The 111,349-nt window shown below is 71.8% G+C and carries 110 protein-coding genes and 5 pseudogenes (2 of these 115 running past the window's edge); 65 read left to right on the top strand and 50 right to left on the bottom strand.

Translation table 11 applies throughout. The features are described from left to right. The 8 genes from OG875_RS04765 to OG875_RS04730 all read left to right on the top strand — a co-directional run. Positions 1-24 carry the 3' end of a terminase gene (locus OG875_RS04765; protein ID WP_330172958.1) on the top strand. It extends 1,608 nt beyond the left edge of the window, so the window shows 24 of its 1,632 coding nt (coding positions 1,609-1,632); the start codon falls outside the window, past its left edge; the stop codon is at positions 22-24. After that, entirely contained in the window at positions 21-1,466 is a 1,446-nt protein-coding gene (locus OG875_RS04760) for a phage portal protein (protein ID WP_330172957.1), read from the top strand. Before OG875_RS04765 ends, OG875_RS04760 begins: the two co-directional genes overlap by 4 nt. Beyond that, complete coding sequence (locus OG875_RS04755) at positions 1,447-2,229, top strand: VG15 protein (RefSeq protein ID WP_443079065.1); 783 nt, start codon at positions 1,447-1,449, stop codon at positions 2,227-2,229. The genes OG875_RS04760 and OG875_RS04755 overlap by 20 nt, the downstream gene beginning before the upstream one ends. Before the next feature lie 79 nt (positions 2,230-2,308). Then, entirely contained in the window at positions 2,309-2,956 is a 648-nt protein-coding gene (locus tag OG875_RS04750) for a hypothetical protein (RefSeq protein ID WP_330172955.1), read from the top strand. Positions 2,957-2,975: 19 nt separating this feature from the next. Continuing rightward, entirely contained in the window at positions 2,976-3,932 is a 957-nt protein-coding gene (locus OG875_RS04745) for a phage major capsid protein (protein WP_330172954.1), read from the top strand. A 71-nt stretch (positions 3,933-4,003) separates the two neighbouring features. Next, positions 4,004-4,963, top strand: coding sequence for a glycosyltransferase family 4 protein (locus tag OG875_RS04740; RefSeq protein ID WP_330172953.1), 960 nt, complete (start codon positions 4,004-4,006; stop codon positions 4,961-4,963). An 11-nt stretch (positions 4,964-4,974) separates the two neighbouring features. Beyond that, positions 4,975-5,379, top strand: coding sequence for a hypothetical protein (locus OG875_RS04735; protein WP_330172952.1), 405 nt, complete (start codon positions 4,975-4,977; stop codon positions 5,377-5,379). Between the two features lie 125 nt (positions 5,380-5,504). Beyond that, entirely contained in the window at positions 5,505-5,741 is a 237-nt protein-coding gene (locus tag OG875_RS04730; RefSeq protein WP_330172951.1) for a hypothetical protein, read from the top strand. Here the strand turns inward: OG875_RS04730 and OG875_RS04725 are convergent. Continuing rightward, positions 5,738-6,058, bottom strand: coding sequence for a DUF4429 domain-containing protein (locus OG875_RS04725; protein WP_330172950.1), 321 nt, complete (start codon positions 6,056-6,058; stop codon positions 5,738-5,740). The two genes, OG875_RS04730 and OG875_RS04725, sit on opposite strands and share 4 nt — an antisense overlap. Before the next feature lie 27 nt (positions 6,059-6,085). Between OG875_RS04725 and OG875_RS04720 the strand changes: the two genes are divergently transcribed. The 17 genes from OG875_RS04720 (at position 6,086) to OG875_RS04640 (ending at position 20,901) form a co-directional block, all read left to right on the top strand. Continuing rightward, a complete protein-coding gene (locus OG875_RS04720) occupies positions 6,086-6,415 on the top strand; it encodes an HK97 gp10 family phage protein (RefSeq protein WP_330172949.1) in 330 nt (109 codons plus the stop codon). Further along, a complete protein-coding gene (locus OG875_RS04715; RefSeq protein ID WP_443079064.1) occupies positions 6,415-6,819 on the top strand; it encodes a hypothetical protein in 405 nt (134 codons plus the stop codon). The genes OG875_RS04720 and OG875_RS04715 overlap by 1 nt, the downstream gene beginning before the upstream one ends. A 51-nt stretch (positions 6,820-6,870) precedes the next feature. Further along, positions 6,871-7,473 carry a phage tail tube protein gene (locus OG875_RS04710; protein ID WP_330172947.1) on the top strand — a complete coding sequence of 201 codons (603 nt, stop codon included), beginning with the start codon at positions 6,871-6,873 and terminating at the stop codon, positions 7,471-7,473. A 91-nt stretch (positions 7,474-7,564) separates the two neighbouring features. Then, positions 7,565-7,999 (top strand): hypothetical protein, encoded by a 435-nt coding sequence (locus tag OG875_RS04705; RefSeq protein ID WP_330172946.1) that lies wholly within the window; start codon positions 7,565-7,567, stop codon positions 7,997-7,999. A gap of 8 nt (positions 8,000-8,007) precedes the next feature. Next, on the top strand, positions 8,008-8,418 hold the full coding sequence (locus OG875_RS04700; RefSeq protein ID WP_330172945.1) for a hypothetical protein: 411 nt from the start codon (positions 8,008-8,010) through the stop codon (positions 8,416-8,418). 21 nt (positions 8,419-8,439) lie between these two features. Then, a complete protein-coding gene (locus OG875_RS04695; RefSeq protein WP_330172944.1) occupies positions 8,440-13,236 on the top strand; it encodes a hypothetical protein in 4,797 nt (1,598 codons plus the stop codon). Beyond that, positions 13,236-15,485 (top strand): hypothetical protein, encoded by a 2,250-nt coding sequence (locus tag OG875_RS04690; protein WP_330172943.1) that lies wholly within the window; start codon positions 13,236-13,238, stop codon positions 15,483-15,485. Before OG875_RS04695 ends, OG875_RS04690 begins: the two co-directional genes overlap by 1 nt. Positions 15,486-15,541: 56 nt before the next feature. Further along, positions 15,542-16,579, top strand: coding sequence for a DUF5047 domain-containing protein (locus OG875_RS04685; RefSeq protein ID WP_330172942.1), 1,038 nt, complete (start codon positions 15,542-15,544; stop codon positions 16,577-16,579). Further along, positions 16,576-17,241: a hypothetical protein gene (locus tag OG875_RS04680; protein ID WP_330172941.1), complete on the top strand. Its 666-nt coding sequence runs from the start codon at positions 16,576-16,578 to the stop codon at positions 17,239-17,241. Before OG875_RS04685 ends, OG875_RS04680 begins: the two co-directional genes overlap by 4 nt. Before the next feature lie 12 nt (positions 17,242-17,253). Beyond that, positions 17,254-17,925, top strand: a complete 672-nt coding sequence (locus OG875_RS04675) for a hypothetical protein (RefSeq protein ID WP_330172940.1) — start codon at positions 17,254-17,256, stop codon at positions 17,923-17,925. Then, positions 17,922-18,434, top strand: a complete 513-nt coding sequence (locus tag OG875_RS04670) for a hypothetical protein (protein ID WP_330172939.1) — start codon at positions 17,922-17,924, stop codon at positions 18,432-18,434. Before OG875_RS04675 ends, OG875_RS04670 begins: the two co-directional genes overlap by 4 nt. Then, the gene (locus OG875_RS04665) at positions 18,427-18,558 is read left to right on the top strand and encodes a hypothetical protein (RefSeq protein ID WP_330172938.1); all 132 of its coding nucleotides are present in this window, start codon (positions 18,427-18,429) and stop codon (positions 18,556-18,558) included. Before OG875_RS04670 ends, OG875_RS04665 begins: the two co-directional genes overlap by 8 nt. 62 nt (positions 18,559-18,620) lie before the next feature. Next, positions 18,621-19,463 carry an N-acetylmuramoyl-L-alanine amidase gene (locus OG875_RS04660; protein ID WP_330172937.1) on the top strand — a complete coding sequence of 281 codons (843 nt, stop codon included), beginning with the start codon at positions 18,621-18,623 and terminating at the stop codon, positions 19,461-19,463. Positions 19,464-19,550: 87 nt separating this feature from the next. After that, positions 19,551-19,931: a hypothetical protein gene (locus OG875_RS04655; protein WP_330172936.1), complete on the top strand. Its 381-nt coding sequence runs from the start codon at positions 19,551-19,553 to the stop codon at positions 19,929-19,931. Then, positions 19,932-20,372, top strand: coding sequence for a hypothetical protein (locus OG875_RS04650; RefSeq protein WP_330172935.1), 441 nt, complete (start codon positions 19,932-19,934; stop codon positions 20,370-20,372). After that, entirely contained in the window at positions 20,369-20,731 is a 363-nt protein-coding gene (locus OG875_RS04645; RefSeq protein WP_330172934.1) for a hypothetical protein, read from the top strand. Before OG875_RS04650 ends, OG875_RS04645 begins: the two co-directional genes overlap by 4 nt. Positions 20,732-20,733: 2 nt before the next feature. Next, positions 20,734-20,901 carry a hypothetical protein gene (locus OG875_RS04640; RefSeq protein ID WP_330172933.1) on the top strand — a complete coding sequence of 56 codons (168 nt, stop codon included), beginning with the start codon at positions 20,734-20,736 and terminating at the stop codon, positions 20,899-20,901. A 57-nt stretch (positions 20,902-20,958) separates the two neighbouring features. Here OG875_RS04640 and OG875_RS04635 read toward each other — a convergent pair whose 3' ends face one another. From OG875_RS04635 to OG875_RS04625, 3 genes are all read right to left on the bottom strand, one after another. Further along, a complete protein-coding gene (locus OG875_RS04635) occupies positions 20,959-21,387 on the bottom strand; it encodes a hypothetical protein (RefSeq protein ID WP_330172932.1) in 429 nt (142 codons plus the stop codon). 24 nt (positions 21,388-21,411) lie between these two features. Continuing rightward, a complete protein-coding gene (locus OG875_RS04630) occupies positions 21,412-21,837 on the bottom strand; it encodes a hypothetical protein (RefSeq protein ID WP_330172931.1) in 426 nt (141 codons plus the stop codon). Positions 21,838-22,038: 201 nt separating this feature from the next. Beyond that, on the bottom strand, positions 22,039-22,299 hold the full coding sequence (locus tag OG875_RS04625; protein ID WP_330172930.1) for a hypothetical protein: 261 nt from the start codon (positions 22,297-22,299) through the stop codon (positions 22,039-22,041). Positions 22,300-22,674: 375 nt separating this feature from the next. Between OG875_RS04625 and OG875_RS04620 the strand changes: the two genes are divergently transcribed. The 4 genes from OG875_RS04620 to OG875_RS04605 all read left to right on the top strand — a co-directional run bounded on the left by OG875_RS04620 (position 22,675) and on the right by OG875_RS04605 (position 25,095). Beyond that, a complete protein-coding gene (locus OG875_RS04620; protein ID WP_330172929.1) occupies positions 22,675-22,803 on the top strand; it encodes a hypothetical protein in 129 nt (42 codons plus the stop codon). Between the two features lie 397 nt (positions 22,804-23,200). Continuing rightward, on the top strand, positions 23,201-24,220 hold the full coding sequence (locus tag OG875_RS04615; RefSeq protein ID WP_330172928.1) for a hypothetical protein: 1,020 nt from the start codon (positions 23,201-23,203) through the stop codon (positions 24,218-24,220). Next, positions 24,217-24,402 (top strand): hypothetical protein, encoded by a 186-nt coding sequence (locus OG875_RS04610; RefSeq protein ID WP_330172927.1) that lies wholly within the window; start codon positions 24,217-24,219, stop codon positions 24,400-24,402. The genes OG875_RS04615 and OG875_RS04610 overlap by 4 nt, the downstream gene beginning before the upstream one ends. A 519-nt stretch (positions 24,403-24,921) precedes the next feature. After that, positions 24,922-25,095, top strand: coding sequence for a hypothetical protein (locus OG875_RS04605; protein ID WP_330172926.1), 174 nt, complete (start codon positions 24,922-24,924; stop codon positions 25,093-25,095). Between the two features lie 488 nt (positions 25,096-25,583). On the opposite strand, the gene OG875_RS04600 is transcribed toward OG875_RS04605, so the two are convergent. Then, positions 25,584-25,832, bottom strand: a complete 249-nt coding sequence (locus OG875_RS04600) for a GntR family transcriptional regulator (protein WP_330172925.1) — start codon at positions 25,830-25,832, stop codon at positions 25,584-25,586. 168 nt (positions 25,833-26,000) lie between these two features. On the opposite strand from OG875_RS04600, the gene OG875_RS04595 reads away from it, so the two are divergent. After that, entirely contained in the window at positions 26,001-26,231 is a 231-nt protein-coding gene (locus OG875_RS04595; protein WP_330172924.1) for a hypothetical protein, read from the top strand. Positions 26,232-26,397: 166 nt separating this feature from the next. Here the strand turns inward: OG875_RS04595 and OG875_RS30955 are convergent, their stop codons facing one another. The 5 genes and pseudogenes from OG875_RS30955 to OG875_RS04575 form a co-directional block, all read right to left on the bottom strand. Further along, positions 26,398-26,637 carry a helix-turn-helix domain-containing protein gene (locus tag OG875_RS30955; RefSeq protein ID WP_443079063.1) on the bottom strand — a complete coding sequence of 80 codons (240 nt, stop codon included), beginning with the start codon at positions 26,635-26,637 and terminating at the stop codon, positions 26,398-26,400. Between the two features lie 434 nt (positions 26,638-27,071). After that, positions 27,072-27,464: pseudogene (locus tag OG875_RS04590) on the bottom strand (amino acid ABC transporter substrate-binding protein); the annotation flags it as partial. 167 nt (positions 27,465-27,631) lie between these two features. Further along, a pseudogene (locus tag OG875_RS04585) lies at positions 27,632-28,611 on the bottom strand (aldo/keto reductase). A 70-nt stretch (positions 28,612-28,681) separates the two neighbouring features. Continuing rightward, entirely contained in the window at positions 28,682-30,472 is a 1,791-nt protein-coding gene (gene treZ, locus OG875_RS04580; RefSeq protein WP_330172923.1) for a malto-oligosyltrehalose trehalohydrolase, read from the bottom strand. 139 nt (positions 30,473-30,611) lie between these two features. Beyond that, positions 30,612-31,536: pseudogene (locus OG875_RS04575) on the bottom strand (GNAT family N-acetyltransferase). Between the two features lie 128 nt (positions 31,537-31,664). Between OG875_RS04575 and OG875_RS04570 the strand changes: the two are divergent. Next, positions 31,665-32,213 carry a DUF1707 and FHA domain-containing protein gene (locus OG875_RS04570; RefSeq protein ID WP_330172922.1) on the top strand — a complete coding sequence of 183 codons (549 nt, stop codon included), beginning with the start codon at positions 31,665-31,667 and terminating at the stop codon, positions 32,211-32,213. A 137-nt stretch (positions 32,214-32,350) separates the two neighbouring features. Next, positions 32,351-32,899 carry a hypothetical protein gene (locus OG875_RS04565; protein ID WP_330172921.1) on the top strand — a complete coding sequence of 183 codons (549 nt, stop codon included), beginning with the start codon at positions 32,351-32,353 and terminating at the stop codon, positions 32,897-32,899. 961 nt (positions 32,900-33,860) lie between these two features. Here OG875_RS04565 and treY read toward each other — a convergent pair. Together treY and glgX are read right to left on the bottom strand one after the other, a co-directional pair. Continuing rightward, positions 33,861-36,203 (bottom strand): malto-oligosyltrehalose synthase, encoded by a 2,343-nt coding sequence (gene treY, locus OG875_RS04560; protein WP_330172920.1) that lies wholly within the window; start codon positions 36,201-36,203, stop codon positions 33,861-33,863. Between the two features lie 262 nt (positions 36,204-36,465). Continuing rightward, positions 36,466-38,586 (bottom strand): glycogen debranching protein GlgX, encoded by a 2,121-nt coding sequence (gene glgX, locus OG875_RS04555; protein ID WP_330172919.1) that lies wholly within the window; start codon positions 38,584-38,586, stop codon positions 36,466-36,468. A 500-nt stretch (positions 38,587-39,086) separates the two neighbouring features. Between glgX and OG875_RS04550 the strand changes: the two genes are divergently transcribed. Continuing rightward, positions 39,087-40,319, top strand: coding sequence for an SAV2148 family HEPN domain-containing protein (locus OG875_RS04550; RefSeq protein ID WP_330172918.1), 1,233 nt, complete (start codon positions 39,087-39,089; stop codon positions 40,317-40,319). Positions 40,320-40,432: 113 nt separating this feature from the next. Further along, on the top strand, positions 40,433-41,152 hold the full coding sequence (locus OG875_RS04545; protein WP_330172917.1) for a 3'-5' exonuclease: 720 nt from the start codon (positions 40,433-40,435) through the stop codon (positions 41,150-41,152). Positions 41,153-41,675: 523 nt separating this feature from the next. On the opposite strand, the gene OG875_RS04540 is transcribed toward OG875_RS04545, so the two are convergent. Further along, positions 41,676-42,593: a phosphotransferase enzyme family protein gene (locus OG875_RS04540; protein ID WP_330172916.1), complete on the bottom strand. Its 918-nt coding sequence runs from the start codon at positions 42,591-42,593 to the stop codon at positions 41,676-41,678. 168 nt (positions 42,594-42,761) lie between these two features. Here OG875_RS04540 and OG875_RS04535 point away from each other — a divergent pair, with 168 nt between their 5' ends. From OG875_RS04535 to OG875_RS04525, 3 genes are read left to right on the top strand one after another with little or no spacing between them, the layout of a single operon-like run. Then, positions 42,762-43,700: a carbohydrate ABC transporter permease gene (locus OG875_RS04535; RefSeq protein WP_443079062.1), complete on the top strand. Its 939-nt coding sequence runs from the start codon at positions 42,762-42,764 to the stop codon at positions 43,698-43,700. Beyond that, positions 43,697-44,536, top strand: coding sequence for a carbohydrate ABC transporter permease (locus tag OG875_RS04530; RefSeq protein ID WP_330172915.1), 840 nt, complete (start codon positions 43,697-43,699; stop codon positions 44,534-44,536). The genes OG875_RS04535 and OG875_RS04530 overlap by 4 nt, the downstream gene beginning before the upstream one ends. Beyond that, entirely contained in the window at positions 44,536-45,867 is a 1,332-nt protein-coding gene (locus tag OG875_RS04525) for an ABC transporter substrate-binding protein (protein ID WP_330172914.1), read from the top strand. The genes OG875_RS04530 and OG875_RS04525 overlap by 1 nt, the downstream gene beginning before the upstream one ends. 94 nt (positions 45,868-45,961) lie before the next feature. On the opposite strand, the gene OG875_RS04520 is transcribed toward OG875_RS04525, so the two are convergent. Then, the gene (locus tag OG875_RS04520; protein ID WP_330172913.1) at positions 45,962-46,381 is read right to left on the bottom strand and encodes a VOC family protein; all 420 of its coding nucleotides are present in this window, start codon (positions 46,379-46,381) and stop codon (positions 45,962-45,964) included. 135 nt (positions 46,382-46,516) lie between these two features. Here OG875_RS04520 and mgt point away from each other — a divergent pair, with 135 nt between their 5' ends. The 5 genes from mgt (at position 46,517) to OG875_RS04495 (ending at position 51,426) form a co-directional block, all read left to right on the top strand. Next, positions 46,517-47,734: a macrolide-inactivating glycosyltransferase gene (mgt, locus tag OG875_RS04515; RefSeq protein WP_330172912.1), complete on the top strand. Its 1,218-nt coding sequence runs from the start codon at positions 46,517-46,519 to the stop codon at positions 47,732-47,734. 600 nt (positions 47,735-48,334) lie between these two features. Beyond that, entirely contained in the window at positions 48,335-49,543 is a 1,209-nt protein-coding gene (locus OG875_RS04510; protein WP_330172911.1) for a S8 family peptidase, read from the top strand. 114 nt (positions 49,544-49,657) lie between these two features. Then, on the top strand, positions 49,658-50,212 hold the full coding sequence (locus OG875_RS04505) for a DUF1697 domain-containing protein (protein WP_330172910.1): 555 nt from the start codon (positions 49,658-49,660) through the stop codon (positions 50,210-50,212). Further along, positions 50,205-50,579, top strand: coding sequence for a nuclear transport factor 2 family protein (locus OG875_RS04500; protein ID WP_330172909.1), 375 nt, complete (start codon positions 50,205-50,207; stop codon positions 50,577-50,579). The genes OG875_RS04505 and OG875_RS04500 overlap by 8 nt, the downstream gene beginning before the upstream one ends. 130 nt (positions 50,580-50,709) lie before the next feature. Then, on the top strand, positions 50,710-51,426 hold the full coding sequence (locus OG875_RS04495) for a scabin-related ADP-ribosyltransferase (protein ID WP_330172908.1): 717 nt from the start codon (positions 50,710-50,712) through the stop codon (positions 51,424-51,426). 124 nt (positions 51,427-51,550) lie between these two features. Here OG875_RS04495 and OG875_RS04490 read toward each other — a convergent pair whose 3' ends face one another. The 3 genes from OG875_RS04490 to OG875_RS04480 are packed head-to-tail and all read right to left on the bottom strand — an operon-like array spanning position 51,551 to position 54,248. After that, positions 51,551-52,297 carry an ABC transporter ATP-binding protein gene (locus OG875_RS04490; RefSeq protein WP_330172907.1) on the bottom strand — a complete coding sequence of 249 codons (747 nt, stop codon included), beginning with the start codon at positions 52,295-52,297 and terminating at the stop codon, positions 51,551-51,553. Further along, on the bottom strand, positions 52,273-53,154 hold the full coding sequence (locus OG875_RS04485; RefSeq protein WP_330172906.1) for an ABC transporter permease: 882 nt from the start codon (positions 53,152-53,154) through the stop codon (positions 52,273-52,275). The genes OG875_RS04490 and OG875_RS04485 overlap by 25 nt, the downstream gene beginning before the upstream one ends. Continuing rightward, positions 53,151-54,248: an ABC transporter substrate-binding protein gene (locus OG875_RS04480; protein ID WP_330172905.1), complete on the bottom strand. Its 1,098-nt coding sequence runs from the start codon at positions 54,246-54,248 to the stop codon at positions 53,151-53,153. The genes OG875_RS04485 and OG875_RS04480 overlap by 4 nt, the downstream gene beginning before the upstream one ends. Positions 54,249-54,881: 633 nt before the next feature. Between OG875_RS04480 and OG875_RS04475 the strand changes: the two genes are divergently transcribed. Genes OG875_RS04475 through OG875_RS04465 form a run of 3 tightly spaced genes read left to right on the top strand, consistent with a single transcriptional unit; the run spans position 54,882 to position 55,848 of the window. Then, entirely contained in the window at positions 54,882-55,490 is a 609-nt protein-coding gene (locus OG875_RS04475) for a TIGR03086 family metal-binding protein (RefSeq protein WP_330172904.1), read from the top strand. Positions 55,491-55,531: 41 nt separating this feature from the next. Then, positions 55,532-55,669, top strand: a complete 138-nt coding sequence (locus tag OG875_RS04470; protein ID WP_443079061.1) for a hypothetical protein — start codon at positions 55,532-55,534, stop codon at positions 55,667-55,669. Between the two features lie 41 nt (positions 55,670-55,710). After that, positions 55,711-55,848, top strand: coding sequence for a hypothetical protein (locus tag OG875_RS04465; RefSeq protein WP_443079061.1), 138 nt, complete (start codon positions 55,711-55,713; stop codon positions 55,846-55,848). A gap of 31 nt (positions 55,849-55,879) precedes the next feature. Here OG875_RS04465 and OG875_RS04460 read toward each other — a convergent pair whose 3' ends face one another. The 15 genes from OG875_RS04460 to OG875_RS04395 all read right to left on the bottom strand — a co-directional run bounded on the left by OG875_RS04460 (position 55,880) and on the right by OG875_RS04395 (position 69,592). Then, positions 55,880-56,659, bottom strand: coding sequence for a sirohydrochlorin chelatase (locus OG875_RS04460; protein WP_330172903.1), 780 nt, complete (start codon positions 56,657-56,659; stop codon positions 55,880-55,882). A 5-nt stretch (positions 56,660-56,664) separates the two neighbouring features. After that, entirely contained in the window at positions 56,665-57,591 is a 927-nt protein-coding gene (locus OG875_RS04455; RefSeq protein WP_330172902.1) for an ABC transporter permease, read from the bottom strand. Then, positions 57,578-58,369: an ABC transporter ATP-binding protein gene (locus OG875_RS04450; RefSeq protein ID WP_330172901.1), complete on the bottom strand. Its 792-nt coding sequence runs from the start codon at positions 58,367-58,369 to the stop codon at positions 57,578-57,580. Before OG875_RS04450 ends, OG875_RS04455 begins: the two co-directional genes overlap by 14 nt. 55 nt (positions 58,370-58,424) lie before the next feature. After that, positions 58,425-59,546, bottom strand: a complete 1,122-nt coding sequence (locus tag OG875_RS04445) for an ABC transporter substrate-binding protein (RefSeq protein ID WP_330172900.1) — start codon at positions 59,544-59,546, stop codon at positions 58,425-58,427. Positions 59,547-59,699: 153 nt separating this feature from the next. Then, positions 59,700-59,897, bottom strand: a complete 198-nt coding sequence (locus OG875_RS04440) for a hypothetical protein (RefSeq protein WP_330172899.1) — start codon at positions 59,895-59,897, stop codon at positions 59,700-59,702. Further along, on the bottom strand, positions 59,897-61,246 hold the full coding sequence (locus OG875_RS04435; RefSeq protein WP_330172898.1) for a sulfate adenylyltransferase subunit 1: 1,350 nt from the start codon (positions 61,244-61,246) through the stop codon (positions 59,897-59,899). Before OG875_RS04435 ends, OG875_RS04440 begins: the two co-directional genes overlap by 1 nt. Before the next feature lie 2 nt (positions 61,247-61,248). After that, positions 61,249-62,214: a sulfate adenylyltransferase subunit CysD gene (gene cysD / locus OG875_RS04430; RefSeq protein WP_330172897.1), complete on the bottom strand. Its 966-nt coding sequence runs from the start codon at positions 62,212-62,214 to the stop codon at positions 61,249-61,251. After that, entirely contained in the window at positions 62,214-62,759 is a 546-nt protein-coding gene (gene cysC, locus OG875_RS04425; protein WP_330172896.1) for an adenylyl-sulfate kinase, read from the bottom strand. Before cysC ends, cysD begins: the two co-directional genes overlap by 1 nt. Continuing rightward, complete coding sequence (locus OG875_RS04420; protein WP_330172895.1) at positions 62,756-63,478, bottom strand: phosphoadenylyl-sulfate reductase; 723 nt, start codon at positions 63,476-63,478, stop codon at positions 62,756-62,758. Before OG875_RS04420 ends, cysC begins: the two co-directional genes overlap by 4 nt. Further along, complete coding sequence (locus OG875_RS04415; RefSeq protein ID WP_330172894.1) at positions 63,475-63,648, bottom strand: hypothetical protein; 174 nt, start codon at positions 63,646-63,648, stop codon at positions 63,475-63,477. Before OG875_RS04415 ends, OG875_RS04420 begins: the two co-directional genes overlap by 4 nt. Further along, positions 63,645-65,339, bottom strand: a complete 1,695-nt coding sequence (locus OG875_RS04410; protein ID WP_330172893.1) for a nitrite/sulfite reductase — start codon at positions 65,337-65,339, stop codon at positions 63,645-63,647. The genes OG875_RS04415 and OG875_RS04410 overlap by 4 nt, the downstream gene beginning before the upstream one ends. 123 nt (positions 65,340-65,462) lie before the next feature. Continuing rightward, positions 65,463-65,546 carry a putative leader peptide gene (locus tag OG875_RS30950; protein ID WP_443079244.1) on the bottom strand — a complete coding sequence of 28 codons (84 nt, stop codon included), beginning with the start codon at positions 65,544-65,546 and terminating at the stop codon, positions 65,463-65,465. A 69-nt stretch (positions 65,547-65,615) separates the two neighbouring features. Continuing rightward, on the bottom strand, positions 65,616-66,197 hold the full coding sequence (locus tag OG875_RS04405) for a GNAT family N-acetyltransferase (protein ID WP_330172892.1): 582 nt from the start codon (positions 66,195-66,197) through the stop codon (positions 65,616-65,618). Positions 66,198-66,301: 104 nt separating this feature from the next. Then, positions 66,302-67,594: a GAF domain-containing protein gene (locus OG875_RS04400; RefSeq protein ID WP_330172891.1), complete on the bottom strand. Its 1,293-nt coding sequence runs from the start codon at positions 67,592-67,594 to the stop codon at positions 66,302-66,304. 345 nt (positions 67,595-67,939) lie between these two features. After that, positions 67,940-69,592 (bottom strand): acyl-CoA dehydrogenase family protein, encoded by a 1,653-nt coding sequence (locus OG875_RS04395; RefSeq protein ID WP_330172890.1) that lies wholly within the window; start codon positions 69,590-69,592, stop codon positions 67,940-67,942. Positions 69,593-69,609: 17 nt separating this feature from the next. On the opposite strand from OG875_RS04395, the gene OG875_RS04390 reads away from it, so the two are divergent. Beyond that, entirely contained in the window at positions 69,610-70,761 is a 1,152-nt protein-coding gene (locus OG875_RS04390; protein WP_330172889.1) for a YihY/virulence factor BrkB family protein, read from the top strand. 122 nt (positions 70,762-70,883) lie between these two features. After that, positions 70,884-71,612, top strand: coding sequence for a helix-turn-helix domain-containing protein (locus tag OG875_RS04385; RefSeq protein ID WP_330177603.1), 729 nt, complete (start codon positions 70,884-70,886; stop codon positions 71,610-71,612). On the opposite strand, the gene OG875_RS04380 is transcribed toward OG875_RS04385, so the two are convergent. Continuing rightward, on the bottom strand, positions 71,552-71,944 hold the full coding sequence (locus OG875_RS04380; RefSeq protein ID WP_330172888.1) for a VOC family protein: 393 nt from the start codon (positions 71,942-71,944) through the stop codon (positions 71,552-71,554). The genes OG875_RS04385 and OG875_RS04380 overlap by 61 nt on opposite strands. Positions 71,945-72,224: 280 nt before the next feature. Next, complete coding sequence (locus tag OG875_RS04375; RefSeq protein ID WP_330172887.1) at positions 72,225-73,112, bottom strand: S1 family peptidase; 888 nt, start codon at positions 73,110-73,112, stop codon at positions 72,225-72,227. Positions 73,113-73,917: 805 nt separating this feature from the next. Between OG875_RS04375 and OG875_RS04370 the strand changes: the two are divergent. Then, positions 73,918-74,415, top strand: a pseudogene (locus OG875_RS04370) (DUF6328 family protein); the annotation flags it as partial. 30 nt (positions 74,416-74,445) lie between these two features. Here OG875_RS04370 and OG875_RS04365 read toward each other — a convergent pair. Then, positions 74,446-74,823 carry a VOC family protein gene (locus OG875_RS04365; protein ID WP_330172886.1) on the bottom strand — a complete coding sequence of 126 codons (378 nt, stop codon included), beginning with the start codon at positions 74,821-74,823 and terminating at the stop codon, positions 74,446-74,448. Positions 74,824-74,967: 144 nt separating this feature from the next. Here OG875_RS04365 and OG875_RS04360 point away from each other — a divergent pair, with 144 nt between their 5' ends. The 6 genes and pseudogenes from OG875_RS04360 to OG875_RS04335 all read left to right on the top strand — a co-directional run bounded on the left by OG875_RS04360 (position 74,968) and on the right by OG875_RS04335 (position 80,153). Further along, positions 74,968-75,474: a GNAT family N-acetyltransferase gene (locus OG875_RS04360; protein ID WP_330172885.1), complete on the top strand. Its 507-nt coding sequence runs from the start codon at positions 74,968-74,970 to the stop codon at positions 75,472-75,474. A 335-nt stretch (positions 75,475-75,809) separates the two neighbouring features. Beyond that, positions 75,810-77,297 (top strand): ATP-binding protein, encoded by a 1,488-nt coding sequence (locus OG875_RS04355; RefSeq protein ID WP_330172884.1) that lies wholly within the window; start codon positions 75,810-75,812, stop codon positions 77,295-77,297. Continuing rightward, positions 77,294-77,716 carry a roadblock/LC7 domain-containing protein gene (locus tag OG875_RS04350; RefSeq protein ID WP_330172883.1) on the top strand — a complete coding sequence of 141 codons (423 nt, stop codon included), beginning with the start codon at positions 77,294-77,296 and terminating at the stop codon, positions 77,714-77,716. Before OG875_RS04355 ends, OG875_RS04350 begins: the two co-directional genes overlap by 4 nt. Further along, entirely contained in the window at positions 77,713-78,072 is a 360-nt protein-coding gene (locus OG875_RS04345; protein ID WP_330172882.1) for a DUF742 domain-containing protein, read from the top strand. The genes OG875_RS04350 and OG875_RS04345 overlap by 4 nt, the downstream gene beginning before the upstream one ends. After that, a pseudogene (locus OG875_RS04340) lies at positions 78,047-78,643 on the top strand (GTP-binding protein); the annotation flags it as partial. The gene OG875_RS04345 and the pseudogene OG875_RS04340, both read left to right, overlap by 26 nt. Before the next feature lie 268 nt (positions 78,644-78,911). Beyond that, entirely contained in the window at positions 78,912-80,153 is a 1,242-nt protein-coding gene (locus tag OG875_RS04335; RefSeq protein WP_330172881.1) for a cytochrome P450, read from the top strand. A 28-nt stretch (positions 80,154-80,181) separates the two neighbouring features. On the opposite strand, the gene OG875_RS04330 is transcribed toward OG875_RS04335, so the two are convergent. After that, positions 80,182-81,522 carry a 6-phospho-beta-glucosidase gene (locus tag OG875_RS04330; protein ID WP_330172880.1) on the bottom strand — a complete coding sequence of 447 codons (1,341 nt, stop codon included), beginning with the start codon at positions 81,520-81,522 and terminating at the stop codon, positions 80,182-80,184. Positions 81,523-81,627: 105 nt separating this feature from the next. Then, positions 81,628-82,077, bottom strand: a complete 450-nt coding sequence (locus OG875_RS04325; RefSeq protein ID WP_330172879.1) for a VOC family protein — start codon at positions 82,075-82,077, stop codon at positions 81,628-81,630. A gap of 117 nt (positions 82,078-82,194) precedes the next feature. On the opposite strand from OG875_RS04325, the gene OG875_RS04320 reads away from it, so the two are divergent. Then, a complete protein-coding gene (locus tag OG875_RS04320; RefSeq protein ID WP_330172878.1) occupies positions 82,195-82,683 on the top strand; it encodes a GNAT family N-acetyltransferase in 489 nt (162 codons plus the stop codon). 27 nt (positions 82,684-82,710) lie between these two features. Here the strand turns inward: OG875_RS04320 and OG875_RS04315 are convergent, their stop codons facing one another. The 3 genes from OG875_RS04315 to OG875_RS04305 form a co-directional block, all read right to left on the bottom strand. After that, the gene (locus OG875_RS04315; RefSeq protein WP_330172877.1) at positions 82,711-83,493 is read right to left on the bottom strand and encodes a peptidoglycan recognition protein family protein; all 783 of its coding nucleotides are present in this window, start codon (positions 83,491-83,493) and stop codon (positions 82,711-82,713) included. Positions 83,494-83,668: 175 nt separating this feature from the next. Next, positions 83,669-84,883: a hypothetical protein gene (locus OG875_RS04310; RefSeq protein ID WP_330172876.1), complete on the bottom strand. Its 1,215-nt coding sequence runs from the start codon at positions 84,881-84,883 to the stop codon at positions 83,669-83,671. A 108-nt stretch (positions 84,884-84,991) separates the two neighbouring features. Further along, on the bottom strand, positions 84,992-85,354 hold the full coding sequence (locus tag OG875_RS04305) for an ArsR/SmtB family transcription factor (protein ID WP_330172875.1): 363 nt from the start codon (positions 85,352-85,354) through the stop codon (positions 84,992-84,994). Positions 85,355-85,702: 348 nt separating this feature from the next. Between OG875_RS04305 and OG875_RS04300 the strand changes: the two genes are divergently transcribed. Both OG875_RS04300 and OG875_RS04295 read left to right on the top strand, forming a co-directional pair. Then, on the top strand, positions 85,703-86,827 hold the full coding sequence (locus OG875_RS04300; RefSeq protein WP_330177602.1) for a cation diffusion facilitator family transporter: 1,125 nt from the start codon (positions 85,703-85,705) through the stop codon (positions 86,825-86,827). A gap of 125 nt (positions 86,828-86,952) precedes the next feature. Further along, positions 86,953-88,245: a hypothetical protein gene (locus OG875_RS04295; protein ID WP_330172874.1), complete on the top strand. Its 1,293-nt coding sequence runs from the start codon at positions 86,953-86,955 to the stop codon at positions 88,243-88,245. Positions 88,246-88,314: 69 nt separating this feature from the next. On the opposite strand, the gene OG875_RS04290 is transcribed toward OG875_RS04295, so the two are convergent. Beyond that, complete coding sequence (locus OG875_RS04290) at positions 88,315-89,448, bottom strand: M24 family metallopeptidase (RefSeq protein ID WP_330172873.1); 1,134 nt, start codon at positions 89,446-89,448, stop codon at positions 88,315-88,317. A gap of 362 nt (positions 89,449-89,810) precedes the next feature. Between OG875_RS04290 and rsgA the strand changes: the two genes are divergently transcribed. Beyond that, the gene (gene rsgA / locus OG875_RS04285; RefSeq protein WP_330172872.1) at positions 89,811-90,926 is read left to right on the top strand and encodes a ribosome small subunit-dependent GTPase A; all 1,116 of its coding nucleotides are present in this window, start codon (positions 89,811-89,813) and stop codon (positions 90,924-90,926) included. Between the two features lie 52 nt (positions 90,927-90,978). Here the strand turns inward: rsgA and OG875_RS04280 are convergent, their stop codons facing one another. Then, a complete protein-coding gene (locus OG875_RS04280) occupies positions 90,979-91,353 on the bottom strand; it encodes a PPOX class F420-dependent oxidoreductase (protein WP_330172871.1) in 375 nt (124 codons plus the stop codon). Positions 91,354-91,491: 138 nt separating this feature from the next. Here OG875_RS04280 and OG875_RS04275 point away from each other — a divergent pair, with 138 nt between their 5' ends. Then, positions 91,492-92,493: an ArsR/SmtB family transcription factor gene (locus OG875_RS04275; RefSeq protein ID WP_330172870.1), complete on the top strand. Its 1,002-nt coding sequence runs from the start codon at positions 91,492-91,494 to the stop codon at positions 92,491-92,493. An 81-nt stretch (positions 92,494-92,574) separates the two neighbouring features. Here the strand turns inward: OG875_RS04275 and OG875_RS04270 are convergent, their stop codons facing one another. Beyond that, complete coding sequence (locus OG875_RS04270) at positions 92,575-93,969, bottom strand: N-acetylmuramoyl-L-alanine amidase (protein WP_443079060.1); 1,395 nt, start codon at positions 93,967-93,969, stop codon at positions 92,575-92,577. Positions 93,970-94,306: 337 nt separating this feature from the next. On the opposite strand from OG875_RS04270, the gene OG875_RS04265 reads away from it, so the two are divergent. After that, positions 94,307-95,140 carry a M23 family metallopeptidase gene (locus OG875_RS04265; protein ID WP_443079059.1) on the top strand — a complete coding sequence of 278 codons (834 nt, stop codon included), beginning with the start codon at positions 94,307-94,309 and terminating at the stop codon, positions 95,138-95,140. Between the two features lie 85 nt (positions 95,141-95,225). On the opposite strand, the gene OG875_RS04260 is transcribed toward OG875_RS04265, so the two are convergent. Together OG875_RS04260 and OG875_RS04255 are read right to left on the bottom strand one after the other, a co-directional pair. Further along, entirely contained in the window at positions 95,226-95,708 is a 483-nt protein-coding gene (locus OG875_RS04260; protein ID WP_330172868.1) for a DUF456 domain-containing protein, read from the bottom strand. A 217-nt stretch (positions 95,709-95,925) separates the two neighbouring features. Beyond that, positions 95,926-96,936 carry a helix-turn-helix domain-containing protein gene (locus OG875_RS04255; protein ID WP_330172867.1) on the bottom strand — a complete coding sequence of 337 codons (1,011 nt, stop codon included), beginning with the start codon at positions 96,934-96,936 and terminating at the stop codon, positions 95,926-95,928. A gap of 483 nt (positions 96,937-97,419) precedes the next feature. Between OG875_RS04255 and OG875_RS04250 the strand changes: the two genes are divergently transcribed. Both OG875_RS04250 and OG875_RS04245 read left to right on the top strand, forming a co-directional pair. Beyond that, a complete protein-coding gene (locus tag OG875_RS04250) occupies positions 97,420-98,934 on the top strand; it encodes a protein phosphatase 2C domain-containing protein (RefSeq protein ID WP_330172866.1) in 1,515 nt (504 codons plus the stop codon). Positions 98,935-99,029: 95 nt separating this feature from the next. Continuing rightward, complete coding sequence (locus OG875_RS04245; protein WP_330172865.1) at positions 99,030-100,778, top strand: pyruvate dehydrogenase; 1,749 nt, start codon at positions 99,030-99,032, stop codon at positions 100,776-100,778. A gap of 20 nt (positions 100,779-100,798) precedes the next feature. On the opposite strand, the gene OG875_RS04240 is transcribed toward OG875_RS04245, so the two are convergent. Further along, positions 100,799-103,906 carry an alpha-mannosidase gene (locus tag OG875_RS04240; protein ID WP_330172864.1) on the bottom strand — a complete coding sequence of 1,036 codons (3,108 nt, stop codon included), beginning with the start codon at positions 103,904-103,906 and terminating at the stop codon, positions 100,799-100,801. Between the two features lie 224 nt (positions 103,907-104,130). Between OG875_RS04240 and OG875_RS04235 the strand changes: the two genes are divergently transcribed. Then, positions 104,131-104,550 (top strand): ATP-binding protein, encoded by a 420-nt coding sequence (locus OG875_RS04235; RefSeq protein WP_330172863.1) that lies wholly within the window; start codon positions 104,131-104,133, stop codon positions 104,548-104,550. A gap of 230 nt (positions 104,551-104,780) precedes the next feature. On the opposite strand, the gene OG875_RS04230 is transcribed toward OG875_RS04235, so the two are convergent. Beyond that, on the bottom strand, positions 104,781-105,845 hold the full coding sequence (locus OG875_RS04230) for a DUF2637 domain-containing protein (protein ID WP_330172862.1): 1,065 nt from the start codon (positions 105,843-105,845) through the stop codon (positions 104,781-104,783). 225 nt (positions 105,846-106,070) lie between these two features. Continuing rightward, positions 106,071-106,922 carry a (2Fe-2S)-binding protein gene (locus OG875_RS04225; protein WP_330172861.1) on the bottom strand — a complete coding sequence of 284 codons (852 nt, stop codon included), beginning with the start codon at positions 106,920-106,922 and terminating at the stop codon, positions 106,071-106,073. A 172-nt stretch (positions 106,923-107,094) separates the two neighbouring features. Between OG875_RS04225 and OG875_RS04220 the strand changes: the two genes are divergently transcribed. Together OG875_RS04220 and OG875_RS04215 are read left to right on the top strand one after the other, a co-directional pair. Next, on the top strand, positions 107,095-107,979 hold the full coding sequence (locus OG875_RS04220; RefSeq protein WP_330172860.1) for a GntR family transcriptional regulator: 885 nt from the start codon (positions 107,095-107,097) through the stop codon (positions 107,977-107,979). A 108-nt stretch (positions 107,980-108,087) separates the two neighbouring features. Next, positions 108,088-109,323, top strand: a complete 1,236-nt coding sequence (locus OG875_RS04215) for an acyltransferase family protein (protein ID WP_330172859.1) — start codon at positions 108,088-108,090, stop codon at positions 109,321-109,323. A gap of 366 nt (positions 109,324-109,689) precedes the next feature. Here the strand turns inward: OG875_RS04215 and OG875_RS04210 are convergent, their stop codons facing one another. Then, positions 109,690-110,448, bottom strand: a complete 759-nt coding sequence (locus OG875_RS04210; RefSeq protein ID WP_330172858.1) for a hypothetical protein — start codon at positions 110,446-110,448, stop codon at positions 109,690-109,692. A 420-nt stretch (positions 110,449-110,868) separates the two neighbouring features. Beyond that, positions 110,869-111,349 carry the 3' portion of a PucR family transcriptional regulator ligand-binding domain-containing protein gene (locus tag OG875_RS04205; RefSeq protein ID WP_330172857.1) on the bottom strand. Its footprint extends 1,277 nt past the window's final position, so only the last 481 of its 1,758 coding nucleotides appear in the window; its start codon lies off the right edge, out of view; the stop codon is at positions 110,869-110,871.

The raw sequence follows: 111,349 nt of genomic DNA, 5'->3' as shown, positions 1-111,349 counted from the left end.
GGACGGGTGGTGGTGCTGCGATGACCGTTTCCATCCCCGAACTTCCGCTGCTGCACTTGTCTGACGACGAGATGGCTCTGATCAACGTCCTGCGCGCGGACATGATGCGGGAACGTTGGGTGCTGCAACTGAAGGACGCGTACTTCAACGGCGAGCAGCTGGTCCGTGACTTGGGCATCAGCATTCCGCCTCAGCTCAAGGGCCTGCATACGGTCATCGGCTGGCCCCGTGTGGGGATTGAGTCGCTGGAGGAACGCCTTGACCTGGAGGCGTTCCGGTGGGCTGACGGGTCGGACTCGTCGGAGCTGACGGAGATCGTCACAGCGAATGATCTGCTGGATGAGTCATCGCTGGCGCACCTGGACGCACTGACCTACGGCCGCGAGTACGTCACCATCGGCTCCGGTGACTACGGTGGCGACTCTCCTCCGCTTATCAGCGTGGAGAGCCCGCTCGATATGACCCTGCTGTGGGATGCCCGCATACGCATGGGTGTCGCTGGTCTGCGGGAGTGCCAGACGGACGGACTGGTCGAGTCTGGCGCAGACGAGCGCATGATCGTCCTGTACCTCCCGAATCAGACGGTGACGGCGCTGCCGAACGCATCCGGCGGCTGGGAGGTCGTCGACCGCGACATGCACAACCTTGGCGTGGTTCCGATCGTCAGGCTGGCGAACCGGCAGCGCACTGCGGACCGGGTCGGCAAGTCGGAGATCACCCCGGACGTCATGAGCATCACGGACGCGGCATGCCGCCGGCTGATGGGTATCGAGGTGGCCGCCGAGTTCTTCGGGGCCCCGCAGCGGTACATCCTCGGCGCGTCGGAGTCCGCATTCCAGGATGCTGAGGGCAACGCCAAGTCGGCTTGGGAGACGTACATCGGGCGCGTCCTGGCGTTGGAGCGGGACGAGGACGGGGCCGTTCCGACGGTCGGGCAGTTTTCCGCACATGACCCTTCCGGGCAGACGAAGATCATCGACTTGTATGCGCGGATCATGTCCGCCCAGTTCGGGCTGCCACCGCACATGCTCGGCTACACCACCGACAACCCCGCCAGCGCGGACGCCATCCGATCGACAGAAGCGAAGCTGGTCAAACGTAGCGAACGCAGGATCCGTCGGTTCGGGTCCCGCTGGCAGGAAGCCATGCGCCTGGCTTTGTGGGTGCGGGACGGTACGCCGCCAGACAAGACCCGCCGCATCGAAACGGTGTGGCGAAACCCGGCAACACCGACGGTGGCAGCGCAGGCGGACGCCACGGTCAAGCTGGTGCAGGCTGGCATCATTCCTGCCGACTCCGATGTGACGTTGGAGATGGCCGGGCTGACGGAGGGGCAGCGGCAGCGGGTGCGCGCGGACCGGCGGCGCTCCTCGGCCGGCGCAAGCTTGATGGAGCGCCTCGCCCAACTGGACGACGGTGCCCAGCATCCGCCGCCGGGGGTGCCGGATGGCATCAACGGTCTCTGACGGGGACGGCGCCGCAGACCGGTACAGGCGGGCACAGCGAGGCTTGTCACGGCTACTGCTCAGGGATATCGGCAGACTGTGGCGGCTGTTCAATCCGGCCCAGCCGGCGGCGCTCCCGGACTGGCTGGAGGCGGCCGACGAGGTGGTCTCCCGCTTCGGCGACATGTCGGCTTCTCTGGCTGCCGAGTTCTACGATGCGCAGCGCGCGCAGGCCGACGTCGGGGGCGGGTTCCGCTCGCCGCTCGCGGACCCACCGCCTGCTGAGCAGGTCGAGGCCTCGCTTCGGTGGGCGATCCACGACGTCTGGCCGCAGGGCACCGAGACTGAGGCGCAACAGCAGCCCCTCAATTCCCGGGTGGCCGTAGCTGAACGGCAAGTGACGGGCGTTGCGCAGAAGCTGGTGGCCGATCAAGGCCGGGAGACGGTCCGGCAGGCCGTCCGCCGGGACCCGCAGGCGGTCGCCTATGCCCGTGCCGCCGCGTTGGGTGCCTGCTCGTTCTGTCGCTTGATGGCATCGCGTGGTGCTGTTTACGCGACGGAGGGGTCGGCGGGTATGGACGCTAACGACCTGTTCTCAGGCGATGCGTCGGTCGTGAAGTTCCACGACAACTGCCACTGCGCGATCATCCCTGTCTTCCGGGGGCAGCAGTTCGAGCTGTCTCCTCACGCGAGCGATTGGGACCGGTTGTACCGCGAGTACGCGGCCCCATTTCCGGGTGATCAGCTTCGCCGGTTTCGGCGTGCGATTGCCGAGCACGGCTGAGGTCGCCGCTCATCGAACCAAATGGTCGCCCTGGTGGTGGCCTTTCTCATTTCCACAGCCCCTGGAGGGCCGATTCGTCATGCCTGAAGAGACCGAGAGCACCGAGCAGCAGCAGGCCGAGACCGGTGCTGAGGAGACCGTCGAGGAGACGGCCACCGAGGAGGACGGCCCCGAGTCCACGGACGACGCCCAGGAGGCGGCCACCGAGGAGAAGCCGTTCGACCGGAAGCAGGCCGAGGCGAAGATCCGGAAGGCGAACTCGGAGGCCCAGAACCTCCGTAAGCGCCTCAAGGAGCTGGAGCCCGCCGCGGCCGAGTTGCAGCGCATCAAGGACGCCGACAAGTCGGAGTCCGAGCGCCTCAACGACCAGCTCGAAGTGGCCAAGTCGCAGATCGCGAAGACCCGGCAGCGGCTGATTCGGAGCCAGGTGCAGGCCCTTGCGGGCGTCGCATCGGGTGATCGGCCGGCGTTCGCTGATCCGGTGGACGCGTTCGGCGAGCTCGATCTCGACTCGTACATCGACGGTGATGGCGACATCGACGAGGCGGCCATCGAGGTCGACCTTCAGGCGCTGTTGGAGCGCAAGCCGCACTGGGCGAAGACCCAGCCCCCGGAGGGCCCGCGGCGTCCCGCACCGGATCGCACACAGGCGTCCGGCGCAAACAAAACCAGGCCCCTCAAACCGGAGGACGAATTCTCCGGCTGGCTGAGTTCGCAGCTCAAGTAGCTGCAGAGAGAAGACCATCATGGTGGCTACCGCCCCCCTGAAGCTTTCCGATGTCAACGGCGCACTTCTGCCGCGGACCATCACCGCTCCGATCTTCGAAAAGTCGGTGGAGGCCAGCGCCGTCATGCAACTGGCGCGCCCGGCGCCGCTGGCCCTGGATGCGACCACATCTGTGCCGATCCCGATGGATGTTCCGACCGCCGACTGGGTCGGGCAGGCGGCGCGCAAGCCCCTGTCGACCGGTGGCGTCGACGTCAAGCAGATGCAGGCCAAGAAGGTCGCGGTGCTGATCCCGGTCGCCATGGAGGTCGCGAAGACCAACGCCGGCGGCCTGTGGTCGCAGCTTCAGAAGGATCTGCCGACGGCATTCGCGCGGGCCTTCGACCACGCCGCGATCCACGGCAAGACGATGAAGGGCGCCACCGGCCCGTTCACCGAGTACCTGGCGGCAACGTCGAACTCGGTCGCCCTGGGCACCGCCACGCAGGCGGATGGCGGCATCTGGGCGGACTTCGTCAACGGCATGGCCGAGGTCGTGGACGACGACTGGGACTACACCGGCACGGTCGCCGACCACCGCCTGAAGCCCAGCCTGCTGCTGGCGACGGACACTACGGGCCGGCCGATCCTGGTCGACACGCAGACGCCGGGCACGAACATGGCGGCGGCGGGCACCCTGATCGGTGAGCCGCTGGCGTACTCGCGCAGCGTGTCGGGCAAGCAGCGGCGCCAGTCGGCGTCGGTGGACACGGGTCTGCGGGCGATCGGCGGCGACTGGTCCCAGGCCGCTTATGGCGTGGGCATGGACATCACCGTGCGGATCTCCGACCAGGCCACCTACGTGGACGAGGAGGGCGGCGTCCACTCCGCGTTCCAGGAGAACCTGGTGCTCCTCCTGGCGGAGGCGTACTACGGCTTCGTCATGGGCGACCAGGACGCGTTCGTGAAGTACACCGGCACCCCGAGCGGGTCATGAGCAGGGCCGTCCCGGTTTCCGCGCCGGGCGGGACGGCCAAGCCTCTCCGGATTGTGGCCAGGGTTCACGCCATGCCACCGGAGCACAACGCCGGGGCGGAGCACATGCTCGTCAGCATGCTCCGCCCGCTGGTGGAGCGCGGTCATGACGTGTCCGTGTGGCTGTCCCGGTACGGAAAGGCTCACAAGGAGTACGAGTATCGGGGCATCAAGGTCATCCCGCTGGAGTCCCGCCTGGACTTCCCGACCGCTGTCCGCAAGGCCAATGTGCTGGTATCGCACCTGGAGTGCGTGCCGCCGACGGCCTCTTTGGCTCGCGGGTACGGGGTGCCGCTGGTGGTGGTGTGTCACAACACGCACCGGGCCAGCTTCAGGGATGCGGCTGCTGGCGGGACCGCTTTGGCGGTCTACAACAGCCAGTGGATGGCCCGCGAGGCGGAGCTGTTCCTTGCCGAGTATCCGAAGTCGGTCAGGCCCGCAGCCGAGCTGATCGTGCGCCCGCCGGTGTTCGCCGACGAGTACGCGACGAAGCCCGGTAAGGCCATCACGTTGGTCAACTGCAACCCGGAGAAGGGCGGTAAGGTCCTCGCGGCCTTGGCGAAACGAATGCCGGACCAGCAGTTCCTTGCGGTGCGCGGCGCCTACGGGGTGCAGGTCCTCCCGGACTTGCCGAACGTGGAGATCGTTGAGCATGTGGACGGCCAGGACATGCGGGAGCAGGTGTACGCCCGCACGAAGGTGCTGCTCATGCCCAGCTCCTACGAATCATGGGGCCGGGTCGGTGTCGAGGCGTTGGCAAGCGGCATTCCCGTGGTCGCTCACCCGACGCCGGGCCTTACGGAGTCTCTTGGTGAGGCCGGGGTCTTCGTGGACCGCGAGGACCTAGACGGCTACGAGGCGGTTCTCCGGAAGCTCCTCACCGCCCCTGAGTGCCAGCTGGCCAGCAAGCGGGCGAAGGCCCGTTCTGCTGAGCTAAACCCTGCCGCCGAGCTTGCCGCGTGGTGCACTGCGATCGAGGGCGTGGCCCGATAGGAGGCTTACCCGTGGCGTTCGTTGCCCCTACAGCCGAGCAGCTCGGCCTCTACCTGGGGCTGGGTGAGATCGAGGGTGATCGGGCCGATCTGCTGATCCAGCAGGCCGTGGCCCTGGCGCTGTCGGTGGTGAAGCCGCTTCCGGATGAGGCGACCGCGGTGGTGCTGTCGGTTGCGGGCCGCGCGTATGTGAACCCGCAGCAGGTGTCCTACGAGACGATTGGCCCCATGTCGGTGCAGCGCCCTCAGGGCTCTGGCGGCCTGTACTTGACGAAGGCCGACAAGGCTGCGCTCAAGTCGCTGGCTGGCCGCGGTGGCGCGTTCACCATGGACCCGACACCGGACACGGCGGATCCGTCGCCTACGTGGCCGCTTGACGGCGAGTTCTTCGACGACTTCGAGCCGGGGTGGACTTGATGCCCGCCCCGTACCCGTATGGGGAGACGGTGGTACGGCTGCGCCGCGGGCCCTCGCCCGGCAGGGACCCGCGGGGCCAGCCGATTCCCGGCCCCCTGCTGGAGGAGCCGTTCCCTGGGTGTGTGGTGGCGCCTCGCGCTGAGACGCCGACCGTGGGCGGTGACCAGCAGCAGGCCAGGGACACGGTGATCGTCGGCTACACGGTGTACGCCCCTGCCGGCTCCGACTTCCTGACGACGGACCAGGTGCGCATCCGGGGCGAGATCTGCGAGATCACCGGCTTTCCCGGTGACTGGGGCCGCAACCCGTTCACGGGGCTGCATGGCCCGGTGCAGTTCGCAGCGGACCGGGTGACCGGCTAGCCGCGGGTCTGTTCGACGGCGGCCACGAGTTTCGCCGCCGCGTCGTTGGCGCTGCGGCGGATGGACAGGGAGTGCGGGTCGGAGTACGAGGGCCGGCCGCCGTCGAGGAGCCCTTTTGACTCTGGCGCGGGTGCGCTGCCGGGGAGGACGAACTGCAAGTACCCGTGGAAGGCCCAGCTGGCAGGCTTGAACCGGGTGCCGGTGACGTCGGCGGCCCGGATGCGGTATTCGCGGGCCTGCTGGCCGACTTCCTTCTTTCTGATGGTGATCCATTCACCGTCGAAGCTGATGTTCCCCATGACGCCTTTGACGTCCATGCCGCCCCCAGTTGAGTAGAGGTGGTCATGATGCCCGCGAAGTTCAAGATGTCCAAGAAGGGTGTCGGGCAGCTCCTTCGGTCCCGCATGATCCAGGCGGACATGCTGAACCGAGCGGAGAAGATCGAAGACCTAGCTGTTCTGATCGCCCCCGTGGGAAGTCCACCGGACCCGCACCCCGGCCTGTACAAGGCATCCTTCAAGGTCACAACGACGGCCCGTGGTGGTCGCCGTAAGGACCGGGCGACCGCCACAGTCACGAACACCGCCCCGCATGCCGCGCATGTGGAGTGGGGCACGGAGAAGACGCAGGCCCACCACATCCTGCTGCGGGCCGCCCAAGCGGGCGGTGGCTGATGGCGGCCGATGTCGGATCCGTGGACATCGAACTCGACCTGATCGAGTGGATTCAAGCGAAGACCGGCCCCTCGATCGTGGTTCGCGACGAGGTCGACAACAACCTCCTCGCCGAGCTGCCGACCATCCAGGTGCAGCGCATCCCCGGCGGTGGCGACGACGGCTTCCGGGTGGACTGGGCAATGGTCGACATCGACGTTTACGCAGCGACCCGCAGCGAGGCCATCGGCCTCGCGAAGTCGGTCCGCGGCTGGCTCCTTACGGAGCTGCGGGGATCGAAGACGAGCCGCGCCGTGTATGGGCGGATCCGATCCTCCCCGCCACCTGCCGTTCGCCCCTACGAGAACACGGGGCTCCGCCGCGTCGGAGCCACCTACGAGATCGCCTCTCACCCGGTTTCCTGACCGGTCGGGCCCGCGCCGCGCCCCTTTTCCCGCCCGTGCGCGGGCACTTCCATGTCTGGAGAAATCATGGTCAACATCACCCGCGCTGCCGATCTCACGATGGTCGGAGCGAACGGCGGGGCCTGGGTGGCCCCTGTCGGGACGCCAGCCCTGGACTCGCCGCTGACGCACCCCACCGATCCGTGGGCGGCGCTTGGCGCCATCTCGGACGACGGCCTGGTCAACGGCTGGGACGAGGAGTCGCAGGCGTTCACCCCGTGGGGCCTGACCTCGCCGTTCCGCACGCAGATCACCCGGTCGGTCCGCACGTTCTCCGCCACGATGTGGGAGACGTCGCGCCTGGCGGTCATGTCGCTGCACTACCGGCTGGACGAGGCGGACCTGGAGCCGGACGGCGAAGGTCTCACCAAGTTCGCCGAGACTGCGTCCCCGGTCCCAGACCGCCGCGCGTTCTGGTTCCTCGTCATCGACGGCGACAACATGCGCGGCTTCTACGTCCCCCAGGGCGAGATTTCGGAACGAAGTGACGTCACGTACAAGCAGGACGAGATCTCCGGTTTCGAGTGGACGATCACCACGTACCCGGACGAGGTGGGGAACACCGTCTACCACTGCGACAAGCTGCCGGTCACACCTGCTGACCCGCTGTCCTGAGCTGGATGGGCGGGCCGCATCCGTGGCGCGGGCCTGGCCCGCCCATCCTTCAACCCCCTTGCCCGCGCCGTGATTGAGGAGGCCCGCGCCGATGGCCGGGACAAGCCGCAAGACCACCCCCCGCAAGGCAACCACCCAACCGGTCCGCACCCCGCGCGAACTCGCCTCTGCGGTGCGCGAACCACAATCGGTCGACTACGAAGATGAGGACGAGGTTGACGCTGCGGAGGCGCAGCAGATCGAGGCTGAGGGCCACTTCGTGACGGCGATGCTCGCCGACGAGGAGATCCGCATCGTTCCGCCAGGGGCGTGGAGGCAGTCGTGGCAGACGGCCCTGTCCAACGCGCAGTTCACGTTCTTCGCAGAGCAGGTTGTCCACCCGGACGACCTCGACCTGTACTTCGAGATCGACCCGACGAACGACGAGTTCGAAGCGTTCGTGGCGGAGGCCGCCCGACGCGGTGGTGAGAGCCTGGGGAAATCTCGTGGACCCGCCACGTCGTCGCGACGCACTCGGAGGCGGTAGAGGGCGACTTGGCCTTCTACTACCCGCGCGACTCCGACCAGCTTGACGCCTTCTATCGCGGGGAGATGACCTCGCGGCGGCTGCGGGTGCTGATCGAGCGGCTGCCTTCGGAGTCGGCGACGATGACCGCACTGCGGAATGCCATGTCGCCGGAGGAGTACGAGGAGCAGTCCCAGAAGGGCGAACCCGAGAAGGGCCGCTGGTCTCAGCTTGAGCAACTGATGGCCACGGCCGTCGACGCGCTCAGAGACCTTCAGTACATCACCGTGATCGCCAGTGGTGACGGCAAGGGCAAGAAGCCCAAGCGTCCCCAGCCGATGCGGCGGCCGGGCGTCGGCGGGGCGAAGCCGCGCGAGGCGCTGACCGAGGCGCATGCCAACTTCCTGTTCAACATGATCAACGGCGACGGCGCGGCCTGACGCGCACGGGAGGAGACTCCCGTGGCAATCACCGTCGGGTCCGTCGAAGTCGACGTCATCCCGAACACGAGAGGCATCTACCAGCAGCTCCGCAGTGCCCTGGTTCCTGCCGCCACACGAGCAGGTGAGGACGCGGGCAGCGCCGCTGGCAGGTCGTTCGGACCGGCGATGCAACGCCAAGTCGGTGACGTGGGCCTGCGCATCGGCCAGCAGATCGGCTCGCAGATCGCTGCCCGTATCACTGCGGAGATCCGGGGCGCCCTGAGGAGCGGCATCACGCAGGGCGGAGCCGCAGCCCGCCCAGCCGCAACCCGGCAAGGGGCCGACGTCGGCGGCGCGTTCGCGCGGGCCGCCCGTGCACGAATCGAGGCCGCGTTCCGCACCCTGCCCGACATCACGGTCGGTGCGGACACCTCCGAGGCGGACTCGGATCTGCAGGCCCTCCGGGTGCGAATGGAGACCCTGGCAGGAAAGCGGATCGGTGTCGACATCGACGCGGAAGCCGCCCGCGCTGAGCTCACCGACATTGAGGAGCAGCTCCGCCGTCTCGGAGCTGCTCACCCGAATGTGACGGTGCGGGCCGACACGGCCAGGGCGCGCACGGAACTGGCGGCGGTCCGCGAGGAGATCGACCGGATCTCCGCCAACCCCGGCCACATTCGCCTGGAAACGGACGGCACCCTGGGGCAGCGCCTGCGGGCCGCCGTGGAGCAGGCCGAAGCGTCGCTGCCGAACATCAACATCGGCGCGGACACCACTCCGGCCCAGGTGGAGATCGCGCAACTGCGCTCCCAGTTGACCGCGTTCAAGGACCAGCGCATCGGCATCGATGTTGATGCCGCCACCGCCCTGGCCCGCATCAACGAGCTGACAGTCCGCTTGGAGCGGCTCTCCGCGTCGGATGCCGACGTGGCCGTGCGCGTCGACGCAGGCGCAGCCGCCGCCCAACTGGCTGTGGTGCAGGGGCTCGTTAGTCGTCTGGACGGTCAGATGGCTCGGGTCAACGTCGACACGTCAGGGGCACTCGGGGCGATCCTGCACCTGACCGCTGCCTTCGCCGGTCTCGCGGTCATCCCCGCGATCCCGATTCTGGCTGCGGGCATCGGCTCGATCGCCGCAGCGGGTGTCGCAGCCGGCGCCGGCATCGGGGCCCTGGCTGCCGTCGCGATCCCCGCGTTCGTCGGCATAGCCGGCGCTCTGCAGGCCCAGAAGGCTGCCCAGGACGCCGCCACCGCCGCCACCACTCAAGGCGAGCAGGCCAACTCCCAGGGCGCGTCGAGGGCGCTGCAAATGGCTGGCGCGCAGGCTGCTCTGGCGACGGCGGAACGCAACGGGGCCCGGCAGATCGCGCAGGCCCAGCAGCAGGTCCGGCAGGCGAAGCTGGCTGCGGCTGGTGCGATTGTGCAGGCGGCTCAGCGCAACGCGCAGGCCGCACGGGCGATCGAAGATGCCGAGCGCGCCCTGGCGCGCTCCCAGCAGGACGCCAAGCGCGCTCAGAAGGACCTCACTCAAGCCCGCCGCGACGCCGCAATGGAGCTTGAGGACCTCAACACGCGCCTCGCCGGTGCCCAGTTGTCGCAGCGTGACGCCGTGCTCGGCGTCCGGGAGGCGCAGGCCGCACTCAACCGGGCCCGCTCCGAGGACACTTCCGGCATCGACCTGGCCCGTGCCCAGCTGGCTTACGACCAGGCGGTGCAGCGCCTCAAGGAACAGACGACCGAGACGAAGCGCCTCAAGGCGGAGACGGCGGACGCCAACAAGGCCGGTGTCGAAGGGTCGGACACAGTCCGCTCCGCGCAAGACCGCCTGGTTCAGGCTCAGACGCAGGTCGCGGACAGCGCGCGAGGGGTGCGTGACGCACAGGCGGAGGCGGCCCGCACGCAGATCGAGACGGCCCGCCAGGTTGCCCAGGCGCAGGAGCGGGTGGGCGAGGCGACGGCGAACGTCGCGAACGCCCAGCAGGCCGCAGCGGACGCCGTGGCCGGTGCCCAGCGTCAGATCGCCTCCGCGTCGCTTTCGGCGGCCGGGGGTGTGGATCAGGCTGCCGTGGCGCAGGCCAAGTATCAGGCCGCGCTGGCGAAGCTCACTCCGTCGGCGCGGGAGACGTTCAATGCGTTCGTGTCGCTCCGGTCGGCGTTCGGGGCGTGGTCGAAGTCGCTCCAGCCTGCGGCGATGCCCATCTTCACGCGGGCCCTGGAGGGGCTGAAGAACAGCCTGCCGGGCTTGACGCCGTTCGTGCTGGCAGCGGCCCGCGGCATCGAGACCTTGCAGGACCAGGTCTCGCAGGGGTTCAAGTCGCCGTGGTGGAAACAGTTTCGGGACGAGTTGGCCGGCGCGGTTGAGCCGGCGATCGTCGGCGTGGGCGCTTCGTTCGGCCGGATCTTCAGGGGCATGGGCGGCATCGTCGACGCCTTCTTGCCGCACATGGACTCCATCTCGAACCGCATGCAGACCTTGACGGGGAGGTTTGCCGACTGGGGTACGGGCCTCAAGGGGTCTCCGCAGTTCGAGAAGTTCCTCGACTACTCGGCCCGCATGGGCCCGGTGCTGTCGGGTGCGCTCCGCGACATCGTGAACGCGGTCTACGAGATTTCGCGTGCGGCTTCACCGCTGTCGGGACCCGTTCTTCAGGCTTTGGGGGCGGCCGCTTCGGCAATTGGTGACATTGCCCGTGATCTGCCGTGGCTGATCCAGTTGCTGTACTCGGTGTGGATCGTCACGAAGCTGTGGGCGCTTGCCGTGATCGCCCTCAACTTGGCGATGTCGGCCAACCCGATCACTCTGATCATCATCGGGATCGTGGCACTCGTCGCCGCCGTGATCTACGCGTGGAAGAACTTCGGCTGGTTCCGCGATGTCGTGATGGCCGTCTGGAACGGCATCAAGGTCGCGGCCCTGTTCGTGTGGAACTCGGTACTGAAGCCGATCTTCAACGCGTTCGTTACGGCCTTCCGGGCGGTGGGGGCTGCGGCGTCCTGGCTGTGGACAACCGTCCTGAGCCCCGTGTTCGGCTTCATCGGCACGGCCGCCCGCATCCTCGCCACGGCCATCGTCACCATCTTCATTCTCCCGGTGATGCTCGCCCTGAAGATCATGGGCGCCCTGTTCACGTGGCTGTGGCAGCTCGTTCTGAAGCCCACGTTCGAGGGCATTGCGTGGCTGGCCATGTGGCTCTGGAACAACGCGATCAAGCCCGCATTCAACGGGATCATGATCGGCGTCCGGGCGGTCGGCTCCGCCGCGACCGCAGTCTGGAAGAACGTCCTCAAGCCCGCGTTCAACGGGATCGCCTGGCTCGGGAAGTGGCTGTGGAACACCATCCTCAAGCCAGTGTTCGACGCGATGAAGTCCGGCCTGCGTCTTGTCGGTGACGGCGCGAAGATCCTGTGGAACTCGGCGATCAAACCGGCGTTCAACGGGATCAAGAGTGTCATCTCCGGGGTGTGGAACAACGGCATCAAGCCCGTGTTCGACAAACTGAAGACCGCCGTTGGTCTGGTCGGCAAGGCCTTCGGCTCGGCCCGTGACGCCATCAAGCTGGCCTGGGACAAGGTCAAGGGGATCGCGCGGACACCCGTCCAATTCATCGTCGACACCGTCTACAACAAGGGCATCCGCGGGGTTTGGAACAAGGTGGCAAGCGCCTTCGGCGCCCCGTCACTGCCCAAGTTCACCTTCGCCAAGGGCGGCATCATGCCCGGCTACACGCCCGGCAAGGACGTCCACCGCTTCGTCTCGCCGACAGGCGGCCAGCTCGACCTGTCCGGCGGCGAGGCCATCATGCGCCCGGAGTTCACCCGCGCGGTGGGCCCCGGCTTCATCGCCACCATGAACAAGATCGCCTCCTCTCGCGGGTCGGTCGGCATCAAGAAGGCCCTGGCCCCCGAGCTGGGAGGCAACCCGACCCATCAGAAGTTCGCCGACGGCGGCATCTTCGGCTGGGTCGGAAAGGGCCTCAAGGGCGTCGGATCCGCCGCCTGGGACAAGATCAAGGACGGGGCTTCCTGGCTGAAGGACAGCCTGGAGGCGTCGGCACGGGCGGGTGTGAAGAACGTCGTCAACCCGCTGCTGAAGAACTTCCCGGGCGCCGACACCGGCTTCGGGAAGATGATCCGAAAGGTCCCCGACAAGATCCTGGACGCCCTGTTCGGGTACTCCGAAAAGGCCGACGACAAGGGCGCGGCAGGTGTCGGCGGTCCCAAGATTCAGTCCGCCCTCAAGTGGGCCAAGACCCAGAACGGGCTCCCGTACCAATGGGGCGGCAACGGCAACCCGTCGTGGGACTGCTCCGGGCTGGTCAGCGCCATCGAGTCGAAGATCCGGGGCCAGAAGCCCCACCGCAGGTGGGCCACCGGGGCGTTCTCCGGGAAGACGGCGCCTCCCGGATGGGCGTTGAACGGCAAGTCGCCGTTCACGATCGGCATCACCAACGCGGGCGTCGGCCACACGGCGGGAACCTTGGGCGGCACGAACGTCGAGTCGCGCGGCGGCGACGGCGTCGTCATCGGCAAGAGGGCGCGCGGCGCCAAGGACCGGATGTGGACCCACCGGTACGGCTTCATGCCCGGCAAGTACGACGAGGGCGGCTACCTGCCCACCGGGCTGTCCACGGTCTTCAACGGCACCGGCCGGCCCGAACCTGTGTTCACGTCGCAGCAGGCTGCGGCACTCACCTCGAAGGCGTTCGATCCGGGGGTGGGCGACCTGTCGGTGAAGGTGTTCGTCGGCGCCGAGGAGTTGTCGCACATTGCCCGGACCGAGGTCAGGCGGGCGAACGGTGAACTTGTGCAGGTCCTGGATGCTGGAGGGGGGATGTAGTGGCGATCCCCGGCAACTTCCTCAGCGCGGTGACGGAGTCCGTCGACCCGAACACGAGTGGGTGGACTCCGCTTCTGAACTGCACTTTGTCGAAGGGCACCGGCGGACGGAATGGTGACGGGGTCCTGGCCGTGAAAAGCGCGGTGTCCGGGGAGATGCGGGCCCGCACCGTGTCCTCCTACACCGTCACACCCGGCGTCACCTACCAGACGTTCGCGGACGCGTCCGGGGCCACGGTCCCAGAGCGGATCGGGATCCGTTGGCTGAGTGCGAGCAGCACGGAGCTGAGCATCACGTGGTCGCTCACTACTGCGTCAGCGTCAGCGACCTGGCACCGGATCGGCGTCGCAGGCCCCGCGCCTACCGGTGCTGTCCGCGCGCAGGTAGTGGTCTCGTCATCCCCGGTAGCTGGGGCAGTCAGCAGCTATTTCGAGAACGTCTACTTGGGGCTCCCGATTCGCTCCGTTGGGAACCTTCTTCCTTTCGGAACCGAGTCGTTCGAGATCGACGCCTCCGGGTGGACGTCCGAACTTAACGCCACCATCGGCCGGGCGGCACCGGCAGTCCAGTGGCCGGTGGGCTGGTACTACTCCGGCGGCGCGATCCTTACCGTTACAGCCGTCGCGAACGGAGACATGGCGGCCCGCACGGTAGAGCGCCCCGTCGTCACCCAGGGCATCGAATACACGGCCTACTGCTACCTCGGTCCGCCAACGACTGGAGCGGATACGTGGATTGAGCTGCGGTTCTACGACGGCACGAACGCGCAGCTGGCGGCCACGCGCGGTGAGCTGGCGCCTGCGAGCACCGGGTACCAGCGACAGAAGGTGTCCGCCGTGGCGCCGGCGGGGTCGGTTGCCTGCGGTGTCACGGTGGGCATGGACGGCGCCACAGCCGCCCAGGTGCTGCGCATTGACCAGGTCGTCGTCACCGCCGCACAGGAGATTCAGGCCGGCAGCGTGCTGCGCTACGCCGACGCCTCGTTCGAGCAGGGCATCGCCGGGTGGACCAAGACCGCCGGTGTGGCGACGGTCGCCCGCTCCACCCCCTGGGGCGCCTACTCGACGGACGGCTCCTACGCGCTCACCGTCACCTCCGCCACCGCGACCGCCAGCACCATCCGCAGCGCGAAGTTTCCGCTGCCGACAGGTAGCAGCGGGCGGGACTTCCGGGTGGCGTATTCCGAGCAAGTAACCGCCGGATCATGGACTATCACCCGCGGCATCAGGTGGTACGACGCTACCAACACCGACCTCGGCCTCACTGGCTCCAGCGCAAGCGCTGCCCCCGCGCCCGGATGGTGGCGGTTGTCGCGCGACCAGACAGCCCCGGTGGGGGCGGCACAGGCGGCTGTCGAGCTGACGCTTACGGCTGGAGCGGTTAACTCCGTGATCCGTCTGGACGCTGTGGCCCTGTGGCAGGCGCTCCCGCTGATGACGGTCGTCGCGCAGGACACCACCGCCTCGGTGACAGTGACGCTGCGGGAACTGCCGCTGGACCACTTGATCAAAGTGCAGCGGGTCACCTCAGACGGCGCACGCACGCTGGTGCGCGGGCCGGGCGGTCTTCTTGACGGCACGGTCACGATCTCGTCCGACCAGATGGTCATCGAGGACTACGAGGCGCCGCTCCTCACGCCGGTCCGATATGTGGTCGAGATCATCGATCCGGTGGACCTCGGTCGCGAGTTCCGGCAGCTTGATGCGACGGCGACGATCCCACACGACGACATCAACATCGCGTGGCTGAAGGATCCCGGCAACCCGCAGCGGAACACCAAGGTCATGGTGCAGTCCGGGGGCGCCCCGAACTGGTCGCGGCCCATCGAACAGGGCGTTCACCGGATCGCCGGCCGCCGGAACGCCGTCGTCCTCTCGGGGACCCGCGGCGGACTCGAAGGCGATCTCAATATCTGGACGCGCAGCGACGAAGAACGGCGCACGCTCCACTGGCTCCTCGACTCGGGCAACACGCTCCTGTGGCAGGCCGTCCCTAGCATGGGCGTCTCCGACATGTACGTCACCGTCGGCGCCATCACCGAAGGTCGCATTGGCGGCCCCGCGACCGAGGTGTGGCGGGACTGGACACTTCCCCTGACCGAGGCGGACATGCCCGTCACCACGGGCGTCAGCGGCAGCGCGGGCCGCACCTGGCAGGACATCTTGTCGGAGTTCGCGACATGGCAGGAAGTCCTCGATACCTACACCACCTGGGAAGACGTATTTTTGGACCGCCGGATCGGAGGGTGATCGTGTATCCCGTCTCGGGCCGCTTCCTGCCGCGACTTGCGGAGCCGCACCGTGTCGTGACCGAGGTGGTTCTCTTCCGCCCGGACGGTGGTGTCGAGCTGCTGCCGCACACCGGCGGCAGTGTGACCGTGGACCGCGGGCAGGCGGTGCGCCGCACGTGCACCGTCATCATGGCCGACGTGAGCCTGATCCCGCGCACCGAGGCCGACAAGATCAGCGTCTACGGCGCCAAGCTGCGTGTCAGCCGCGGCGTGGACTATGGAGACGGCACGCAGGAACTCGTCCCGCTCGGCGTGTTCCGGCTCGACGAGGGCGACGGCGACCCGGTCTTCGGGCCGGCGACCCTCGCGGGCAAGTCGCTGGAATGCGTCGTCTCGGACGACCGGTTCACCGAGCCGTACACGGCGTCCGGCACGGTCGGGTCGGCCATCGGCGCCCTGGTGCGCAGGTCCATCCCGGACGCGGAGATCCTGCTCGCCGTGGCGGACGCCGCCATAGGGTCTCGCACCTGGGACGTAGAAGCCGACCCATGGACCGCCGCACAGGAGATCGCTGCGGCGGCCGGAGCCGAGTGCTACACAAACGCCGACGGCGTGTTCGTGATCGCGACCTTGCCTGATCCGCTGACCACCGAACCGGTGTGGACCGTAGGCGCTGGCGAGGGCGGCGTGTACCTCAAGGGCACCCGCGGCATGTCGTCCGCCGGAGTCTTCAACGGGGTGCTGGCCCGTGGCGAGAACGTCGCGGACGGCGTCGCGGCGTCGCGCTGGCTTGCCACCGACGACGACCCCGGCAGCCCCACCTACTGGGCCGGGCCGTTCGGGCACCGGCCCACCTTCTACTCCTCAAGCACCCTGACCAGCAGCGGAGCTTGCCGACTTGCCGCCGAGCTGAAGCTCCGAGCCGCCCGCGCGCCGAACGCCAAGGGGGACTTCAGCTCGCTGCCCAACCCTGCCTTGGAGCCGGGCGATGTGCTGCGAGTCATCCACCCGGACGGGTCGAAAGAGCTGCACCAGGTGCAGAGCTTCACCGTGCCGCTGGAGGTCGCCGGGGACTTCCCGATCACGACCATCGGCGCCAAGGAGGACTCATGACGAGCTCCGCCGACCTTGCTGCCGCACTGAAGCGGCGCACTGTCCGCGCCGTAGAGGGAACGCCCTCGGCCCGCGGCGGCGACTGGCGTACGGCGATCGTCGCCGCAGTCACCGCAGGGGGCACTGTCGCCACGGACGACGGGATCGTGGTCCGGCAGTTGGAGTCGTACCGGAACCCGATCATCGGCGACACGATCGTCATCGCCCGCTCCGGGTCTGGCAACTGGGTGGCGCACGGCCGGCTGGCGACCTCGACGGATGTCCCGTGGGCCGCGTACACGTGCGCGTGGACAGCGGCCACCACGAACCCCGTCATCGGCAACGGCACCCGCACGGCCAGGGTCTCCCTGAACGGCAAGTCGGCAACCGTCGCAGTGCGTATCGCACCGGGCTCGACCACCACTTTCGGATCCGGCAACTACAGCTTCAGCCTCCCGTATCCGTCGGCCGCCGACGTCGTGGAGTACACCGGCGCAGCGCGCCTCACGGCCGGGTCGACGTACATCGGGCAGACCTACGCGACAGCCGGCGCGAGCACTTTCACCGCCACCTTCCCCACGGCAGCGACGCCTGCGAACGCCACGAACATGTCGCCCACCACGCCGGCCACGCTGGCGAACGGCCACATCCTCCGCATGAGCCTCACCTACCAGATCGCCTAGAAGGGGGCTCGCGTGCCCACGGAAGATCAGTACGACCAGGACGTGATGATCGCGTCCTTGCAGGACGTGCCGGACGCCGCGACGCTGGCGTCGGCCATCGCCAACGCCCTTGCCGCGAAGGTCAACATGTCCTTCGCCAGCACCTCGGCGCGGGCCGCGACCCTGACATCCCCGGTGGAGGGGATGGAGGTGTGGCTGCGGGACGTAAACCAGAAGTGGATCTATGACGGGACTGCCTGGCGGCAGATGACCATCGGCGTTACGGACACCGTCTCCGACCAGCAGTCGTCGTCATACGACGTGCTGTCGACCAGCTACACGACGACCGCATCATCCGGGACCTACGCGCACTGCCAGGTCGTTTTCACCGCCCCGGTGACCGGCAAGGTGGAGATCAAGACCTCGGCCCGCATGATCAACGAAACGTCGACATCCGGCTGCCTGGTCGCCCCTCAGACCCGATCGGGCGGAACCCCCGGCAGTGGGTCGATCATCGAGGACGCATCCGACGGACTCGGTCCGAGCAACTACGGCAACACATTCTCTCGCCACGGAGTGAGTCATCTCCTGACCGGTCTTACGCCCGGCTCCGTGTACAACACCCGCCTCCTCCACCGGACTTCAGTGACGGCGGCAACCGCCACCTTCGCGCTCCGTGAGCTGATTGTGAGCCCCGCATCATGACCGTCATCAGCACCGATGGCCTGGCTCTCGCAGCCGAGTGGGGAACCGACGAGGTCACCGCCAGCACGCTGCCCGTGGACCTGTCCACGTCGACGTACCGGACCGTATCGCGGCTCATCATCCCGGCCGCAGCAGGGGACGTCCTCTCGGTCAACGCCCGCGCCAGGGTCACCAACGACACTGGACGCAACCGCGGGGAACCCGGCTATACCGTCGGCGTCGGCTACCACCTGTGGGCCTACGACTGCGACAGCGGCCAGGGAACAGCCGGGCCGTGGACGCGGATCTCCAGCTACAACGGGGACAACGTCAGCCGCGACCGGCATCACATGCCGCTGCACATCACCACCACTTGGCGGGTGCCCGCGACTTGGCCGGATGGTCACCGAATCGTCGTCGTCCTGCGGGCAGACGCCCACTCCACCGCCTGGCGGTCCGGCGACATTCTCACGGTGGACCAGGAGTATGGACACCTCGCAGTACGGCGCTGGACGGGGAGCGATGTCTGACGACACCAACGAGCAGCCGGTGATCCGCCGCCTCGAACACGGCGCAGCCGACCTCGACACCCTCGTGGACCTCGGCATGGCCGAGGAGCCGCCGGTGCCGACCGAGAAGCCGCCGCCCGCGTAACCCACCCGCATCCCGAGCCCCGAGCCAACGGCCGGGGCTTCCTTCATGCCCGAGGAGGGTTCATGAAGCTCGTCACGCGCGCCCAGTGGGGCGCCCGCGCCTACCGGACGCCGAACGGGGCCACGCCCTACGGCCGAGCCCGCAAGGGCGTGAAGGTCCACTACCTCGGCGCCCCGTACAAGGATCGGGCGCACGACAAGTGCGCCGCCTACGTGCGGTCGTTGCAGGCCAGCCACATGGACGACAACGGCTGGTCCGACATCGGATACAGCTTCGTCGTCTGCACCCACGGCTACTCGTTCGAGGGACGCGGCCTCAAACGCCGCAACTCGGCGAACGGCAACACCACGCTGAACGACGAGAACTACGCGGTGTGCGCGCTCGTCGGGTCGTCCGGCCTGACGACGCCGACCGACCCGCAACTGAATGGAATCCGCGACACGATCGAGTACTGCCGCGAGAAGGGCCCGGCCGGCGACTGGCTCGGCGGGCACCGCGACGGCTACGCCACCACCTGCCCCGGAGCCGCGCTGTACGCGTGGGTCCAGGAGGGCGCACCCCGACCGAACGGCAGCACCACCCCCGAGGAGGACGACCCCATGGCCGCCATCACGAAGACCGACATCTTCAACGCCGTCTGGAAGACCGACGGCCTCGCGGCGCCGGCGGACGCGGCGGACGTGAAGACCAACCCGAACTGGCAGCCGCAGAGCATCTTGCGTGACATCCAGGCGCGTGTGCGGGCGAACGCGGCGGTAGAGGCCGGGCAGTCGGCGGCGATCGCGCGGCTCGCGCAGCTCGTCGGGAGCGGCGTCGACACCACCGCGGTGGTCGCGGCGGTGCAGCAGGCAATCACGGACGCGGTCATCAAGGTCGACGTCGACATCAACGGGGCCTCGGCCTGACCATTTTGCGCACATCCACAAAAAGGTCTCTGGCCTGCGCGTTTCGGGGCGCCCCGAAGCCGCACCCACCAACAGAAGGACACCACCATGAGAATCTTCGGCAGAGAGCCCGTCTACCTCCTCGGCTTCATCGCCGCCGCGCTCCAGTCCCTGTCCGCGTTCGGCGTCGACATCTCCGACGGCACCCAGACCGCCATCAACGCGCTGTCGGCGGCGGCCGTCGGCGTCATCACCGCGATCGTCCTCAAGAACGGCGCACTCGCCGCCGCGATCGTCCAGTTCGCGCAGGCCGGAATGGCGCTCGGCGTCGGTCTCGGGCTCGACTGGTCTGCCGACGACCAGAGCCGGGTCATGGCCGCGATCGCCGCGATCGTCACCCTGTGGCTGCGGGAGAAGGTCACCGCCCCGGTGGCCGAGACGCCCCTGGAGCGGTCGAGCCCCGTCAAGCAGCCCACCGTAGGCGTCTAGGTGAGGTGCCTGCTGTTGCGGCGGGCGCGGAAGCACCTCGGCCGCCGGGGCGTGTTCCTGATGATCGTCGGGGTTGGCCAGGTGTGCTGGGGCTCGGGCATGATCACCGACCCGCCGTCGACCGCCGGCCTACAGATCCTCACGGACCGCTGCCCGCTCAGCACATGGGCGTGGCTCTGGATCGGCGCAGGGGCAGTGGCGTGCGCGTCGGGATTCCTTCGCGTCGGCCGCGACTGGGCAGGCTTCCTCACCGCCTACGCACCCCCCACCATGTGGGCGTTCGCCTACACCGCCGCAGCAGTCGGCGGCGACTACTCCCGCGGCGGCTTCGTCGCGGTCTGGTACCTGACGATCGTCGGGATCATCATGTGGGCGTCCGGGGTGCCCGAGTACTCGGTTCCCCCAGCACCTCGACGGCCCCGGAAAGGTACGGCCCCATGAACGTTGGGGAGTGGGCGGCGCTGATCGGGGCGGGGGGAAGCGTCCTCGGGGGCGGGGGCTTCTTCATGGCCCGCGCCACGGTGCGCGCCGCACAAGCCACCGCGGCGGCGAACGAGGCGGCTGCTCTGGCGACTGCGGCGCCGGCCCAACAGCAGGCGAACTTGGCCGTGTTGGAGGCGACGGTGCGGCGGGTGGACGAGGAGAACGGCAGTCTTCGGGGGCGCATGTCCCGCCTGGAGAAGGTGGTGCTCGCCTTCTGGTCGACGCATGAGAGGTGGGCCCGCCAGATGGAACGCGAGGGCATTACGCCTGAGCCGGTGCATCCGTTGGTGGATGAGTACAACCGAACTGGGGTGTGACTGTGGCTGACGACGACCAGCGCCTGCATGTGCCGCGCGTGGATGAGGCGGCGGCGGATCTGGGGACGATGGTGGAACTGGGGTTGGCGGAGGAGCCGCCGGTGCCGTCGCCGTCCATCGCGCCGTTCCTCGAATCGGCCTGGCCGCCCGTGCCGGACGATGGCGCATGACGAAGCCCCGCTCGCCCCGTGAGGGGTGGGCGGGGCTTCGCGCTGTGCGGCCACATGTCAGTTCTCCTCCGTGGGCGTCGCGGAGGACTGGAAGCCGATGCGCTCAGCTTCGGCGGTCAGCGTCTCCCGCCATCCCTTGGGCGGCGGGTGATATTCACGGTCCATGTCTTCCTCGTAGCCCAGTTGGGGCCCCGATCCCGAGTCGGCCGGGAACTCGATACCGAGCCGTTGCGCATCAGCCAGGAGGGCATCGACGGCGATTGAAAGCCCACTGCGGATCTTGGCGTCACGCACCGGGGAGCGAGTGCGGAGCGTGCCCCACGTCGACACCTGCCCCGTTTCGGGGTCGGTGTCGAAGAATCCGTCGTCGTAGTAGGTGAGCACGGCATGCCAACCGCCGTAGAGCCCTTCGCCGATCAAGACGGAGGCTGGCACCCAGGTGACAGCGATACCTGCGGACCAGTAACGGCCCGAGTCGCTGATCATGTGATCCTCGTTTCTCGGTGTGGGTTACCAGTCTCGGGAGGGCTTGTTGACTGCACTGCGGAATACCTCGATGAGATGGTCTGGCATGCGATAGCCGACGACTTTGCCAAAGCCGGGACCCTGCGCCTGAATAGGCGCTTCCATGCCGTTGGGCCACCAGCCGTCCCGCGCCCCTCGGTCGAGGAGTCGTTTGAGGGCGGCACTGTGGCCGCGCAGGCTGCTGTCTTCACGGTCCCGCAGGTCGTCGGCGCTGACATATCCGCCGTCACGGTTGGCGGCTTCCTTCACGATGCGGCGGGCGCGATCGGGGAGGGCCAGGCAGTACCGCTCGGCTCGCTCGGGTGTCCAGGTGGTGTCGAGTTCGATTCGCCCGGCGTGCTTGGCGAGCAGGGCAAGTAGCTGCCCCTGGAAGTCGCCGGTGGGCTCCTCGACTGTGACGGTGATCCTCAACGGGCCTCCCGTTACGTTGAACGTGGATAGATGCCTGACTTACAAGGTGACGATAGCGCGACGGTTCTCGTTAGTCCAGCGTCTATTCGGGTTCATGCGAACGAGCGTCGTTGCTAGCGCATAACGTTCACTTATGCGCTGGGGACCCCGACGCCCCCGCCCCCAGTGGTGGGGTGCTGGGGGCGGGGGCGTCGGGGGCGTCTAGGTCGGTGGTTGTCCGCTGCCCCTGAAAGCAACGCCAGCGCCACGAACGGGGATGATGGTCCCTTCCTTCCCGTCGGCGAGGCGAAGCGTGGTCCTGCTGCCGTTCACCAGCTTGAAGGCCAGAGCCGAGTCCTCGGACTCCAGCGTGCCGGCCCACCACTTGGGCACACTGTCGGCGCTGACGGTGAAGCGCGCGTAAGCGGCGATCTCCTCGCCGTCGATGACCACCACGGCCTCGGTCTCATAGTTCTGTTCCATGCCGCGAGTCTGCCTTGCTCCACTGACAGTTGGGCGGACTCAGCCTCATGGCCACCCTCGATAACATGCCATATCGCGGGCGTAAAAACGGTACAATTAGCTATGCCTCAGAGTCCCGCTGACAACGAGTCCATGCATCTATTCTGGTACTGCCAGAGGTGCCTGAAGTCCTGCAAGGTGCAGCCGCCGACGGAAGCCCCAGCCTGCCGCTGCGAGCAGCCCGTTCCGGGACTGCATCCCACCCAAGTCGCCATCACCTCGACTCCGAAACAGCGCCGCCTCCACGCCCTTGACGATGAGGAGGCCCGCCTCAGGGCCCTAGCTCGCAAAGGCACGAAGGTCCGCGTCACGTTCGAGGCCACGGTCACCGACGCCATGCAGTGGACCGCAGGCGACCGGCGCGGCCTGGAGTTCGACCTCACGACCTCCGACGGACGCCGCTACTCCATCGACCCTCAACTCCCCGGCCTCCACATCGAAGCAGCCGACGAGGGGGACGCGTGACCGCCGAAGTCCTGCGCACGTACCGGTTCCGATGCGACGCAGCCAACTGCACAGTGTTTGACCTCTCCGAGACCAACGAGGTCCCCCACGGCTGGACCACAGTCGACAGCATCGCCCACCACTCCCACCCTCCGCTGCCGTCCGTAAAGGCAGGCCGTCGACGTCTCCAAGAGATCGACGTCAGGTCCCGTCGATCGTTCGGCCGCTTCCGTCTCCACCTGTGCCCCACCCACGTAGGTGCCTTGCGGGATCACACACCCCAGACCGACAACGAAGGTGAGCGCGGATCGTCCGTGGCCTGCTCCTGCGGTGCACGCCTTGCGTGGTCGACGGAGGAGACCAAGGCGCTCTGGGTCCTGCACTACACGACCGTCTCCGGTCGGCAGGAGGCTGAGCGATGAGCGACGACCTCGTCCCGCGCCAACCGGACGCCACCCCCGCCGTCTACGACGCTGCGACGCTCGCCGTCCTCGCCGCCATGGAAGAGGCAGCCGAAAAGCACCTCGACGCCATCCGCCCCCACAACACCAAGCGCGGCTACGCCAACGACTGGGCACTCTGGGAAGAGTTCCACGGCTGGCTCGCCGAACGGACCGGACAGGCGCTGCCGCTGACCGCCGTCACCAAGGGCACCCTCGTCGGATTCGTCGTCTGGCTCGACACCATCAAGCTCGCCGCCCCCAACTCCATCGACCGCAGGATCACCGGAGTCACCGTCACCGCCCGCAGCCTCGGCGTTGAGGTGCCCAAGGTCGCAACCGTCGCCGCGCGGCAAGCGCTCAAGCCACTGAAGAACGACCTCGACCGCATGGCGCGCGGCCGGGGCAAAGCCGCCGCCGTCACACCAGAGCAGCTACGGCAGATGAACGCCGCCGTCGCCGACGGACTCACCGGGCTACGCGATCGCGCCCTCTGGCTCATGGCCTTCGGCATCGCAGGCCGCTCCGCCGAAGTCGCCGCACTCCGAGCCGAGGCCATCGTCCACGTCAGCAACGGCCTTGACGTCCACGTCCCGGCCGTCAAGGGACGCCCGCCCCGAGACGTCGTCGTCGCCTACGGCAAGAACGTCGACACCTGCCCCGTCCGCGCATGGCTCACCTGGCGAGCCGCCAGCGGCATCACCCACGGGCCCGCCTTCCTGCCCATCGACGTCTGGGGGCACATGGGCGACCGTGCCCTGTCCGCCGAAGCGTGCCGCGAGATCATCGCCCGGAACGCCGAACGCGCAGGCGTCACAGTTCGCTTGACCGGGCACAGCATGCGGGCAGGGTTCATCACCACCAGCCGCAAGGCGGGCAAGCGCGAAGAGAAGATCCGCGCCCAGTCCGGCCACGCCGAGAACAGCCCCGCCTTCTGGGGCTACATCCGCGAAGCCGACAAGTGGACCGACGCCGCATCGGAGGACATCGGACTGTGACCACTACCTTCGCCCTTGATGACCGAGTTCAGTTCTGGGCGGACGAGCCGGATCTCCCGGCCGGCACGCCGGGGACCGTGACGGCCGTGCACCACGACGATGAGGGCTGGGTGGAGGTCCTACTCGACGACGGCCGCCGGTTCAGTGCCTTCGATGAGGTGCTGGAACCGCTGACTGACTGACGTAATTCCGGTCATACGTCTTCCCGTGTGGCTGGTTCAGGTGCATCGTGGTTCTGCGCGGATCTGAGCCCCCCAGGCTGTGACCCCCGCATCTGGCCCCGCCGTGTGCTGCGCGCCGGCGGGGCCACCGCCTTCCCGGCTCCCCACGGGGAGGCACCCCCAAGTCGCATTTCTGCGACCCTCGTGACGCCACCGCCGCGTAGAGCCGATGGAACAACTCGGCTACCGAGAGGCCACCATCCTGTACTTCATGGCCCACGGGGTCAGGTACCCGGCGACGGCGCAGTTCTTCGGCGTCCGCTCCCGAACGCACGTAGGCGGCTCCACCCCCGCCGATGGGTGTGGAGCCGCATATCCCCGGGTGGCCAGACGACCGTACTACCGCCCCCGGTCCACGCACCGGGCGTTCGCCGGGTTAGTCCGAACCCTCCCGGTCTGTGTGCTCTGCTGCCACACTGGTCGTGGTCTCGCCGCTGTCACCCCCGTCGGCGGCGAGACCGACTTCCACAGGAGGGTGTCGTGAGTGTCTATCGCGTGTACGGCTCGGTGAAGGCGTCGCCGCGCGAGGGCGACTGGGACCTTATCGCCGAGACGTCGGACCCCGTGCTGGCGACCGCAACGGCCCACGAGTCCGAGGGGACGTTCTGGCGGCGGCTAACCGAAGATGGGCACGTCGTCCTGGACCGAGTCTGACCAACCTTCAAGGAGCCCCGTGAACCACCGCCCGTACCCGAACACCGACCGCACCCTGCATCAGCTCCTGCGCCATGACGGGGAGTCCGGTCCATTCGTCCCGGCCGCACCGCTCCCCGAGTGGCGTCTGAACTTGGCACGACAGGCCAGCGCCGTTCTCGCCGCCGCAGCCGACCGCACTGCGCCGATCGTGGTGCGGCTCCCCCAGTTGCTCGGGAACGGCGGTGCGGTGAACACGTCAGCGGGTACGGCTGCCTTCGGGGCTGCCCTGAGGACTGCGGCCGACGCAGTGCGACGGGCTCAGGATGCTCGCCCCGATGACTTCGTCCTGAGATGAGCCCCGACCCGTTGCCAGCGCCCGCCCGTAGACTTGCGCCCATCAACCCCCAGGGCCTGCGGGCCCGCGAACAAGGGGATTGCTTCCCGCCCCGCCCGCGACGTGATGCACCGCAGGCGGGGCGGAGCTGCGTCCCGACCATGCGCGCGAACTATCTCGCGGGCGGCGCCTCGGGCAGCCGGCTCACGAACGTACCGATCCCCGGCTCCATGTACGCCAGCTTCGCCTCGCGCAGTTCCCGCAGCACACGCTTCGCCGTCACCTGACCGATGCCCGTCTCCTCCACCAGATCGTGTGCAGACGGAAGGCGAGTGCCCGGCGGGTACGTGCCGTTGTCGATGCGCTCCTCCATGAGGGCGTACACCTGCCGCCACCTGGGAATCTCCGGCTGCCAATCCATGATCCGACGCTAGGTCGACTACGCCGACTCGGCGAGATCAGACGGATCAGACAGCCCATCCAACCCATACCACCTATCTCACTCCTCTAAGGTAGACGCCACAAGACGAACCCCCGCAACCGTGCGACCGGTCCGGGGGAATGGACGACGCTCGATGAGGAGCACGCCATGGCGGATTCTACCGACGGCCCCATCCGGCGGGAATGGCAAGAGAGCGGCGGCAACGGACACCTGCAGGCTGTTGTCGACACCGCCCGCATGCGGGCCGACCAGGCATGGCGGGCCTATATCACCCACACCACCGAGCAGTGCCAGAGCACCTGCCGTTTCGAGGGCGTCGACTGCTCCAAGGCTGTTGAACTGAAGGCCGCGTGGAACGCCGCCAAAGCCGACGCGTGACCCCCCAAGGACCGCCTCGGCCGGCGCCGCCTCGGCGGGCCCGGCGGCCGGGGCTTTGGGTAGAACCGAACTCTCGGTAACTCTTCCACACCCCGCACACGGCACCTGTGCATACGGATGTGGGACGCACTCTTTTACCTGAGCAAAATTTGAGGTTGACTCGCGTTCAGCCAGGTCGATCGAGGAGCACCACCATGGACACGCCGAGAGCATGCGCCAACCGGGACAAGGTCGAGAGTTTCACCTCCCAGTTACCGGACTCCAGGCGCTGAACCGTGCTCCGGTCCACGCCGGCCAAGTGGGCAAGCTCCTCTTGTGTGAGCTTGCGGTCTGACCGCCACCCCCGAATTCGGTTCGCAACTTCTTGGCGGTCTTTCAGGACCCACGGTGGATGGTCTTCTGCCACCCGGTAAACGCTTTAGGCTTCATGATCACTTGTCAGCAGCAGAACTGCCGCTTTTCAAGATCGTGAAGGTCTCGGTGATCCCACGCCCAGCAGCCCCGAATGCCGCGCATCCTGGGGGCCTGGCCCAAGACGATCGCCCGCCCTCTGCCGAGCACCCCCGGCCGGGGCGGGCGATCTCATCTCCCATTTGATGACCCGAGCCTCGCGTCGCACACCCACAGACCGGCCAGGGCGGGGCGGTCGGACCACCCCTCCAGGTGGCAGCCCCGTCCTGGTCGCCCCACCCGCAGGTGGGAGAGTGGGAGACGAATGGGAGATGATCATGGAAAGAAGGCTCGATGAGCCTCTAACGGCCTCTAGAAACCTCTAGATCAAACGGCTGCGCATCTCTTGTCGCCTCGCGAATACGCCGCTCTGTTCGGTATCGGAAGGTTTGATATGGAGACCTGGTTGATGTCGAAGTCGAACGTCTTGGCGCCGGGTGCGAAGGAGCTGTTGAACGGCACGGTCTGCCAGACCACCGCGGCGCGGTCGTAGCCGAGCCGCTCGGCCACCGCGTACGCCACCGCCGACTCGAACCCCTTGCCGTTGGACGGCTCGTCGTTGTCGAACCAGGGGGCGTACGCGGGCTTGTCGGTGCCGACGGTCAGCTTTCCCGGTACCTCGGTGTCCAGCCCGCCGGGCGCGCAGCCCTGCTTCGAGCCCTCCTTGGCGCTCTCCTTGCCGGACGTGTTCGTCTCGGGCTGCGGCGAGCAGCCGGCCACGGCGGCGCAGAGGACGACGGCGGAGCACAGGGCGGTGACCAGGGAACGGTTGGCGAGATGCATAGCGGGAGACTCGCAGTGCCCGGGGCGGTCTGTCGAGAGATGCCCGACAGCTGTCCGCATGCTGGGAACGAGTGTTGCGGCACGGTGAACGGTGTGCCACGACACCCGCCCCCACGGCCCGCCCGCCACCGACCGGCCGCCACCGACCGGCCGCCCGCCGGCCGCTGTCAGCGGAAGCGCGACAGCACGTCGTACGGATACGGCAGCGGGCGCGCGCTCGCCTCGTCCAGCCGGGCTGTCTGACTGTCCGTCAACTCCCAGCCCACGGAGCCGAGATTGTCCGTCAGCTGGTCGAGTGTCCGGGCGCCGACGATCGGGGCCGTGACACCCGGCCGCTCCAGCAGCCAGCGCAGCGCCACCTGCGAGGGCGTGCGCCCCGCCTCGGCGGCCACCGCCTCCACGGTCTCCACGACCCGCCACGTCGCGTCGTTGTCCCGCGCCCGCCAGTCCTCACCGCCACGGGCCGCCTCGCGGCTGCCGGGCGGGACGGACGTCATGCCGCGCCGTTACTCGCCGGTCAGCCGGCCGCCCTGGAGCGGGCTGTACGGGATCACGCCGACGCCCGCCTCCGCGCACTGCGGCAGCAACTCCCACTCCACCTCGCGGGCCAGCAGGTTGTAGACCGGCTGGAGGCAGACGTACGGCTCCCAGCCCCGCCGGTCGGCGGCGTCGAGCGACCGCTGGAGCTGGCCGGGCGAGACGTTGCCGGCGCCCAGGTGACGGACCTTGCCCGCCGTGACCAGGGTGTCGAGCGTGCCGAGGGTCTCCTCGATCGGGGTCCGGACGTCCCAGACATGCGTCTGGTAGAGATCGATGTAGTCGGTCCCGAGCCGGCACAGGCTCGCCTCCACCGACGCGACGACGTGCTTGCGGCTCAGACCGCCCTCGTTGGGGCCCTCGCCCATCGGGAGGGCCACCTTCGTCGCGATGACGAGCCCGTCGCGCGGCCCTTCAGCCGGCCGCCGAGGACCTCCTCCGCGACGCCGCGGCCGTACGCGTCCGCCGTGTCCAGGAACGTACCGCCGGCCTCCGTGAAGGCGTCCAGGACACGGTGCGCGCCCGCCACGTCGTCCTTGGTGAACGTCATGGTGCCGAGACAGAGCTCGCTGACGCGCAACCCTGTCCTGCCGAGATTTCGCTGCTTCATGGGTCCGACGCCGGACGCTGGAGCGCACGCGAAGGTGAATCACCGTGCCCCGCACCGCCGCGCGGGGAGTTCAGCCGCCGGCAAGCACCGCGCAGGATTCCGGCGGCAGCCGCAACACCCCGTCGGCGCCCGGCGGTTCGACCGGGTCCCAGGCCAGCAGGACCTGGCCGGTGCCGCCGGCCAGCGGGATCTCGGCGGGCCGGTCCGACAGGTTCAGTGCGATCCGCAGATCACCGCGCCGGTACGCGAGCCAGCGCGCGCCCTCGTCGTACGCCGCCTTCACCGTCGCCAGGTCCGGGTCGGCCAGGTCCGGGTGGCTGTGGCGCAGCGCGATCAGGTCCCGGTGCCAGGCCAGCAGGCGGGCGTGCGGCTCACGGGCCGCCTCCGCCCGGTCCAGGCACGAGCGGTCCCGGGTGGCGGGGTCCTGCGGGTCGGGGATGGACTCGGCGTCCCACCCGTGCGCCGCGAACTCCCGCCGCCTGCCGTTCCGTACGGCCTCCGCCAGCTCCGGGTCCTGGTGGTCGGTGAAGAACTGCCAGGGTGTCCGGGCGCCCCACTCCTCGCCCATGAACAGCATCGGCGTGAACGGCCCCGTCAGCACCAGCGCGGCGGCGCACGCCAGCAGACCGGGGGAGAGGGTGGCCGACAGCCGGTCGCCGAGCGCGCGGTTGCCGATCTGGTCGTGGGTCTGCGCGTAGCCGAGGAAACGGTGGGCGGAGGTGCGGGCGGGGTCGACGGGGCGCCCGTGCGTCCGGGCCCGGAAGCTCGAATACGTGCCGTCGTGGAAGAAGGCACGGCTCAGCGTCTTGGCCAGGGCGGCCATCGGCCGGGCCGCGAAGTCGGCGTAGTAGCCCTGGGACTCGCCGGTGAGGGCGGTGTGCAGCGCGTGGTGGAAGTCGTCGTTCCACTGGGCGTGCAGACCGAGACCGCCCCCCGGGCGCGGTGTCGTCGTCCGGGGATCGTTCAGGTCGGACTCGGCGATCAGGAACAGCGGCCGGGCCAGCTCGGCGGAGAGCGCGTCGACGGCGGTGGACAGCTCCTCCAGGAAGGGCAGTGCCCGCGTGTCGGCGAGGGCGTGCACGGCGTCGAGACGCAGCCCGTCGAGGCGGTAGTCGCGCAGCCAGGCGAGCGCGCTCCCCAGCAGATACGCGCGGACCTCGTCCGAGCCGGGGGCGTCCAGATTGACGGCGGAGCCCCACGGGGTGTGGTGCGTGTCCGTGAAGTACGGGCCGAACAGCGGCAGGTAGTTGCCGGACGGGCCGAGGTGGTTGTGCACCACGTCGAGGACCACACCGAGGCCCAGGGCGTGCGCGGCGTCGACGAAGCGCTTCAGCGCCTCGGGGCCGCCGTACGGCTCGTGCACCGCCCACAGCGACACGCCCTCGTACCCCCAGCCGTGCGTCCCGGGGAAGGGGCACACCGGCATCAGCTCGACGTGCGTGATGCCGAGCGCGGCCAGCGGGGCGAGCCGCGCCGCCGCCGCGTCCAGGGTGCCCTCGCCGGTGAACGTACCGACGTGCAGCTCGTACAGCACCGCCCCCGGCAGCGGACGGCCGCGCCACGGGGAGGACCACGCGTACGTGTCCTGGTCCACGACCGCGCTGAGCCCGTCCGGGCCGTCGGGCTGGCGGCGGGAGCGGGGGTCCGGGAGCACGGGGCCGTCGTCCAGGGCGAAGCCGTAGCGCGTGCCGTGGGCCGCCGGGGCCTCGGCGGCCCACCAGCCGTCGCGCGCGGGGTCCCGGGTCATGACGTGCTCGGTGCCCGCCCGGCCGGCGCCCGCCCCGTCGGCCGCGTCCGCCGCGTCTGCCAGATGGAGGGCGACGCCGTCCCGCGCCTGCGGTGCCCAGACCTCGAACTGCACGGGTGCTCCCTCTCCGTGGTCACGGTGGTTGTCGTCGTCGGCGCTCGTCACCCTGCTGGTGACAAGACCCTCATGGTGACAAGAGTGCGGGCAACGGGCCCGATGATCACGTCGATTCGGCGGACACGACCGGATCCGGTCAGAACCGGTCGGGCGGGGAGCCGGTCCGGCCCGGCGCCAGGTGGATCCGCTCCTGGACCACGGGATAGCCGGCACGCGTGAAATGCGCGGCCATCGGGACGTTCCCCCGGTCCGTCGTACCCGCGACGAACCGCGCCCCGTTCTCCGCCAGCACGTGCGTGCACTCGGCCAGCAGGTCGTACGCGTACCCGTGACCGCGCTGCTCCGGTACGACCCCGACGAAGGCGACGCACGGCCCCGACGGGTTGTGCGCGGGCACCTGGATGCCGACGAGCGCGCCGGCCGTGTCGTACGCGAGCCGCCACCACTCGCGCGGGGAGGGGCACCAGTGGAAGAAGTCCAGCTCGTCCCGGGCCGCCCGGTCCAGGCCGGACTCCTCGGTCGTGCGCCGCGCGTGCGCGTCGAGCGTGGCCGAGTGGACACGTCGCAGCACGTCGAGGATCACGTCGTCGTCGGGCTCGGGGCGGAACTCCAGACGGCCCGGACGGGCGGGCAGCGGCAGATCGGACGTCCACCGGTACTGGAAGCGCTCGACCAGGGGCGTCATCCCCGCGGCCTGCGCGGCGCGGGTCCGGGACCCGACAGCCTTGCGGAGCGCCGGGTCCTCGCGCCAGCCGGCGGGGGCGATCAGCTCGTACTCGACGTGCCACGGCGCCCGGCGCAGCAGTTCGGCCCCCGCGTCCTCCTCGCCCTCGGCGACGTCGAACCAGTTGAGCAGCGCCGGCCGGGGGTCCTGCGGCCCGCCCCACCACCTCGCCGTCGCGGAGCGCCACCCAGCTCCACTCGGGGCGGTAGTCGCCGCCCTCGGCGGCGGTGCGGTACCCGACCCCGGTGATCGCGCGGCCGACGAGCCCCGCGTCGGAGAGCGAACGGAACAGCGGGGCCTCGGAGTCGGTGAGCGGACGGAAGACCGGATCGGTCACGGGAGTTGAGCCTCCAGGCGGCAGGGGGCGCTCACCGTAGAGGGCGGACAACCTGCCGTGCGAATCAATTTCGTCACCGAATTGAGCCCTTCTGGACACGTCAAGGACTCGGCCCGACAATCAGTCATGTGACGTCCTCGTTCGAGTTCCACACGTATCCGGCGCGGCTCTCCGACGCCGAGCGCGACCGTGTGCTCGACGTCCTGCGAGAAGGGGTGGCCCAGGGCAGGCTCTCGCACGACACCTTCATACGCCGGATGGACCTGGCACTGGCCGCGCGCAGGTCCGACGAACTCGACGTGCTCACCGCCGACCTGGACACCGACGGGCCGTGGTCACGGCGCCTGTTCAGCGCGGTGGGGCGGGCGTCCGCGTTCTCCGGGCGGCTGCGCAGGGCCTGGCAGGCCGAACGGCTCCCGAAGCTGCTGCTGCCGGTGCCGGGCCCGTACCCGCTGCTGATCGGCCGCGACCCGAGGAACGGGCTGCGGCTCAGCCACGACACCGTCTCGCGGCTCCACGCCGAACTCGGCATGCGGGGCGGGCGGTGGATCCTGCGCGACCTGGGGTCGACCAACGGCACGACGGTCAACGGCCACCGGGTGACGGGCACGGTCGTCGTACGCGCCGGGGACATGGTGAGTTTCGGCGAACTGAGCTTCCGGCTCGCGGCACGCTGAAGGCCCTTCACGGGCGGGGGGTACGCGGGCGGGCGGTGTGGTTCGTGGGCGGGCGCCTGTCGTGCGGGCGGCGGACCGGGCAACCTTCGCGCGGCGCCGACGGTCCCAGGTACGGGACCACACGTACGGGGGACACCATGGGCTGGTTCGACGAGGACACGAGGACCGACGCGGAACGGGCCTGGGACGCCTACACCAAGGCGAGCGGCAGGCTGGCGGTCGCGCAGCGGGAGCTGTTCGAGACGGATCCGCTGCCGGCGGTGCGCAAGGCACTGGCGGGCGGGGACGGGACCGGGCTCTTCGCCGCGCTGGACCTGCTGACGCAGGTGGGCTGGAACCGGCCGCAGTTGGTGCGCGCCGTCCTGCCCGAGCTGTACTCGTGCTCGCTGAGCCTGGGCAGGCCGGGCATCTTCGCCCGGCTGGTCCTCGGCAGGCTGAGCCGCGCGGGCGAGCGGTACACACGGGGCATGGAAGCGGAGATCGGCGCACTGATGGAGGCCACGCTGCGGGACGAGGGCGACGACGCCCTCGCCCTGCGGGCGCTCGGGCTGCTGCTGGAGGACATCGACTCGCCCGCTCTGATCGCCCGCCTGCGGGAGTTCGCACGGGCGTCGTCGGACGAGGACGTACGCGAACTGGCGGAGGAGTACCCGGAGGACGAGCACCCTCCGCCGCCGGGCGGTTAGGGCGTTGCGGGCGGCCGGCAGCCCGGCTGCCGCCGGGGTCCGCCGCTGCGGTGGACCCACGTCGGCCCTTGCGCGTACGTGACGTTCACGGCGGGGCACCGCGGGTGCCCCGTCCGGCGGACCCTCGTACGCACGCGGGCCACGCGACCTCCGCGGCCGGGTCCGGCGGGGGAAGCATCCACGTAACCGGGTGGGGTGGCCCTGGCGTTCGTCCTTCCGGGCTACGCGTGGCGCGGGGGTCTTCACGCGGGCGGGCGGCCCGGGTTCTCGTCCGTCAGGGGCACCTGTGGCGCTGGGGCATTCACGTGGGCGGGTGGCCCTGGCCCCGTGCTCCCGGGCTACCTGCGGGCGCGGGGATGCGTACGTCGGCCGGGTGTCCGGCAACATCATGAACCGGGCTACCTGGGGCGCGGGGATGCGTACGTCGGCCGGGTGTCCGGCAACGTCATGAACCGGGCTACCTGGGGCGCGGGGATGCGTACGTCGGCCGGGTGTCCGGCAACGTCATGAACCGGGCTACCTGGGGCGCGGGGATGCGTACGTCGGCCGGGTGTCCGGCAACATCATGAACCGGGCTACCTGCGGGCGCGGGGCATGCACGTCGCGGGTGGTCCTGGCGTTCGTTCTTCCGGGTTGTTCGGCGCGGGTTCTCGTCTTTCGGGCTACGCGTGGCCCGGAAGGTGTCCACGTACGCAGGCGGTCCCTCAGCCCTGTCCGTCCTCCCGGGCTGTTCGTGGCGCAGGAACGTTCCCGTAGGCGGGTGGCCCTGGCCTCGCGCTCCCGGGCTACCTGCGGCGCGGGGCATGCACGTCGCGGGCGGCCCGGGTTCTCGTCCGTCAGGGGCACCTGTGGCGCTGGGGTATCCACGTACGCGGGTCGCCCCGGCCCCCGTCCTCCCGGGCTGTTCGCGGCGTGGGGGTGTTCACGGGGGCGGGTGGCACCCGCCCCCGTCCTTTCCCGGTCACTCGCGGCGCGAGAGCAGCGCCACCGGGCTCGCCGACAGCAGTTCCGTCAGGGAGACCGGGCCGCCCGGGAACTCGCGGTCCGGGGACAGGGCGTCCGTCCAGCGGCCCGCCGGGAGTTCCAGCACCGTGCCCGACCAGCCGCCCGAGGCGGTCAGCCGCAGTGACAGGCGCGTCACCACCGAGATCACCTCGCCGGAGCGGACGAACGCCGTGCAGTGGTCCGCCGCCGGGCCCGTCGCCTCCAGGGGGGTGTACGTCGCCGACTCCGCGAAGGCGTGGGGGCGTTCGCGGCGCAGCGACAGCGCGGCCACCGTCAGGACGGTCTTCTCGTCCGGCGGGCCCGTACGGAACCGTTCGCGGTTGTCCGGGTCGACCAGGGCCAGATACTCCCGCTCCGTCCCCTGGTAGAGGTCCGGCACGCCCGGCATCGTGAGATGGACCAGCGCCGCGCCGAGCGCGTTCGCCCGCACGTGCGGCGCCAGTTCACGCGCGAGGCGGGACACCGCCTCGCGCGGCCGGCCCGCCGGGCCCGCCGCGACGAAGTCCCGGACCGCCTGCTCGTACACCGGGGCCTGCTCCGTCCAACTGGTGTGCAGCCCGGCCTCCCGGACGGACTTCAGCAGTGCCGGTGCCATCCGGGCGCCGTCCGGCGGCGCCTGCGCCGGGGTGAAGCCGACGGCCGTCTGCCAGGCCGTCCAGGCCAGTTGGGCGTCAGGCGCGGCGACCCCGGCCACCTGCCCGAGCAGCGCCCCCCACCGGTCGGGGCACTGGGACAGGACACTGATCCTGGCCCGTACGTCCGCGCTGCGCTTGGTGTCGTGCGTGGTCAGGACCGTGCCGGTGGCCGGCCAGTCGCGGGCCAGCCGCGCGCAGTACGCGTGGAACCGCTCCGGGCTCACCGCGGGCCGCCCCGGATCGCCGCCCACCTCGTTCGCCGACAGCAGCGGCACATGGCGGTAGAACGCCGTGTCCTCCACGGCCTTCGCGCGCAGCGCCGACGACGTCTGGGCGAACCTCGCGCAGAACGCCGTACGGTCCGGCCCGCCGCCCAGCCTGCCGAGCGCCAGCTCCCGTACGACGTCGACCGCCGCCGACTCCTCCGGCACCGCGAACGCCGCCTTCGCCTGCCGCGCGGCCTCCTCCGACACCGCCGCCTCGTCGGACTCCCGGCAGGGCCCGCCCGCCACCGTGTACGGCCGGTACACCGGCACCCGGACCAGCAGCTCCCGGATCGCCGTGCGCAGCGCCCACGGGGCGTGGTCCCGCAGGGCGAGATCGGCCGCGCAGATCCGGTCCGCGAGCCGGCCCAGTGCCTCGGTCTCGGCGGCCAGCTCGTCGATGACCACCTTGTACATGGCGCGGCGCACCGTCGCTTCCCAGTAACCGCCCCGGTCGCCCGCCGGGCCGGTGAAGTCCCGGAAACGGAGTGCCAGTTCGTCGGCGCCGACCGGGTCGGTGAACAGCCCGTCGATCCGGTGCAGCGCGTCGTACCCCGTCGTCCCGGCCACCGGCCAGCTCGCGGGCAGCGGCTCGTCACCGGTGAGGATCTTCTCCACGACCGTCCAGCAGGCGCCGCCCGTCTCCTCGTTGAGACGGCGCAGATACGCCTCCGGGTCGGCCAGCCCGTCCGGGTGGTCGATCCGCAGCCCGTCCACCACGCCGTCCCGGACCAGTTCGAGGATCTTGGCGTGGGTCGCGGCGAAGACCTCCGGGTCCTCCACCCGCACCCCGATCAGCTCGGAGATGGTGAAGAAACGCCGGTAGTTCAGCTCCGTACGGCCCAGCCGCCACCAGGCGGGCCGGTAGTGCTGGGCGTCCAGCAGCTCGGGCAGCGGCAGCTCCTCCGTGCCGGCCGCGAGCGGGAAGCGCTGCTCGCCGTGGCACAGCTCACCGTCCACGACGCGCAGCTCGTCCAGCTCCCCGCCGGCCGGCCCCGGCAGCACCGGCAGCAGCAGCTTGCCGCCGCCCGCCGCCCAGTCGATGTCGAACCAGCGGGCGTACGGCGACGCGGGGCCCTCCCGCAGCACCTCCCACAGGGCCTTGTTGTGCCGGGGCGCGGTCGCCATGTGGTTGGGCACGATGTCCAGCACGATCCCCAGTCCGTGCTCACGGGCCCGATCGGCCAGCAGCCGCAGCCCTTCCTCACCGCCGAGCTCCTCGCGGACCCGGGAGTGGTCGACGACGTCGTACCCGTGGGTGGAGCCCGGCACGGCCTCCAGCACCGGGGACAGATGCAGGTGCGAGACCCCGAGCGCGGCCACGTACGGCACCGCCTTGGCTGCGGCGGCGAACGGGAAGTCCGGCTGGAGCTGGAGCCGGTAGGTGGCAGAGGGCGTCATGCGAACGTACGTACCCGCTGAGCGGCGTCTCTGTCATCCGCTCACGCATTCGGCATCTACTCGCCACCGGGCCGACGCCCGAGCCGCCACCACCGGCACCCTCGCGTCCTGCCCCCGCGCCCTTCGGCCCCCGCGCCCTTCGGCACCCGCGCCCTTCGACATCCGCGCGTCGTGACCCGGCGCCCGCCGGCGTACGGCAGAGGCGGGGGTACGCGCCCTCCGTACCCCCGCCCCTCGCCCGGCCCGGCTCGCCGGACCTGCCCTACACCTGGCGCATCAGCACCGTCATGCTGCGGCCGATCATCGTGACCCGCTCGCCCGCGCCCACCTTCGGCCCGTCGCCCGGCGGCACGCCCTGCGCGCGGGCCGTGTCGACGACGGTCCGCCACTGGCTGCCGTGGTCCATGGGCACGGCGAATTCCAGCGTCTCCGCGCTCGCGTTGAACATCAGCAGGAACGAGTCGTCGGAGATCCGCTCGCCGCGCGGCCCCGGCTCCGAGATGGCCTGGCCGTTCAGGAAGACCGTTATGGCCTTCGCGTCGGTCGCCTGCCAGTCACCCTGGATCATCTCTTCACCCTCAGGGGTGAACCAGGAGATGTCCGACAACTCGTCGTGCGTCCCCTCCACCGGACGGCCGTGGAAGAACCGGCGGCGCCGGAACACCGGGTGGTCGCGGCGCAGCCAGACCATCGTCTGGGTGAAGGCCAGCAGGCCCTTGTTCTTCTCGTCGCCCTTCTCCGGCCAGTGCACCCAGGCGGTCTCGTTGTCCTGGCAGTACGCGTTGTTGTTGCCGCCCTGCGTCCGGCCGAACTCGTCGCCGTGGCTGAGCATGGGCACGCCCTGCGACAGCATCAGCGTGGCGATGAAGTTGCGCACCTGACGGTCGCGCAGCTCCCGCACCTCCGGGTCGTCGGTCTCTCCCTCGACGCCGCAGTTCCACGAGCGGTTGTGGCTCTCGCCGTCCCTGTTGCCCTCGCCGTTCGCCTCGTTGTGCTTGTCGTTGTAGGCGACCAGGTCGTGCAGGGTGAAGCCGTCGTGGCAGGTGGTGAAGTTGATGGACGCCAGCGGGCGCCGCCCGTCGTCCTGGTACAGGTCGGACGACCCGGTGAGCCGGGAAGCGAACTCCGCCAGGGTGCGCGGCTCACCCCGCCACAGGTCACGGACGGTGTCGCGGTACTTGCCGTTCCACTCGGTCCACAGCGGTGGGAAGTTCCCCACCTGGTAGCCGCCCTCGCCCACGTCCCAGGGCTCGGCGATCAGCTTCACCTGACTGACCACCGGGTCCTGCTGGACCAGGTCGAAGAACGACGACAGCCGGTCCACCTCGTGGAACTGGCGGGCCAGCGTCGCGGCCAGGTCGAAGCGGAAGCCGTCGACGTGCATCTCCTCCACCCAGTACCGCAGCGAGTCCATGATCAGCTGGAGCACGTGCGGACTGCGCATCAGGAGGGAGTTCCCGGTGCCGGTGGTGTCCATGTGGTAGCGCGGGTCGTCGGCGAGCCGGTAGTAGGAGGCGTTGTCGAGCCCCCGGAAGGAGAGGGTCGGGCCCAGATGGTTGCCCTCGGCGGTGTGGTTGTAGACGACGTCGAGGATGACCTCGATGCCCGCCTCGTGCAGCGCCTTCACCGCCTGCTTGAACTCCAACACCTGCTCGCCCCGGTCTCCCCAGGAGGCGTAGGTGTTGTGCGGGGCGAAGAAGCCGATGGTGTTGTAGCCCCAGTAGTTGTTCAGGCCCGAGTCGACCAGCCGGTGGTCGTTGACGAACTGGTGCACCGGCATCAGCTCCAGCGCCGTGACGCCCAGCTCGGTGAGATGCTCGATCACCGCCGGATGGGCGAGCCCCGCGTAGGTGCCGCGCAGCTCCTCCGGCAGATCCGGGTGCAGCATCGTCAGGCCCTTCACATGGGCCTCGTAGATGACGGTGCGGTGGTAGTCGGTGCGCGGGCGGCGGTCGTCGCCCCAGTCGAAGTACGGGTTGACCACGACGGCCGTCATCGTGTGGGGCGCCGAGTCCATGTCGTTGCGCGAGTCCGGCTTGCCGAAGTGGTAGCCGTACACCGACTCGTTCCAGTCGATGCTGCCGCTGATCGCGCGGGCGTACGGGTCCAGGAGCAGCTTGGCCGAGTTGCAGCGCTGACCGCTCGCGGGGTCGTAGGGCCCATGGACCCGGAAGCCGTACCGCTGACCGGGCATGACGCCCGGCAGATAGGCGTGCCGGACGAAGGCGTCTGTCTCGCGGAGCTCCACCGCCGTTTCTGAACCGTCGTCGTGCAGGAGGCACAACTCGATCCGGTGCGCGGCCTCTGAGTAGACCGCGAAGTTGGTTCCGGCGCCGTCGTACGTGGCGCCCAGGGGATACGTCTGTCCCGGCCAGACCTGCATAGATATGACTCTTCCACTTCTGATCCGGGTACTGGGGCTCTTTCCTCGATCAGATACTCCCCGAAACCTGCTCAACCTCCTAGGAGGCGGTCGCGGAAGCCGGGCCGGAAGCAGCCGCGAGGCAGGTACGGAGCGGCTACGGGACGGGCACGGAGCACGTACGGGGCAGGTACGCGGCGGGCACGGAAGCCGTCGCGAACGGCCGCCGGCCGCTTCCGGTCCCGGGCGGTCAACTTCCGGTTCCCCGGGCATCACCCCGTTGCCGGACCGTGTCCTGACGCCGTATATGGCCGGATTCAAACCTTACGCGGCCCCTGATCCGACCCTCCGTCACCAGGGCCAATCACTATGAATCATCTCACTCCGGCCGAGAACGCCACACAGAACGCCCGCGCGCGACACAGGAGTTGAGAAATGAGCCTGTGCATCCGGCTGCACCCGCTCCCCTTTGCGCAGTACCCTTCCTTGATCGTTGAAAGGGGAGGGAAGGCGGTGCGCGGGTGAGCTCGGGAGGGCTGGAGCTACCCCCAGGTGACCCTGGTCACGAGGGGGTTTCCGGCGACATCCCGCCCGGAGCGGTCTCCCTCGCGCGACCGATGGAGATCGGGGCGGAACTGGACTGGGGTCCGGAGGCGTGGACCGAGGTGCGCACGCGCGCGCAGCGGGCCGGCCGGGCCTATATCTGGCTGAATCTGGTCGAACAGCGGCTGCGTGCCGTCGTCTCGGCCGTCCTCAGACCGATCTACGAACCGGTGCACGGCGACGAGTGGGTGGTGGCCGCCGCCGGACCGGCGGGACAGGAGTGGGTCCAGCGCGCCGTCGCGGTCCGGGAGGTCTCCCGGCGCAAGGGCTACCTGCTCGACCCGGCCGACGACAACATCCTGAGCTTCCTGACGCTCCCGCAGCTCAGGGAGCTGATGGTGCAGCACTGGCCGGGCTTCCAGCCGTACTTCGACGACCGCAGGGACGTCGAGCTGGCCCTGGACGAGCTGGAGGTCGCCCGTAACGTCGTCTCCCGCAACCGGGCCCTGTCCGTGGCCGTGCTCGCACAGGCCGAGCGGGCGTCCGCGCGGGTGCTGGAGCTGCTGGGGAACGGCACGGCCGTACCGTCCGCCGAACGGCTCAGGGTGGACGCCGTGGAGGACCTCGTCGGCGACCGGTACGCGGACGTGGTCTCCGTCCACCCCGACCGGGTGCGGCTCCAGCGGCAGCTCCCCGCCGAGGACCTGTTCGGGGGCGCCCGGCGGCTCGACGCGATCGGGATAGGACTCAACCTCCTCGTACAGAACTTCTCCGGCCGGCGCCTCGTCCGGCTCGCCGAGTCCGGCTGCCGGACCCGGCTGCTCTTCCTCAACCCGGCCAGCAGTTCGGTCAAACGCCGCGAACGCGAACTGGGTCTGCGCAAGGGCGAGCTGAGCCGGTCCGTGGAGATGAACATCCTGCACATGCGCCGGGTCCGCTCCCGGCTCCGCGACCCCGGCGCCTTCGAGATCCACGTCTTCGACGAGACCCCGCGCTTCACCGCGTACCTGGTGGACGGGGACGGCCCGGACGGACTCGCCGTCGTCCAGACCTACCTCAGACGGGCGCGCGGCATGGAGGCGCCGGTGCTGGTGCTGCGCGGTGCCGGGCGGGACGTGGTGCGGGTCGGACAGGAGACCGAGCACGGTCTGTTCCAGACCTACCGCGAGGAGTTCGAGTCGGTGTGGACCGACTCCCGCCCCGTCTCGTGAGGGCCCCGGACCGGGGAGGCGGGCTGAGGCCGCGTCAAGGCTCGGACCGGCATTGTCAGTGCCGCGTGCGAGGGTGAAATCCCGAACGGGGAGAAGCGTGAAGGAGGAGCGGAATGGGCTGGCACGGGGAGCCGTTGGTCGGATTCGATCTGGAGACGACCGGTACGGAGCCGCTGGAGGCCCGTATCGTCACCGCCGCGGTGATCGCGGTACGGGACGGTGCGGTGGAGGAGCGGCGGGACTGGCTGGCCGACCCGGGCATCCGGATTCCTGAGCAGGCGTCGGCGATCCACGGGGTCACCAGCGAGCGGGCGGCGGCGGAGGGCCGGCCCGCGCGCGAGGTCACGGACGAGATCGCGGCGCGGCTGACGGAGTACTGGAGCCGGGGCGTCCCGGTCGTGGCGTACAACGCGTCGTTCGATCTGACGCTGCTCACCGCCGAGTTGGCGCGGCACGGGCTGCCGTCGCTCACCGACCGGATGGCCGGGCCGATCGGTCCGGTGATCGATCCGTACACGATCGACCGCGCCGTGGACAAGTACCGGCGGGGCAAGCGCAATCTGGAAGCGGTCTGCGTCGAGTACGGGGTGGTGCTCGACAGCGCGCACGACGCGGGCGCGGACGCGCTGGCGGCCGTCCGGGTGGCGACGGCGATAGCGGGCCGCCACCGTGAGGTCGCGTCCCTGACGGCGGCGGCACTGCACGAGCGGCAGATCACCTGGTACGCGGAGTGGGCGGCCGACTTCCAGGACTTCCTGCGCCGCAAGGGCAACACGGACGCGGTGGTGGACGCCAACTGGCCACTGCGCGAACTGGTCCCGGCGGCGGGCTGACCGACCCGCACCGGGCCGTGCGCGGGTGGCGGGTCCCGCCGGACCGGCGCGGTCGACGGCGGGCGTACGCGGGTTCGGGGGAGGCGGTGGTGTCCGTGCTTGCCGGGGCGCGCGGGCTGTCCGGTGCGTTCGGGAGTTACGGGGGCCGGTGCCGGCGAAGGTGCTTCCCGCGACCGCTCGGGGGCCGGCGCGGGGCATCCGGTGCGGGGTTGCGCACGGCGGGGGACCGGCGCGGTCGACGGTCCGGGCGCAGTCGGGTCCGGGCGTACGCGGGTTCGGGGGAGGCGGTGGTGTCCGTGCTTGCCGGGGCGCGTGGGGTGTCCGGTGGGTTCGGGAAAGTACAGGTCCGGCGGGCGTATGAAGCTGTCGACCGTACGCGGGGGCGGTCCGCGCGTGGACAGGGTGGCGAGGGTGGGGCGTTCGGGGTGGGCCGGTTCGCCGGGGTGGTCGCGAGCCGGCGAAGGCCGCCGTGCCGGCGAGGGTGCTCCCCGCGACCCCTCGGGGCCCGGGGACCGACGCGTCGTCAGAACGGGTACCAGCGAACCTCGGGGTCGTCGTCGCGCAGTGACGCCACCCGGCGGTGGAACTCCGCGAGCGCCTTCGGGTTGGCCGGGGCGTGCTGCGCCACCCAGGCACAGCTCGCCGTCTCACGGGCGCCGCGCAGCACGGCGCAGCCGGACCAGTCGCGTACGTCCCAGCCGTAGGCGGCGGTGAAGCCGTCGTACGCCTCCGGGGGCAGGCCGTACCGGTCGCGGGAGAGCGCCAGCACCACCAGGTCGTGCTCGCGCAGATCGGTCGAGAAGGTCTCCAGATCCACCAGGACCGGCCCGTCCGGGCCGACATGGACGTTCCGGGGAAGCGCGTCGCCGTGGATCGGGCCCGGTGTCAGACGCGGGACGAGCGACGCGGCGGCGGTGGCGAAGCCGTCCCTGCGCTCACGCAGATAGTCCGCGTCGGCCGGGTCGATCGCGTCACCGGCGAGGCGCAGCCACCGTTCCACCCCGCCCAGCAGTTCCCGGCGGGGCAGCTCGAAGGGCGGCGCGGGCAGGGCGTGCACACGGCGCAGCAGCGGTGCCAGATCGGCCGGGACCGGCGGCCGGACGGCATCGGGCAGCCGCCGCCAGAGCGTCACCGGGTGGCCGTCGACCGTACGGGCCTTGGGCTCCGCCGCCCGTACGGCGGGGACACCGGCCTCCGCGAGCCAGTCGGCGACGGCCAGTTCACGCTCGGCGCGCTCCAGCAGCTCCGGCGCGTCGGCGAGGCTCCGGCCGACCTTGACGACCAGGTCGCCGACGCCGAACACCGCGTTCTCGCCCAGCGCGAGCAGCGCGGCCTCGCCCACCGAGCCCGCCGATCCCCCCGAGACCGCCGGACCGGGCCGGGCGAGCCCGCGCGTCAGCCCCGTCGCGTCCAGTACGGCGCGCGCCCGTGCCTCGTCCATCGACCCTCTCCCGTCCCTGCCCGTGATCCCAGTCCGTCACTTTTCGGCCAGCGATCCCCAGTCTCGCATCCACGGAGACCGCCTTGACGAACCTCCCGCCCGTCAGGACCATGACGGGGGCCGCCCGGGAGGCCCTCCCCCACGAAGCCGCCCGAAGGAGCCCCATCCGTGACACTCGCGACCGCGAAGGCGCGGTCCGCCGGACGACCACCCCCGGCCGGGCCGCCACGGGCCGGGGTGACCGACCACGGCGCCTGGTTCCTCGTCCTGCCCGCCTTGCTGCCGATCCTCGTCCTGAGCGTCGGCCCCCTCCTCTACGGTGTCGCCCTCGCCTTCACCGACGCGCAGTCCGGCCGCACCGAGCCCACCGAGTGGATCGGCGCCCTGAACTTCCAGGACCTGTACCACGACCGGCTCTTCCGTGAGTCCTTCCGCATCGGCCTGCTGTGGGCCGTCGGCGTGACGGTCCCGCAGTTCCTCCTCGCGCTCGGCCTCGCCCTGCTGCTCGACCAGCGGCTGCGCTTCCGCTGGCTGGCCCGCGCCCTGGCGATCGTCCCCTGGGCGATGCCCGAGGTGGTCGTCGGCATCATGTGGCGGCTCGTCTACCACCCCGACGCCGGAATCCTCAACGAGACCCTGCGCGACCTCGGCCTCGGTGACGGACGCGACTGGCTCACCGGCCTGGCCACCGCGCTGCCCGCCGTGATCGTGGTGGGCGTCTGGGCGGGCATGCCGCAGACCACCGTCGCGCTGCTCGCCGGACTCCAGAACACGCCGGGCGAACTGCACGAGGCGGCGGCGCTGGACGGCGCGGGCGCCTGGCGCCGGTTCCGTACCGTCACCTGGCCCGCGCTGCGACCGGTCGCCCTCGCCGTCACGGCGCTGAACCTCATCTGGAACTTCAACGCGTTCGCCCTCGTCTACGTCCTGACCAGCGGCGGCCCCGGCGGCCGGACCCGGCTGCCGATGCTCTTCGCGTACGAGGAGGCGTTCCGCTACGGCCAGTTCGGCTACGCCGCCGCCATGGGCTGCGTGATGGTCGCCGTGATCTCGGTCCTGCTCGCCTTCTTCCTGGTGGGGCGCCTCAGGCCGGAGGAGGAGCGATGAGCGTGCGCACCGGAGGGCCGGCGCGGGCCGGGCAGTACCTCGCCCTGCTCTGCTATCTGGTCTTTCTCGCCTTCCCGCTCCTGTGGCTGATCTCCACCGCCTTCAAACCGGCCCGTGAGCTGGGCAGTCTCCACCCCACCTGGATTCCCGGGAACCCCACCTTCGAGAACGTCCGGCAGGCGTTCGACGAACAGCCGCTGCTCCGCGCCGCCGGGAACAGCCTCACGGTCGCGCTCTCGGCCGCCCTGATCGCCGTCGTGCTCGCCACGCCGATGGCCTATGTGATGGCCCGGCGGCGCGGCAGGCTCGCGACGGCCGCCACCGGATGGGTCGTGGTCAGTCAGGCGTTCCCGTTCGTCCTGGTGATCATCCCGCTCTTCCTGGTGCTGAAGAACCTCCATCTGATCAACTCGCTGCCCGGTCTGATCCTGGTGTACGTGGTGTGGTCGCTGCCGTTCGCGCTGTGGATGCTCGTGGGCCATGTCCGTTCGGTACCGGCCGAGTTGGAGGAGGCGGCGGCCGTCGACGGCGCGGGCCGGCTCCGTACGCTCGTCTCGGTCGTCGCCCCGCTGCTGGCGCCGGGCATCGCCGCCACCGCCATGTTCGCGTTCATCACGGCGTGGAACGAGTTCTTCTTCGCGCTCGTCCTCCTCAAGAGCCCGGAGAAGCAGACGCTGCCGGTGATCCTCACCCACTTCATCGGCGCCGAGGGCGTCGCCGACCTGGGGCCGCTCGCGGCGGCGGCGTTCCTCGCGACGATCCCCTCCCTCGTCGTCTTCGCGATCATCCAACGACGGATCACGGGCGGCATGGCCGCCGGGGCGGTGAAGAGCTGATGCGTGGACGAGAACGGTGCGTGGCCGCGTCCCTGGCCCTCGGACTGCTGCTGCTCACCGGCTGCTCCGGACCGGGCGACGGGTCCGGGGACGGCTCCGTCGGCGGGCGGATCACGCTCCGCTTCCAGTCGCTGGCCTGGCAGGACGAGTCGGTGGCCGTCAACAAGGAACTGGTGAAGGAGTGGAACGCCGCCCACCCCGGCGTACGGGTGGAGTACGTCCAGGGCAGCTGGGACAACGTGCACGACCAACTGCTCACCTCCTTCGAGGGCGGTGAGGCGCCCGACATCATCCACGACGCCTCCGACGACCTCGCCGACTTCGCGTACGGCGGCCATCTCGCCGACCTCGACGGGCTGTTGCCGGACCGGCTGCGGCGGGACATCCCCGCACACACCTGGGAGACCACGCGGTTCGGCGACGGGGTGTACGGCGTGCCGTTCCTCCAGGAGCCGCGAGTCCTCATCGCCAACCGGAAGATCCTCACCGCCTCCGGTGTCCGCGTCCCGACCGTCGAACAGCCCTGGAGCTGGGCCGAGTTCCGGTCGGCGGCCCGGGGGATGACGGCGGGCGACGGGCGGAAACCCGGTGCGGGGCAGGCGGAGTACGGGGTGGCCTGGCCGCTCAAGGACCCCGTCTCGGCGACCCTCAACCTCAGCCGCTCCACCGGCGGACAGCTCTTTCACCGGGGCGCCGACGGCAAGGTGACCGTCCGGTACACGGAGGCCGACGCCGAGGTCCCCGCCCTCATCCGGGACCAGGTCACCACCGACCGCAGCGCGTCGGGGGCCACCCTCGGCATGGGCGGCTCGGACACACTGCCGGGCTTCTTCGGCGGCAGGTACGCGATGGTGCCGCTCGGCTTCTCCTACCGTCAGCAGATCATCCAGCAGGCCCCGGAGGGCTTCGCGTGGACGGTGCTGCCGCCACCCGCCGGGGCCGACGGCACGGCGCAGGGCGTCAGCCCGCAGACCCTGTCGGTCGCGCGGGACACCCGGCACAAGAAGGAGGCGGTCGCCTTCATCGACTTCCTGCTCCGGCCCGCGAACATGGTCCGGCTCGCCCGGGGGGACTGGATGCTGCCCACCGGTACGGCGGCGCTCGCCGACCCGTCGCTGCGCACCGCGAAGGACGGCTGGTCGACCGGCGCCGCCCTGGCGCGCGACCTGCGCCCGGCGCCCGCCCGGACGGTGCGCGGCTATCCGGAGTGGAAGGACAAGGTCGCGACGCCGGCGCTCCAGGAGTACTACAGCGGCTCGATCGACCGCGCCGCACTGGAGGAACGGCTGGTCGAGGACGGCAACCGGGTCCTCGCCCGCTACCAGCGCTGAGCGCGGCCCCGGCCGCGCCGAGGCACGGACCGGTCCGCTTCGCGCCGGGGGCCGGAGCCCCGGACCGGTGCCGTGCCCGGTCGCGGGTGGCCCGTCAGGCCGTACCGGCGACGCCGACGACGTTGCCCTCCGGGTCGGCGAAGTGCCCCACCAGCAGCGCCCCGGGTTCGGCGTCCTTCGGCTCGGGGCCCATCCGGCGGGTGCCGCCGAGGCTCTCGGCCTTCCGGAGGGCGGCCTCCACGTCGGGCACGCCGATGTAGAACAGCACGCGCGGCCGGAGGTCCGGACCGCCAGCCACCCCGCCGTTGATGCCGGGGGCGCCGCTCCCGACGGCGGGGGCGTCCGGCACGGGGTTCGCCGTGCCGTGCACGAAGCCGTACTCACCGGGCGCCGACACCGCCGGGGTGCTCGCGTCCCCGACGTCGAACTCCCACCCGAACAGCGCTCCGTAGAAGGCGCGCAGCCCGGCGGGGTCGGTGCCGACGATCTCGAAATGGACCACGGGAAGCCCCATGACCGCTCCTCTCCTCACAGGTCGTCATACGTACGCCTCCTTCCTACGCCCCCGGGGGACGTCCCGCGCAGCAAAGGTCCCCATGCCCGCGAATTGAACGAGACGTCTCGTCTCGCTCAATGTTACGGTGGTCGCATGACCACACCCGCACGTGCCCATATCGCCATGTTCTCCATCGCCGCCCACGGGCATGTGAACCCGAGTCTCGAAGTCATCCGGGAACTCGTCGCCCGGGGGCACCGCGTCAGCTACGCGATCCCCGCCTCCTTCGCCGAGAAGATCGCCACCACCGGGGCCGAGCCGGTGATCTACACCTCCACCCTGCCGATGGACGACGACCCCGACGCCTGGGGCACCGAAATGATCGACAGTCTGGAGCCGTTCCTCGCCGACGGGATGCAGTCGCTGCCCCGGCTGGCGGAGGCGTTCGAGGGTGATCTCCCCGATCTCGTCATCAGCGACATCACGTCCTACCCGGCGCCGGTCCTGGCCCGCCGGTGGGGCGTTCCGTACCTCCAGCTCTCACCGAACATGGTGGCCTGGGAGGGGTACGACGAGGAGGTCGCCGCCCCGATGGGCGCCCGGCTCGCCGAGTCCGAGCGGGGGCGCGCGTACCTCGCCCGCTTCCAGGCGTGGCTGGACGAGAACGGCATGGACCTTCCCATGGACCGCTTCGTCATCCATCCCGATCGGGCGATCGTGCTGATTCCCCGGGCGCTCCAGCTCTTCGCCGATCGCGTCGACGAGTCCGTCTACACCTTCGTCGGCGCGTGCCAGGGGGAGCGGGCCGACCAGGGGGAGTGGGAGCGGCCGGCCGGGGCCGGGAAGGTGCTGCTGGTCTCGCTCGGTTCGGCCAACACCAAGCAGCCCGCGTTCTACCGCGCCTGTGTCGAGGCGTTCGGCGAGCTGCCCGGCTGGCATGTCGTCCTCCAGATCGGCGCGTTCGTCGATCCGTCCGAACTGGGCGCGGTACCCGGCAACATCGAGGTCCGCTCCTGGGTGCCGCAGCTCGACATCCTCAGGAAGGCCGACGCGTTCATCACCCACGCGGGCGCGGGCGGCAGTCAGGAGGGACTCGCCACCGGTACGCCGATGGTCGCCGTACCGCTGGCCGTCGACCAGTTCGGCAACGCCGACACGCTCGTGGGGCTCGGCGTCGCCCGGAAACTCTCCATGGAGGAGGCGACGGCGGACGCGCTGCGCGAGGCGGTCACCGCGCTGGTGGCGGACCCCGGTGTCGCGCGCAGGGGCGAGGAGATCAGGCAGGAGATGGCCAAGGAGGGCGGCGCCCGGCAGGCCGCCGACATCATCGAGTCCGCGCTGCCGGCGCGGCCGGTGGCGCGCGACGCCTGACCTGCCACGACCGGCGCGGGCGACGTCCGGCGCCGGACGTCCGGCGTACGGGCCGGGGTCCAGCGGCACGGCTGCGGGACCCCGGCCGGTTCCCCGTACGGTCGCCGTATCCCCGTACGGCCACCGGCCGGGTCCTCGTACGGTCACCGGTTCCGCGTACGGCCGAGGGCTCCCCGTACGAGGGCTTCCCCGTACGGCCGAAGGCTCCCCGTACCCCTGTACCCCCATACCCCCGTTTTCCTTACGGCCGGAGGCTGTTCGTCCGGTCGTGGGCTCCTCGCACGGTCGGAATCCGGCCGTCTCGTACCGCTCTCCGGTGACCCGGAAGGTGTCCGTCCGCCCCGCCCCGGGCCGGGTCGCATTTCCGGCAAGAGGGATCGAAGGCTCGTACAACTCACGTGCTACGCACAGGCGTCGGAGGTGCCGTGTCCGGGGGAAGGCGGTGTCCGGTTCCGGATTATGAAGAGTTGTTTGATAAATAGCGGCAGCCAGAAGGTCTTGATCTGAGCGCGACAATCAGCCAGGGTTTCGACTCAGCCCGCCGAACGTGTTCGTGCGGCGAGCATCCCCCCACACATGCTCACGAGGAGAACCCTCTTCATGACCACATACAAGCGCGCCACCCGGACGAGACTCACCGCAGCGATAACCGCCGTCGCGGCCGTGGCCGGTATCACCGCCTTCGCCGCCCCCACGGCGGGCGCGGCCACCCCCCTCGGCACGGTGTACGGCGCCGACGCCAAGGGCGCCGTCGCGGGCAGCTACATCGTGATGCTGGACCAGAAGGCCGGTGCCAAGGCCGACAAGAAGGACCTCGCCGCCGAGTACGGCGGGAAGCTCAACCGCAGCTACAGCGCCGCCATCAAGGGCTTCTCGGCCAGCGGCCTCACCGAGACCGAGGCCAAGCGCCTCGCCGCCGACCCGGCCGTCTCCAAGGTCGTCCAGAACAAGACCTTCTCGATCGACGCCACCCAGACCGCCCCGCCGTCCTGGGGCCTGGACCGGATCGACCAGACCGCGACCGCCGGTGACAACGCCTACACCTACCCGGACAGCGCGGGCGCGGGCGTCACCGCCTACGTCATCGACACCGGGGTCCGCGTCAGCCACGCCGACTTCGAGGGCCGCGCCAGCCACGGCTTCGACGCGATCGACAACGACAACGTCGCCGACGACGGCAACGGCCACGGCACGCACGTCGCCGGCACCGTCGCGGGCGCGGCGCACGGCGTCGCCAAGAAGGCGAACATCGTCGCCGTCCGCGTCCTGGACGACACGGGCAACGGCACCACCGAGCAGGTCGTCGCCGGTATCGACTGGGTGACCGCCAACCACTCCGGCCCCTCCGTCGCCAACATGAGCCTGGGCGGCGGCGCCGACCCGGCGCTGGACGAGGCCGTCCGCGCCGCCATCGCCTCCGGCGTCACCTTCGGTGTCGCGGCCGGCAACGAGACCACCGACGCGAGCACCAAGTCCCCGGCGCGCGTCGAGGAGGCCATCACGGTCGCCTCCTCGACCGTGGACGACGAGCAGTCGTACTTCTCCAACTACGGCTCCCTCGTGGACATCTACGCCCCGGGCTCCGAGATCACGTCGACCTGGAACGACAGCGACACCGGCACCAACACCATCTCCGGCACGTCCATGGCGACCCCCCATGTCGTCGGCGCCGCCGCGGTGTACCTGGCCGGACACCCCGACGCCGCACCGGCCGACGTCGCCGCCGCCCTGACCGCGGGCGCCACACCGGACGCCATCAGCAACGCCACCGCGGGCACCGCGAACAAGCTGCTGAAGGTCGTCGAGTAACCCGGTCCCGCCACGGACGGGCGGTCGTCGCTCCCTCCCCCACGGGGCGCGACGACCGCCCCCGCCCGCATGCCGGACCGCTCCCGCGGGCACCCGCCGCCCTATCGTGGGCCCATGACGACGACCAGGTACGGGGCCCTGCTGCGCGGCATCAACGTCGGCGGCAGCCGCAAGGTCCCCATGGCGGCGCTGCGCGACGTACTCACCGGCCTCGGCCACCGCGACGTTGCCACCTACCTCCAGAGCGGCAACGCCGTCTTCACCGACACCGGCGGCGCCGACGAGACCACGCTGGCGGCCTCCCTCGTCGACGCCATCCACGAGACGTTCGGCTTCCCCGTCGAGTGTCTGGTGCGCGACGCCGCCCATCTGCGAGCGGTGGTGGACGAGTGCCCGTTCCCGGCCGCCGACCTCCAGGGCAAGCAGCTCCACGTCACGTACTACTCCGCGACGGTGGCACCCGAACGCTTCGCCGGGATCGACCGGAAGGCGTTCCTGCCCGAGGAGTTCCGGCTCGGCGACCGGGTCTTGTACCTGTACGCCCCCGACGGCATCGGCCGCTCCAAGCTCGCCGAGACGCTGTCCCGGCCCCGTACCACCAAGGGGCTCGTCGCCACCACCCGCAACTGGAACACCGTCGTCAAGATGGCGGAGCTGACCCGTGGCTGAGACCCCCGCCGTCGTCGCGGCCATCGAGGCCGAACTGCGGCTGCTCGACCCCGTCGTCCGCTCGTCGGCCGAGCTGATCGGGGAACTCCTCCACCAGGACTTCACCGGCGTCAGCGTCACCGGCCGGACCTGGGACCGGGAGGCCATCGTCGCGACGCTCACCGCCGAGTACGTGTCCTCGGGCCGGCCCATCACCACCTCCGGGATGAAGGGCGTCGAACTCGCCCCGCGCGTGGTGCTGCTGACCTTCGAGACCGAGTACAAGGGGATCTGGGCGCACCGCAGTTCGGTGTGGACCCGCACCGGCGAACGCTGGCTCCTCCACTTCCACCAGGGCACGGTCTTCACCCCGGAGCGGGGGACCTGACCCGGTCCGCGCCGCACGCTGCCCGCCCGGAGCCGACCATTCGGGTGGATCATCGGCGCCACGCCCGATATGCCGCGTGCGCACCGTTATAAAGGGCCCCGTCACGTTGATCGACTGATGGGTGCTCCTCATGCTGAAGGCCGCTCTGCGGGTCCTCGCCACCGCCTCGCTCGCCACCACCGCGCTCGCCCCGGCCGCCGCGTCGGCGGCCCCCGCCAGCCCGCTCCCGATCCCGGCGCAGGCCCCCGTCGTCGCCCCCACCCCCGACACCGGCCCCTGCGGCCCGGTCGTCCCGTTCCGCTCCTGGGACTGGTGGCGTACGACGACCAACCCGATGATCGCGGACACCGTCCGCCGGACCGCCGGGACCGAGCGCTGGCAGTGGCGCGACGACACGAACACGCTCTGGCGGGGCGACACGCGCGAGAACGTGGCGGACCTGTTCGACCGGGGCTTCACCCCGCGCGGCGACGCGATGGTGCCGCTGGCCGAGTACATCGTCAAGGGCGGCGGCCAGGACAGCGCCCACGTCAGCACCAGCTGTGAGGAGTGGGTCGCGAAGAAGTTCGCCACCTACGGCGCCGCGAAGACCGGCTGGGTGTACGAGATCGAGGCCCCCGGCGGCATCGACGTCAACGCGACGGCCGCGCTGAACCGCTACGAGTCGCCCTTCCTGTGGAACAAGGAGATCGACTTCCCCGGCGGCATCGACGGCCGGTTCATCAAGCAGGCGTGCAAGTACCGCCTGGTCAAGACCGACCCGGCGACCAAGGTCAACACCTACGACACCCTGGGCTGCCGGACCAACGACAAGTTCCGCGCGCCCCTCGCCGACGCGGTTCGCTAGACCCCGCCCGCCGGCCCCCTGTTCGCGGGCCCCTGCCCGGTCATTCCCGAGCGCCGCCCCCGGCCGCCGTACGGACCCGAGTCCCGTGGCGGGCGGGGGTGGCGCTGTCGTGGACGGGCGGGGGTTACGGCTCCACCCCCAGCTCACCCAGCAGCCGCTTCCGCAGCGCGGCGTGGGCGGGACCGGCGTGGGCGCGGGGCGCGGGCAGGTCCACCGGGACATCGGCGGCGATCCGGCCCTCGTCGAGAACCACCACCCGGTCCGCCAGCGCGATCGCCTCGTCCACGTCGTGCGTCACCAGCAGCACCGCCGGGCGGTGGGTGGCGCACAGCCGGCGCAGCAGTCCGTGCATCCGGATCCGGGTCAGCGCGTCCAGCGCGCCGAACGGCTCGTCGGCGAGCAGCAGTCCCGGTTCACGCACCAGCGACCGGGCCAGCGACACGCGCTGCTGCTCACCGCCGGACAGCTCGACCGGCCACGCCTTCTCCCGCCCCGCCAGGCCGACTTCGGCGAGCGCGGACCGGCCGCGCCCCACCGGGTCCGGCCCGTCAAGACCGAGGACGACGTTGTCCAGCACCCGCTTCCACGGCAGCAGCCGGGCGTCCTGGAACACCACGGACACCGGCTCGGGGGAGCAGATGCCGCCGCTGCCCGTGACGTCGTGGTCGAGACCGGCGACCGCGCGCAGGAGCGTGCTCTTGCCGGAGCCGCTGCGGCCGAGCAGCGCGACGAACTCGCCCGCGCCGAGGTCGAGATCGAGCCCGTCGAGGACCCGGCGCTCCCCGAACGAACGGACCAGGTCCGTGATCCGTACGGCGCCGGTCACCGGGCCCGGCCGGTCGGCGGTCAGCCCGCCAGGGTGCGCCGCCATGACAGTGCCCTCCGTTCGACGAGACGGACCAGCGCGTCGGAGAGGAGTCCGAGGAGCCCGTACACGACCAGACCGACGACGATGACATCGGTCTGCCCGTACGTCCGGGCCAGCTCCATCATGTAGCCGATCCCGCTGGTCGCGTTGACCTGCTCGACCACCACCAGGGCCAGCCAGGCGCCGGTCACCGCGAACCGCATGCCCAGCAGGAAACCGGGCAGCGCGCCCGGCAGGACGACATGGCGCAGGAACGCCGTACGGCTCAGCCCGACCGTCTCGGCCAGTTCCACGTGGCGGGTGTCGATGGTGCGCAGCCCGTTGTGGGTGTGGATGTAGACGGGCACGAAGACGCCGAGGGCGATCGTGATCACCTTCATGGTCTCGCCGATGCCGAACCACAGGATCAGCAGCGGGATCAGGGCGAGCGACGGGATGGCGCGCTTGATCTGCACCGGGCCGTCGATCACGCCCTCGGCGATCCTGCTGAGGCCCGACACCAGTGCCAGGACCAGTCCCGCCAGGGTGCCGAACACCAGGCCCAGCGCGGCGCGTTGGGCCGAGGTGGCGAGGTTGGACGGGAGGCGGCCGTTCCCGGTCAGCTCGCCCGCCGTCGTCACCACGGTCCAGGGGGCGGAGAGATTGCGGGCGTCGATCAGACCGGTGGCGGAGCCCGCCGACCAGACGACGAGCAGCAGCAGCGGGCCGAGTGCCCAGCCGTACGGTACGGGGCGGCCCGGACCGAGCCGGCGGCGCGGCCGGAGCCGTCCGGGGGTGGCACGGCCGCCGCTGATCCCGGTGGCCCCGACCGTCGACGCGGCCTCGGCCAGGGGAACCTGTTCGGCGGTCCCGGCGCTCATGAGCCGCCCCCCGTTCCCGCTCCGGTACCCGTGGTGTCGGCGCCGGTGCCCGCGATCGCCGCCGCGCCGGCCTTCTCGTACCGCCGGTCGAAGAGGATCTCCGCGTCGAACGGCTCCCTGCCGGTCTCCTTCGCCAGCAGGTCCACGGTCTTCTGCTGGTCGGCGATGGTCCGCGTCCAGTCGCCGGGAACGGCCGGGTGGCCCGCGGTCCTGACCAGATACTCGCCGTCCTCGCGCGACAGCCCCTGGTCCTTCACGTAGTAGCCCTCGATCCACTCCTCCGGGTGCGTGTCGACCCAGACCTCCGCCTTGGCCCAGTACGCCACGAACTCCCTGATGGCGGCGGCCTTCCGAGGGTCACTCACCGAATCGGTCGGTACCCACAGATGGCTGGGGTCGTCGCGCAGCCCGTGCGGGATGGTCTTGCCGCCGTCCTTGCCGTACTTCGCGGGATACCGCTTGATGTTGACCCCGCCCAGCGGCGCCGCGTCGACCTGCCGGCCGCCGAGCGCGGTGGGGTAGACGTCCCCGGTGCTGGGCAGCTCGACCAGCTTCACGTCCTCCTTGGTGAGCCCTGCCTTGGCGAGGATGCGCAGCACGAGCGCGCCCTGGGCCTGGCCGGGGCTGTACGCGATCCTCTTGCCGCGCAGATCGGCGAGGGTGTCGATGTCCGCGCCCGGGGCGATTCCCAGCTCGTAGATCGGGTTCTTGACCGGGTCCGTACGGAACGCGGCGGCCACCAGCTTGGTGTCGAGACCGGTCCAGTGCGCGTGGATCGACGGGATCTCGGCCGCCGCGCACACATCCAGCGAGTCGGCCCGGAACGCCTCGGAGCACTGTGGACCGCCGCTGAGATTGGCCCATTTCACCGTGAAGGGGAGCTTGTCGATCTGTCCGGAGAGCCGGAGCGCCACCTGGGTCTCCGGGGCGCCGACGGTGATCACGGTGTCCCGGTCCACCTTCTCCGGTATCCCGACGGCGGAGAGGTCCTTCGAGGACGCGGTGGTGGTGGCCGTGGTGCCGGCGCAGCCGGTGAGCACGGCCGATCCGGTCAGTGCGAGGGCGAGCAGGGCAGCACGAAGTGCTCTGGGCATGTCTGTTCCCGGGTTCTCTGAAGTGCGGGGACCGTCACGGGGGAGGGTGAGGGGGATGGGGTCGTGAGGTCAGCTACAGAGCGCGGTCGCGACGCGCATGAGGTCGACGGCGCGTCGCCTGCTCAACCGCTGGGATCCGGACATGTCCGCGAAGCTAGCGGCGCCGGGAAGCCGTGGGCAAGGGTCCCGGTCCGAATGGGCGGTACGGCAACAAGGGCTTCGTACGGCCGCTATACGCCGGACACGGTCGCTGTACGCCGGACACAGAAGGGCGGCGTGACGTGGCGGGGGTGCCGGGCGCGTGCGGCGGGGGAGTGGCGGGGAGAAGCGGGCGTCGGCGGCGCGGGGGGACGGCGCGGGGGGACGGCGGCGCCTCGCTGGCCGACGTACGGCCCCGCCCGGCGGGGGACCCGCAGGGGGGAAACCGGCGTCGGCGACACCACGGCGACACCCCGGCGGCACCCCGGCGGCGCGGTCGGACGGCGCCGGGGGACGGCGGCGCCTCGCTGGCCGACGTACGGCCCCGCCCGGCGGGGGCCCGCGGGGCAGCGGGCACCGGATCCGGCCCCCGCCCCCGTGACCTGTCGCTTTTCTTCAATACCGGCGTCCGGCGCCGTTCCTACCGTGGGCCGTATGACGAACCACACGAGCAGTGACACGACCGGTCCGATCGCCACCGTCCACCCCGCGCTGCGGGAGTGCGCCGCCGAGGCGGCCCGCGTCGCGGGCGGGGTGCCCGGCGACCGGCTCCGGGACCCCACGCCCAGCGCGGACTGGGACGTCCGGGCCCTGGCCAACCACCTGGTGCTGTACACCTCGCACGGGCTCGAGCACCGGGCGCGGCGTACCGAGCTGCCCGAGGAGCTGACCGCGAGGGACTTCACGGCCGACGCCGACTGGGCCGACCGGTACCGGGCCGCCCTGGACCGGGCCGTCGGCGCCTGGAGCGATCCCGCAGTGTGGGACGGCGAGATCGGCGGGAGCCCGGCGGCCACGGTCGCGACCCTGATGGCGCTGGAGATGGCCCTGCACGGCTGGGAGCTGGCACGGGCCACGGGCCAGGAGTTCCGCCTGTCCGACGACACGGCGGTGTTCGTTCTCGGGGTCGTGGAGGAGTACGCCGGGATGTACCGGACGTACGAGGGTTTCGCCGAGCCGGTGGCGGTCCCCGCGAAGGCGGGTGTGTTCGACCGGGCGCTCGCCGCGAGCGGGCGGGATCCCCGCTGGACCTTCCGGGGCTGAGGCGTGCCCGGCCCCGGCCGTCGGCGGTGTTCGTTCTCGGGGTGGTGGAGGAGTACGCCGGGATGTACCGGACGTACGAGGGTTTCGCCGAGCCGGTGGCGGTCCCCGCGAAGGCGGGTGTGTTCGACCGGGCGCTCGCCGCGAGCGGGCGGGATCCCGGCTGGGCCTGCCGGGGCTGAGGCGTGCCCGGCCCCGGCCGTCGGCGGTGTTCGTTCTCGGGGTGGTGGAGGAGTACGCCGGGATGTACCGGACGTACGAGGGTTTCGCCGAGCCGGTGGCGGTTCCCGCGAAGGCGGGTGTGTTCGACCGGGCGCTCGCCGCGAGCGGGCGGGATCCCGGCTGGGCCTGCCGGGGCTGAGGCGTGCCCGGCCCCGGTCCGGGTCAGGCGCTCAGGCCGACAGCGCCGTCAGCTCCGCCCCTGCCGCCCGCGCCGCCTCGTACCGGCGCAGCAGCAACCGCGCCAACTCCGGTGCCGGGCCCAGGACATCGGCCAGGACGTCCGCGCCCGACTCGCGCGCGCCCCGGGCGATGCGGTCCGGCAGCCGGCCGGGCGCGAGCACGTACGGGGCGACCGCCACCCGGCGTACCCCGGCGGCCCGCAGGTCGCGCACCGCGTCCTCGGTGCGCGGAAGGGAGGCGGAGGCGAACGCGGGCCGCACGGCGCACCAACCGGTGCGGCGCCACTCCCGTGCGACACGGTCGATCACCGCGATCGCCTCCGGGTCCGTGGAGCCGGCCGAGGCCAGGACGACCCCGGTCGTGCTCTTGTCGCCGGGCGTGAGCCCGGCCTCGTACAGCCGCCGCTCCAGCGCGTCCGTGAGCAGGGGCGACGGGCCGAGGACCTCGGACTGCCGCACCGTGAGCCGGGGCAGCCGGGCCCGTGCCTCGCCCAGGGCGGCCGGGATGTCGGACTTGGCGTGGAAGGCGCGGGTCAGCAGCAGTGGCAGTGCCACCACCTCCCGTACGCCCTCCGCGTCCAGCCGTTCCAGCGCGCGCGGCACCGACGGGGCGTCGAAGTCCAGGAAGCACGCCTCCACCCGCAGCCCCGGGCGCAGCGCCCGTACCCGGCGCAGCAGCGCGTGCACGGTCGCGGCGTGCCGGGGGTCGCGGCTGCCGTGCGCGACGGCGAGCAGCACCGGACGGCCGGGCGGGCGGGGCGTACGGGACACGGGTGTCAGCTCCTGACGAGGAGGCCGCGGCTGCGCAGCACGCGGCGCTCCAGGGGTGAGAAGAACAGCAGGTCGATGCCGATGCCGACGATCAGGATGAGGATGATCGTGGCGAGCACCCCGGACATGTCGCTGTAGGTGCGGAAGTTGTCCATGAGCTGGCCGAGTCCCGTACCGAGGTCCGGCGAGTTGGCGATCAGCTCGGCGGCCATCAGCGAGCGCCAGGAGAACGCCCAGCCCTGCTTCAAGCCTGCCAGATAGCCGGGCAGAGCGGCGGGCAGCAGGACGTGCCGGATGCCGTTGAGGCCGGTGGCCCCGATGGTCCGCCCGGCCCGCAGATACAGCGGCGGGATCTGGTCGACACCGGACACCAGGCCGTTGGCGATGGACGGGACGGCGCCCAGTAGCACGACGGTGTAGATCGTGGCGTCCGTCAGGCCGAACCAGATGATCGCGGCCGGCACCCACGCCACCGACGGCAGCGACTGGAGTCCGGACAGGATCGGCCCGATCGCGGCCCGGACCACCCTGACCCGCGCGACCAGCAGGCCCAGCGGCGTACCGACGGCGACGGAGACGGCGAAGCCCAGCGCGCCCCGCGAGACGCTGGTCCAGATGTAGCCGAGCAGGGTGCCGTCCAGCCACATGTCCCGGATGGAGCCCCAGACGTCGAGCGGGCTCGGCAGGACGTAGTCCGGCTTGATGTCGGACGCGGCGGCGAGCTGCCACACCGTGAGCACGAGGACGACGGCGACGAGCGGCGGCACGAGTTTGGACAGCAGCACGCTGCCCAGCGACACCCGCTCGGTGGTCCGGGTCTCCAGCGCGTCGAGCCCGGCCTCCAGGCCCGCCAGGTCCACCGGGGAAGTGGCCTCGGAGACCTGCGGGGACTTTTCGGCGGTCCTTGTCGTGTCCGTCTCAGTTCTGGCCATGGCGGCGAATCTCCCCCCGCAGTTCGTCGGTGATCTCCACGGACAGATCGGCCACCGCCGCGTCCTCGATACGGCGCGGCTGCGGGATGTCGATGCCCCACTCGCGTGCGATCCGCCCCGGCCGGGACGACATCAGCACCACGCGCTCCGCCAGCCGTACGGCCTCACGGACGTTGTGCGTGACGAAGAGGACCGACACGTTCGTCTCGGCCCAGATCCGGGTCAGCTCCTCGTGCAGCACGTCCCGGGTGATGGCGTCCAGCGCCGCGAACGGCTCGTCCATCAGGAGCAGTTGGCTGTCCTGCGCCAGCGCGCGGGCCAGCGCGACGCGCTGCCGCATCCCGCCGGACAGTTCGTGCACCCGCTTGCCGTACGCGCCGTTCAGCCGGACGAGTGCGAGCAGCCGCTCGGCCTCGCCGCGCCGTTCGGCCTTGGGCATGCCCCGCATCTTCAGGGCGAGTTCGATGTTGCGGCCCGCGGTCAGCCACGGGAACAGCGCGTGTTCCTGGAACATCAGGGCCGGCCGGCCGCCGGGGACGTCGATCGTCCCCTCCGACGGCAGGTCGAGCCCCGCGACCAGGTTGAGCAGGGTGGACTTTCCGCAGCCGGACGCCCCCAGCAGGGTCACGAACTCGCCGGGCGCCACGTCGAGGCTGACGTTGTCCAGCACGAGCTGTCCGCCGCCGGGGCGGCCGAACGACTTGGACACATGGGCGAGACGGGCGGCGTACGGGTGCGTGTCGACCGGTGAGACCGGCTTGACGAGTGCGGTGGCCATGATCACACCTCCTGGAGGCGGTCCGGTTGCGGATGGTTCACGGGTGACTGCCCGGCTACTTCACGCCGAGACCGGCGTCGTCGATCGCGGGCTTGCCCTCCGCCGTCAGCACCTTGTTGAGGAGCGTCAGGTCGTAGATCCCGTCCAGCAGCGGGTCTTCGAGCAGGCCCGCCTTCACCGCGTGCTCGGACGACTCCCGCAGCGTGGCGGCGAGCGGGTCGTCGATGACGTCGACGTTCGCCCAGGCCGCGTCGATCACCTCCGGCTCCAGCGGCGCCCCCGCGTCCTTCGTGAGCTGGTCGTTGGCGGCGGCCTTCGCCTCGTCGGAGTTCGCGTTGATCCAGGCGTTGGTCTTGACCGAGCCGCGCAGCACCGCCTCGACGACGTCCGGGTGCTCCTTGAGGAACTTCTGGGAGACGATCACGTTCGTGATGACGAACTTGCCGTCCTTCCAGAGCTTCTTCTCGTCCAGCAGCACCGAACCACCGGCCGCGACCAGCCTCGACGCGGTCGGCTCGGGCACCCACGCGCCGTCCAGCGAACCGGACTTGAAGGACGCCGGTATCTGCTTGTTGTCCTGGCGGATGACGGTGACGTCGCCCTTGCCGGTGTTGGTGTCGACCTTCAGACCCTGCTCCGACAGGTAGTTGAGCAGCGCCACGTCCTGGGTGTTGCCGAGCTGGGGGGTGGCGATGCGCTTGCCCTTGAGGTCGTCCAGGGACTTGATCTTCTTCGGGTCGACCACGAGCGAGACGCCGCCGGAGGCCGAACCGGAGATGATGCGCAGATTCTGGCCCTTGGACTTCGTGAAGCCGTTGATCGAGGGGGAGGGACCGATCCAGCCGATGTCGATGGCGCCCGCGTTGAGCGCCTCGATCTCGGACGGGCCCGCGTTGAAGATCTGCGGACGGATCTTGGTGCCGCCCAACTCCTTCTGGATCAGGCCCTTCTGGAGGCCGACCAGGGCAGTGGCGTGGGTGATGTTGGCGAAGTAGCCGATCTTCACCTCGCTGAGACCGCCGAGCTTGTCGCCCTCGGCGGCGGGGGCGACCTTGTCGTCCTTCGGCTCGCTGTCGGAGCCGTAACCGCAGGCGCCGAGCGTCACCGCCAGCAGAGGGAGGGCCGCGAGGGCGGCGAAGGTACGTCGGTGGCGCGGGATTCTGCGGATGGCAGGCACGGGAGGGTGTCCTCTCCTCGGCCCGTGCTCACGCCCCTCGGAGACGAGGCGGCGCGGACGGGAGGGCGGCAGGTCTTCGGTGCAACAGGTGGTGGTGCGGGCGGGACACGGTGGTCCCGCCGGGGGTCCGGGCGCGCGTGCGGTGCGCGTACGTCAGCCCGCACATCGCGCCACCCCGCCGGTCCCCGCACCGAGGGCGCCGCTGCCGACCCGGCCGCCCTCCTTCGCGAACGTCGCGTACGCGTTGAAGACCGTGGGCTGCGGGTCGTAGGTCTCGCCCGGACCCCGGCGCGCGGCACGCAGGCCCCGCGCGGCGAAGACGCCCGGCGTCGTGGGGCTCCCGGCGGCCATCAGAAGTCCCAGCCCTCGTCGTCGGTGCCCGCCGCCGGGGCGGGCGGCGGTGCGGCGGCGAACGAGTCGCCCGCCATCCCGGCGGCCAGGGTGGTGCCGTCGGCCGGGTCGACGAGCAGGAAGGAGCCGGTGCGGCGGGAGTCGGCGTACGCGTCGAGCGCCAGGGGCTCCGCCGTACGGATCACCACCCGGCCGATGTCGTTGGCGACCAGCCGGCCCGGGGCGGGGTGCTGGGACAGGTCGTCCAGGGTGAGCCGGGACGGGATGTCCTTGACGATCGCCTTGACCGTGCGGGTGGTGTGCTTGAGCAGGACGCGCTGGCCGACGGTGAGCGGCCGGTCGGCGACGTGGCAGACCGTCGCCGCGACGTCCCGCGTCACGGCCGGGAGACCGGCGCTGGGCGCGATCAGGTCCCCGCGCGAGATGTCGATGTCGTCGGCGAGCCGGACCGTCACCGACTGCGGCGCCCACGCGATGTCGACGCCCGTGCCGAGCGCGTCGATGCCCTCGATCGTGCTCGTACGCCCCGACGGCAGCACGGTCACGGCCTCGCCGACGCGCAGGACCCCGGAGGCGATCTGCCCGGCGTAGCCCCGGTAGTCGGGGTGTTCGGCGCTCTGGGGGCGGATCACGTACTGGACGGGGAACCGGGCCGGGCAGCCCGACAGGTCGTGGCTGACGGCGACGGTCTCCAGGTGCTCCAGCACCGTCGGCCCGCCGTACCAGTCCATGTGCGCCGACGGCTCCACCACGTTGTCACCGGCGAGCGCGGAGATCGGGATCGCGGTCACCTCGGGGACACCGAGGGAGGCGGCGTACGCGGTGAACTCCTCGGCGATGGCGGCGAACACCGGCTCCGTGTAGGCCACGAGGTCCATCTTGTTGACGGCCAGCACCACGTGCGGGACACGGAGCAGCGCGGCGACGGCGGCGTGCCTGCGGGTCTGCTCGACCACGCCGTTGCGGGCGTCGACCAGGACGACGGCCAGCTCGGCGGTGGAGGCGCCGGTGACCATGTTGCGGGTGTACTGCACATGGCCGGGGGTGTCGGCCAGGATGAAACGGCGGCGCGGCGTGGCGAAGTAGCGGTACGCGACATCGATGGTGATGCCCTGCTCGCGCTCGGCACGCAGCCCGTCCGTCAGCAGTGCGAGGTCGGGCGTGTCCTGGCCCCGGCCGAGCGAGGCGCGCTCGACGGCCTCCAACTGGTCGGTCAGGACGGATTTCGAGTCGTGCAGCAGCCGCCCGACGAGGGTGGACTTGCCGTCGTCCACGGAACCGGCGGTCGCGAAACGCAGCAGAGTGGTGGCCGACAGCTGTTCGGGGGCCGTGTGCCCGGTCGTCGTCATGGTTAGAAGTACCCCTCGCGCTTGCGGTCCTCCATGGCGGCCTCGGACATCTTGTCGTCCGCGCGGGAAGCGCCGCGTTCGGTGAGGCGGGAGGCGGTGATCTCGGCGATGACGGCGTCCAGCGTGGTGGCGTCGGAGTCGACGGCACCGGTGCAGGACATGTCCCCCACGGTCCGGTAGCGCACCAGACGGGTCTCGGTGGGCTCGCCGTCCTTGGGACCGCCCCACTCGCCCGCCGTCAGCCACATGCCGTGCCGGCTGAAGACCTCACGCTCGTGCGCGAAATAGATCTCCGGGAGCTCGATCCGTTCCCGGGCGATGTACTGCCAGATGTCCAGCTCGGTCCAGTTGGAGAGCGGGAAGACCCGCACATGCTCGCCCGGCGCGTGACGCCCGTTGTAGAGCTGCCACAGCTCGGGCCGCTGACGGCGCGGGTCCCACTGCGAGAACTCGTCGCGCAGCGAGAAGATCCGCTCCTTCGCCCGCGCCTTCTCCTCGTCCCGCCGGCCCCCGCCGAACACCGCGTCGAAACGTTCCGCCTGGATCTTCTCCGTCAGCGGCAGCGTCTGGAGCGGATTACGCGTCCCGTCCGGACGCTCACGCAACGTCCCCGCGTCGATGTACTCCTGCACCGACGCCACATGCAGCCGCAGCCCGTGCGCCGCCACCGTACGGTCCCGGTACGCCAGCACCTCCGGGAAGTTGTGACCGGTGTCCACATGCAGCAGCGTGAACGGCACCGCCGCCGGAGCGAACGCCTTCAGCGCCAGACGCAGCATCACGATGGAATCCTTGCCACCGGAGAACAGAATCACCGGCCGCTCGAACTCACCCGCCACCTCACGCACAATATGCACCGACTCCGACTCCAACGCGTCCAGATGGCTCAGCGCGTACGGCGCCTCCGGCGTGCCCCCGGTCCCGGTGCCCTCGGTGCCGCCCGTGAGCGACGGAACGGTGGTCGTCATCAGGCCACACCCCTCTCGGTGAGCAGCGCGTGGAGCGCCGCCGCGGACTCCTGAACGGACTGCGTGTGCGACTCGATCCGCAGGTCGGGCTCCTCGGGCGCCTCGTAGGGGTCGTCCACACCCGTGAGACCGCTGATCTCACCGGCCGCCTGCCTCGCGTACAGGCCCTTCACGTCCCGCACCGAACACACCTCGACCGGGGTCGCGACATGCACCTCCAGATACGTGGTGCCCGCCGCCCGGTGGTGCTTGCGCACCGCCTCACGGCTGTCCGCGTACGGCGCGATCACCGGCACCAGCGTCGTGACACCGTGGGACGCCAGGAGTTCGGCGACGAACCCGATCCGCCGCACGTTGGTGTGCCGGTCCTCGCGGCTGAACCCGAGGCCCGCGGAGAGGAATTCGCGGATCTCGTCGCCGTCCAGGACCTCCACGCGGTGGCCCTCGGAACGCAGCCGGTCCGCCAGCGCGAGGGCCAGGGTGGTCTTGCCCGCACTGGGCAGACCGGTCAGCCACACCGTCGCGCCGTGCTCCGCCGCGCTCATCCGTGCAGCCCGCATTCGGTCTTGGAGGTGCCCGCCCAGCGGCCGGCGCGGGCGTCCTCGCCCTCGACGACCCGGCGGGTGCAGGGAGCGCAGCCCACGGAGGCGTAACCGTCCGTCAGGAGCGGGTTGGTGAGGACGCCGTGCTCGGCGGCGTACGCCTCCACGTCCTGCTGCGTCCAGCGGGCGATCGGGGAGACCTTGACCTTGCCGCGCCGGGGGTCCCAGCCGACGACCGGGGTGGCCGCGCGGGTCGGCGACTCGTCGCGGCGCAGTCCCGTCGCCCACGCGTCGTACGCGGTCAGGCCCTCGTCCAGCGGCTTGAGCTTGCGCAGGGCGCAGCACAGGTCGGGGTCGCGGTCGTGCAGCCTCGGGCCGTGCTCGGCGTCCTGTTCGGCGACGGTCGCGCGCGGGGTGAGGGTGATGAGGTTGACGTCCATCACGGCTGCGACGGCGTCACGGGTGCCGAGCGTCTCGGGGAAGTGGTAGCCGGTGTCGAGGAAGACGACGTCCACGCCGGGCCGGACACGGGACGCCAGATGGGCGACGACCGCGTCCTCCATGGAGGAGGTGACGCAGAAACGCGCGCCGAAGGTGGTGGCGGCCCAGGTCAGGATCTCCGGGGCGGTGGCGTCCTCGAGGTCACGGCCCGCGCGTTCGGCGAGTGCCTTCAGTTCGGCGTGCCGGACGTCGGTGGCGTCCGCCCGCGTCGGTGTGCTCATGCCCCTCCTCCGTCGTCCTTCGCCAGTCCGCGGGTCAGCAGCCCGAGGAACTTCAGCTGGAAGGCCCGGTTGCACGCGGCGCACTCCCAGGCGCCGTGGCCCTGCTCGCTCGGGCGCAGGTCCTCGTCGCCGCAGTAGGGGCAGTAGAACGGGGCGGCGCGCTCGCTCACGACAGCGCCTCCTCGGAGGCGCGGGCCGCCCAGGCGGCGAACCGCTCGTCGCTCTCGCGCTCCTTCTGGAAGCGGGTGAGCACGCGCTCGACGTAGTCGGGGAGTTCGGCGGCGGTGACCTTCAGACCGCGCACCTTGCGGCCGAACGCGGGCTCCAGGCCGAGCGCGCCGCCGAGGTGCACCTGGTAGCCCTCGACCTGGTTGCCGTCGCCGTCCAGCACCAACTGCCCCTTGAGACCGATGTCCGCGACCTGGATACGGGCGCAGGCGTTGGGGCAGCCGTTGACGTTGATGGTGATCGGCTGGTCGAAGTCGGGGATACGGCGCTCCAGTTCGTCGATCAGGGAGGCGCCGCGCGCCTTCGTCTCGACGATCGCGAGCTTGCAGAACTCGATGCCGGTGCAGGCCATCGTGCCGCGCCGGAACGGCGACGGCGTGACCCGCAGCTCCAGCGACTCCAGGCCCGCGATCAGCGAGTCGACCCGGTCCTCGGCCACGTCCAGCACGATCATCTTCTGCTCGACGGTGGTCCGCACCCGGCCGGAGCCGTGCTCCTCGGCGAGGTCGGCGATCTTCTTCAGCGTCGGGCCGTCCACCCGGCCGACGCGCGGCGCGAAGCCGACGTAGAAGCGGCCGTCCTTCTGCCGGTGCACACCGACGTGGTCGCGCCACTCCTCGACCGGCCGCTCGGGCCCGGGGCCGTCGATCAGTGTCCGCTTCAGATACTCGTCCTGGAGGATCCGGCGGAACTTCTCCGCGCCCCAGTCGGCGAGGAGGAACTTCAGCCGGGCGCGGGTGCGCAGCCGCCGGTAGCCGTAGTCGCGGAAGATCCCGATGACACCGGCCCACACGTCGGCGACCTCGTCCAGCGGGACCCAGGCGCCCAGCCGCTGCCCGATCTTGGGGTTGGTGGACAGCCCGCCGCCGACCCACAGGTCGAAGCCGGGGCCGTGTTCGGGGTGGACGACCCCGACGAACGCGATGTCGTTGATCTCGTGCGCGACGTCGAGCAGCGGCGATCCCGAGATGGCCGTCTTGAACTTGCGCGGGAGGTTCGAGAACTCCTTGGTGCCGACGAACCGGTCGTTGATCTCGTCGATGGCCGGGGTGCCGTCGATGATCTCGTCCGCGGCCACCCCGGCGACCGGGGAGCCGAGGATCACCCGCGGGGTGTCGCCGCACGCCTCGGTGGTCGACAGACCGACGGCCTCCAGGCGCCGCCAGATCTCCGGGACGTCCTCGATCCGGATCCAGTGCAGCTGGATGTTCTGCCGGTCGGTGATGTCGGCCGTGTCCCGGCCGAACTCGTGCGAGATCTGACCGATGACACGCAGCTGCTCGGTGGTCAGCCGGCCGCCGTCGATCCGCACCCGCAGCATGAAGTAACGGTCGTCCAGCTCCTCCGGCTCCAGGATCGCGGTCTTGCCGCCGTCGATACCGGGCTTGCGCTGGGTGTAGAGACCCCACCAGCGCATGCGTCCGCGCAGGTCGGCCGGGTCGATGGAGTCGAACCCGGCCTTCGAGTAGATCGTCTCAATACGTGTCCGTACATTGAGACCGTCGTCGTCCTTCTTGGCCTGCTCGTTCGCGTTGAGTGGAGTGAAGTGACCCACGGCCCACTGGCCCTCGCCGCGGTGACGGCTCACCTTGCGGCGGGGCGTGGCGGCGGGCTTCTCGGGGGTGGCGGCCATGGCGGAACACGTCCTTCGGACTGCGGAGGGCGGCTCTGACCTGCACACATGGGCTGACGGCGCAGCGGTGCGCAGGGGGATGCGAGCGGAGGGAGCGGGGGAGGGCGGCGGAGGCTGTGCCGGTCAGCTCGCCCGACAGATGGCGCTGGACACGCGGCCGAGATCGACGTGCCGCCGACTCACCAAGGCAATTCCAGCTGTGGACATGGAAGGAAGCGTGGCACGCGCATCTCGGAGCAGTCCACCACTATCCATGATGTGGACGAGAGTGTCCCGCTAGGCGAGACGCGTGGTCGGGTGCGCACCGGTCCAGGGCCCTGGTGCCGCCACCTCCGGCTCCTCCGTCACCTTCGTGTCGAAGAGTGCGAAGCCCCGCCGCAGATAGTTGTCCATCGCGTGTTCCCCGTCCTTCGAGCAGGTGTGCAGCCAGACCCGCTTCGTCGGGGGGCGGCCGGGGTGCCGTTCCGCCGTGTCCCAGGCGCGGGCCGTGGCGTACGACAGCAGGTGTCCGCCGATACGGCGGCCCCGGAAGGCGGGGAGGAGCCCGAAGTACACGATCTCGACCGTGCCGTCGTCCCCGGCCGCCAGCTCCGCGTACCCGGCCGGGGTGCCGCGCTCGTACGCCACCCAGGTCTCGACGCCCGGCCGGGAGACGGCCTCGTGCCAGTCCGCGTACGACAGGGACAGCCGGTCGGTCCACCGCACGTCGCCGCCGACGGCGGTGTAGAGGAAGCGGCTGAACTCCGCCGAGGGGATCTCGGACCGCGCGATCCGCACGTCGCCGACGGGCTCGGCGGCCGGCCGCAGATCGGCCGGGGAGGTCTGCTCCAGGGACCAGGTGGTCACAGTGATGCTCATGGCCGTCAGGGAACCACGCGGCCCCGGCACGGGCCAAAAGGCGCGGCCCGTCAGTGAAGGCCCGCCTTGCGAGGGCCGTCCCGCGCGGTCCCGCCGGGCGGGAGCTACGCCTCGCAGCCGCCCCGGACCCGGTCGGCCGCCACCGCCGGGGCCGTCGAGTGCGGCAGCAGGTCCGCCGGGTGTGCCGGACGTACCACCTCCACCTCGATCTCCTCGCTGAAGCGGTACGGCCGGTGGGCCAGCACCCCCGCCAGATGACGGCGCACCCGCGACATCTCGGCCCGCACCGTCACCGTGCGCGTCGGGTCCCCGAACACGTCCGCCGCCAGCTCCGCCGCGCTCCGCCCCTCCCGGCGTGCCGCCAGGACGTACAGCAGCTCCGCGTGGCGCGGCGTCAGCTCCCGCGCCCAGCTGCCCGCCGCCCCCGAGACCGTCACCGACCACCGCCGGGGCCGGCTCAGGTCCAGCACCACCCGGCGCGGCGCGTCCGGCGGCGGCTCCTCCTCCACCGTCAGCAGCCAGCCGCCCGGCAGCGGCTCGACCGCGCACATGCCGAGCGACGGCAGCCACAGCCGCCCCGGCCGCAGCGACTTGGGCAGCGGCAGCCGGTCGACCGGCGCCATCCCCGTCACGGCGGCCGTCCAGCCGTGCGTGTCGACGGCCACCGCGCGCCCGCCGACCCGGCACAGGATCGGCGCCGCCACCGCCCGCAGCCGCTCCACGGCCCGCAGATGCCGCTCCCGCAGTCCGCTCTCGGCCAGCCGGGCGACGGAGGTGACCAGGGCCAGCGTCGTCGGATGGAAACCCGACGCCGGGCCGCTCACGTCGACGACCCCGAGCAGCCGCCCGTCGCGCGGGTCGTGCACCGGGGCCGCCGCGCACGTCCACGGTGTCAGGGGGCGTACGAAGTGCTCCGCCGAGTGGACCTGCACCGGGACCCTGGCGGCCAGCGCCGTACCGATCGCGTTGGTCCCCGTCATCCGCTCCGACCAGACCGCGCCCTCCGCCAGACTGATGCCGTCGGCCCGCCGCAGCACCCGGGTGTTGCCCTCGCGCCACAGCACCCGGCCCTGCGCGTCGCAGACCACCAGGATCTGGAGGGACGCGTCGGCGATCCCGGTCAGCCCGTCGCTGATCCCCCGCATCACCTCGCCGAGCGCCGACGTACGGCGGTGGTGTTCCAGTTCCTCGGGCGCCAGCACCGCCCGGCCGGACTGCCGGTCGGGGCTGACACCGAGCCGCCGGACCCGCTGCCACGACGCCCCGATCACCGGCCGGGGCGCCACCGGCGGCCGGTCGCCCGCCAGCGACGCCTCCCGGACCCGCTGGAGCAGCCGCATGGCCTGCCGGGCGTCCATCGCCATGAGACGGGACAGATCGAGCGGTGTGTCCTTCATCGGGCCCCCCGCCGCGCACGGCGCTTTATCGATTCTGCGAAGTCCGGCCGTCCGGTCGACATGCCGATTCTGCAACCACCTGCAACTCTGGCGGACGCCCGGCCCATCCACCAAGGTGACATCAAGTCGTGGGTGGTGCCGTGTCGGCGCAGCACCACCCTCGGCCCATACGCGGCACCGGCCGGCCACACGCGCCGCCTTCGGCCCACCCGCGGCATCGACCGCCCGGCCGAGCCTTCTCCGGCCCGCCCGCGCCGCGCCGACGCCGCGTCACCGAACGCGCACACCGGCCCGGCGGGGTAGCCGCCCGGGATGAGGCAGCCGTCACCGCCCGCCCAGCGTCCGTCAGTTGTCCCCGGTCGGCCGCGCCCGCGTCACCACCGACTCCAGGTCCAGACTGTGCGGCAGCGTGCCGAAGGCCGTACCCCAGTCCCGGCCCAGCCGCGACGCGCAGAACGCGTCCGCGACCGCCGACGGCGCCCACCGCACCAGCAGCGACCCCTGGAGCACCAGCGCCATCCGCTCCACCAGCCGCCGGGCCCGCGCCTCGATGCCGTCCAGATCGGCCAGTTCGGTCAGCAGGTCCTTGATCGCCCGGTCCAGCCGGTGGTCCGCGCCGCGTGCCGCGCCCACCTCCCGGAGGAACGCGTTCAGGGCGTCCGGCTCCCGCTGGAGCGCCCGCAGCACGTCGAGCGCCTGGACGTTCCCCGCCCCCTCCCAGATCGAGTTCAGCGGCGACTCACGCAACAGGCGCGGCATCCCGGACTCCTCCACGTACCCGTTGCCGCCCAGACATTCGAGCGCCTCCGCCGTGACCGGCGTACACCGCTTGGTCACCCAGTACTTGGCCGTCGGCACCGCCAGCCGCAGAAACGCCTTCTCTGTCTCCGAACCCGTGCTCCGCACCGCGTCCTGCGCCGCCGCCAGCCGCAGCGCCAGCGTCGTCGCCGCCTCCGACTCCAGCGCCAGATCGGCCAGGACGTTGCGCATCAGCGGCTTGTCGACCAGCTCGGACCCGAACGCCCGCCGGTACGTGGCGTGATGGACCGCCTGCGCCACCGACTGCCGCATCAGGGCCGCCGATCCGAGCACACAGTCCACCCGTGTCGCCGCCACCATCTCGATGATGGTGCGCACCCCGCGCCCCTCCTCGCCGACCCGGCGCGCCCAGGTCCCGTCGAACTCCACCTCCGCCGACGCGTTCGACCTGTTGCCCAGCTTGTCCTTGAGCCGCTGGATCAGGAACACGTTGCGCGTCCCGTCCGGCAGCACCCGCGGCACCAGGAAGCACGTCAGCCCGGCCGGTGCCTGCGCCAGCACCAGGAACCCGTCGCACATCGGCGCGGAGCAGAACCACTTGTGCCCGGTGAGCAGGTACTCGCCCGCCGCGTCCAGCGGGCGCGCGGCCGTCGTGTTGGCCCGTACGTCGCTGCCGCCCTGCTTCTCGGTCATCCCCATCCCGAACAGCGCGCCCGCCTTCCCGGCGGCGGGCCGCAGCCCCGGCTCGTACCGGTGCGAGGTGAGCCGGGGCTCCCACTCGGCGGCCAGTTCCGGCTCCGCGCGCAGCGCGGGCACCGCCGCGTGCGTCATCGACAGCGGACAGCCGTGCCCGGCCTCGACCTGCGACCAGACATAGAAACCGGCCGCCCGGCGCAGATGCCCGTCCGGCCGCCCCCAGGCGTCGGTCAGCCCCGCCGACACCGCCTCGTCCAGCAACTGGTGCCAGGCCGGATGGAACTCGACCTCGTCGATCCGATTGCCGTACCGGTCGTGCGTGCGGAGCGTCGGCGGGTTCTCGTTGGCCCGCGTCCCCCACTCCTGGGCCCGCGCCGAACCGGCCAGCCGGCCGAGCGCGGTCAGTTCCGACCGCGCCTCGTCGATCACGCCGGGCGCGGCGTGCCGCTCCAGGCCCTCCGTGAGGGCCCGGTCGCCGCTGAAGACGTCGTATCCGACCAGGGGCGGAACCTGGTTGGTCACTGTGTGGGTGGTGGAGGTCATGCCGCTACGGTAAGGAGGTGCAGGCAGCAAACGAAACTCCCGACCGGCCCACCGGCCGACTCCGCCGGGCCCGTGCCCTCTACCGCAATGTCTCCAAGCGGAGAATGGCCTGGCTGCTGCTGAAGGACACGGTCAACTCGTGCATCGAGTACCGGATTCTCGGGCTGGCCGCGGAGGCGGCGTTCTTCACCCTGCTCTCCCTCCCGCCGCTGATGCTCGGCCTCCTCGGCCTCCTCGGATACGTCGACGACTGGACCAACACCACCACCGTCGCCTCGATCGAGCGGAACATCCTCACGGCCGTCGGCACGGTCCTCTCGGACCGGGGCGTCGACCAGATCGCCAAGCCGCTCCTCGCGGACGTCACGCACGGCGGACGCCCCGACCTGATCTCCATCGGTTTCGCCATCGCGCTCTGGTCCGGCTCACGGGCGGTGAACGTCTTCATCGACACGATCACCGTGATGTACGGGCTCGACGGCCGGCGCGGCATCGTCGCCACCCGGCTGCTCGCCTTCCTGCTCTACCTCGTGGCGCTGCTCATCGGCGCCGTCGTCCTGCCCCTGGCGGTGGTCGGGCCCGACCGGGTCGTGGAGCTGATCCCCTGGGGCACCGAGGTCGCCAGCGTCCTGTACTGGCCGGTGGTGATCCTGCTCTCCATCGCCTTCCTGACCACGCTCTACCACGTGTCGGTGCCCGCCCGGTCGCCGTGGCTGGAGGACGTGCCGGGGGCGCTCGTCGCCCTCGGGATGTGGGTCTTCGGCAGCTTCCTGCTGCGGATCTACCTCACGAGTACGGTCGAGGGCCCCACCATCTACGGCTCCCTCGCCGCCCCCATCGCGGTCCTCCTGTGGATCGGCATCTCGGCCTTCGCCGTCCTGGTCGGCGCGGCCGTCAACGCCGCCATCGACCGGGTCTGGCCGTCCGTCGCCACGGCGGCGGCCCGCGCGGCCAACGAGCGCCTGCGGGCGGCCCACGCCGCCGAGACGATCGCGCGGGTGGAGGCGCTGTCGGGCGAGCCGGGAGCGCGGGGGGACGGCGAGGACGGGGAGTACGGCCCCGACCCGGACATGCCCTCCGAGTTCCCCGAGCGATGGTCCCGCTTCCTGCCGCCGGACGACCTGAAGTCCCGCTTCCACACCGGCCGCGACAAGGAACCGAAGTCCTGACCCGGCGGAGGCGGCCGGGCCCGGCCGCACCGTGACCCGACCCGACCCGGCCTGCCGGGCCGGGGTGCGACTCCGGACCGGGCCGTAACCTGTCGTACGTGTACCGGGAACGGGCGTCGCACATGGACGGCGTCGTCGTATGGACGAAGACCGCGCCCAAGGGGGACGGCGGGGCCGTCTACCCCGTCCTGCCCGACGGCTGCATGGATCTGCTCTGGATCGGGGGCCGGCTGGGCGTCGCCGGGCCCGACACCCGCGCGTACCGGCCCCCACCGCCCGGCGAGGACGGTTTCACCGGGGACTGCACCGGGGTCCGCTTCGCGCCCGGCATCGCCCCCGCGCTCCTCGGCGTCCCCGCGCACGAGCTGCGCGACCGGCGCGTGGACCTCGCCGACCTGTGGCCCGGAGCCGAGGCGCGCGAGATCGCCGAGCGCCTCGCCGCCGCCGACGACCCGGCGGCCGTCCTCGAAGCCGTGGCCCTGCGGCGCCTCGCGCTCTCCGGACCGCCCGACCCGCTGCTGCGCGCCGTCGTCGCCGGGCTCGACGCGGGCCGCCCGGTCGCCTCCGTCGCCGAGAGCGCCGGCCTCGGCCCGCGCCGGCTGCACCGCCGCTCGCTGGACGCCTTCGGTTACGGTCCCAAGACCCTGGCCCGCGTACTGCGGCTCCAGCGCGCGCTCGCGCTCGTACGGGCGTCGGTGCCGTACGCGGAGGCCGCCGCCCTCGCGGGCTGCGCCGACCAGGCGCATCTCGCCAGGGAGACACGCGCGCTGGCCGGCCTCACCCTCGGTGCCTACGCGACGCTGGCGAACAGCGAGACGCCGCAGCCGTCCGGGTCGAGCACCACCGCGTAACGCTGGCCCCATTCCGCGTCCCAGGGTTCCAGGTGCCCCCGGTACCCGGCGCCGACCAGCGCCTCGTACACCGCGTCGACCTCGGCGGGAGCGTCGCAGCGGAAGCAGAGTCCGGTGCGGTCGCCGTTCGACGGCGGGGTCCACCCCGGGTCGAAGGACCGGACGACGTCCTCCGTGTCCCAGGCGAGGCGCATGCCGCCGGGCAGCGGGGCCTCCACATGGGGCGCGGCGTCCGCGTCGGCGGGGATGTCCAGGCCGAGCCTGCGGTAGAAGGCGAGCGAGGCGGCCATGTCGGAGGTGACGATGCCGATCACATCGAGTCGTGGAGTCATGACGTCACCGTAGGCGCGGCCCACGGACCCGGTCTTGAACGAATCGGACACGCGGACACGCGGACACGGGGGCGGGCGAGCACGTGCGCGCATGGACAGCGGGGACACACGGGCGGGCGCCCACGCGGCGCCCACGCGGATGGACGCGTGTACGGACAGGCGGGTGGACGCACGACGGCGGGCCGCGCCTGGGGCGCGGCCCGCCGGGGACGAATCGTCCCTGCGTCGTTCGGAACCGCGGAGGATCGTCACCCTCCGGGGCCCCGGACGCCTCGGATGCTCAGATGATCGAGACGCCGTAGACGCTGAGGGCCTCGGTGACCGGCTGGAAGAACGTGGTGCCGCCGGAGGAGCAGTTGCCGCTGCCGCCGGAGGTCAGGCCGTGGGCCGTGGTGCCGGAGAAGAGCGCGCCGCCGCTGTCGCCGGGCTCGGCGCAGACGTTGGTCTGGATGAGGCCGGAGACGATGCCGTCGGCGCCGTAGTTCACGGTCGCGTTGAGGCCCGTGACCGTGCCGCTGTGCACACCGGTGGTGGAACCGCTGCGGGTGACACCCTGGCCGACGGCCGGGTCGGCCGCGCCGGTGATCTCCTGGTACGTGCCGTTGTACAGGTAGACCCTGCCGTCGGCCGCACCCGGGTCGGAGTGCTGGATGATCCCGTAGTCGTTGCCCGGGAAGCTGGAACCGGCCGTCGTGCCCATGGACCAGGCGCTGCCGATGTTGGTGCAGTGACCGGCGGTCAGCGCGTAGTTGGCGCTGCCGTTGGTGACGTTGAAGCCGAGGGAGCAGCGGGCGCCGCCGGTGGTGATGGCCTCGCCGCCGGCGATCAGCTTGCTGAAGGTGCCGGGGGTGCGCTTGACGGTCAGGCCGGCGCCGGTGTCCGCGAGGGCGGACTTGACCTTGTTGAGCTCGGCGGCCGAGACGCTGCTGTCGGCCGTCACGACGATCTTGCCCGTCGCCTTGTCCGTGTACCAGGCGGTACCGGCCACGTCGGCGGTACGCATGGTGGAGCTGGCGTCGGCGAGCTGGGCGGCGGTCACCTGCGGCGCGGGGGCGGCCACGGCGGACGGCGCGGCGAGCGCGACCGCGGTCACCAGACCGGAGGCCACGGCGAGCAGACGGGCTCGTCTCGGAACGACGCTGAGGGGGGAGAAGCGCTTGATGGTCACGAAATCCTCCATCGGTGGGGGGAAAGCACGGCCCCGTGGGGTGTGGGCCGTTCTTCGTGCGCCGGTCCGCTTCCGGTCGTCACCGGCCGCGTTCCTGTTCGCTGCGCACGGTTGGAATCGTTGACCGGCCACGTCCCGTTCACAAGGCCGACTTCCGGACCCCGGCGGGTGAGCGGCGTCACACGCCGCCGACGGACGGGGCCGACGGCACCGGCCCTGCTTTTGCTGCCTTTGACCAATCCTTTGCTGCAAAGCGGTCGCGAGCGGCGGGAGTTGCGCCGCCGAGGGCCGAAAACACCTTGCGGGACAGCGGGTTTGAGCCTGTGTACGGCGCGGCTCCGACGGGTCACGGGCCGCGGACGGGCGGTTTGCAGGTCGCTTCCGAGGCGACGACGAGCGGTGTGAACGGCCACGTCCGGGCCGGTTCCGTACGGCCACGCGCCCCGCGTCCTCTGAGGCCGGAGCGGACCTATGAGGCGTACGTACGAATTGCGCCGACCGGCTCGATGGCCGAATCTTTTCGGCCGGGGCCGATTTGATGGTCATCCCGTGCGTCCGCTTTCGGCCACGAGGCGCCCTTGCGACAGGGCGGGGGCATGTGCTGACCGCCGAAAACCCCGGGGGACCGGGTGGATTGGGCGAGGGCTCACGGGACATCCGGGAGAGCATGACCGAATACACCGGCACACCCGCAGGCACACCCGCAGGCGCAGGCGCGCACGCAGCCGCAGCCGCAGAGAAGGGCACCGAGACAACCGGCGCGGAAAGGGAGACGGACGGGAGAAGACCCGGCGACGGGCCCGCGCGGGGACGGGACGAATCCCCGGAGGAGCGGGCGGACCGCCGGTGGGTGGAACTTCTTCAAGAGGTACGCGTCGCCCAGACCGGCGTGCAGATCCTCTTCGGCTTCCTGCTCACCGTCGTCTTCCAGCCGCGCTTCAGCGAACTGTCGGACACCGACTCGAACATCTATCTCGCGACCGTGGTCCTGGGCGCCGTCACCACCGGCGCGCTCATAGCGCCCGTGTCCTTCCACCGGATGGTCACGGGGCGGCAGTTGAAGCCCCAGATGGTCGTCTGGGCGTCCCGGCTCACCGTCGTGGGGCTGGTCTTCCTGCTCTGCACCATGGCGTCGGCGCTGCTGCTGATACTGCGCGTGGCACTGCACAACGCCGTGGCGCTGTGGATCGTCGCGGGGCTCGTCGTCTGGTTCGTGCTCTGCTGGTTCGTCCTCCCGGCCTGGGCCCGCCACGACGGCGCCAAACACACCCCGGAGACCTCCGGCGGCGCGGACGCCCCGTGACCCACGACGCGACGACGCGCGCCGGGCCGCTCAGGCGGGGCGGTCCTGGAGCACCGACAGCACGTTGCCCGCCGGATCGGTGAACCACGCGATGTACGGACCGCCCAGCCGGAAGATCCCCCGCTCGTCCGTCTCCGTCGAGGGATACCGCGCGAAACGCACACCCCGCCGGACCAGTTCGTCGACGGCGGCCTCGATGTCGTCCACCGGAAAGTTGAGGATCGTGTAGGCGGCGGGGACATGGTCCGGCTTCGGATAGACCAGCACCTCCGCCCCGCCCGCCAGGCGCAGCCGCAGCATCCCGTTCGCCTCGGTCACCTCCAGGCCCAGCGTCTCGCCGTAGAAGAGGCGGGCCCTCGGGATGTCGTCCACGGCGAAACCGCTGAACGCCTTGCTGCTGCCGAGCATGGCTGCGTCCTCTCGTACGGCCGGGTCCGGCCCTCCTCACCGACCGTACAAGGAGGACCGGGACCCGGCAGCCCGGCGGCCCGTCCGAGGAGCCCGTCCGGGCCCGCCGTCCGGGCCGCGTACCCCGTACGTAATACTCCGCCCATGACTCCGCGTATTACCGCCGCCGGCCGCCGGCCGGGCCGGGCCGCCCCGGTCCCCGCCATCACGCGGGCCACCGCGCGCGACGCCCGGCGGCTGACGCGGCTGGTCCGGGCCTCCGGCGCCTACCGGGGCCCGTACGCGCCCATGATCGCCGGCTACCGCGTGGGGCCCGACTACATCGAGACCCACCAGGTCTTCCTCGCCACCGGCCCCGACGACCGGCTCCTCGGCTTCTACGCCCTGCTGCTGGCCCCCGCCGAACTGGACCTGATGTTCGTCGCGGACGCCGCGCAGGGCCAGGGCGTCGGACGCCTGCTGGTCGCGCACATGACGGGCGAGGCGCGGGCCGCCGGGCTCGGCGCCGTGCGCGTGGTGTCCCACCCGCCCGCCGAGGGCTTCTACCGGGGCGTCGGCGCCGAACGCGTCGGTACGGTCGCGGCGAACCCGCCCGCCGTGATGTGGGACCGCCCGGAGCTGGTCATCCGGGTACCGGCCCCGTCCGCCTGACACCGCGCGGCACCCGGTCACCCTTAGAACTCCCTTTCCCGGTACGCCCCGCCGCGGCCCGGCCCGGCGGCACCCCCGGCAACGCGCCTCCGGCGCCGCCCCGTTGACGTGCGCCCCCGCACCGGGCCCCCGGCCTCCCGCACTCCGCGCCCGGCCCGCCCGGCCGCCGAACGCGCCGGTCGCACACCCGTGTTGTGCGCCCCTCGCACCACACCCGTTCGATGGAGTTCCCCGCCGTAAGCGGTGCGCACACGACCGGTAGCGGTGTGTACTGTGCGGGCTGTCTTCCGGGTCCCTCCGGCCCGTGAGATTCCCCGATTCCCGAGGTCCGTCCGATGATCGAGATAACGGTCCTGGCCGCTGGCGGCCTGGCCGCCGGAACTCTGCCGACGCTCGTCCTGGCAGGCGGTCTGCTCCGCTCCCGCCGTGACCGGTCACGGCTCCGCGCGGAGATCGCCCGGCTGCGGGACCGGCTCGACAGCGAGCGGTCCAAGGCCGAGCGTGTCTCCGACGCGTTCACCGCCGAGATCGCCCATCTCGCCCAGAAACGCATCCCCGCGGTGGCGACCCGCGCCGCGCACCCGCACGTGCGGGTGCCGGGAGCGCTCAGCCCCCAGTTCGCCCGCACCGGACCGGGCGCCGGTCTGGACGGGGTGATCAGCGGGTTGTCGAGCCTGATGATCCAGGAGCGCAAACGGGTCGACGCCGCGGCACGGGCCGGCATGCGCGGCACCACGCGCGAGATCCAGGCCGGGCTCTACCGTCTCCAGGACGTGCTCCGAGGACTGCAACAGCAGTACGACGAGCCCGAGTTGGCACAGACCCTGTTCGAACTCGACCACGAGAACGAACAGTCGCTGCGGCGCGCACAGGTCGCCGCCGTCGTGTGCGGCGCCTGGGTGGGCCTGGCCCGGCAGGAGTCGCACCTGGTGGACGCGGTCACCGGAGGCCAGTCACGGCTCGTCGGCTACCACCGCGTCCGGGTCAACAACCATCTGGAGCCGGGCACCGCGCTCGTCTCGCACGCCGTCGAGCCGGTCGCGATCATCGTCGCCGAACTCCTCGACAACGCGCTGCGGCACTCCTCCCGCGACACCGACGTCACCGTCAACCTCGAACGGGTCCACCACGGCGCCGCCGTCACCATCGACGACGCCGGGGTGGGCATGTCGCCCGACGAACGCGCCTACGCACAGCGGATGGTGGCGAGCAGCGAGCCGATCCTGCTCTCCGACCTGGGCGACCCGCCCCGGATGGGACTCGCCGCCATCGGCCAGCTCACCCGGCAGTTCGACCTCTCCGTCGACCTGTCGACCCCGTCACCGTACGGCGGAGTACGCGCGGTACTGCTGGTCAGCAACCATCTGCTCAGCCATGTCGACCCGGTGCGCAGACCGCCCGCCGCCGCCGCACCGCGCTCCACCCGCCCCGCCGGACCGCCGGACCAGCCGGGCCGCGCGGAGACCGACGCCGCACTCCCCGTCAGGACCGCCGCCACCTCCCGGGCCGTACGCGCCGCCGCCCGCCCGGTGGTCCCGGAGGCCGTCCCGTACGCCCCCGTCCCCCTCCCGCCGACCGACGACCGTCACTCCGACCACCCGCTCGGCCCCGGTTCCTGGCCCGACGACTCGCTGCCCCGGCGCAGACGCCGTCACGCCCGCACCGAGTTCGAGGCGGCGGCCCCGGCCGTCCGCTCCTTCCCCGGGCAGGCCCCGCCGCCCGTCCGTACCCCCGACGACTCCGCCGCCGCGCTCGGTGCCCTCCAGACCGGCACGGCCGCGGCACGATCCTCAGTTGACCCCGAAGGGAACGACCCGCGATGAAAAGCCGCAACGCCGGCGAAACGGCGTGGGTGCTCGATCCGATCCTGGAAATCCCGCATGTGCGGGCAGCCGTCATCCTCACCAGGGACGGACTCGTCTCCGGTTACTCGGACGCGCTCACCCAGGCGACCGCCGAACGCACGGCGGCGATCACCAGCACCGTGCAGGGCGCGTGCCGTACGGCGGCAGCCGCCTTCGCCGACCGCGACGACGCGGAGATCCGCCAGATCGTCATCGAGTCCGACCACGGTTACATCCTGGTCGCACCCACCTCGCACGGCACCTGTGTGGCCGCCTACGGCACCCCCGACGTCCGGCTCGACCTGCTCGCCCACCGGGTGCACTCGCAGGTGGCCAGACTCGGCGAGAAAACGATGACCGCCGCACCGCGCGCGGGTGCGGGCGGCGCTCCGGCATGACCGGCCGCAGGAGCGGCCGCCCACTCGTTCCCGCCTATCTGTCCACCGGCGGGGTGGCTCGGCCGAGCCACACCGAACTGGAGCGGCTTTCGCTGCTGACCGGCGGGACCGGCCCGGCACCCGAGGGGCTGCCCGCCGCCCGGCACGCGCTCTTCGACGTGCTGGACGGCGGGACGCTCACCCTGGTGGAGGCCGCCGCCCTGCTGGAGCTACCGGTCTCCGCCGTACGCGTCCTCGCCGCCGAGCTGGCCGACCAGGGACTGGTGAGCCTGCGCGCACCCGTACCCCCGGCGGCCCTGCCCGCCCCCGACCTCTTGAGGAGAGTCGCCGATGGCCTCCGCGCCCTCAAGCAGTAGCGCCCGTCCCGACGGGCTGCATCTGCCCGACACCACCACCGAGTTGGTGAAGATCCTGGTGGCGGGCCCGTTCGGCGTGGGCAAGACCACGCTCATCGACTCGGTGTCCGAGATCCGTCCGCTGCACACCGAGGAGGACCTCTCCGAGGCGTCCGTGTCGGTGGACGACCTGGCGGGCGTCCGGGACAAGACGTCCACCACCGTCGCCATCGACTTCGGGCGGATCAGTCTCGAAGCCGGGATCGTGCTCTATCTCTTCGGCACCCCCGGCCAGGAGCGGTTCCGCGCGCTCTGGGCGGACATCGCCCACGGGGCGCTCGGCGCGCTCGTCCTGGTCGACACCCGGCGTATCGACGACTCGTTCGACGTGCTCGGTCTGGTGGAGGAGTCGGGTCTGCCGTACGCGGTGGCGCTCAACACCTTCCCCGACGCGCGCTCCTACACCGAGGAGCAACTGCGCCTGTCGCTGGACCTGGCACCCGGTACGCCCATGGTCGTCTGCGACGCCCGGGACACCAACTCCGCCGTCGACGCACTGCTGTCCCTGGTCCAGTACCTGATAACGGCTCACGCCGACGCCCAGGCCCGCGCCGGCGCTCCCGCCCACACCCCCGCCCCTGTCCACACGCCCGTCCACGCCACCGTGCCGGTGCAGGCCGGCGCTCCTGCCCAGGACAACGCCCCCGTCCCGTTCCACGCCGACCCGTCCGCCCCCCTCGACGCCCCTGCCCGCCAGGACGCCCCCGTCCACGCCGACGCCCTCGCCCGTCAGGACGCCCCGGCCCCTGCCACCGCCCTCGCCGACGGCGCCGGCCCCGCCACGGAGAGCCGGTGACCCGATGACCACCCGCCCCGCCCCCGCGCGCACCTTCCCCCTCACGGCCCCGGTCCGGCTCTGGGACGAGGGCTTCGCCGCCGACCCGCTGAGCCGCTACGAGGCCCTGCGCGCGCAGGGCCCCGTCGGCTGGGGCGAACTCGCCCCGGGCGAGCCCGCGTACATCGTCACCGACCGCCGGGCCGCCCTCGACATCCTCCACGACCCCGGCACCTGGTCCCGCGACTCCCGGGAGTGGGAGGCCACCGCCGCCGCCGACTCGCCGATCTTCAGCATGCTGAAGTGGCGCCCCAACCCCCTCTTCACCGACGACGCGGTGCACCGCCGCTACCGGACGGCGCTGGTCGACGCCTTCGACCTGGTCGAACCGCACGACCTGCGCGAGCGGGTGCACCGGGCCGTGGACCTGCTGGTCGGCCGGTTCGGCCCGGCCGGCGGCGCCGATCTCGTGGACGACTTCGCCCGCCCCCTGATGACGCTGATCTTCAACAACCTCTTCGGCCTGCCCGACAGCGAGAGCGCCCGCCTCAACAACTCGCTCGGACGGCTCATGGAAGGCGGCGCCGAGGCCGCCGCCGGAGACGTGGAGTACGGCGAGTACGTCACGGAACTCGTCACCGCCAAGACCCTCGAACGCGGGGACGACCTGACCAGCCGGCTGATCGACCACCCGGCCGACCTCAGCTACGAGGAGGTCGTCTGGCAGGTCTTCCTCACCATGGGCGCCGGCCACGAGCCCACGGCGAACCTCGTCGCCAACGCGCTGTCCCGGATACTCGGCAACCCCGCCTACTACTCCACCCTCACCAGCGGCTCCCGCCCCGTCATGGACGCGGTCCTCGAAGTCCTGCGCCACGAGACACCGTTGGCGAACTACGGCATCCTCTACGCCCGCGAGTCACTGAGCTTCCACGGCATCCGGGTCCGCAGGGCCGTGCCCGTCATCGTCTCCTACGGCGCGCTCGGCTACTTCGCGGAACAGCAGGCCGCCGACGCCCCCGACCACCCGCACGACGCCTCCCATCTGTCCTGGGGCGCGGGCGCCCACAAGTGCCCGGTCAAACAGCACGCGCTGCTCATCGCCACCGAGGCGATCGAGCGCATCACCCAGTGGCTGCCCGACCTGGAGCTGATCACCCCGCGCGACCAACTCACCTGGCGGCCCGGCCCGTTCGTCCGCTCCCTGCGCTCCCTGCCGGTGCGCTTCACCCCGCGTACGCCGGACACCACCGCCGCGACGCCCTGACGTCACGTCAGACATGTGTGTGCGGTGATCACTTGAGGTAGCCGAGGCCGGGGTGGACGTCCGTGTAGGCGTCCACCAGCCGCCGTGCCACGGTCACCGAGTCGACCAGCGGATGCAGCGCGAACGCCTTGACCGCCGTCGTACGCGACCCGCTCTCCGCCGCCGCCAGCACCTCGCGCTCGACGGCCTTCACCGCGCAGACCAGACCGGTCGCGTGGTACGGGAGCGGCGCCACGGCCAGCGGATGGGCGCCGTTCGCGTCCACCAGGCAGGGGACCTCGATGACGGCGTCGGCGTCCAGGACCGACAGGGTGGAGCCGTTGCGGACATTGAGGATCAGCGTGGTCCCGCTGTCGTGCGCGACGGCCCGCATCAGCGCCAGGGCGACCTTCTCGTACCCGCCCGACTCCAGGTCCTCGGCGGCGCGTTCACCCGCGCCCGCCGCCTCGCGGTTGTGCGCCATGTAGGTGGCCTCGCGTTCGGCGCGGGTACGGTCCCAGGTCGCCAGCGCGGGAGCCCCGGGCCGCGCCATCTCCTCGTAGAAACGGGCCTGTTGGTCGCGGAGGAACGCACCACGGGTGCGCTCGGCCTCCCGGTAGGCGCGTACCGTCTCCCGGTTGAAGTAGTAGTAGTGCAGATACTCGTTGGGGATCGACCCCAGCGACCGGAGCCACTCCGCGCCGAACAGGCGCCCCTCCTCGACCGTGCCGAGCAGGCCGGGATCGGCGAGCAGCTCCGGCAGCCGGTCGACCCCGTCGATCCGCAGACCCCGCAGCCAGCCCAGATGGTTGAGCCCGACGTAGTCGATGAAGGCGCTGCCGGGGTCCCCGCCCAGCACCCGCGCCACCCGCCGGCCGAGGCCCACGGGCGAGTCGCAGATGCCGATGACCCGGTCGCCGAGCCGGCGCGCCATCGCCTCGGTGACCAGACCGGCGGGATTGGTGAAGTTGATGACCCACGCGTCGGGGGCGAGCCGGGCGACCCGGCGGGCGATGTCCACGGCGACGGGCACGGTGCGCAGCCCGTAGGCGACGCCGCCCGCGCCCACGGTCTCCTGGCCGAGCACCCCCTCGGCGAGCGCCACACGCTCGTCGGCCGCCCGCCCTTCGAGACCGCCGACCCGGATCGCCGAGAAGACGAAGTCGGCGCCCCGGAGCGCCTCGTCCAGATCGGTGGTGACCGTGACCTCCGGCGCGTCGGGCACCCCGGCCGCCTGGTCGGCGAGCACCCGGGCGATCGCGGTCAGCCGGGCGGGGTCCACGTCGTGCAGGACGACCTCGGTGACCCGGCCCTCGGCGTGGTCGTCCAGGAGCGCGCCGTACACCAGGGGGAGCCGGAAGCCCCCGCCACCGAGGACCGTGAGCCTCATCCGACAACCACCTTCGACGCGCGCGGCGGACAGCGCCGCGAGGGACGGGACGGCCGTGGACGTGCGCCGCGACCGACAGGACCGTCCCGTTATACGTCACCGGTCCTACACGTCACCGGTGCCGTGGGCGTTCTCCGTGTTGGGGCCGCCGCCGACCGGGTCGGGCTGCCGCGCGGGCTCGGGCGACACGGCGAGCGTGAACGAGTGCCCGGCCGGGTCGGAGTACGTGCGCACGTCGCGGGGACCGCCGTTGTTCTTCGCCTCGACCGGCCGGGCACCGAGACCGACGGCCTCCCGTTCGGCCTCGTCCATGTCGCCGCGCTCCACGAGGATGCGCAGATGGGCCTGCTGGGAGTCGTCGGGGCGGGGCCAGCTCGGCGGCGCGTAGCCGTGGTCACGGTGGATCGCCAGATGGACGCCGTTGTTGCCGACGACCTCCACGTAGTCGGGGTCGCCCCACGGGCGGATCTCGGCGTCGAGCAGACCGGCGTAGAACTCGGCCAGTTCCATGGGTTCGGCGCAGTCCAGGACAAGGACACTCGTCTTCTCAACCATGGGTCGCGTGTACCCGCCGTCATCGGCCGCACACGGTACGGGGCCGGCCCGCCGGGCACCCCGGCCCCCGGTGTAAAGGGCTGGCGGCCGACGGCGGCGCCCCGGCATGCTGGGCCGATGCTTATCAGGGAAGCCACCCGTGAGGACTGGGCCGCGATCTGGCCGTTCTTCCACGGGATCGTGGCGGCGGGCGAGACGTTCACCTATCCGACGGACCTGGGCGAGGACGAGGCCCGCGACTGGTGGCTGCTGGCCCCGCCGCATCGCACGGTCGTCGCGGTCGACGGCACGGGGACGGTCCTCGGCACCGCCAAGATGAACAGGAACCACCTGGGCAACGGCGGCCACATCGCGGGCGCCAGCTACATGGTCGACCCGGCCTGCTCGGGCCGGGGCGTGGGCCGGGCCCTGTGCGCGTACAGCCTGGAGTGGGCCCGTACGGCGGGCTACCGCGCGATGCAGTTCAACGCGGTGGTGGAGACCAACACGTACGCCGTGAAGCTGTACGAGTCGCTGGGCTTCACCGTGCTCGGCACGCTCCCCGAGGGGTTCCGCCACCCGGCGCACGGCTATGTCGGACTGCACATCATGCACCGCGCGCTCTGAGCCGGGCCCGGCTGCCGGGGCACGGTGTCACCGGTCCGGCCGGCCCTGGAGGCGGGCGGCGCGTTCGCGGATACGGGGGAGCGCCCCGTACAGCGCGCCGCCGGGGCAGTGGGTCGAGTAGCCGTCCCGGTGGCCCGACACCGTACGGAAGATCTGCCGGGTGCCCTTCTTGTAGCGGCTGCCGTCGTTGGTGGACGTCAGCGTCGTCGTCCCGCGCGGATCGACCCCGTACAGGCCGAGCTTCCACGCGATCAGCCGGGCCAGCGCGTCGACCATCGGCTCGGGCACGGGGGTGCCGTCGCTGAAGTCTCCTATGGCGGCGATGCCCATGGTGGCGACGTTGAAGCCGAGGGTGTGCGCGCCGACGACGGGGTTGGCGATGCCGCCCACGCGGCCCTCGTAGATGACACCGCCCCGGTCCACGAGGAAGTTGTAGCCGATGTCGTCCCACTGCCGGTTGTCGACGTGGTCGACGGCGAAGTTGCGGATGAGGGCGGGGACTTCGGGGCGGGTGTAGTCGTTGGGGCTGCTGGTGTGGTGGATGAAGACGGCCTTGACCTCGGTGGCCGTCCGCTCCGGCGTGCGCCGGGGCGGGGGCTTCTCCTGCCAGAACGTCCGGGGCTCGACGGCGGGCGGCTCGCTCGACCAGCGCAGCTCGCCCTCCGGGCGCGCCCGCGTGCGCGAGCGAAGGTGCGGGCCGGGCCCGTCCTCGCCGGCGCGTACGGCGGCGTCGGCGGCCAGGCCGAGCCCCGCGCCCGCCGCGGTGGCCCAGCCCACGCCGCGGAGCAGCACGCGCCGGTCGATGTTCATGGGGACGAGGGTAGGCCGCGTGACGGGGATACGCCCTGCTCCCGGGCGGCGGTTCGGAGGCGTTTCCCGCCGCCGGCCGAACCCCCGCCACGGCGGTGGGAGGGCCGGGCGGGGGACTCGAACCGTATTCGAATGGTTCGTCCGTACGAGGGAACCGCCCCCGCGTCCGGGCCGGTCAGGAGGGGCGGCGCCGGAGCGCGACGGTGACTCCGCCCGCCGCCAGCAGCGCCAGGGCCGTGCCGCCCGCGAGGAGCGGGCCGTCGGCGCCGGTCGCGGCCAGTTCGCCGAGCTGGGGGCCCGGAGCGGAGCCGCCCGTGGTGCCGCCCGTGCTTCCCGTGGATGCCGCGCCGCCGGTCGTGCCGCCGGTCGTTCCGCCGCCGGCGGACGGGTTCACCACGATCTTCGCCGTGTTGTTGACGCGGTTCTTGTCGAACGGCAGCGTCCCCCACCGGTGGTCGCCCTTGACGAACGCGACCCGTCCCGTGGCGTTCGGTACGACCTTGTCGATCCGCAGCCCGAAGACGTAGGCGCGCTCGCTGTCCTCGTCGGCGTAGTTGTACGGAGTCGTGCAGCGGTACGTCGCCGCGGCCCCGGCGGGCTCGCAGAACTCCGGGACCTTCGTGACCCTCGTCCCCTTGGGGATCCCGACGTCGAAGACGCCGATCGGCCCGTAGACGTCGTTCCTCGCCCACGCCGGGCCCTTGTTGGCGAAGGTGACCTTCGCGTTCACGGTCGTGCCCGCCGCGCCCGTGACGGTCGACCCGGTCAGCGCGAAGTCCGCCGTGTTCCGGGCGGTGATGTCGACGCCGAGCTCGGGGCCGTGGACGGTGCCGGGCGCCTCGGGCGCGGAGCGCTCGACGAGGGTCAGCACCGGGTCGGCGCCGCCGCCGTGCCCGGTGCCGTCGGGGAAGGTGCCCACATCCGGGAGGATGTGCACGTCGAGGCGCTCGTACAGGGCCCGTTCCTTCAGGTCCAGGCCGATCGGCTCGGCGGGCTCGTGGACGGTGCCGGGCTCCAGGGTCTGCTCGATGTCGCAGACCGCGTTCACCTGGGCCGGCCCCTCGTCCTGGGCGGGCGCGTCCTCGTACACACAGTTGGAGTACCTGTCGGCGTACGCCAGGCCCTGCGAGCCGCTGAGGTAGAGCACGACCCGGGTGGCGGGCGCGTCGCCGGTGTTCTTCACGGCGAACGACACCTCCGCCGCGTCGCCCGGCTCCACTCCCTCGATCGGCTCGGCCGTCTGCTCGAACACCAACTCGGCGCCGGAAGCGCCCTGTTCGGCGGCGGCGCCGGGCGCCGACCCCAGCGACCAGCCGAGCGCCGCCGTGACGGCCGCGCCCGTCGTCAGGGTGAGCCCGCGTGAGCGGTGTGTCGGTGAAGCCGATGTCATGGTGTCCTCCGGGGGCCGTCCGCACCGGGTGGCGGCCGGGTGTGGAAGGGAAGACACGCCGGGCGACCGTACGGTTGTACGAGCCGGTGGAGGCGTCCGGCGCGGGGCTCAGTCGTGCGAGGGGCGGCCGTCGAGCTGATGGTCCGCCAGGTTCAGCGCCTCGTCGATCACGCGCCGCAGATGGCCGTCGCGGAGGCTGTAGACGACCCGGCGGCCCTCCTTCCGGGTGACGACCAGTCCGGCGAGTCTGAGCTTGGCGAGATGCTGGCTGACGGCGGGGCGGGCCGCGCCGCACACCTCCGTCAGCGTCGACACATCCGCCTCGCCGCCCGCCAGCGCGTGCAGCAGGACCAGCCGCGTACGGTCCGCGAGGACGGCGAAGACCTCCGCCGCGAGGGTGAACTGCTCCTCGCCGGGGACGGGCGGATGGCCGCCGCCGGGCTCGGAGGACGGTTGCATGCGTGCGCTCATATGCACATAATGGCGAACGGGGCACGCCGCTGTCCACCGGCCCGTGCCCGGCCGCTTCCGCTCGTCCCTGCCCGGTCCCCGCCGTCCGCGCGTCGGAAGGTCATCGCCATGAACGACCCGCACGGCCCCACCCGCCGTCCGCCCCACGGCGACGCGCACGACCACCCGGTGGGTGACGGCCCGAACCATCCGCCGGTTCACGGGAGCGACCACCGGCCGGTTTCCGGGAGCGACCACCCGACTGTCCACGGCCCCGGGCACGACCATCCGGCGGTCCCCGGGCGGCACGACCACCTGACTACCGACGGGCGCCACGATCCCCCGCAGGTCCACGCGCACGACCACCCGGTGGATGACGCGCACGGCCACCCGGCGCCACACGGCCACGGCCACGACCACCCGCCGGTTCACGCGCATCCGCCCGGCGGCGCCGCCGGGCGGCTCGCCCGCGCGCGCCACGCGCTCGGCCATCTCCTCACCCCGCACTCCCACGCGTCGGCCGACAAGACCGACCAGGCCCTCGAATCGTCGGCGAAGGGCATGCGCGCCCTGTGGGTGTCGCTGGCCGTCCTGGGCGTGACGGCGCTCGCCCAGGTGGTGGTCGTGATCCTGTCCGGCTCGGTGGCGCTGCTGGGCGACACCGTCCACAACGCGGCCGACGCGCTGACCGCGCTGCCGCTCGCCGTCGCGTTCGTCGTGGGGCGGCGCGCGGCGACCCGGCGGTTCACCTACGGGTACGGGCGGGCGGAGGACGTCGCGGGCATCGTCATCGTGCTCACCATCGCCGCCTCGGCGGTCCTCGCCGCGTGGACCGCCGTGGACCGGCTGCTCGACCCGCAGCGGATCGGCTATCTGCCGGCCGTCGCGGTCGCGGCCGTGGCCGGCTTCGCGGGCAACGAGTGGGTGGCCCGCTACCGCATCCGCGTCGGCCGGGAGATCGGCTCGGCGGCCCTGGTCGCCGACGGGCTGCACGCCCGTACCGACGGTTTCACCTCCCTCGCCGTCCTGCTGGGCGCGGGCGGCGCCGCGCTGGGCTTCCCGCTCGCCGACCCGGTCGTGGGTCTGCTGATCACCGGGGCGATCGTGTTCGTCCTGCGTGACGCGGCCCGCGAGGTGTTCCGCCGGGTGATGGACGCGGTCGACCCGGCGCTCGTGGACGCCGCCGAGTCGGCGCTGCGGGAGGTCCCCGGTGTGCGGGGGGTGGGGGAGTTGCGGCTGCGCTGGATCGGGCACCGGCTGCGCGCCGAGGTCGCGGTCGAGGTGGACGGGGAGCTGACGGTACGTCAGGCGCACCGGCTCGCCGTCGAGGCCGAGCACGCGCTGCTGCACGCCGTGCCGAAGCTGACCGCCGCCCTCGTGCACGCCGACCCCGCCGTCCCGCCCGGCGGTCCGGACCCCCACGCGGCGCTGATCCACCACGCCACGCCGGAAGGTCATGGACACGCCCCCGCGCGCCGCCCCCATGTCGCCTGAATGCCACCGGAATTGACGATTCGTCGGTAATGTCCCGCGTGGCGGGCCGCTCAGGCTCTTGTCGGTGCCATGACACGCTCACTAGCGTGTGCCGGGTTCTCCTCCCCCCACCGAAGGAGCCCGGCATGAACGACCGAGCCAGACCCGCGTACCGACGCCGTCTCGCCGCGACCCTCGCCCTGCTCGCCTGCGCGGGCGTCGCCCTCGCCACGCCGCCCGCCGGGGCGGCCGACGGCCAGAAATCCACGCGCGTAGCGTCCGCGCCCGCCACCTGGTCGGCGGACCTCACCCGTATCACCTCCGACGACGTCAACGTCCGCTGGACCGACGGCGCGCTGCGCGTACGCAGCACGGCCTTCCGCCCCGCGTCGGCCGAGTCCGGCCGGGGCTACGGCAGCCAGGTCCTGGCCCCCAGGGAACTCGACGCCCCGGTCAACCGGATCAGCGCCGACCTGACCGCCGCCACCCCCTCCGCCGACGCCTCCCCCACCTCCTCCCCGAGCGCCGGCGCCGAGCCGGCCGTCGACGTACGGGGCCGCTCGGCGGGCGGCGCCTGGACCGAGTGGACACCGGCCGACGGAGGCCCCGCGCTCCTGCCCCGCGAGGTCACCACCGTGCAGGCCCGGATCACCCTCTGGGACCCGGCGGGCGAGGCCCGAGTCACCGGCCTGCGGCTGACGGCCGAGAAGGGCGCCGGAGCGCCGCGCACCGCCGCGGGCGCGACCGCCTACTCCGCACGGGTCTTCGCCACCCGTGAAGGACTCGTCGGCGGCACCACCGCCAACGGCCACGTCATCCAGCCCAACGACCACTTCGTCGCGCTGCCCTCACGAAGGGGACTGTCGCCCAACGGCAGCGGCCAGTACTCCGTGAAGGTCTGCGGCCCCGCCCGCTGCGAGACCGCCCCCGTGTGGGACGTCGGCCCGTGGAACATCAAGGACGACTACTGGAACCCGTCCCCGACCCGCGAGATGTTCAAGGACCTGCCCCAGGGCAAGCCGGAGGCACAGGCGGCGTACGAGAACGGCTACAACGGCGGCAAGGACGGCTCCGGCCGTACGGTGCTCAACCCGGCGGGCATCGACCTCGCCGACGGCACCTTCTACAACGTCGGCCTCAACGACAACGGCTGGGTGACCGTCACCTACCTCTGGACCGGTGACCAGTCGGGCAAGTCCTTCCCGACCTGGGGCACTGACGTCCGCATCCGCCAGCAGGCGACCACCGCCTCCGCCGAGGTGGCACGGCTGGCCGGTCCCACGACGGTCAACGTCACCTGCCAGGTGCACGGCCAGCGGATCACCGTCGACGGGATCACCAACGACGGCTGGGCCTATCTGCCCGCCTACGGCGGCTACATCTCCAACATCTTCGTCGATGTCGTGGAGCAGTGGCTGCCCGGCGTACCGAACTGCTGAACCGGCCGGGGGCCGGGACCGGGGCGACTTCGCCCGGCCCCGGCCCCCGGGCCTCTCCGACTCACATCACTAGCGCACCACGGCCATCTCCCGCTCCGAGGTGTTGAGCCGCCGCCCGCCCGAGGCGGTGACGGTGACGATGTCCTCGATCCGGACACCGAAGCGGCCCGGCAGATAGACGCCCGGCTCCACGGAGAAGCACATGCCCGGTACGAGCGGCTGCTCCTCGCCCTCGACCATGTAGGGCGGCTCGTGCGTGGTGACCCCGATGCCGTGGCCGGTGCGGTGGATGAAGTGCGGGCCGTACCCGCCGTCGGCGATCACCGCGCGCGCCACCCGGTCCACCTCCTGGCAGGCGATGCCGGGCCGTACCGCCTCGCAGGCCGCCCGCTGCGCCTCCCGCACCAGGTCGTGGACGCGCCGCTCCTCCTCGGTGGGCTCGCCGACGTGCACGGTGCGCGAGGTGTCGGAGCCGTACCCCTCGTACAGACCGCCGAAGTCGAGCACGACCATGTCGCCGTCCTCGATGATCCGGTCACCGGCCTCGTGGTGGGGATTGGCGCCGTTGGGGCCGGAGCCGACCACGGTGAAGTCGACCCGGGAGTGCCCGAACCGGCGCAGCAGCGCCGCGAGGTCCGAGGCGACCTCGGACTCCGAACGGCCCGCGAAGGACACCCTCTTGATCTCCTCGTACGCGGCGTCGGCGGCGGCGCCCGCCGCGGCGAGCAGCTCCACCTCACGCGTGTCCTTGACGGCGCGGAGCATCGGGAGCGCGTTCGTCAGCGGGGTGTACGAGGTGCCGGGCAGCGCCTCCTGGAGGCCGATGAGGTGCAGCGCCCAGGTGTTGTCGCTGATGCCGTACCGCCCCGTGGTGCCGAGCAGGGGCGCGGTCACCCCGTACGGGTCGGTGCCGTCGGTCCAGTCCCGCAGGGTCAGCGCGGACGCCCCGGCGGCCCCCTCCGCGTCGGGCGCCTCCAGCTTCGGCACGACGAGAACGGGTCCGCCGTCCGGGGTGAGCACCAGCAGGGTCAGCCGCTCGGTGTCGGCCGGCGGCGCGTACCCGGTGAGCCAGACCATGTCGGGTCCGGGTGCCACGACCACACCGGCCAGCCCGGCGCCGACCGCCTCCCGCACGGTGCGGTCCATCCGGGCGCGGTAGTCGTCGGCGGTGAAGGGAACGATGGGTGCGCTGCTGCCATTCATGCGGCCATCCTGCCGCCGTCGCGGACCGCCCCGCGACCCCGTTCACGGAAGTCACCGGGATCGCGGCGGCGGCCCCGGGCCCCGCGCGGGTGCCGGGCCGCCGCAGGCCGGCACGGGCGCCCGGGAAATAGGTGGTGGGCCCGGCCGGGACGCGTTAGATTTCCCTCGTTCCTGAGGGACCCGGTCGGGTCCCCGTCGGCCACTCGTGATCCAGGAGGTGTGCACCCATGGCTGTCTCGGCGCCGGGCCCTGCCCGCGATCAGCTCGCTGTCCGTGTCACCTCCGTGGTCTCCGGCTGACCTCTCGACTCTCTCCGCGCCCGAACGGCGCGTGGCCGGGGCCGCCCCCTTGAAGGGTTTCCCTTGTCTTTCTCCTCCGCCTCCTCCGAGGCTTCCTCCGCCGCGCTCGCGCTCGCTCCCTACGGCTGGGACGACGGCTGGGCGGCCGAGTTCACCCCGTACGCCGCACAGGGCCTGCTGCCCGGACGCGTCCTGCGGGTCGACCGGGGTCAGTGCGACGTCGTCACCCCCGGCGGCACGGTGCGCGCCGACACCGAGTTCGTGGTGCCGCGCGACCCGATGAAGGTCGTGTGCACCGGGGACTGGGTCGCGGTCGACCCCGGCGGCGACCCCCGGTACGTGCGGACGCTGCTGCCGCGCCGTACCGCGTTCGTACGCTCCACCTCGTCCAAGCGCTCCGAGGGCCAGGTCCTCGCGGCCAACCTCGACCACGCGATCATCGCCGTGCCGCTCGCCGTCGAGCTGGACCTGGCGCGGATCGAGCGTTTCCTCGCCCTGGCCTGGGAGAGCGGCGCCCAGCCGCTCGTCGTGCTCACCAAGGCCGACCTGGTACCGGATCCGACCGGCCTGTCGTATCTCGTCGACGACGTCGAGACCGCGGCGCCCGGCGTGCGGGTCCTCGCCGTCAGCGCGGCGACGGGGGAGGGGGTCGACGTGCTGGCCGCCGTCGTCGCGGGAAGCACGAGCGTGCTGCTCGGCGTCTCCGGCGCCGGGAAGTCGACCCTGGCCAACGCCCTGCTCGGCGCGGACGTGATGGAGGTGCGGGCCATCCGGGACGTCGACGGTAAGGGCCGGCACACCACGACCACCCGCAATCTGCTGGTGCTGCCCGGCGGCGGCGTGCTCATCGACACCCCGGGCCTGCGGGGCGTCGGGCTGTGGGACGCCGGGCAGGGGGTGGGGCAGGTCTTCGCCGAGATCGAGGAACTGGCCGGGGACTGCCGGTTCCACGACTGCGCCCACGGCAGCGAGCCGGGCTGCGCCGTGCTCGCCGCGCTGGAGGACGGGTCGCTGTCCGAGCGGCGGCTGGAGAGCTACCGCAAACTGCTGCGGGAGAACCAGCGCATCGTCGCCAAGACCGACGCCCGGCTGCGGGCCGAGATCCGCCGCGAGTGGCGGCTCAAGGGCGCGGAGGGCCGCGCGGCCATGGAGGCCAAACGCGGCGGCCGGGCCCGGTAGACAACAGGTGGTCGGCGGGGCCGGGCTCCCGGACAGCGGGAGCCCGGCCCGGTCAGACCGCCTCGTCCAGACCCCAGCTGTGGATCTTCCGCGGATGGATCCGGATCAGCTCCTCGCTGAAGTGCGGTCCCAACTCGTGCGGCCCGGTGAGCAGTTCGGCCTCACCCCGGATGTCCACGCCCCGCACCTTCCAGGGCTTGAGGCTCACGACGTCGTCCACCACCAGCGCCACCTTCGGGTTGGCCCGGAGGTTCCGCCACTTCTTGGTGGTGCCCAGCGCGTACCCGCCGATCAGGATCGTGCCGTCCGGCTGCGGGAAGAACCCCACCGGGTTGGCCTGCGGCTGGCCCTTCGGATCGACGGTGGCCAGCCGGCCCAGTCGCTGGGAGGACAGGTACGAGCGCTCGGCCTCGCTGAATTCGGTCATGACACCAGCCTCACACGCCCGTCCCGCCGCCGCCCGCCCCCTCCGGGGAGACACCCGTCCCGTCACCCGGTCACCTCGCGACGTGCCCCCGGCTACAATCCGGGGCCTGAACGCACAGGCTTTCCGGGGGAGTCCAGGGTGTTGCGAGTCGATCTCCGCGGGCGGGAGTTGGACCGGCTGCGCGTGGCGGACGGGGCCGACGCGCTGTGGGAGGCCGCGCTCAGCCTCCATCTGCTCCAGGACCAGCAGGTCCCGCCGGCCTTCGCGCCCTGGCGCCGCGAGGTCCGCTCGGCCCTGGAACGGGCCGGACTCGCCTCGTCCGTACGGGAGTTGATGCTGCTCTGCCCGTCGGCCCAGTACTTCCCGGACTTTCTCACCCCCGGCCGGGGCGAGTTGGACCTCGATGTCGGCCTCGACCAGCTGCTGTCCACTCCCCGCCGCCGTCTCGTCGCCGAACTCACGCGACTCTACGCGCGCAGACGAGGCCCGCTGCCTCCCACCGTACGGCGGCTGGCCGACGGCGACACGGAGGCGCTGGGCCGGCTCGCCACGGTGCTGCGGCGCTACTACGCGGTCGCCGTGGCCCCGTATCTGCCCGCCCTCCGGGCCCAGGCCGCGGCCGACCGCTCCCGCCGCGCCGAGGCGGCGCTGACCGGGGGAGCGGAGGGACTGCTGGCCAGTTACGAGGAGATGCCCGGCTGGCGCCGCGAGGAGGGCATCCTGCGCACCCCGTATCCGGTCAGCCGTGAACTGCTCCTCCAGGGGCGGACGTTGACCCTGGTGCCGGGCTTCTTCTGCGTCGGGACGCCGCTGGCCCTGGTCGACGACGCGCTGCCGCCGGTGCTGGTCCACCCGCTGTCCCCGGCACCCGGCTGGCTGGCACGCTCCCGGCTGGGCGAGGCGACCCCGCCGGTGGCCCAGCTGATCGGCACCTCGCGCGCCCGGCTGCTGGAACTGCTCGACCGGCCGATGACGACGACGGGGCTGGCCGGGGCGCTGCGGATGTCCCCCTCGACCGCGAGCCGCCACGCCTCCGTGCTGCGCGAGGCGGGGCTGCTGACCTCCCGCAGGCACGGAAACCGGATGATGCACCACCGCACCCGGTTGGGGAAGGCCCTTCTTGACGGGCCCGCCCCCTGAGGCGGTGGTGCATCGGTGGTGCCTGACCCGGCCGGCGGTGCCGGAATCCGGGACGGCGTGTGCTGAACGGCCCTCAGCGGGTCAGCAGTTGGGCACGCCCGGCAGCCACGGCTCCGAGACGTCGATGAAGATGTTCGAGATGTAGCCGCCGTAGGCCGGCAGGTAGGACCACGCGTCGTTGCTGTAGCCCTGGTAGTTGACGAGCTGTCCGCGCTTCTGGCACTGGACCTTGACCGTGGTCGGGCCCGCCAGGCTGGCGACCTGCGCCGAGGTGGTGGTGGCCTCCTTGCGGATGCTCACACCGGTGCCCCACGTCGGGAACGACGTGCCGCCCGGGTCGGGGTTGCCGCCGCCGCCGTTGACGAGCGACATGTAGTAGGTCCAGTTCCAGTTGGCACCCGGGTCGGTGTGGTCGTTGCCCGGAACCTCGCTGTGGCCGACGATCGCGGCGCGGGTGCGCGGGATGCCGTACTTCGAGGTGAGGTGACGGGTCAGCGCGGCCGACGAGCGGTACATCGAGTCGGTGAACCACGACGGATCCGCGACGTAGCCCTCGTGCTCGATGCCGATGGAGCTGGCGTTGGCCGAGCGCGCGTGCCAGGCGGTGTTGGCGTCCCGCACCGTCTGGGTGACCTGGCCGTCCGACGAGCGGATCACGTAGTGCGCGCTGACCTGCGAGGCCGGGTTCTGGAACCAGCTGATGGAGCCGGCGTACGAGCCCTGGGTCACATGGATGACGACCTTGTTGATCGCCGACGTGCGGCCCGCCTGGTAGTTCGAGGTGCTGGCCGGGACCCAGAGGGCCGCCGGGTAGTCGTCGCTCAGCACACCGAAGTCGGAGGCGATCTTCGCGTACTTGCCGCGGTCCGGCGTCACCTTGCGGGCCTTGACGAGCACCTGCTCGTTGCCGGCGACCTGCGCGCGTAGACCCTTGTTGAGCAGGTCGTACGCGGCGTCCGCGTACAGCCGCGCCGTACGGTCGTCGGCCGCGGCGCCGTACGCGGCGGCGACCGGGTACCACGCGGCGAGCGAGTCGCGCCCGGTGGCGTCCAGGCCCTGCGTGTCGGCCTCGGCGCGCAGGACGGCGGCGGCGCCGCGGATGTTGGCCACCGTGTCCTTCTTCAGCGTGGCGACCGGGACACCGGTGAGCTTCGCGGCCCGCTCCAGCGTCTTGTGCTCCGGCTGGCTGACCAGGTGCATCACGCCGTAGCCGTTGGCCTGGCTCGGTCTGCCGCCGTGACCGTCGAGGTGTGTCTCGCCGTATCCGACCGCGACGAGCAGGTCACGCGGGACGTCGTACGCGGCGGCGGCCTTGGCGAACGCCGTGTTCATGGCGGCCGGCGCGGCGTCGGGGGCGGCCTCGCCGCCGGGGTAGGGGGCGGCGGTCGCCGGCTGGCCGGTCAGGGCCAGCGACGCGGCGACGACGGTGCCGAGCAGCACGGCCCGGCCGCGCCTCCAGCCAGTCATCAGAGTCATGGTTGTTCTCTCCGCTCTCTGGTGCGCGGGTCGGCGACCCGGCGCACAGGTGGGGGTAAGGCGGGGTGAGGAGCAGTCAACTCCCGTGGTACGTCCGTGTCTTGTGACGGCGTGCACGAGTGGGGACGGTGCCGACGCGGTACGCACTCTGCCGCACGGACGGCGTCCGACGCCATGGTGGAGCGCGGACTTGTCAGGAGCAAGACATTTCATCTCCGACGAAAGGCGCCGCCCGGTCGTTGTGACGGGAGCCGCCCGTCGCTACCTTTTGCCGGGTCTCGCAGTGGTCGCGGCTCGCCGCCCGACCCGCTGCTTCCCCCCACAACCGGGAGCACTCGTGACCCGTCTCAGACGCCTATCGACCACATTCGCCGGTGCGCTCCTCGTACTCGCGGGGATCCTGACGGTACCCGCCGCGGCGGCGGAAACGGCCGAAGCGGGCTCCTCCGACACGGCATCCGCGGCGGCGGCCCCCACGTTCAAGGCCCCCTACCCGTGCGGCCAGCGGTGGACCTACAGCCACCACTCCGCCGAGGTGCGCCGGGCGCTGGACTTCGTACGCGCCGACGGCGGCACCACCAACGGCACCCCGGCCCTCGCGTCGGCCGCGGGCACCGCGACCCGGCACAGCCAGCCGAGCGGCGCCGGCAACTACATCTCCATCGACCACGGCGGCGGCTGGACGACGTACTACTTCCACCTCGGCTCGTTCTCGGTGGCCAGCGGACAGCAGGTCGGCCAGGGCCAGCAGATCGGCACCACCGGTTCCTCCGGCAACTCCTCCGGCCCGCATCTGCACTACGAGCAGCTGCTGAACGGCGTCGGGCAGAACATCGTCATCAACGGCGCCGGTCTTCCCTACCCGGGCAGCTACAACCAGTCCTTCCTCACCGGCGACAACGGCTGCGGCGGCGGAGGCGGCGGAACGCCCTTCCGGACCTGGGGCACCGATGTCGCCGTACGCGCCGACGCCCGGCTCGGCGCCGCGCTCGTGACCCGGCTGGCCGGACCCACCAGTGTCCATGTCGTGTGCCAGAAGCAGGGCGACACGGTGAACGCCGAGGGTTACTCGAACAACTGGTGGAGCAAGCTGCGCGACCAGGGCGGCTTCGTCTCCAACATCTACATCGACCATCCGGCGGCCCAGCTCCCCGGAGTGCCGCTCTGCTGACCGGCGCGGCCGGTGACCGGTCCCACCGACCGGTCACCGGCCGGCCTCGCCGTACGCGCCGGCACCCTCGGCCCGGTGGGTTCCGTCAGCCCCAGAGCGTCGCGCCCAGCCAGGCGCCCAGCACCAGCAGACAGCAGGACAGCTCCACCAGCACCGGATACCCCGCCGACCGCATCACCGCGCGGGTCGACGCCCAGCCGTCCCGGTGGCTGCCCAGCCGGACCCGCTCGACCGCGTAGATCCCGCCGACGAAACCCGGGACCACGCCCACCACCGGCAGGACGAAGAACCCCACGATTCCCGTGAGCCCCCCGGCCAGCAGCGTGCGCCGCCGGATACCGCTCGGGCGGGTCCGCCGCGACGGCAGCAGCGGTCGGAGCGCCTGGCTGAGCAGCAGCACCGCCGTGGACCCGATCAGTACGCCCCAGGCGAGGGCCGAGGTGTCGCTCAGGGCCCACCAGACCACCGCGGCCCAGACGATGGCGGGCCCCGGCACTCCGGGGATCAGTACGCCGATGACGCCCAGCAGTATCACCAGGCACACCAGCACGAGCTGCCCCACGTCCATCTGCCCAGAGTGCCGGACACCGCCCGGCGCGGCACGCGGGGCAGCCGGCCTGCCTGCCCGGGGGACCCACACCGGGGACCACCGGACACCCGGCCGCGCGCCGGCCCGCCCGGACGGGACCGCGCGCGGGGCCGGTGGACACGACGGATCGCGTACCGGTCGCCCACCCGTCCGCGTACGGACACCGACGGGACCGCGCGGGCTCCCCGGGACGGACTCACCGCCGTGCGGCGCGGGCCACCCAGCCCTTCTCGTACGCGTGCCACCCCAGCTGGAGCCGCGTGGTCACACCCGCCAGCTCCATGAGCGCCTTCACCCGCCGCTGTACGGTGCGCAGCCCCAGGTCCAGCTGTTTGGCGACGCTCGCGTCCGTCATCCCGGCGAGCAGCAGCGAGAGCACCTCCAGATCGGTCTCGCCCGGCCCCCCGCCCGCCTCCTCGGCCACCGTCACCTCGTCCCGGCGCGCCCCGCCCGGCACCAGACGCAGTGGAAGCGCGTCCCGCCAGACCGCCTCGAACAGCCCCGACAGCGACTCCAGCAGCCCGCTCGCGTGCACGACCAGCGCCGCGGGCTCCGCCTCGCCCCCGGTCAGCGGCACCATCGCGAGGGTCCGGTCGGCGATCATCAGCTTCGTCGGCACCCGGTCGACCACCCGTACCTGTTCGTCGCGGCCGAGCGCCGCCGACAGCTCGGCGATCCCGTCCGGCAGCGACAGCACCGCGCGCTCGATCACCACGCGGTAGCGGACACCGCGTGTCACGACCCGTTCCTCGGACTCGTTCTCCGCCCCCGCCACCACCACCGGCCGCCCGGTGACCAGCGCGCGGACCTCCTCCGTCGCGCCGAGCTGGAGCTGGTGGAAACGGTGCGCCACGGCGCCGGCGCCCGTCACCACCTCCACCAGGTCGTGCACGGCGGGCCCCGCCGACTCGGCGCGGTACTCCTCCGCGAGGAGGACGGCGGCCAGCTCTGCCCGCTCCAGCTCGTGCCGCTGCTGGGTGAGCAGCGCGCCCAGCGCCACCGCCGGCGGCGCGGCCACCCAGCGCCCCGTACGGGAGGACGACTGCGCGGCCAGCCCCTGCTGTTCCAGCCGTCGCAGCGCGCGTTCGGTGTCCCGCTCCGGCAGCGCGAGCCGATGCGCCAGATCGGCCGCCTCGGCCGCGCCGAGCGCCACCAGCGCGCGGTACGCCGACTCCTGTCTCTCGTCGAGACCTATCGCTCCCAGCACCCCTGTACCCCTCCCCGGACGTAGCCGTTCCCACCAGCGGTTCGTGGCGGATACCGGCCACGGCGTAAACCCGCCGCCGACATCATCCCTGTATCACGCGTCACTCTGCCAATGTGGTGACATTGCCTGATCAACAGACCGCAAAGATATGCCTCAGGGGTATTCGTGCGAGCCCACCCGGTTGGCCGGATAAGCTGATGACCCGGACGTACCCGCCGAACCCCGACGAGTCGCTGCGAAGCGAAACGGCGTACGGTCGATGTACGAGGGTCCCCGACCGTTTCCGGCCGGGACCCGGCCCCGGATCCTGGTCGGCGCGCCCGGCGCGCCCCGGCCAGCCGAACGTCCGCCGGGCGTCCTTCCCGTGGGGGGTGGGGTCGCCCGGCGGACTCGGTTCGCGGGCCCGGCGGCGGCTTCGCGCCGTGTCTCTTCTTTTTGCGGGTGCCCCGTTTTCTGACGCCCCGCGCGGTCGACAATAGGAGCATGAGCCAGCAGGGGGACCCGCCCGCCACCGCCGACGACTGGTGGGGACGGCTGTACGACGCGTCCGCACGCGACACGGGTCCGGCCGGGCCGCCGGAGGACACGGTCGACGACCGCTTCGACTCGGCCACGGACACCCTCGGCGGCCGGGCCGCGCCCCCGCCCCGGCGCTACGACCAGGCCGTCGACGCCATCGACGTGACCGACGAGGACGAGGACGACTCCACCGACGAGGAGGTGGCGGACCGGCCCGTCTCCCCGCCCCCGGGCTGGTGGGAGGCGCACGGCGCCCACCCGGTGATGCCCGTTCCCGAGCCCCCGCCGACCGCCGCGCCCCCTCCGCCCCCGACCCCCGTGGCCCCCGCCCCGCTCGCGCCCCGGCCACGGGCGCCCTGGGAGCCGCCCCCCGCCGCCTTCGACCCCACCGCCCACGACCCGACAGGGACGGCCGTGCCCCGCGACCCGCGCACCTCCCACGAACCACCGCCGAACCCGGCCCGGCCCCCGGCGCCCCACCCCGCCCCGCACCCCGGCCACGTCGGCGACAGCCCGCCCGGTTACGCCGCCGAACCCACGGCCCTGCCCGCCGCCGAACCCGGCGCGCTCGACCAGCTCGTCGCCGACACCGTGCTCGACGGCGCCGAGTACGGCACATACACGCTCCGCGCCGCCTCCCTGCGCGGCGACGCGGCCCGCCACCGGGGCGAACCGCGCCGGGACGCCCTGCTCACCGCCCGCTTCGGCACCGGCCCCGGCGCCCTCGTGCTGGTCGCCGTGGCCACCGGCGCCCGCGCCACCGAGGGCGCCCACCTCTCCGCCGCCGACGCGTGCCGGTGGATCGGCGGCGCCGTCGGCCGCAGCCACAGCCGCCTCTCCGAGGACATAAGAGCCGGCCGCCGAGGCGACCTGAAATCCGGTCTGCACCGGCTCACCGACCGTACGTACGGCAAACTCCGCACCCACGCCGCCGAGTTGGGCCGCGACCCCGACGACTACACCGCGAGCCTGCGCTGTCTGCTGCTCCCCGCCGACCCCGGCTGCCGGACCCGGGTCTTCTTCGGTGTCGGCGGCGGCGGACTCTTCCGGCTGCGGGACGGCGCCTGGCAGGACCTGGAGCCGGTGCTCCCCGATCCCTCCGCCGTCCGGGGCGCACCGGTCCTCGGCTTCGGCTCCGCGCCCCCCGACGCCCCCACCGAACAAACCCCCGAGGGCGACCGGCTCACCATGGACCTGGAGATCACCAAGCCGCCGGGGCCGGTCGTCGAGGACCCCGTCCCGCCGCCCCCCGAGCCGTTCCGTTTCCGCGCCTCGGTGGCCCGTCCGGGCGACACGCTCCTGCTGACCAGTTCCGGGCTCGCCGAGCCCCTGCGCGGGGTCCCGGCCCTCGGCGCGGAACTGGCCGGGCGCTGGGCCTCCGGCGGCCCGCCGGGGCTGGCCGGCTATCTGTCGGACGTCGGACTGCGGGTCAAGGGGTACGCCGACGACCGCACGGCCGTCGGCGTCTGGGAGGCGTGAGCGCCCGGCGCGTGGGTTGATGGACAGCGGGCGCCGGACGGGGCGCCCCGGGACGGGTCCGCCCGGACCGCCGGAGACCGGAAGGGCGCGCCTCCATGGCCAGGCAGAACGTGGCGGAGCAGTTCGTCGACATCCTCGCCCGCGCGGGGGTGCGGCGGATGTACGGAGTCGTCGGTGACAGCCTCAACCCCGTGGTGGACGCCGTCCGCCGCAACGCGGCCGTCGACTGGGTCCAGGTCAGGCACGAGGAGGCGGCGGCCTTCGCGGCCGGCGCCGAGGCCCAGATCACCGGCCGGCTCGCCGTCTGCGCGGGCTCCTGCGGCCCCGGCAATCTGCATCTGATCAACGGGCTGTACGACGCGCACCGCTCCATGGCCCCCGTGCTGGCGCTCGCCTCGCACATCCCCACGGCCGAGATCGGCCTCGGCTTCTTCCAGGAGACGCACCCGGAGCGGCTGTTCGAGGAGTGCAGCCACTACAACGAGATGATCTCCAGCCCCGAACAGATGCCCCGGCTGGTCCGGACGGCCATCCAGCACGCGGTCGGCCGGGGCGGCGTCAGCGTGGTCACCCTGCCCGGCGACATCGCCTCCCGGCCCGCCCCGGCGAAGGCGGCCGAGCACGCCCTGGTCACCTCCCGGCCGACGGCCCGCCCCGGCGACCCGGAGATCGACAAACTGGTCCGGCTCATCGACGAGGCGGAGCGCGTCACCCTCTTCTGCGGCAGCGGGACGGCCGGGGCGCACGCCGAGGTGATGGAGTTCGCCGAGCGGATCAAGTCGCCGATCGGCCACGCCCTGCGCGGCAAGGAGTGGATTCAGTACGACAACAAGTTCGACGTCGGCATGAGCGGGCTGCTCGGTTACGGCGCCGCGTACGAGGCCACCCACGAGTGCGAGCTGCTCCTCCTGCTCGGCACCGACTTCCCGTACCACGCCTTCCTGCCGGACGGCTCCGACGTGAAGATCGCACAGGTCGACATCCGGCCCGAACGCCTCGGACGGCGCGCGCAGTTGGAGCTGGCGGTGTGGGGCGACGTACGGGAGACGCTGCGCTGTATCACTCCGCGCGTCCGGGCCAAGCACGACCGCCGCTTCCTGGACCGGATGCTGAAGAAGCACGCCGACGCGCTGGAGGGCGTGGTCGGGGCGTACACCCGCAAGGTCGACAAGCACGTCCCGATCCACCCGGAGTACGTGGCGTCCGTGCTGGACGAACTGGCCGACGACGACGCCGTGTTCACCGTCGACACCGGCATGTGCAACGTCTGGGCCGCCCGCTATCTGACGCCCAACGGGCGGCGCCGGGTGATCGGTTCGTTCAGCCACGGCTCGATGGCCAACGCCCTGCCGCAGGCGATCGGCGCGCAGTTCACCGACCGGGAGCGGCAGGTCGTCTCGATGTCGGGCGACGGCGGATTCGCCATGCTGATGGGCGACTTCCTCACCCTCGTCCAGTACGACCTGCCGGTCAAGATCGTGCTGTTCGACAACTCCGCCCTGGGGATGGTCGAGTTGGAGATGATGGTGGCCGGTCTGCCGGCGTACGGCACCACCAACCGCAACCCCGACTTCGCCGCCGTCGCCCGCGCCGCCGGGGCTTTCGGCGTCCGGGTGGAGAAGCCGAAACATCTCGCGGGCGCCCTCAAGGACGCCTTCCGGCACCCGGGACCGGCCCTGGTGGACGTGGTCACCGACCCCCACGCCCTGTCCATCCCGCCGAAGATCCGCGCCGACATGGTGCAGGGCTTCGCGCTCTCCGCCGGGAAGATGGTGCTGGACGGAGGGGTGGGCCGGATGGTGCAGATGGCCCGCTCCAACCTGCGGAACCTGCCGCGCCCCTGACCCCTCCGCCCGCCCCGGGGCTACGCCGGGGTGAACCGCAGCGTCAGGATCTGGAACGGCCGCAGCGAGACCCGCAGTCCGTCCGCCCCCGTCCCCGCCTCGTGCAGCGGACGCTCCAGCAGGTCCGTCACCCGGGCCTGGACAACGGGGAAGCCGGTGCGCAGCGTGCCCGAGGCGCGCCCGCCCGCCGACTCGTAGAGCCGTACCACCACATCACCGCTGCGATCCTCCGCGAGCTTCACCGACTCCACCGTGATGCCGGGGTGGTCGACATGGACCAGGGGCGCGGTCTCCGGCGCGGCGGCCACCCGCACCGGCAGGTTCAGCGCCAGTCCCTCGCGCACCGCCTCGGTCACCCCGGCGCCCGGCACCAGCGCGTAACGGAACCGGTGCGTGCCCAGATCCGTCTCCGGGTCGGGGCTGTGCGGGGCGCGCAGCAGCGTCAGCCGTACGGTCGTCCCCAGCCCCTCGCCGTGCGCGGCGCGCGTCACGTCGTGGCCGTACGTCGAGTCGTTGACCACCGCCACGCCGTACCCCGGCTCGGCCACCCGCAGCCAGCGGTGCGCGCAGATCTCGAAACGGGCCGCGTCCCAGCTGGTGTTGGTGTGCGTGGCACGGTGCACATGCCCGAACTGGATCTCGGCGGTGGACCGTTCGGCGTGCACGTCCAGCGGGAACGCGGCCTTCAGGACCTTCTCCGACTCCTGCCAGTCGACCTCGGTCAGCACGTCCACCCGCGCGCTGCCGGCCGCCAGCCGGATCTCCTGCACGATCCACGACGAGCCGAACGTACGGACCACCCGCACCGTCGCCCGCAGCGGGCCCTGCTCGGTCAGCTGCACCGACTCCGCCGTGGTGAGGTCGGTGTGCCGGTTCCGGTAGTGCCGGTCGATGTCCCAGGCGTCCCACTGGTTGGGGTGGTCCGGGTGCAGCTGGAGCAGATTGCCCCGCGCGCCGGGCGCCAGCACCTCACGGTCCGCCGTCAGATCCCGCACGGAGCCGAGCAGCCCGTCGCGGTCGACGGTGACCCGCAGCAGCCCGTTGTCCAGCACGATCGCGCCCGAACCCGCGCCGCGGGTCGTCACCTCCGTGACCCCGGACACCGGCTCGGTGCCGCCCAGCTGCGCCGTGCCGAGGCCGGGCACCCGGACGGCGACCGCCGACCGGCCGTGGCCGTTCAGCGCCTGCGCCGTACTGCCCTCGGGGAGGCTCGCCGTGTCCGCCTCGACGACCTCCGTCCGGTCGTAAGGGGACGCGTTGAGCACGGCGTTGCCGCCCCCGCCGAGCGCGGCGACCGCCGCCTCCGTGATCCCGGTCAGCTCCTCCCGCACCCGCGCGTAGGTGTCCCTGGCCTCCCGGTGCACCCACGCGATGGACGATCCCGGCAGGATGTCGTGGAACTGGTGCAGCAGCACCGTCTTCCACAGCCGGTCCAGCGCGTCGTACGGATACGCGTACGACGGGGTCCGCAGCGCCGCCGCCGTCGCCCACAACTCGGCCTCCCGCAGCAGGTGTTCACTGCGGCGGTTGCCCTGCTTGGTCTTCGCCTGCGTGGTGTACGTCGCCCGGTGCAGCTCCAGATACAGCTCGCCCGACCAGACGGGGGCCTTCGCCCCGTACTCCTCCTCGGCGGCGGCGAAGAACGCCGACGGCTTCTCGATCTCGACCCGCGGGGAGCCCTCCAGGGACCTCAGCCGGCGGGCCTTCTCCAGCATCTCGCGGGTGGGACCGCCTCCGCCGTCGCCCCAGCCGAACGGGACCAGCGAGCGCGACGCCCGGCCCTTGTCGGCGAAGTTCCTTTCGGCGTGCGCCAGTTCGGACGCGTGGAACTGCGCGTTGTAGGTGTCGACCGGCGGGAAGTGCGTGAAGACCCGGGTGCCGTCGATGCCCTCCCACCAGAAGGTGTGGTGCGGCATCTTGTTGGACTGGTTCCACGACAGCTTCTGGGTGAGGAACCACTTCACCCCCGCCAGCTTGGCCAGTTGGGGGAACGCCGCCGTGTAGCCGAAGGAGTCCGGCAGCCAGATCTCCTCCGTCTCGACACCCAGCTCCTCCCGGAAGAACCGCGTACCGTGCACGAGCTGCCGGGCCAGCGCCTCGCCGCCCGGCATGTTGGCGTCCGACTCCACCCACATCGAGCCCACCGGGGCCCAGTTGCCGTCCGCCACCGCCTTCTTGATCCGCTCCCAGACGTGCGGCTGGTGCTCCTTGACCCACGCGTACTGCTGGGCCTGCGAACACGCGAAGACCAGCTCCGGGTACTCCCCGGCGAGCGCCGTGACGTTGGCGAAGGTCCGCGACGCCTTCCGTACGGTCTCCCGCAGCGGCCACAGCCACGCCGAGTCGATGTGCGCGTGCCCGGCGGCCGAGACCCGGTGGGCGCTGGGCGCGGCCGGGCTCGCCAGCACCCCGGCCAGTTCGGCGCGGCCCGCCTCCGCCGTACCCGCCACGTCGTGCAGGTCGAGCGCGTCCAGCATGTTCTCCAGCGCGCGCAGGATCTCGTGCCGCCGCGACCGGTCGGCGGGCAGCTCCGCCATCAGCTCCGACAGCACCTCGATGTCGAGCACCAGATGCCACACGTTCTCGTCCAGCACGGCGATGTCGGCGGCGGCGAACGTGTACAACGGGCCGTCCCCGGCGGTCCGTACGTCCCCGAGCGGCGACGGCGCGAAGTCGCCCGGCATCGACGGGTTCGCGGCGGCTTCGAGCAGCAGATGGATCGCCTCGCCGCCCTCGGCCGGCGCGGCGACCGGGACATGGCGGTTGCGCGGATGCACCCCTTTGAGGGGCACACCGGCCGCGTCGTGGACCATGCCCTCGGCCTGGAAGCCCGGCCCCTCGCCGGTGAAGCCCGGATCGATCACGACCTCCACCCGCCGCCCGGCGTACTCGTCGGGGACCACGCCCTCCAGCCGGAACCAGCTGGTCGACCAGGGCGCACCCCAGGGCGTGCCGGTCGTGAACGGGGTGTACGTGGCCTGGAGCGCCTGTCCCACGGGCACCGGCTCGCCCGGCACCTCCCAGACGGAGAGGGCGAGCGGTGTTCTGGCCGCGTACTGCGCGGGACGGATGAACTGGCGCAGGGCGCGCGCCAGCCGGCCTTCCACCAGGGTGCGGTCGTCGTGCATCGGGGCTCCTCGGGTCGCTGGCTCGGCCTTCCGGAACGACGGGCTCCGGGTGTGCCGCCGCTCTCGCAACCCTCCTTTCCCACGAGGAGCGCCGGGCACTCGCCGCCGTACCCGCCCGGACCCGGACAGCGAGGCGTGGCCGGAGGTGAGTGGGGCATGCATCTCGGGAAGAACGTTCACGAGAGGAAGCCCGCACGACGACGAACCGCATGGGGGCAGGAGTCATGAGAGGCACGGGGGAGCAGGCGCGACTGCTGAGCAAGCAGTTGCTCCGCAGAGTCGAGAGCGCCGATCTCACGGCGGTGCCCGAAGTCCGGCACGCGCTGCGTGAGTTGCTGAGCCATTGGCGCGCCCGGGAGTCCGCGGAGGTGGCGGAGCTCCTGACCAGTGAGCTGGTGACCAACGCGCTGGTGCACACCGAGCACGGGGCGGTGGTCAAGGCGACGGTCGCCGATTCCCGGCTACGGGTGGAGGTGCGGGACTTCGTGGATGCCCCGCCGACGCCGGACGAGCCGACCGAGGACGACGGCACCCATGGGCGGGGGCTGGTCCTGGTGGAGGGGCTCGCCGACTCCTGGGGCGTCCGGGCGCAGGGGCTGGGCAAGATGGTCTGGTTCGAACTGAACGGCGGGACGGCGGCCTGAGCCGGATCGGCCGAGCGGCCGAACAGCGGGACGGCCCTCTGAGCCGGGTGGCCGAGCCGCGGGACTGCCGCCCGAGCCGAGCGGCCGAGCAGCGGGACGGCGGGGACGGCCGTCCGGGACCGGCCGTGACGGCCCGGGACCTTCACCGGAAACGGCTGAGCGGTGTGCCGGGACCCGGTACACCGCTCAGCCGTCTCGTACGCCCCCGTCGCCGGCGGGCGACGACCCACTCAGCCGTACTGCTTCTCCAGATCGGTGAGCTTGCGCTCCAGGGAGTCGATCCGGTGCAGCGCCATGGTGTCGTCCTCGGCCGTCAGGTCGACGGTACGGCCCTCGCCGCTCCTGGCCGCCGGAAGGGACGGGCGGGACGGTACGGGCAGCGGGTCCGACGCGCCGCGTTCGGAGGTGAGCTCCGGTATGACGGGCTCCGGAGAGCCCGGCCCCACGGCGGCCGGCGAGGCACCGGCGCCCGCCATCTCGATCTGCCGGCCCCGGCCGCGTCCCCACGCCCGGTGCTGCCGGTTGAGCGCCTTGATCCTCGCCCGGCCCAGCTTCTCCTGCTCACGCTGCCGCTGCTTGCTCTCCTGCTTCTGCCGCCGGTCGTCGCGCACCTCGTCCACGGCCTCGTCCAGCGTGCGTACGCCTTCCAGCAGCATGAGCGACCAGGCGGCGAAGGTCTCCCGGGGCGCCCGCAGCCACCGGACGATCCGGATCTGCGGCAACGGCCGGGGAACCAGGCCCTGTTCGCGCAGTGCGGCCCGGCGGGTCTGCTTCAGCGCCCGGTCGAAGAGCACGGCGGCCGAGAGCGACATCCCGGCGAAGAACTGCGGGGCGCCCGCGTGGTCCAGCCCGCGCGGCGCGTGCACCCAGTTGAACCAGGCCGCGGCCCCGGCGAACGTCCACACCAGAAGGCGCGAGCCGAGCGCCGCGTCGCCGTGGCTGGCCTCACGCACGGCCAGCACGGAGCAGAACATCGCCGCCCCGTCGAGGCCGAACGGGACGAGGTACTCCCAGCCGCCGCTGAGATTGAGATTCTGCCGGCCGAAGCCGACGAGTCCGTGGAAGGAGAGCGCGGCGGCCACGGCGGCGCAGCAGAACAGCAGCAGATAGGAGGCGGTCCCGTAGACCGCTTCCTTCCGTCTGCGCCGTTCCTCGCTGCGCTCCCAGGTGTCCTCGGTCGTGGCCTTGCCGCCCGCGCGCTTGCCGCGCGTGATGATCGCCACCGCCGCCAGGATCCCGACGAGCATCACGGCGCCCGGAATAAGCCAGTTGAGAGGGAATTCGGTCAGTCGCATGCGGTGTCCCTTGCATCGCAGTGGGGTGTTTCGGGCGTCATAGTGGCCGAACCGCGAACGCGCACAGCGGGTTTCGGGACAAGAGCACGCCAACGAGGCGCAAGGATACGCGCACAGGAGTGATCCCCTCGAACTGCCGCCAGGGAAAAATGAGTTGTGTTCGATTTTTCTGGGGGCCGAAGCCACCTGGACGGGTGGCATGGTTCAACGAAGGCCGCAGCGGCGTCAGTTACGGCTGGCGCGCAGCCGGCGCACCCGGTCGGCGTCGCACGTGCGCGGGCAGGTCACACAGGTGTCCTCGGGCCGCAGCGTGTAGAAGAGACAGCAGCTCGCCCGGTCCCTGGTCGGCAGCGACTCGCCCTCGGGGCCCCGCAGTTCGCGGAAGCCCGCCGTACCGACGTACGGCTTCGTGGTGCCCGGCAGCAGCAGTTCCAGCTCGGCCATCGCGCGCTCCTCCTCACCCAGCAGATGCGCGACGTACCAGAGGCCCTCGACGATCTCGTCGGTCGCCATGCTCCACAGCGCGTGGTCGCGGCGCCGCATGCGCGGCCCGAAACCGGCGAGCACCGGGCCGAGATGCTCGGCCACCGCCGCCCGCACCTCCCCGCGCAGCGCCTCCTCGTCCGGGACGGTCCGGGCGCCCGGCAGAGCGGCGGCCGGATCGTCCGGCAGACAGGCGAACTCCTCGATCCGGACGGCCATCCGGCCGCGCGCCCGCTGGAAGGCCACACTGTCCACCGGCACCCGGGGCACCCGGCGGCTCAGGAACCAGGGCACGGTGATCAGCAGACAGGCGGGCCAGGCGTAGCGGTGCAGTCCGAAGGACGCGACGACGTCGGGGCGGGCCCGCTGCGCGTAGTCGCGCAGCACCTGCGCGTCGTCCCAGGTGAGATACGTGTCGACGGCCTCGCCGCCCGCCGCGAGTTCCCCCGCTCCGACCCAGCCGTCCCCGTCCGCCGGACGCTCGTCGTCCGTCAGCTCGTGGATGCGCAGCGACGGGAACGCCTCCGTCAGCCGGCGATAGGCATCGGCGACCGGAGAGGCGTTCCGGCCGGGCAGCAGGGCGTGCGCAGACATTCCTGGGGGACCACCGAATCGCGATCGTTTGAAGGTGAGGCTTACCTTACCCGACACGAATGATGTGGGAACCGTGTCCCTGTCCGCCTATGGTGCTCCGGGGGCCCCGCTCGTGCGAGCCGGGCCGACGGCGGACCGACGGCGGACCGTGACCGGCCCGGGAGGAGGCGCCGTGGAGCAGGGCGGAGCGCACGACGGCGCGGCCGTACCCGGCGACGCCCGGGAGTCCGCGCGGCCCCGCGAGACCGCGTCCCCGTCCACGACCACGCAGGCCGGCGGCCCGCCACGGGTCCCCGGGCAGGCCCGCGGTGAACACACGTACGACACATCCCGCCCCGGCCCCGCCGCCCGCCGGCCGTCGGTTCCCCCGCCCGCCGACCCCCGCGCCGACCGGTCCGCGCCGCTCGCCCCGCCCGCGCCCGGCGTACGCCGCACCGTGCGGCGTCACTCCGTGCGCGGCCAGATCCTCGACGCGCTCCGTGCCGCACTCGTCAGCGGTGAGCTGGTGCCCGGCGAGGTCTACTCCGGCCCCGCGCTCGGCGAGCGCTTCGGCGTGTCCGCCACCCCCGTGCGCGAGGCCATGCAGCGGCTTGTCCTCGAAGGCGCCGTGGAGGTCGTGCCCAACCGGGGCTTCCGGATCGCCGAACGCACCGGCCGCGACCTCGCCGAGCTGGCCGAGGTACGCGCGCTCATCGAGGTCCCGGTGATACTCGGCCTGTCCCGTACCGTCCCCGCCGAGCGCTGGACCGAACTGCGCCCGCTCGCCGAGGCGACCCGCACGGCGGCGGCCGACGGCGATCCCGCCGTGTACGCCGACCGCGACCGCGCCTTCCACGGCGCGCTCCTCGCCCTCTCCGGCAACCGCCAGCTGGTCATGGTCGCCGACGAACTGCACCGCCGCACGCAGTGGCCGCCCGCCGGGGCGCCGAGGGCGGTCCGGGCGGCGCTCGTCGCGGACGCCGCCGAGCACGCCGCCCTGCTGGAGGCCCTGATCGCCGGGGACCCGCCGACCGTACGGGCGCGCGTGCGGGAGCACTTCCGGGGCATGGAGGACTGACCGCCCCACGCCCGCCGGCGGGGACGGCTCCCCCGCTTTGGCCGTGCGCGCCGGTACCGGTAGCGTCACTCAGTCTTCACCCAACGGCCATCCACACCACGGGACGTCATGCGCGCCAGCAGTCCTCGTCAGCCCTCCGCCACCCCCGACCGGTCCGGGCTCTCCGGCCGTGACCGGCTGCCCTCCCTGACCGGCCTGCGGTTCTGGGCCGCGCTGATCGTGGTGCTCTACCACCTGTCGCGGCAGGTCGGCGAGATCCCCGGCCTCAGCCAGGCCACCTGGTACGGGCGCAGCGGCGTCACGTTCTTCTTCGTCCTGTCCGGCTTCGTCCTCGCCTGGACGTACGACGGCCAGCGGGTGCCCGCGACGGTCTTCCTGTGGCGGCGCTTCGCCCGCATCTGGCCGCTGCTCGTGGTGACCTCGGCGGCCTCGGTCGCCGTCTGGATCGCCATCGGCAAGGAGGTGTCCACGAAGGCCGTCCTCGCCACCCTGCTGATGGTGCACGCGTGGGTGGCCGATCCGGTGATCCAGAAGGGCGCGAACCCGGCGGCCTGGTCGCTCAGCGACGAAGCCTGGTTCTATCTGGTCTTCCCGCTCCTGATGCTTCTTCCGGCGCTGCGCTCCGGCCGGGGCCGCTTCTGGACCGCCGTGACGATGTGCGTCGCGCTCGTCCTGGTGTGGTTCGCCAGTGCGCTGATCGACACCGGCGCCACCCGTGTCTGGCTGCTCGACTACTTCCCGCCGACGCGCATGCTCCAGTTCGTGGTCGGGGTCGCCGCCGGGCTCGCCGTCAAACGCGGCTGGCGCCCACCGGTCGCCCTGCCCGCGGCGATCGGCCTGGTCGCGCTCTGGCACCTGGCCCTGATCCCGTGGCACGCGGCCGTCCCCGACAGCCTCTGGTACAGCCCGTACAGCGCCTCGCAACTGCTCTCCGCGCCGATCTTCGCCCTGCTGGTGTGCGCGGCGGCGCAGGCCGACCTGGCGGGCGGCCGTACGGGCCTCGGCGGCACCTGGTCGGTACGGCTGGGGCACTGGTCGTTCGCCTGGTACCTGGTCCACGAGATCGTCATCCGCGCGCTGCTCGCCCGCTTCGGGCGTACGGAGACCCTGGCGACCACCGCCGGGTTCTGGCTGCTGGCGATCGTGATCAGCCTGGCCCTGGCGGGGATGGCGTACCAGTGGGTGGAGCACCCCCTGGAACGCCTGCTGCGCCGGGCGGGCCCCCAGGCACGCAAGCCCGGATCACCGCTCGACTCGGCCCGCCCGGGGGCGGCTGCCGGAACGGCCGGCCCCGCGACATCCACGTCGATCACGGGTCCGGAGCGGGGCGGGCCCCGGGGCTGAGGAGGGGGCGGCGCGTTGCTGAGCCGGTGAAGGCCGCTGCCTGACGAGCCTTATGCCGCCGGCCCGGGGCGGCCCGCGGCGCGGCGGGGTCCGCCCCGGGCGGGGAGGCGAGCCGCGCGTGTCCGCCCGGCCCCACGCCGGGCGCGTACTGCCGGGCATCGTCCACGACGTCGTACGTACTCGCCGGTCAGGCGCGTGCGCTGCGTCGCCTCGTACGTCCGGACCGTCCCCGGGACCGGCGTCCGTACGTCTGCGCGCCCGCTCCGGGGCCCGACCCGCCCGGCGCCGCACGCACCGCACCCTCGGCCGGGCCACCGCAGGCGTCGTATGCCCCCGGGGCCGGCCCCAAGCTCCGCCGGACAGGCCCTACGCCGCCGTGCTCGGTGCGAGTTGTGCCGCCAGCCAGGTCGGTACGCCGCCCAGCAGCCGGAACAGCCGGGCCGCCTCCGCGCGCAGCCGGGTCGCCTCCGGCTCAGGCTCGGCGTCCGCCAGTGCGGCGAGGGCCGGGGCCGTACCGACCAGATAGCCCAACTCCTCACGGATCCGCAGCGATTCGCCGAAGCCGTGCCGTGCCTCCGCCAACTCCCCCTCGCGCAGGGCGAGTCCGGCCAGATGGCGCCAGGTGAAGGAGAGCAGCAGCGGCTGCCCGTGCGTGGTGGCGCCCGCGTGGGCGCGCCGGTAGGCGGCGAGCGCCGACTGGGGGGAGTCCGAGAGATGTTCGGCGATCAGGCCGCGGCGGAAGTCCAGCAGCGGTCTGCCGGGCGCCGTCGGGGCGAGCAGCGCGGCGGCCCGCCCGAGCGCGGCGCGCGCCTCGTCGGCCCGGTCCCGTACGCCGAGGATCGTCGCCGCGTAGGCGAGATGACCGCGCTCACCGGCGGCGGCGCCGCGTTCGTCGTCCTCCCGGGCGGTCGCCTCCGCGACCCGGAGCGCGTCCTCCGCCTCGGCCCATCCCTCACCGGTGAACATGCAGCGCTCCACCAGCAGCGAGGCCCGCTGGAGGGAGGCCGCGGCGCCCGGCCGGGGCGCGAGCAGAGCGGCGGCGTCGGTCCAGCAGCCGCGCGAGCGCAACCGCCATACCGCGGTCTGGAGTGGGTCGTCCCCGGTGATGGATCCGGAACCAGACATGGCGGTATCCGCCACATTGCCCTCCCCGAGCGCGCCATTGTGCTGTTGAGTTCTCCCGCATCTCAGCACGGATCGGCACGCCGGGCCAGTAGCCCAGGTGAAAAAATTCACAATGCCTTGGTCAACTTGGTCTCGACAGCGACGCTTTCGACACCCCGTCAGCCGGTCCGCGACCGCTCTCCGACCGGGTGTCCGTGATCTCCGTCACCCGCGCTGACCTGCGCGCGGTGTCCGCCGGCCGACGCGCGGCGGGTGTCGTGCGCGGGCCGCCGAGCCCGTCCGCCCGGAGCGGTTGGATCTCCGGTCGACCGCCACGGGTGACGGCGGTCAACCGTGTCATCCGGTGCCGTTCCCGGTGTCGCGCGGGCCGCGACCGGTGCCGCGTCGGCCTGCCACCGGTACGCGGAGGGTGACGCACCGTCAACTCATGCGCAGGGCAAGGAAGAAGTCCAGCTTGTCCTCCAGCCGCGCCAGATCGCGGCCGGTCAGCTGCTCGATACGGCCCACCCGGTACCGCAGCGTGTTCACATGCAGATGCAGCCGGGCCGCGCAGCGGGTCCAGGAGCCGTCGCAGTCCAGGAACGCCTCCAGGGTCGGGACCAGTTCGGCGCGGTGGCGGCGGTCGTAGTCGCGCAGCGGGTCGAGCAGCCGCGCGGTGAACGCGCGCCGTACGTCGTCCGGGACGAACGGCAACAGCAGGACGTGCGAGGCCAGTTCGTGGTGCCCGGCGCCGCACACCGGGCCCGGCCGGGCGGCGGCCACCCGGCGGGCGTGCCGGGCCTCCTCCAGCGCGCCGCGCAGACCCTCCGCCGAGCGCACGGCCGCGCTGACGCCGAGGGTCAGCCGCCCGTCGTCCGCCAGACCGGCGGCCAGCGGTTCGCGTACCGCCGCCAGCAGCGTC

The organism is Streptomyces sp. NBC_01498, from assembly GCF_036327775.1.
In the GTDB taxonomy this organism is placed as follows: domain Bacteria; phylum Actinomycetota; class Actinomycetes; order Streptomycetales; family Streptomycetaceae; genus Streptomyces.
Note: the sequence above shows the minus strand (reverse complement) of the source record. Positions and strands in the feature narration are given on the sequence as shown.

Coding starts and splice junctions, on each gene's coding strand:
- OG875_RS04760 (WP_330172957.1), top strand. CDS start 21: ATGACCGTTTCCATCCCCGAACTTCCGCTGCTGCACTTGTCTGACGAC.
- OG875_RS04755 (WP_443079065.1), top strand. CDS start 1,447: ATGGCATCAACGGTCTCTGACGGGGACGGCGCCGCAGACCGGTACAGG.
- OG875_RS04750 (WP_330172955.1), top strand. CDS start 2,309: ATGCCTGAAGAGACCGAGAGCACCGAGCAGCAGCAGGCCGAGACCGGT.
- OG875_RS04745 (WP_330172954.1), top strand. CDS start 2,976: ATGGTGGCTACCGCCCCCCTGAAGCTTTCCGATGTCAACGGCGCACTT.
- OG875_RS04740 (WP_330172953.1), top strand. CDS start 4,004: ATGCCACCGGAGCACAACGCCGGGGCGGAGCACATGCTCGTCAGCATG.
- OG875_RS04725 (WP_330172950.1), bottom strand. CDS start 6,058: ATGGACGTCAAAGGCGTCATGGGGAACATCAGCTTCGACGGTGAATGG.
- OG875_RS04720 (WP_330172949.1), top strand. CDS start 6,086: ATGATGCCCGCGAAGTTCAAGATGTCCAAGAAGGGTGTCGGGCAGCTC.
- OG875_RS04715 (WP_443079064.1), top strand. CDS start 6,415: ATGGCGGCCGATGTCGGATCCGTGGACATCGAACTCGACCTGATCGAG.
- OG875_RS04710 (WP_330172947.1), top strand. CDS start 6,871: ATGTCTGGAGAAATCATGGTCAACATCACCCGCGCTGCCGATCTCACG.
- OG875_RS04705 (WP_330172946.1), top strand. CDS start 7,565: ATGGCCGGGACAAGCCGCAAGACCACCCCCCGCAAGGCAACCACCCAA.
- OG875_RS04680 (WP_330172941.1), top strand. CDS start 16,576: ATGACGAGCTCCGCCGACCTTGCTGCCGCACTGAAGCGGCGCACTGTC.
- OG875_RS04670 (WP_330172939.1), top strand. CDS start 17,922: ATGACCGTCATCAGCACCGATGGCCTGGCTCTCGCAGCCGAGTGGGGA.
- OG875_RS04665 (WP_330172938.1), top strand. CDS start 18,427: ATGTCTGACGACACCAACGAGCAGCCGGTGATCCGCCGCCTCGAACAC.
- OG875_RS04660 (WP_330172937.1), top strand. CDS start 18,621: ATGAAGCTCGTCACGCGCGCCCAGTGGGGCGCCCGCGCCTACCGGACG.
- OG875_RS04655 (WP_330172936.1), top strand. CDS start 19,551: ATGAGAATCTTCGGCAGAGAGCCCGTCTACCTCCTCGGCTTCATCGCC.
- OG875_RS04645 (WP_330172934.1), top strand. CDS start 20,369: ATGAACGTTGGGGAGTGGGCGGCGCTGATCGGGGCGGGGGGAAGCGTC.
- OG875_RS04635 (WP_330172932.1), bottom strand. CDS start 21,387: ATGATCAGCGACTCGGGCCGTTACTGGTCCGCAGGTATCGCTGTCACC.
- OG875_RS04625 (WP_330172930.1), bottom strand. CDS start 22,299: ATGGAACAGAACTATGAGACCGAGGCCGTGGTGGTCATCGACGGCGAG.
- OG875_RS04620 (WP_330172929.1), top strand. CDS start 22,675: ATGCAGTGGACCGCAGGCGACCGGCGCGGCCTGGAGTTCGACCTCACG.
- OG875_RS04615 (WP_330172928.1), top strand. CDS start 23,201: ATGAGCGACGACCTCGTCCCGCGCCAACCGGACGCCACCCCCGCCGTC.
- OG875_RS04600 (WP_330172925.1), bottom strand. CDS start 25,832: ATGGATTGGCAGCCGGAGATTCCCAGGTGGCGGCAGGTGTACGCCCTC.
- OG875_RS04595 (WP_330172924.1), top strand. CDS start 26,001: ATGGCGGATTCTACCGACGGCCCCATCCGGCGGGAATGGCAAGAGAGC.
- OG875_RS04565 (WP_330172921.1), top strand. CDS start 32,351: ATGGGCTGGTTCGACGAGGACACGAGGACCGACGCGGAACGGGCCTGG.
- treY (WP_330172920.1), bottom strand. CDS start 36,203: ATGACGCCCTCTGCCACCTACCGGCTCCAGCTCCAGCCGGACTTCCCG.
- glgX (WP_330172919.1), bottom strand. CDS start 38,586: ATGCAGGTCTGGCCGGGACAGACGTATCCCCTGGGCGCCACGTACGAC.
- OG875_RS04545 (WP_330172917.1), top strand. CDS start 40,433: ATGGGCTGGCACGGGGAGCCGTTGGTCGGATTCGATCTGGAGACGACC.
- OG875_RS04540 (WP_330172916.1), bottom strand. CDS start 42,593: ATGGACGAGGCACGGGCGCGCGCCGTACTGGACGCGACGGGGCTGACG.
- OG875_RS04530 (WP_330172915.1), top strand. CDS start 43,697: ATGAGCGTGCGCACCGGAGGGCCGGCGCGGGCCGGGCAGTACCTCGCC.
- OG875_RS04525 (WP_330172914.1), top strand. CDS start 44,536: ATGCGTGGACGAGAACGGTGCGTGGCCGCGTCCCTGGCCCTCGGACTG.
- OG875_RS04520 (WP_330172913.1), bottom strand. CDS start 46,381: ATGGGGCTTCCCGTGGTCCATTTCGAGATCGTCGGCACCGACCCCGCC.
- mgt (WP_330172912.1), top strand. CDS start 46,517: ATGACCACACCCGCACGTGCCCATATCGCCATGTTCTCCATCGCCGCC.
- OG875_RS04510 (WP_330172911.1), top strand. CDS start 48,335: ATGACCACATACAAGCGCGCCACCCGGACGAGACTCACCGCAGCGATA.
- OG875_RS04505 (WP_330172910.1), top strand. CDS start 49,658: ATGACGACGACCAGGTACGGGGCCCTGCTGCGCGGCATCAACGTCGGC.
- OG875_RS04495 (WP_330172908.1), top strand. CDS start 50,710: ATGCTGAAGGCCGCTCTGCGGGTCCTCGCCACCGCCTCGCTCGCCACC.
- OG875_RS04490 (WP_330172907.1), bottom strand. CDS start 52,297: ATGGCGGCGCACCCTGGCGGGCTGACCGCCGACCGGCCGGGCCCGGTG.
- OG875_RS04485 (WP_330172906.1), bottom strand. CDS start 53,154: ATGAGCGCCGGGACCGCCGAACAGGTTCCCCTGGCCGAGGCCGCGTCG.
- OG875_RS04480 (WP_330172905.1), bottom strand. CDS start 54,248: ATGCCCAGAGCACTTCGTGCTGCCCTGCTCGCCCTCGCACTGACCGGA.
- OG875_RS04475 (WP_330172904.1), top strand. CDS start 54,882: ATGACGAACCACACGAGCAGTGACACGACCGGTCCGATCGCCACCGTC.
- OG875_RS04455 (WP_330172902.1), bottom strand. CDS start 57,591: ATGGCCAGAACTGAGACGGACACGACAAGGACCGCCGAAAAGTCCCCG.
- OG875_RS04450 (WP_330172901.1), bottom strand. CDS start 58,369: ATGGCCACCGCACTCGTCAAGCCGGTCTCACCGGTCGACACGCACCCG.
- OG875_RS04440 (WP_330172899.1), bottom strand. CDS start 59,897: ATGGCCGCCGGGAGCCCCACGACGCCGGGCGTCTTCGCCGCGCGGGGC.
- OG875_RS04435 (WP_330172898.1), bottom strand. CDS start 61,246: ATGACGACGACCGGGCACACGGCCCCCGAACAGCTGTCGGCCACCACT.
- cysD (WP_330172897.1), bottom strand. CDS start 62,214: ATGACGACCACCGTTCCGTCGCTCACGGGCGGCACCGAGGGCACCGGG.
- cysC (WP_330172896.1), bottom strand. CDS start 62,759: ATGAGCGCGGCGGAGCACGGCGCGACGGTGTGGCTGACCGGTCTGCCC.
- OG875_RS04420 (WP_330172895.1), bottom strand. CDS start 63,478: ATGAGCACACCGACGCGGGCGGACGCCACCGACGTCCGGCACGCCGAA.
- OG875_RS04410 (WP_330172893.1), bottom strand. CDS start 65,339: ATGGCCGCCACCCCCGAGAAGCCCGCCGCCACGCCCCGCCGCAAGGTG.
- OG875_RS30950 (WP_443079244.1), bottom strand. CDS start 65,546: ATGTCCACAGCTGGAATTGCCTTGGTGAGTCGGCGGCACGTCGATCTC.
- OG875_RS04405 (WP_330172892.1), bottom strand. CDS start 66,197: ATGAGCATCACTGTGACCACCTGGTCCCTGGAGCAGACCTCCCCGGCC.
- OG875_RS04400 (WP_330172891.1), bottom strand. CDS start 67,594: ATGAAGGACACACCGCTCGATCTGTCCCGTCTCATGGCGATGGACGCC.
- OG875_RS04395 (WP_330172890.1), bottom strand. CDS start 69,592: ATGACCTCCACCACCCACACAGTGACCAACCAGGTTCCGCCCCTGGTC.
- OG875_RS04385 (WP_330177603.1), top strand. CDS start 70,884: ATGGACGGCGTCGTCGTATGGACGAAGACCGCGCCCAAGGGGGACGGC.
- OG875_RS04380 (WP_330172888.1), bottom strand. CDS start 71,944: ATGACTCCACGACTCGATGTGATCGGCATCGTCACCTCCGACATGGCC.
- OG875_RS04365 (WP_330172886.1), bottom strand. CDS start 74,823: ATGCTCGGCAGCAGCAAGGCGTTCAGCGGTTTCGCCGTGGACGACATC.
- OG875_RS04360 (WP_330172885.1), top strand. CDS start 74,968: ATGACTCCGCGTATTACCGCCGCCGGCCGCCGGCCGGGCCGGGCCGCC.
- OG875_RS04355 (WP_330172884.1), top strand. CDS start 75,810: ATGATCGAGATAACGGTCCTGGCCGCTGGCGGCCTGGCCGCCGGAACT.
- OG875_RS04350 (WP_330172883.1), top strand. CDS start 77,294: ATGAAAAGCCGCAACGCCGGCGAAACGGCGTGGGTGCTCGATCCGATC.
- OG875_RS04345 (WP_330172882.1), top strand. CDS start 77,713: ATGACCGGCCGCAGGAGCGGCCGCCCACTCGTTCCCGCCTATCTGTCC.
- OG875_RS04335 (WP_330172881.1), top strand. CDS start 78,912: ATGACCACCCGCCCCGCCCCCGCGCGCACCTTCCCCCTCACGGCCCCG.
- OG875_RS04330 (WP_330172880.1), bottom strand. CDS start 81,522: ATGAGGCTCACGGTCCTCGGTGGCGGGGGCTTCCGGCTCCCCCTGGTG.
- OG875_RS04325 (WP_330172879.1), bottom strand. CDS start 82,077: ATGGTTGAGAAGACGAGTGTCCTTGTCCTGGACTGCGCCGAACCCATG.
- OG875_RS04320 (WP_330172878.1), top strand. CDS start 82,195: ATGCTTATCAGGGAAGCCACCCGTGAGGACTGGGCCGCGATCTGGCCG.
- OG875_RS04315 (WP_330172877.1), bottom strand. CDS start 83,493: ATGAACATCGACCGGCGCGTGCTGCTCCGCGGCGTGGGCTGGGCCACC.
- OG875_RS04310 (WP_330172876.1), bottom strand. CDS start 84,883: ATGACATCGGCTTCACCGACACACCGCTCACGCGGGCTCACCCTGACG.
- OG875_RS04305 (WP_330172875.1), bottom strand. CDS start 85,354: ATGAGCGCACGCATGCAACCGTCCTCCGAGCCCGGCGGCGGCCATCCG.
- OG875_RS04295 (WP_330172874.1), top strand. CDS start 86,953: ATGAACGACCGAGCCAGACCCGCGTACCGACGCCGTCTCGCCGCGACC.
- OG875_RS04290 (WP_330172873.1), bottom strand. CDS start 89,448: ATGAATGGCAGCAGCGCACCCATCGTTCCCTTCACCGCCGACGACTAC.
- OG875_RS04280 (WP_330172871.1), bottom strand. CDS start 91,353: ATGACCGAATTCAGCGAGGCCGAGCGCTCGTACCTGTCCTCCCAGCGA.
- OG875_RS04270 (WP_443079060.1), bottom strand. CDS start 93,969: ATGACTCTGATGACTGGCTGGAGGCGCGGCCGGGCCGTGCTGCTCGGC.
- OG875_RS04260 (WP_330172868.1), bottom strand. CDS start 95,708: ATGGACGTGGGGCAGCTCGTGCTGGTGTGCCTGGTGATACTGCTGGGC.
- OG875_RS04250 (WP_330172866.1), top strand. CDS start 97,420: ATGAGCCAGCAGGGGGACCCGCCCGCCACCGCCGACGACTGGTGGGGA.
- OG875_RS04245 (WP_330172865.1), top strand. CDS start 99,030: ATGGCCAGGCAGAACGTGGCGGAGCAGTTCGTCGACATCCTCGCCCGC.
- OG875_RS04240 (WP_330172864.1), bottom strand. CDS start 103,906: ATGCACGACGACCGCACCCTGGTGGAAGGCCGGCTGGCGCGCGCCCTG.
- OG875_RS04235 (WP_330172863.1), top strand. CDS start 104,131: ATGAGAGGCACGGGGGAGCAGGCGCGACTGCTGAGCAAGCAGTTGCTC.
- OG875_RS04230 (WP_330172862.1), bottom strand. CDS start 105,845: ATGCGACTGACCGAATTCCCTCTCAACTGGCTTATTCCGGGCGCCGTG.
- OG875_RS04225 (WP_330172861.1), bottom strand. CDS start 106,922: ATGTCTGCGCACGCCCTGCTGCCCGGCCGGAACGCCTCTCCGGTCGCC.
- OG875_RS04215 (WP_330172859.1), top strand. CDS start 108,088: ATGCGCGCCAGCAGTCCTCGTCAGCCCTCCGCCACCCCCGACCGGTCC.
- OG875_RS04210 (WP_330172858.1), bottom strand. CDS start 110,448: ATGTCTGGTTCCGGATCCATCACCGGGGACGACCCACTCCAGACCGCG.